The organism is Acinetobacter sp. TYF_19, assembly GCF_043105125.1.
Taxonomy (GTDB): Bacteria; Pseudomonadota; Gammaproteobacteria; order Pseudomonadales; family Moraxellaceae; genus Acinetobacter; species Acinetobacter johnsonii.
In genome coordinates, this window is record NZ_JBICLH010000019.1 from 1 (window position 1) to 115096 (window position 115096).

A 115096-nucleotide genomic window follows, 5' to 3' on the forward strand; every position below is an offset into this window, starting at 1 on the left:
ACGGGTCAAATCTCGACTCAACTACAAAGTAGTCATGGGGCAACTCAGTTGAACCTCGGTAACCTTAGTCACCCTAAAGAAACAGAGACAAGTGAGGGGCGAGGAGAAGGCTTTGAGCTTCGAACAGATCAATGGGGCGCGATTCGAGCAGGTGACGGTTTACTGCTCAGTAGCTATAAACAAGATCGCGCTGCTGGTACACATCTGGATGCTCAACCTGCCAAACAACAACTTGAAGGGACTTTAAACAATAGCCAAGCGTTAAGTGAAGCGGCGAAGAATCAACAGACAGATCCACTAGAAGTTTTAGAAAACTTAAAAGGCTTCTTAGAACAGATTGAACAACAAGATCAAAACAAGGCAGATGCATTTAAACAAGCCATCATGATTCTCTCTGCACCAAACTACATAGCTGTCAGCAGCAATGAAGATATTTATCTCTCAGCAGATGGCCAAATCAGCCAAAGTGCAGGGGAGAGTATTAACCTTTCTACGCAGAAATCATTGATTGCACATGCCAGTGAGAAAATAAGTCTCTTTGCAGCACAAGACGGGCTAAGAGCCTATGCAGGCAAGGGCAAGGTTGAGATACAGGCTCAAGGTGATGCACTCGATGTTATTGCGCGTAAAGACATTCAAATTATTTCCACGGAAGATACCGTTTATATCACGAGTCCAACTGAGATTAATCTGACAGCAGGTGGTTCTCAAATCAAGATGAATGGAACAGGTATCTTTTCAACGACTGCTGGAAAGTTTGAGAGTAAGGCGGGACAGCATCAGTTTTTGGATGGTGGGAAAGTTATTAGTTCTAGCATCAGCTTACCTAAAATAGGTGAAAAAAATGCATATGATTTGAAAATGCTGGTGAAAGATAATGACGGAAATATTAAGAGAAATATGAAGTATTACTTTTTCTTAGCGAATGGAAGTAAGGTAGAAGGGCTTTGTTGCACAAAGATTTCATAACTATATGATTTTAAAAGTTTTGATTATTTTTTGATCCAAAATTAAATCTATTTAAATCAGATGCTTACATATTTATGCAACAAAGCCGATTTGATCATCAAACAGCACTGAATTGCTGTATCAGAATAAGTTTGATTTCTTCCATGCTTAGCCTGTGGCTGAGCATACCATTTAGTCTGAGGATCGAACCAAGTTGAAACATTTTCTTGCTTGATTAGAGCTTGGTTATAAGAGGACCTATTCGTTGTGCAATAAATTTTAGATGCAGGCTTCTTCATTTGGAAATTATATTGCTGAAGAAGCCTTTAAGAATAGCTTTGTGCAACAAAGCCTCGTTAATATAAAAAATTTAAGACTTTAAGAAAATACATGCAGGAACACCATGTATTTTAGTTGACCAAATAACTTTTATAAATTAAAGCTAGGCAAATTGGTGGACATTAATTTTGAATAAATTGAATATAAATGATGAAAAAAACCCGCCGAAGCGGGTTTTTCAATTTACATATTCGGGTAATTCGGACCACCACCACCCTCAGGAGTTACCCAAGTAATGTTCTGAGATGGATCTTTAATATCACACGTTTTACAGTGCACACAGTTAGCCGCGTTAATTTGGAAACGCTTCGAACCATCATTCTCTTCCATAATTTCATAAACACCAGCAGGGCAGTAGCGCTGAGCTGGCTCGTCCCATTTTGGTAAGTTTACATTTACAGGAATAGAAGCATCGGTCAGTTTCAAGTGTGCTGGCTGATTTTCTTCATGCACCGTATTCGATACAAATACTGAAGATAAACGGTCAAAGGTCAACTTACCATCTGGTTTTGGATAGTTCGGTTTCACTGTTGCTGTATCTAAAGTTTTCAGTGTACTGAAGTCAGGCACTAAGTCATGCAGTGTAAACGGGACCTTAAACACATTTTGATCGATGAAGTTAAATGCACCACCACCGAACGTGCCAAATTTGTGCATTGCTGGGCCAAAGTTACGAGAACGATATAACTCTTCTTTTAACCAGCTGTTGTTGAACTTGTCTGTATAAGCCGTTAACTCTTTTGCAAAGAAGTCTTCACCTTCAAGCACACGTGCAATGGCAAGGTCACCACCTTTTTCAACGCCTGCTTGAATCGCTTCGAATACCGCTTCGCCACACAACATGCCCGATTTCATGGCAGTGTGAGAGCCTTTAATTTTAGCGAAGTTTAGGAAGCCTGCATCATCACCAATTAAAGAACCACCTGGGAAGGTGAACTTCGGCAGAGAGTTGAAACCGCCTTTGACAACAGCACGTGCGCCATAAGAAATACGCTTACCGCCTTCAAGATACTGTTTAATCAGTGGATGCGTTTTCCAGCGTTGCATTTCTGCAAATGGATACATGTGTGGGTTTTCGTAAGATAAATCTACGATCATACCCAAAGTGACTTGGTTATTTTCAGCGTGATATAACCACCAACCACCAGAAGAACCAGTTTCAGCTAGAGGCCAACCTGCACCGTGCATCACCAAACCTGGCTTGTGTTTTGCGGGATCAATTTCCCACAGTTCTTTGATGCCGATACCATAGTGTTGAGGATCTGCATCTTTATCGAGATCGAACTTAGCAATCAGGCGTTTACCTAAATGACCACGACAGCCTTCAGCAAAAATGGTGTATTTGGCATGTAGTTCATAGCCCGGGGTAAAGTTATGTGTTGGTTCACCATCTTTACCAATCCCCATATCACCGGTTTGGATGCCTTTAACCGTACCATCAGCATGATAAAGAATTTCAGACGCAGCAAAACCTGGGAAAATAGAAACTTCTAATTCTTCAGCTTTTTGACCTAACCAACGCACTACGTTACCAAGTGAAATCACATAGTTGCCATCATTATGCATGGTTTTAGGAACCATCCAGTGCGGCGCTTCTTGTGACTTTTCAGCAGACATTAAGAAATACGTTTTATCTTCAGTTACTGGAACATTCAAAGGCGCGCCTTCTTCTTTCCAGTTTGGGAACAACTCATTGATCGCACGCGGTTCGAGCACAGCACCTGAAAGGATATGCGCACCAACTTCAGAGCCTTTTTCTACGACACAAACGGACAGATCATTAAGGTTGTTTTCAATTGCAAGTTGACGAATTTTAATCGCAGCAGAAAGGCCAGCAGGGCCTGCGCCAACGATGACTACGTCAAACTCCATCGATTCACGTTCGATGTGTTCCATGTAGGACTCCTCATATGGTTAAAGGTGGCAACCGTTTTGACTCAAAGAACGGTGCTGCCATGAGTGTTCTTAGTTCCCAGACACAAAATTTATCATCGTGTCTTTTATATTGTGAGCTAGTATAGGTTTAAACCGAGTTCTAGCCAATTGGCTGAATCATATTATTTTTCCGTCAGACAGGCATGAATTTTATGGATAAGCAGCACAACTCAGCAAATCCGACGAAAAAAGTAGCTATTGCTGATAATAAAAACTTAACCGATATTGCACAATACATAAAAGGTGGACAGTCCGGTCACAAAAGGTCAATCCCCCCTTTAGATCAATGGCACCCAAAGCATTGTGGCACAATGGATTTGAAGGTTTTAGCCAATGGAGAATGGTGGCACGAAGGTCAATTGATCAAACGCCAAGCCATGATTGAGCTGTTTGCAACGGTACTTTGGAAAGAAGAAGATAAGTTTTATCTCAAAACCCCGGTCGAGCAGATTGAAATCGAGGTTGAAGATGAGCCTTTATTTGTCAATCAGGTCGATCAAGTCGAAATTGCAGGAAAAATCTACCTACAACTGACCACGACCACACAGGATGTGGTGATTGTTGATGAAGACCATCCCATTTTTATGCGTGCCTTCCAAGGGGAACTACGTCCTTATGTGCATGTTCGCTTTGGGATTAATGCATTGATTCAGCGTGCTGCTTTTTTTCATTTGGTGGAAATGGGGGAGCTAAGCGACGATGCGGAAGGTCAAGCCAAACTGAGCTTACAAAGTGGTGATTTGCTATTGCAATTAGGCACCTGAGGTTTAAGCTTGATTGATCTTTTAACTTTATACCGCAACGAGTTCTCATGAGTGCCATTCAGCCCTTATTTCCTCTGATCAACCCCATGCCAAAAGCGACAGCCAATGCGCCAATCGGGATATTTGATTCGGGGATAGGCGGCTTATCCATCGCTCAGGAAATTGCCAAGCATTTACCGCATGAACGATTTATTTATTTTGCCGATACCGCACATGTGCCTTATGGGCCGCGCAATGATCAAAATATCCGAGAATTGACTGCACAAGCGATTGAGTGGCTTTACCGTAAAGGCTGTAAGGTTGCAGTTGTGGCCTGTAATACCGCTTCAGCCTTTAGTTTGGATTATTTACGCGAGCACTATGGCGACAATTTTCCGATTATCGGCCTTGTTCCTGCCCTAAAACCTGCGGTATTGCAAAGCAAATCCAAGACTGTGGCTGTTCTAGCGACCCCTGCGACCTTTCGCGGGCAGCTAATTAAAGACGTGGTTGATAAGTTTGCACAGCCTTCGGGAGTCACGGTGATTCCAGTGACCTGCTTAGATTTAGTGCCTTTTGTTGAGAGCGGCGCGCAGATGAGTGCAGCATGTTTAGCCACGTTAAAAGATATTTTACAACCGGTTGTTGATCAGGGTGCAGATTACTTAGTTTTAGGCTGTACCCATTACCCTTTTTTGAAAATAGCGATACAATCTATTTTTGGTCAGAAACTGACATTAATTGACTCTGGACTGGCAGTTGCACGACAAACAGCCCGTATTTTAATCAAAAATGAGTTATTATTTGAACAAAATCATGATGGTGATGTTCGAATTGAATGTTATGTCAGTGGAAATAATGCAGAAAGTTTGAGACCTATCTTACAACTTTTGCTTGAACCAGAACTAAATTGGACTATTTCAAACATATCTGATTAATTTTTAAACAAATAAGTCGAGTATTTTGATATATAGTCAAAAATTGCAACCTAATATGCTTGAGTTAGTCGCAGTGTCTATCTAATGGAATTTGGGGGATGGGACGCTGCGAAGAATAATGAGGATAACCGATGCTCGATAAGCGTTATCAAGTGTTTATAACCACCTCTGGAAGCGAGATGCAGCCAGAGAGGATCATTTTGGCCCAAACTTTAGTGGGCATGGGATTTTTTTCTTGGGGATTAGAACAACGGACACCACTTTCAACGGCTTTTGCACGTCGTCAGATTGATGACTGTGACTATGTCATATTGTTGCTGGGCAGTAAATATGGTGAACAGTCCGTGTCAGGGGTGGGATATATGCACCTTGAATACATTTATGCGGTCACCAAACAAAAGCCGATTATTGTATTTATGCATGATGATCCTGATGCACGTGAGTTATGTTTACATGACGACAAAGCTGAGCTGCGTGAAAAATTCAAAGAGTTTCGGAAACTGCTGCAAAACGAAGTTGATCAGGTTTTCACTTATCGCACCATGCGTGACTTGGAAATGGCTGTTCGCTTGAATATGACGCAAATGCTAGAGCGCTATCCTGTGTCCGGTTGGGTACGTCCGCAGAACACCCAAGTGTTGCATGACGAAATAGATAAACTCAAAGCCAAATTGGTGCAATTGGAAACTGAAGCGGGTAAACGTGAAGTCGATCCATTTTTGTCTTTACCCAAAGTGGCTATGCATGAATTTTTTGCATTTGATTATCGGATGCATGCCTATCAAGATGGCAATTTTAAAGAGCTGAAAATTCAAAAGCAGATGACTTGGGCGCAATTACTCTCGGTTTTGGGGACAACCTTTATTCACCCCACTCCTGAAGAGTATTTCTCCAAACGCATTAATGAATATTTAAACGAAACTGGTTTAAATGATGCACGCTTAGAAATGCCTCGTGCCCATGCTGTTGCGCGCTCACAAATTAATATTCGTGCTTTGCACAGTATCAAAATGCAAATGCGTCAAAATGATTGGATTGTTCAGTCGGGTCGAGATGATCGTCAGCGCATGCTCTGGCAGTTGACTCCGAAGGCGATGAAACTTTTGGAGAGTAATTTATTGGAAAAGGATCGGCCTTTTCAATTTCAATCTTCGTAGTTATCCATTTAGATAATGAACTGAAAACTGTTACAGTAGAGACATTCGAAAACGAGCCACGAGGGTTGAATGTCTACTGCAACAAAAGCAAAAGTTACTGTTATTTTGGCAAATTTGGGAACGCCTGATGCACCGACAGCTTCAGCAGTGCGTCGCTTTTTGGATCAGTTTTTGTCAGACCAGCGGGTGATTGAAATTCCCAAACCGCTTTGGCAAATTATTCTCCGTTTATTTATTTTGCCGTTTCGCCCGAAACGCGTTGCCCATGCTTATGAGATGGTGTGGGGCAGCGATTCTCCAATGCGAGAAATTTTGCTGACTCAAGTGGCCGCGTTACAACAGCAGTTGATTTTGCAATATCCTGAGTTTGAGCTGAATATTGTTCCTGCGATGACCTATGGTAATCCCGGCATTCAGCCTTTGCTTGCTGAGTTGAGTCAAAACCCGCAAGATCATATTGTACTTTTTCCTTTGTTTCCGCAATACTCGGCAACATCCAGCGCGCCTTTATATGATGCTTTCGCGAAGTGGATTCCAAAGCAGCGTAATTTGCCGGGGCTGAGCATTATTCGTGATTATTATCAGCACCCTTTATACATTCAGGCATTGGCGCAAAGTGTGCGCGATTTCCGTGCTGAACATGGGGTGAGTGAAAAGCTGTTAATGTCTTTCCATGGTATTCCACAGCCTTATGCCGATAAAGGTGATCCCTATGCCGACCGTTGCCGTATCACAGGACAGTTGGTGGCAGCCGAATTGGGCCTAGCGGAAGATGAATGGGCAATCAGTTTCCAGTCTCGTTTTGGGAAACAAGAGTGGGTGAAACCGTATACCGATGCCTTACTGGCCGAATGGGCGGCGCAGGGGGTGAAATCGGTACAAATTATGAGTCCTGCGTTTTCAGCGGATTGCTTAGAAACTTTAGAGGAACTGGCGATCCAGAATGCTGAATTGTTTTTGTCTCAAGGTGGAGAGCGGTATCAATATATTCCAGCCTTGAACAGCCGCGGAGATCATTTGCAATTGCTCAATACGCTGGTTCAGGCTAATCTTGATGCCTTAAAACAGACATTAGCCAGCAAAACGAATTGAGGTTGACACTCTATGTTGCAAGTTAAAATTGTGCCTGTAACGGCATTTCAACAGAACTGTTCCATTGTTTGGGACAGTGACAGTAAAGAAGCAATTTTAATTGATGCAGGTGGAGAACCTGAAAAACTTAAAGCAGAAATCGAAGCGTTGGGTTTGACGGTAAAAGCGCTGTGGCTGACGCACGGGCATTTAGATCATGCTGGAGCAGTCGGGGCATTAAAAAAACTGTGGGATGTCCCTGTGATTGGCCCGCATAAAGAAGATGCCTTTTGGTTGGATATGATCCAAGAAGTCTCGCAGCGTTATGGTTTTCCTATTCCTGAAAAAGTGGATGTCACGACATGGCTTGAAGGTGGCGAAGTCCTTAAACTGGGCAATGAAGCGTTTGAAGTGCGTTTTGCCCCTGGACATACTCCGGGCCATGTGATGTTTTATAACAAAAACTATGGTTTGCTTTGGACCGGCGACGTGTTGTTTAAAGGCTCAATTGGTCGTACCGACTTTCCACGTGGCAATCATCAGCAGCTGATTGACTCTATTCAGCGTGAATGCTTTAGCTTACCTGATGAGACGCAGTTTATTTCAGGACATGGGCCAATCAGTACGATTGGTTTTGAAAAACAACATAATCCCTTTGTGGCAGGGAAAGCAGGCTAAGCGCTTTGTGGTCTCATTGAAAAATAAAAAAGTCAGCAGCTGCTGACTTTTTTATTTGCGAAATGGATTATGCAAAATGTGTTGGGTTTCTAGAGCAAACACGATAGAGAATAAGACCACTAATAGTCCAACCGAGAGGATCAACAGATCTTGCATATAGATGCCAAAACTGAATAGACAGATCGCAAGTAAAACGCCAATTAAAACAATAGTCTTACTCAGGATGTTCATCTTATCCCCCTTTAGGATGTTATTTTTGTCACTTGATCATGCTGTGAGCATGTACCAATTTTGGGGGAGTATAGTCGACGAATGATCTTTTTAAGCGAATATTAAGACATTAAATAATGAACAATTTCTCTTAAAATATGAAAAATATCATGAGATTAAATATATTATTCTTCTGAATTTTCTGCCTGCGGTGCATCTTGCGTTGGGAGGCGATATTCATCATTGGCCCATGCACCTAAGTCGATCAGTTTGCAGCGTTCAGAACAAAAAGGACGAAAGGCGTTGTCTTCCCATTGACTCATTTCTCCACAACGGGGACAAGGGAAAGTGTGTGGCATGATCGACTCCAGATAAAATTTTCGGATTGAAATAGGCAAAAACGTTGGCAGTTGTTAGACTGATGCGGTTTTTTCTTAGTTTGATCTGATTATGCCGATTCGTCAATTTCAAGCCCAGCGTATGCATGCGCCTCGTGATTTTCAAATGATCAGTCCTGATCCACTGTGTGTGGAAATTGGGGCGGGCAAGGGTAAACATGCTTTATTGTTTACGGCCAATCATCCTGAGAAAAAGCTGATTGCGGTTGAGCGTACCCGTGAAAAGTTTGTGGCGATGCAGAAACAACATGGCTTAGAAGGTCAGCAGAATTTACAGCTGGTACATGCCGATGCTCTGCCTTGGGTGGTGCATGCCTTACAACCGCAGCAGGTTGAACAATTCTTTATTCTTTATCCTAATCCTGAACCGCATAATCCTGCGCAGCGCTGGTTGAATATGCCGTTTTTTGAGTTTCTGATTTCACGTTTACAAGTGGGCGGACAAATTACGTTAGCCAGCAATATTCCTGAATATATCGAAGAAGCACAGCAACAGTTGATTGAGGTGTGGAAGTTACCGTTTGTAAAAGAGCGCATCGCGGATAGTTCTGCGAGGACGCATTTTGAAATTAAATATTTAGAACGAGGCGAGCTCTGCCAACAGTTGATCATCACCAAACCTGAAGGTTATCGCACGCGTTTTGATGCGTTTCAGGCTTTGCAAGGTCAGAACCCGCAGGCGCAAGCTTTGGATCAAGCTGAATAAATCATGCCAAAGCGTATTGCAATTATTGGGGCGGGCCCAGCCGGTTTGATGGCAGCAGAAGTGTTGAGCCAATATGATGTTCAGGTCGATGTGTTTGAACAAAAACCATCTGCTGCACGTAAGTTCCTGATGGCGGGTAAAACAGGACTAAATATCTCTCATGCCGAACCTGTGGAGCAGTTTATCGGTCGTTATGATCAAGCAGAATGGTTGGCACCTTGGATTCGTAAGTGGGATGCCACATGGATTCAAGCATGGATGAAAGGTTTAGGCATTGAGTCCTATGTCGGAACGTCTGGTCGTATTTTCCCGATTGAAATGAAAGCCGCGCCTTTATTACGTGCATGGTTGAAACGCTTGGTTGAGTCAGGCATCAAGTTTTACTATCGTCATCAATGCCTCAGCCTCAAAGAACATACACTTGAAATCAAGTCTTTGCTTAGTGATCAAGTGCGCAGCCAGAGCTATGATGCGATTGTCTTGGCTTGCGGAGCGGTGTCATGGTCTCAGCTCGGTAGCGATGGCGCTTGGCAAAACTGGTTGGAGGCCGATGAAATTGAGCCTTTTCAAGCCAGCAATGCTGGGGTAGAACATGAATGGTCTACCTATATGCAACCCGTCTTTGGTCAGCCACTGAAACGTATCGCAGCATGGGTGGGCGATGCCGAAAAAAGTATGGGCGATATCGTCATCACCCATTATGGCTTAGAAAGTGGTTTGGTCTATAAGCAAGGTCGAGCGCTGCGTGCGCAGCAAAAACAGCTCCAACCTTTAGTGTTAACGCTTGATTTACTGCCAGATGTCACTGTTCAAGAATTGGCTGTGCGCCTGAAACCTACGAAAAAACAGTCTTTAAGTAATGTTTGGCGTAAAGCAGGTTTAGATGCAGCCAAGGCCAGTTTAGTGCGAGAGTTAGTTGCAAAAGAACACTGGAATTACCCTGAACAATTGGCGCAGCAGGTGAAGCAACTCCAGATTCCTTTAACTGGTTTTCGTCCGATTGAAGAAGCCATTAGTTGTGCTGGCGGTGTGCGCCGTGAAGGCCTAAGCTCGCAGCTACAATTAAAATCCAATCCCGCCGTTTTTTTATGTGGGGAAATGTTGGACTGGGATGCACCCACAGGGGGCTACTTACTCACTGCATGTTTTGCAACCGGACGGGCCGCGGGTGAGGGTGTGATGCAGTATTTGAATGTGGCAAAAAAATCGCCATAAGCGATGCAACTGAAAATCAGCTGTGCTAATTTGAATAAAAAATTCAAGGAGCATCATGATGTCGGATCTTCAGCAGTATGTGGGCAGCTGCCTGTGCGGTGCAGTGACTTATCAAATTGATGGGCCGATTGGCGATATTATTCAATGCCATTGTCAAAAATGTCGCAAGGCCAATGGAACGGCATATGCAACCAATGCACCGATTGCTAAGGCGGATTTCAAACTGACCTCTGGTCAGGACGTTGTGAAAAAATATGCGTCGAGTGCAGGCACAGAGCGCTGTTTCTGTGGCAACTGTGGTTCACCTCTTGTCAGTATTAAAGCTGACACCCCTGAGTTTTACCGTTTGCGGATCGGCACTTTAGATACCCCGTTACAGCAAAAGCCGACGCAGCATATTTTTGTGGCGTCTCAAGCCGAGTGGGACAACATTTGTGATGCATTACCACAATATGCTGAACGCCCATAGTTAGAATAGATATAAGTAAAAGGGATCATCGGATCCCTTTTCTTTGTCTGCGATTGAGTTAGTAGCCTGTCGACATCGTATCTTGAGCTTTAGGATACTGCGACTGCCAGTGTTCAAGCTGCTCTTGAGCATGAATGAGCTCACCGAGGCCTTTCACGTTGTCATGTGGTGCTGCGGCTTTATCTTGGATGATTTTGGCTTGGTTATCCCAATATTGGTACATCAGAGTTTGAATGTAACGCCCTTGTTCTGTTTTTAAATCCAGCTCTTTCAGCATATTCAGTGCAGACTGAATATTGTCTTGTTGACGTGTTTTTGCAAATTCATCCGTGAGCGTGCCTGCCTCACGCATTTTCATGAGTTCATCTTCCATTTCATCACTCATGCTACTAAAGCGCTGGTCATAGTCGACCAAGAGCGCAATATCGTGTGGATCATTGGCCGTTTTAGCAAAACTTTTGACGGGTTCAGAGCTGAGTTCTTGCAGAATTTTATCATCGTTCGAAAGCATGTCTTGCTCAGCAGATTCATTGGCTTTATTACAGCCTGTGAGGATTAAGCTGCCACCTAAAAGAAGCGGCAGTAGAACCTGTTTCAATGAAAGAGTATGTGGGTTCATATCGGTGTCCTATTATTCTGCTATTTTTTGAAAGTGATAGGCATAGGTGATGTAAGGAAAACTAATTTCGTCCTGTGGCTGTTTGCCCGTGTACTGCTGCACAATTTGCTCAAACTGATGTTTTAAATCCTGCTGTTGCGCCTTAGGCATTGCGGCAATAAAGCTGGTCGAAAGGAGACGTTTTGAGACGACTTGTTCTACTGTACCTGTTTGCTGCTGTGCAAACTGATGCAGGCTTTTGAGTTGAAATAAGTGTTGATGTTCAAAGACTTTTTGCCACAATCCACTATGATAACGTGGAGTCCCTCCTTCTAAAGGAGCGAGTCGTTCTGCGAGTGCATTGACCCAGTCGACTTGAGTGTCGCGTTGATTCCATACCAAGCCCAAATGTCCTTGCGGTTTTAGGACACGATGGATTTCTTTTAAACTGTCCATGTTGGCAAACCAGTGGAAGGCCTGCGCAGATAAAACTGCATCGATACTTTGCGAAGGCAGGGGAATATGGTCACTAAAGGCTTGTAATGTTTCCACCTGTGGGTAAGTCAGTTTAAGCTGAGCTAACATTTCGGTAACAGGTTCGATGGCAGTGAGCTGTCCACTATGTGGAATCAGATAAGGCAGAAACTTACCTGTGCCCGAGGCAAGATCAATCACATGAGAATCTGCGTTTAAATGCAACTGCTCGGTGAGCCATGCATGGATCTCTTGTGGATAACTTGGACGCACTTGTTGATAAAGTTCAGCAGCTGCACTAAACCCGTGTTGTGTCGCAGGATGGAGTAATTGTGTCATATTTTGCGCTTTTTTATCTGCTCTGCATCTATAAAATAACACATTTGGTTCGATGAAATCGCTTATGCTGTATGGAACGAACATGACCTCACTTTATAGGAATGAAATCTCTCAGCATGGACATGGCGAAACAAATTATTTTTGAAGATGAACAGATTCGTGTCATTTTTTTACAGGGTTCATCGGACGAACTTATTTTCTCTTTTGGTGACCTGATTACCCGTGCCAAGGGAACGTCGATCAATGCTGAAAAATCGCTGGCGAAGTTTGGCTTTAATGTGGTTGGCATTATGCCGAAACAGAAGTCATGGTTTCCAGAGTCTTCGATGTTGGCGATGTTAGAGGCAATTCGCGCTTGGATTGCCTCCTTTCAAACCCGCATTGCCTATGCAGGGTCAATGGGTGGTTATGCTGCGATTAAATACTCTAAACTGCTTGGTTTTAAGCGCGTAGTAGCTTTGGTGCCGCAGTATTCGATTGACCCTGAACAGGTGACGGATAACCGCTATAACATGTTCTATCAGCCTGAGCTGAACCATGACATGCAGGTTCAAGCCAAGGATGTCTCGGCAGAGTGTGAATACATTGTTATTTATGACCCTTACTGCCCTGAAGACCGTGCGCATTATGAAAAATTACAAACGGTCGTGCCGAATCTGAATACCCTGAACTTACCTTTTACAGGGCATGATGCGATTGCGGTTTTGGCCAGTTCAGATTTGTTGCACGATTTTTTACGTCATGAGTTTGATGCGCCGTATTTTTATAAAAAAATTCGTGAAGTGAAAAAGAACAGCAAGTTTTACTACCGTAAAGTGATCGAAAACTTGTTGCCGCGTCATCGCTTTTCTTTGGGGCGAATTCTGAAAAATAATGAGCTTGAGTTAGACGGTCAATTTTTTGATAGCAAACTCAAACAAAGCATTATCCGCGAGTTACTCAGCAATCGACAAGTGAGCCAGACCGATCTGTTGAAACTGGGCATTCAGGTCAACTTGCCGCAAGAAAATAGCTGTCAGTTAATGGATAGTTTTGGACATGGTTTAGTGTTCAATATGATCAGTCAAAAGATTGAAAGCTATGCACCAGATGCCATTGCGCTGAATCATAAGTTTCTGCTGCCGATTTTTGCCAAGGGTAATGGACTAGTACACATTTACTATAACGATATGCGCTATACCATCGTCATGAATGACCGTCAGATCATGAAGTTGGTGCATGAACAAGCCGAATTGAGCGCTGGAATGCATCCATTGTTAATGAAAAAATACAGTGACTATTATCTGATTAGTTATAAGCAGTTTAACTTTAGCTGTGATGAATATGGTGGCTTTGATTTGGTCGAGGATATTCCAGAAACGGCGCAGTTTTTGGTGTCAAGCGATGCTGAGTCAGATGTGTTTCTATGATGCGTTTATGTGATGTATTCCTATAGGGCTTTGGTCTAAGGCCAAGCGCTTGTTTTCCGTCCTATTTGATTTAATATGAAAGTATTATTTATCTTTTAAACAATACGGATAAAGATCAAATAGGGTGGAAGCAATGCAAAGACATTGGTCGGCTGTATTTATAACATTACTGTTTATTTCAACATCACAAAGCGTACTGGCACAAAGTTTAGACCCTGCCTATCTGACATTTGGTGGTGGCCTGATTCTCTTGCTGATCCTGACATTTTATGTGATTAAACAAATCAGTATTTCTATTCGTATTCATCGTAATAAGCCCGTTAAATAGCGGGCTTTTTTCTGTATGTGGCGGCTATTTTTAGGTGTTCAAGACAGTATTTACGTTGAAAAAAGGGGCTGAGTTAGTTTAAATAAGCGCTCTATCATTATGCAGAACAACTGGACGTGAGCAATGAAAGCCGTATTTTTAGATTATGCATCCTTAGATAAAAATGATTTGGACTTTCAAGCACTGCATGCTGTTTTTGATGAACTGATCCTTTACCCAAGTACCGATGCTGAGACGCTTGTTGCGCGTGTACAAGACGCAGATGTGATTATTAGCAACAAAGTGTTGGTGGATGCCGACACCCTAAAACAATGCCCCCAGTTAAAGTTGATTTTAATCTCTGCTACAGGCACCAATAACATTGATCTGCAGCAAGCCAAAGCACAAGGTGTTGTGGTGTGTAATTGTCAGGGCTATGGCACGGCAGCGGTGGCACAGCACACTTTGATGTTGATGCTTAACCTTGCAACCTCCTGCTTGCAATATGACCGCGCGGTGCAGCAGGGCGAATGGAATAAAGCCACGCAGTTTTGTCTATTGGACTACCCAATTATTGAACTTTCAGGCAAGACATTGGGCATTTTAGGCTATGGAGAATTGGGGCAGGCGGTGGCTAAACTCGCTGAAGCATTTGGAATGCGAGTTTTGGTGGGCAATTTGCCAAACCGTCCACACGCTGACTCAACACGAGTAGGCTTTGATGACTTGCTGGCACAATCAGATTTTATCAGTCTGCATTGTCCATTAACCGATGATACTCGCGACCTGATTGATGCTCAAGCTTTTGCAAAAATGAAAAAAAGTGCCTTTTTAATTAATTGTGCACGGGGTGGAATTGTCAATGAAGCAGCTTTGGCAGATGCGTTAAAACAGGGTGAAATTGCGGGTGCTGCAACTGATGTATTGACCGTTGAGCCGCCTAAAGAGGGTAATGTTTTATTGGATGCTCGTTTGCCGAATTTAATCATTACGCCGCACAGTGCGTGGGGCAGTGTCGAAGCACGTCAACGCATGGTGCAGCAGTTGGTCGAAAATGCTCAAGCTTTTCAAGCAGGGCAGCCAATCCGTCGGGTGGATTAAAGCAAATAATGACAACGAAAAAGCCCTTCAATTGATGGGCTTTTTTGCTATTAAAGCTTAGTCACTTTAATTTCTTCTTCTGCTTGGGCAGGTGTAAAGGAAGATGGTGCTTGGGTAATTGTGGGTTCATTTACTGTTTGGGGGGCGACAGGCTGTGGAGATGAGACTGAAGGCACTTGAACCGCAGGAGCATCTACGGGTGCAGATGACGGTTGACTCAAGCTGCCTTGGTAAATGGGGGCAGGTTGATCCGTTTGACCAGTAATCACTTGCTTGGTTTCATGCAGCTTTTTATTCACATTTTGGGTAACTTGCTGTCCTGTTTCTTTGGCTTGTTCTGCGGTGTTGTTGGTGATGGTTTTTGCGCTGTCCAAGGCTTGGTGTGCAGAAGGGCGAATTTTTTGGATACCTTTTTCTGTTGCGGTACCGACTTTTTCCGCCGTGTTAATCACACCTTCTTGAGTTTTATAAGCCCAGACATGCAAGATATTGGGGTTTTTACCATAAGGCGTAATTGGCTTTTGTACTTGCTGAGTGGTGGTTTCTGTTTGTGGCCATACACCTGCTGTTGTCATTAAAAGAGCGCAGAAGAGTGTTGTTTTCATCATATTCATAGAGCAGTGTACCTCTTGGGCTATCGTGCATAAATCAGCGTTTTAGCATAAAGCCTCTTTGTGTGAATTTCATGTGCTTGGTTGTAAATAAGCGTTGTGTGCAAACGTCTATAGCTAAAAAAAGAGCCCAGCATGTGGGCTCTCTCAACTCTGGAGGAGTTTAACTTTTACTTCGCGCCAACGGTAGCATCCGCAGATGAACCGACTTTGGCTTTAGCAACAGGTGTATCTAATTCCACTTGAGCCTGCCCATTTACGTCTGCACGTTTAGGTTGACCACTGACAGCCTGCTTAGTTTCCTGCCATTTTTGTTTGGTCGCTTGTTGGCCTTGTTTCGCTTTATCCGCTATATAGTGACCACTTTTTTTGGTGTTATGCGCAACAGAGTCTTTAACGTCACCTGCCTTATCTTTTACCACAGCAGATTTTTCAGCTGAAAATTCTTTGGTGTCTTGCCATTTTTCTTTGCTGAATGCTTTGGTTTTGTCGATACCATGCTCAACCGTTTCACCTGTCGCATGCGCAGCATGTTTGACATCATGTTTTAAGTTTTGCAATACGCTTGGCTGCGAGGTTTGAACTTGAACATTGGCCGTGGTATTTGCAAATAGGGAAGTGGAGGCTAAAAGTGCAGTGGTTAAAGCCGAAGCGGTGAGTGTCTTTGTTAAAACTTTCATCTTTGATTTTCTACCTCTTATGACAGAACCCGATGAGGAGTTCAGAACAGCAGTCATCATAGACAGAAATGAGCTCAAAAATAGCGTTTGATATGAAAGTCGCACAATGCGTCAACAGCGCATGAACAATGGGCTGAAAATTGTGTCATTCAGTTAATTCATTAAAATTATGTAAGTTTATGCGTGGTCGTTGTTTTAAATGTAAAGAATATGGAGACTGATATTGAGGTAAAGGACATGAAGCGAAAGGCATTTGAGAGGAAGTCATCACTGATGTTGTACCAGTGATGACGATTTGCTTAGTTACATTGCGCTAAGGCTTCTTTTGCAAAGTGATTACGTAGTGCGAGGAAGTTTTTCTGTACTTCTGCATCGTGTAATTCAAATTTAGTTGCTGTGCTGGTGCCATCGAGTGCAAAAGTTGCTGAGCCACCTGTGATAAGGGTGTAGTCACGGAACGCCCACTGTTCTACGACTTTGCCTGCTTTGAGGTTGCCGGTAAATTCGATGACACATTTGTCTTCAAATTTGGTTAGTTTTGCTTTGTTATTGGTTGTGTCTGGATAGACTTCAATGTCTTGGACTTCTTGTAATACACCCGCTGTCAACTGTGGAATCGTTGGTTGAGATGTACATGCTGTAATAGAAAGGGCAGCAAAAGTAGCGAAAAGTACAGTTTTTAATTTCATAAGGTTCGTTCTTGTTGCGAGTTGTTAGGTTGAGTATAGGGAATCAGTTGGAAAATGACTATAGCTCAGTGATTAACGATTCCAATCTTGTGTGCGAATACGGCCAGTTTGGTAATAAATTGAGACCAATTCGATAAAATTTTTAAAGTCTGAATTTTCATTTAAAATTCGGTTTATTGATTGCCAATCCACTTCGGGTCTTCGGCGAGCAGGAAGTAAGATTTCACTTTCAGTGGGATTTTCTGGATTGAGTAAAATTACACCTATACCATGTAAAGCTGAAAGCATACGCAGTTCTTCTTCAACTTCATTGGTAGAAATTGAGGTCGCAACTAAATATCCTTCATTTGCCCAACTTGAATTACTAACAGCTTGGAAAAAACTACTTCTAATATTTGAGTTATTTAGTTCTTTTTTTACCTCGAATGACCAAAGCCGAACATTCTGACCTGAACCATGTTTAACGCAGGTCTTCACTAGTTCATGCCACTTTTTATCAATAGGCTGTATAGCAACAATATCAGGGTGTAACCATTGATTACCATTTTGTCCTCGATTATTTGAAGACTTTTTTTCATCAATTCTCAGGCTATAGAGGTTTAGCTCTTTAGACAAATATTCGATGAGAACAGGATATAAATCATGTTCTGAGAGTACTTTATACGTTGGAGTAGATACTACTTCTTGCTCATCATCGAGAGGAATATTTTCTGAATTATCTAAATCAAGTAAGGGGATGTTATTTTGTTCAAACCAATACAAGCGCGGTCTAGGCTTGTCTTGCATTTGAATTTTTGGCTCGATTTTCAGGATTGCTTTTTTATGTGCACCTATTTCAGCAATAACTTGATTTAAAAAATCTTCTTCATCCGAAAATCGTGAGTTGTTTCTTTTTTCTAGGTAGTCATTTGGATATAGCTTTGTTATCCCTAGAGCAATTTCTCGAGCAGTGAATTTTTGAGTTGGATGTGCTTTTAAAAATTCCGCGACTTTTTGTGGTTGTGATAATTTCATTTCATCAATATGTAAAAAACCCCACTATCAAAATAGCGGGGTTTCTTTTAATTTACAACCAATAAAGGCTTAACTCTGCAATACGCTCACATCTGCAATCGCTGTGAATAAATCACGTAACTGAGCGAGTAAACGTAAACGGTTGGCTTTCAAATCGGCATCATCCGCCATTACCATTACGCCATCAAAGAAGGCATCAATTGGTGCACGCAGCGCAGCTAACTTAGAAAGGGCAGCCGTATAGTCTTTCGCAGCTAAAAGTGGTTGAACCACAGGCAAGATATTCTGAATTTCTGCATAAAGTGCTTTTTCAGCATCTTCAACCAGTTTAGACTCAACAATCTCACCTGTAGGCGCAGCTTCTTTTGCCAAGATATTAGCAACACGTTTATTCGCAGCAGCCAAAGCAGCGGCTTCAGGCAGGCTACGGAAATGATTCACCGCAGTAACACGCTTATCAAAATCAAGTGGTGATTTTGGAGAAAGTGCTTGAACTGCTTGAATCACATCAATAGCAACACCTTGGTCTTCATACTTCGCACGATAACGACCTTCAAGGAACGCAACCGCATCCGCCAAGGTCTTGTCGTGATCTTTCAATACATCGCCATAGGCAGCCAAAGCAAGCTTGATTAGTTCTTCAATTGAAACATCGAGATTGTTTTCAGTCACTAAACGCAAAATACCAATCGCAGAACGACGTAAAGCAAACGGGTCTTTCGAACCTGTAGGCGCTTGACCAATACCGAAAATACCAGTCAACGTATCTAAACGATCTGCAAGGGCAATTGTAGTACCTGTCTTGGTTTGCGGTAAAACGTCACCTGCAAATTTAGGTAAATACTGCTCGCCTAAAGCTTCAGCTACTTCATCATGCTCACCTTCAATACGTGCATAGTAAGTGCCCGCAATCCCTTGAAGTTCTGGGAATTCGCCAACCAATTCAGAAGTTAAATCACATTTTGCAAGCAGTGCTGCTTTTTCAGCATCCGCAGGATTTGCACCTGTGATTGCAGATAAAGCCACAGCCAATTTAGCAATACGTTCAGATTTATTCCAAAGCGTACCTAATTGTGCTTGGAAAACCATATTGGCTAATTTTTCTTTACGAGATGCAAGCGGTTGCTTTTGATCTTGTAAGAAGAAAAATTCTGCATCAGACAAACGAGGGCGTACAACTTTCTCATTTCCTTCAATAATTTGAGTTGGATCTTTAGACTCAATATTTGAAACGGTGATGAAATAAGGCTGTAATTTGTTATCGCTATTCACCAAACAGAAATACTTCTGATTGTCTTGCATCGTCGTGATCAATGCTTCTTGAGGCACAGCAAGGAAACGTTCTTCAAAGCTTGCACGAAGCGCAACAGGCCATTCAACCAATGCAGTCACTTCATCACGTAAATCAGCAGGAACGATCGCAATTGCATTCACTTCATCAGCCAAAGCTTTGACTTGTTGGTCAATGATCGCTTGACGCTCTTCAAAATTCGCCACAACTTTTGCCACACGAAGTGCATCTAAGTAAGCATTTGCATTGGCTAAAGTAATGGCTTCAGGTGCATGGAAACGGTGACCATAAGTCACATTACCTGCTTTATGATCCTGAATGGTTGCATCAACCACATCATTGTCTTTGAGCAACACAACCCATTTTACAGGACGAACGAATTCAGTACGGCTTGCCGCAGAACGCATACGTTTTGCAATTGGAAGGTTATCCAAAGCGGTTTGTAAAATTTGTGGCAGTAAAACGTCAAGACTTTGACCTTTGACATCTTTTAAGTAGCAAACTTTTTCAACTTTACCCGCTTGGAAAGTTGAAACTTGATCCGCAGTAATGCCTTGACCACGCATAAAGCCTTCAAGTGCTTTGGTCGGCTTGCCTTCAGCATCATAAGCAGCTTGTACAGCAGGGCCGTCAAAACGTTTTTGTGTGTCTGCTTGCGCAGCATCTACATTGATAATTTTCAATGCCAAACGGCGAGGCGCTGCATAAGCTTCAATCAAATCAAAAGCCAAGCCTGCATCTTTTAAGCCTTTTACGGTTTCAGCTTGTAATGCATCACGTAAAGTTTTTAAGCTTTTTGGGGGAAGTTCTTCACAGCCAAGTTCAAATAAAACGGTATGTTTAGACATTATTTGTTCTCCGCTGATTTTTCTGCTTGAGCCGCTTCTGCTTCAACCTGAGCTTTCAATTGAGCTAAAACTTCATCACGTAAATGTGGTTCTGCCATTGGGAAACCAAGTTTGGCACGAGCCGCCACATAACTTTGCGCAATTGAACGAGCTAAAGTACGTACACGTAAAATATAGCGTTGACGCTCAGTCACAGAAATTGCACCACGTGCATCGAGCAAGTTAAAGCTGTGTGATGCTTTGATGACTTGCTCATATGCTGGAAGTGGGAGTTCCGCTTCCATTAAACGGGTTGCTTCAGCTTCATAGAAATCGAATAATTCAAACATTTTTTCAACGTTGGCATATTCAAAGTTATAGGTCGATTGCTCAACTTCATTTTGATGGAATACATCGCCATAAGTCACTGTACCGAATTGACCTTTGGTCCAAACCAGATCGTAAACTGAATCAACACCTTGTAGGTACATGGCCAAACGTTCAAGACCGTAAGTGATTTCACCTGTGACAGGGTAGCATTCAACACCACCGACTTGCTGGAAGTAAGTAAACTGAGTCACTTCCATACCGTTGAGCCAAACTTCCCAACCTAAGCCCCAAGCCCCAAGCGTTGGAGATTCCCAGTTGTCTTCGACAAAACGAATATCGTGAGTAAGGGTATCAATACCAATGGCTTTTAACGAGTCTAGGTAAAGTTGTTGGATATTGTCTGGGTTTGGTTTCAGTACCACTTGGAATTGGTAATAGTGTTGCAAACGGTTTGGGTTTTCACCATAACGACCGTCTTTAGGACGACGTGAGGGTTGAACGTATGCTGCGTTCCATGTTTCAGGCCCAAGTGCGCGTAAGAATGTTGCAGTGTGGAATGTCCCTGCACCCATTTCCATATCGTAAGGTTGTAAAATGACACAACCTTGTTCAGCCCAGTAGTTTTGTAAGGCAAGAATTAAGCCTTGGAATGTATCAATATGCGATATGGCGCGACTCATGCAGCATCCATTATAAATATAAGAAAAAATTGGTTCTAAGTATAAGGATTTTGCAGGGGAGTGGCAAAGGCTCTATTTATTTTTCAGCACTTAATTTTATATTCGCTAAAATGGCTTAGTACGACCTGCACAGAGTAAGTCATGATGAATTTCGCATAAACATTCATCATGCCAACCATAATGAATATCTTTGCATATTTGGTGGGAGATATTTTTTGAGTATCTCAATGTTTCTAAATGAGTATGAAGATCATGGGCTAACATAACAAAATGGGTCTCGGGATAAGGCCATTTGGCATGATTGTCAAAGTGGGAAACTGAATTTCCAAGTGACAATTCAAGTGTTAATAATTCATTTAAGCAGTCGCAGATTTCAAGTTTTTCAGTCATTTTTTTATTCTTTTCATAAATTATCCAATAATAAGGTGATGATGTACGGCGCAGTAAGCATCTGTATGCCAATTAGAATGCATATCTCGATTAACCTGAGCTTGAACATTTGGGTGTTGGGGAAAATTAAGATTTTTTAAATGCAGAGATTGTTTTAGATAAATCAAATGGCTCTCTCCTTTAGGCCATTTTGCATGAGTATCGTAACCAGAGATTTTGTTGCCTTGTTTCACTTCAAATTGAATCAGGGCAATTAAGCATTCACATAAACCTAAAGTTTCAAGGTGATCTTCATATTTGAATTTTCCCAAGATGTGTACCTTTCTTCTTATAAAAATGAAATTCTTGCGCTAAATATAGACTTTGCTGATAACAATTGAAATAACAAAATTGATATCTCTAAGATGTAAAATAGATGCATCTTATTGGTGAGACCGCGTATAATTTTGCACTGGTTAAGTGCGCAAAAGTAGAAGGGCGACTGTGTTTCATATGCAACTTGAATGGTTAAATACCTTAAAACCGAATTTTAAAGTGTTACCGCTAAAGGAAAGGATGCTCTGTGGTTTAGGTGCATTGTTGGGGTTAGCACTGTCTTCACTCATAAGTTGGTGGCTTTTGGGTGGGATCAATGCATGGTATATCGCCCCGATGGGTGCGTCCTCGGTGTTGCTTTTTGCCGTACCAGCCAGTCCTTTGGCTCAGCCATGGAATATTGTGATTGGGAATACGATTGCAGCCGTCATTGGGGTGACCTGCGCACTCTATATTTCCAACTTAACTGAAGCGTTTAGTGTTGCTGTGGCTTTGTCGATTATTTTGATGATGACGACAGATTCTTTGCATCCACCGAGTGGTGCTGTGGCGATTACGGCAGTGTTGGGAGGAGAGACGGTACACGAGCTAGGGTATCAGTTTGTGTTTTATCCTGTTCTACTCAACTCAATCCTACTTCTCGTGATTGCAATAGTGTTCAACCGATTGCTTGGAAAGCAATACCCAACTGTGGCGCAAGTCAATACGCGTAGCACCGACCCGACCCCCACCCAGAAGGTCACCATTCAACCTGAAGATATTCATCAAGTTTTAGCCCAAGAAACACAGTTGCTTGACATCAGTGAATATGATTTACAAAAGCTGATTTTAAAAGCCCAAGCACAGGCCGATACTCGCTTTCATATAGACCTACGCTGTCGGGACATTATGAGTAAAGATGTCCTGTGTTTATATGAAGATGAAGACATTCAAGTCGCTGTGGAAAAATTTAAACAGGTCAATCTGATGAGTTTACCTGTGTTAAATCGAGCTGAACAAGTATGCGGCACCTTGGCTTTATATGAAGTGGTGGAATGGTTCCAAAAGGCGACGGATTTGCGTACCTATTGGCAAGATCAAGTCAAGCACATTATGAAACGTCAGGTGGTCACGGTACAGCCGGATCAAGAACTACAAGATTTGATCCCGTACTTTGTTGAACGTTCTTTTAACTATATTCCTGTGGTTGAAAACAAGGCTTTGGTTGGCATCATTAGCCGTGCTGATATGATTGCAGCGTTGTATCGTCTGCTACAACATCGCTAAGTCATGTGAGTGTCGTAGGCAAAAAAAAGCTACGACACTTTGGGGGAAGTTGTCGTAGCATAAAAAGAAACTTTTTTGAGACGAAAGATGTGTGCCTATGGGTTGCGATGATCTGGATTAACGGTACGCATCGTATTGCTATAACTAGATCGAGCCTGTGGAGAATGCTCGATTTGGTCTTTTTGTTTCGGCATCACCAACCAAAGAATTAGGTAAACCAAAATTCCAGGGAATGCTGCACTTAACAGTGAAATGGTGATGAAAACAATACGAAGTAAATTTGCGTTCCAACCAAAACGTTCAGCAATACCACCCATCACACCAGCAATCATGTTTGAGCGGTTTGAGCGATATAAACCAACATTGGCCATCTAGGTCTCCTTAGAAATTAAAATCTGAGTGGCTTTATGCACTCATAATTTAAAAATGGAGATGGAATTACGTTTTTAAAGGTGACGGAGCTAATTAAAAAGTAAAGTTATGTAAAGAGATAAAAGCTGGGGTTTTGATCGGGACTAAAATGTGCTCTATTTGGCGTTGAGCCAGTGGCTTAAAGTCAGCAAGTCATTTGAATCCGAGAAAACACCAAGGGTCAGGATGGAAAATTCGTGATGGTTATGGAGATTAATCACGTGCAGGAAGTGAGTGTGGAATGAAGTTGAAGCGAAGACATCAGAGTTTGATAGGCGCATTACTGCAAGGAGCAGTGGGGCTAATCGGTGTATCGTTAGCTGGCTGTGATGGTGGGCTGTCGGAGGCGTCACAACAACATGAAAATAGCACGGTAGAGGATGCGGATGTTTCGTCTGAGTCGGGGAAGAAGCTGACTGAGGTGGCAGGGCGGGCAACCATGCAAGATGATTCTGAGTATGCACCTCGCACGCTTGATATTAGTGAACAGCAGTTTTTTGGGCGTTATCGCACACAAATTCAATGTGATGGTTATTTTTTCCCTTGTGAAACGGGGAAGGCTGATTTTATTCTCAATTTTTTACCTGATGGTACGGTGCATCGCAGCATTGTTCGCTTAGGTAAGGTCTTTTCGGAAAAACAACGCCCTGGCTTTTCAAACTTAAGTTATCGCCGTGATACGTGGACCATGAATAAAGAGCGAACAGAGCTGATTGTGCATCGTAAAGAGGGGATTAATTTTTATTATCGCGTGGTAGATTCGCAAACGCTGCAAATGGATTTAGATAAAAGTAATAATCTAGATACCACTAACCAAAAATTGTATGCGCGAGGTTTTCCGAAGTTAGAGCGTGCGTATACATTAAAGCGTGAGCCTAATTCATAGTTAAAATGGAATTGGGTAAAGCAATAAAATACGACTGAAGAATAAAAATAGTGAAGAAATGAACAGCGTGCGAATTTTATGACTTAAATAGTGTGTCGCTAAATAAATGTCATATCAATGCAATTAAAGAGGATTTAAATAAATGGTGGGTCGTCCGCGATTCGAACGCGGGACCAACGGATTAAAAGTCCGCTGCTCTACCAGCTGAGCTAACGACCCTGAGCAAGGTGTGCGAAAGAGTATTCGCTGAAAGTTTAAAAAAGAAATTTTTAAAGCATTCGAACCTGAGCAGGTTTGTAAAATTAGATTTTACAAGAAAGATGGTGGGTCGTCCGCGATTCGAACGCGGGACCAACGGATTAAAAGTCCGCTGCTCTACCAGCTGAGCTAACGACCCATCAAGGGTATCAAAGGAATGGTGGGTCGTCCGCGATTCGAACGCGGGACCAACGGATTAAAAGTCCGCTGCTCTACCAGCTGAGCTAACGACCCATATCATTTGATGGAGCGTATTGTAGCAAGATATGCATCGAGCGCAAGTAAAAAATCGCAAACTTGTTGATGTTTGATTATAAATACAACAAATTTGCGATTAGGTAGTTAAAAAACAAGCAATTCGAGTTTAGAAGCGATATTGATAGGCTTGAATGTTATCAAAGACTTGTTGCGTTAAATCTGCATAGGCACTGCTGTTGGGTAACAGGACCAGCAAACGTTCATCGGTTTTTTTCGGGTCAAAGGCTTGTTCTTTGAGCTTGTTCTTTTGGTATTTAAACGTTCCTGTAGTTTCAACTTGCTTTTGTACGCGTAAGAAAACGGGTACAGCATAGGCAGGCAGACATTTTTTAAAGCTCACGAGCATTTGGGCTAAATCCTGCTCATTCAGTTCAGCACCGTCTGCCAGTGTAATCGCAGCCATCCCCGCTCGGCCATTGGTGTTCGGAATTTCAACACCATAAACCACGGCTTCGGTGATTTTGTCATATTCACTAACCATGTTTTCAACTTCAGTCGTGGACACATTTTCGCCTTTCCAGCGGAAAGTATCGCCTAAGCGGTCGACGAATTGGGCATGACGGAAACCAATGTCGCGGACTAAGTCCCCTGTGTTGAAATAAGCATCACCAGACTTGAAGACATCTTTAAGAATCACTGACTTATTTTTTTCAGGGTCTGTATATCCATCAAAAGGGGAGCGGCGGGTAATTTTACCAATCAATAAACCAACTTCGCCTTTTTTGACCTTGATACAGCCACCTTTGGCATCATAAACAGGCGCATTTTTTTCTTTATCAAACTGGATAATGGCATAAGGTGTAGGTGAAAAGCCGACAGTGTTATCAAAGTTGAATACATTGCTAAAGCCGACATTGCCTTCACTTGATGCATAAAGCTCTAAAATTTCTTCAATACCAAACCGCTGTTTGAATTTGTCCCAAATATTCGGACGCATGCCATTGCCGATCATTTTGGTGACACGGTGGCCTTTTTCTAAATCTGAAGGTGATGCATCCATGAGGTAGCGACATAACTCACCGACATAGCCAATGGCTGAGGCATCGAACTTTTGTACATCTTTCCAAAAAGCAGAGGTGGAGTATTTACGGCGCAAAGCCAAGGTGCCCGCACCCGCAATCACGCCACACCAACACACCACAATGCCTGTTGCATGGTACAGCGGCAGGGTGACATACATCACATCGTCTTTACCGAGGTTGAGTACGTGCCCGTAGGTGCCATAAGCCAACGTCCAGCGGCTATGCGTGAAAATAACGGCTTTAGGCAAACCGGTTGTGCCTGAGGTATAAATATAAAACAAGCCATCTCTACCCAGCACACTGTGTGTGGTTGGGGTGTTGAACTTGGCAAAGGCATCAATTTTTTCAGCAAGATTACTAAAACCTTGTGGTGCAAGGCCTGCATCTTTTTGGGTTTCTTGGTCGGCAAACCAATAGAAACGATCCGCAGTGAGATTTAGATCATGGCGGATTTCATCAACTGCGGCACGACATTCTTCACCCACGATGACTGCAATGGGTTTGACCAGATTAATACTATGCGCCAGCACTTTACCGACTTGAGAGGTGTTGACTAAAGCCGCAGTAACGCCAATTTTGGCAAGTGCAATCACGGTTGCAACCAATTCAGGACGGTTTTCAATCATCACTGTGATGACATCACCCTTTTTTGCCCCGATGGATAAAAAATAATGCCCGATTTGGTTTGCCCATTCGTTGAGGGCTTGATAGCTAAATTTTTGATCTTCAAAAAGCAAGGCCATACCGTGAGGGTTGCGCTTCACTGCTTTTTCAAAAGCAATCCCGAGGCCTGCTGGGGTGTTTGGGGTACGTAAATATGCTTGCTTTAATCCACTGAGTAAGTTGGGAACTTTACTGATGAATTGAGGAAGTTTTGCTGCAACGTCAGTAATACCAATGAGGTCATGTGATGGGTGTTGGCTCATATGAATCCTAATTATTTTATGCAATCCAATGCGTTTGAATAGTGCTCAGTTTCTACACTTGTTCTTTTAATCGTTTCGGTCTAGTGCAATCAACCTAATCTGACGAAAATAACAAAAAAACCTAGCCACTGACATGACTAGGTTTTTTAAATTTACAACTCTAGGGCGAATTACGACTCAGTCGGGCTCGCTTTTTTCGGTGGACGACCACGTGGACGACGTGGGCGAACAGGCTTGTCCGAGTCTGATTTATCTGACTCGTCCGCAGCTGTTTCCTCTACAGTTTCAGTCGCTTCTACTTTTTCAGCTTGCTTTGACGCTCTAGGCGCTTTGGCTTGAACAGGAGCAACAACAACTTCAACGTCTTCAACCGCAGCTACATCAGCCGAGCTTTTCACTTCACTGCTTTCAACTGCAACAGGCGCTTCGCTTTCTTTTACAAGAGCAGGCTCGCTTTCCTCTGGAGTTACAGCGGGTGCAGCTTCAGCAGCAGGCATTTCTGCAACAATAGCTGTTTCAGGCGCTGACGATTCAGCAACAGGTGTTGTTTCGCGTGCTTGTTTGGCTTGTTCAGCAGCAAGTTTAGCTAAGCGACGACGCTCACGCGGGTCATTTGCAACACGTTGTTCAGACACAGGTGCAGGCGGTGTCAGGTCCAATACTGGAACTGGCTCTGCTTCAGGCTGCGCTTTTGTGATTTCAACATCACGGGTGACCGGTTTTTTCTCTGCTTCAACAGCAGGCGTTGTCATAGTTTTGCTTAACGTTGCAGCATACTCTTCAGTAAATTTCTGAAGGGCACGGTTGAAGGTTGGAATTAAACCAAACTGCTCAATCAGCACTGAACAGTCTTCACCATAGACATGGCGAATCAAGCTGCTGATGGTGTATTGACCTAAAGTTGGCACCTGTGAAGGTGTGAGTTTAGGTGTTTCAGTTTGCTGTGTGTGTGCAGCGCGTTGTTGGCGACGGCGTTGGCGTGGGTCATTGCTGGCACGTTTTACGCTTTCACGTGGTTTTTGCTCTGCTTGTTGTTCAGCAGGTGCTGCTACAACTTCAGTTGCTTTCTCCTGTACCACTTTCTCAGCTTTTACTTCAACTTCTGCTTTCGCAACAGCCGCTTGCTGAGGCTTGGTTTCGGTTGCAGTGTGTGCAGGCGGAGTTAATGCCACGATTTCACTTTGCGCTTGATCGACATTGACCACATGGGCTGTTGTGATCATTTCTTGACGCGGTGCTTCAATCAACTCAACTTTAACTTGAGGTTCTTGAACCACAGCTGGCGCTGCTTCAGTCGCTTGCTCATTCAGTACACTTGGGTCGCGATGGCGATTTGGGCGTTCTGGACGAGGTTGGTTGCGGCGGTCACGACGTGGCATTGCATTTTGCTGTTCGTTTTGAACATCAGTGTTTTGCTGTTGCTCACCGTGTTGGCGACGTGATGAACGCTTGTTTTCACGCGGTTCTTGACGTTGCTGTTCACTGCGCTCTGGACGGTCTTGACGTTGTTGTTCACCGCGCTCAGTACGTTGTTCATGACGGTCTTGGCGTTGTGGTTCATTGCGTTCAGGACGTTGTTCATAACGATCTTGGCGCTGTTGATCTTGACGAGAGACCTGCACAATTTCTTCATGAACTTGGTTGTCATGTTGCGCATTTTGCTCACGTGACTCTTTGTGCTTATTAGGGCGCTTTTTGTTGTGGCGTGTGCCGCGTTCTTCTTTCTCTACATGCTTATCTTCACGGTGTTCAGATTTTGCATGAACAGGTGCAGCGCTCATGTAGACATTGTTGCTTGGTGCAACTGGTGCCGCAGCAGGCGTGCCAACTTGACCAAACTGACCACGGCTCACTGCACCGCCATTTACCATTTGCTCAATGGCCGCAGCAGCATTATTTGCAGAACGTGATTGATCGACAGTCGTAGCTTGTTTTTGCACAAACAAGTTTTCTAACCATGCACATGGGCTGCTTGAAGGTGCAGTCTGAGCAGGGGCTTGTTGCGCAACTTGTTGTTGTGGCGCGTTGTTACGAGGTTTTTTGTTGCCTTTTTCTTGTTGTGCAGGCGCAGGAGCGGCATGTTGATGCACATGATCTGCGCCATCTAAATGCCATTCTGATGACTCGTAACCCAACTCTTTTTCGCTTGAACGTGTTGCTTCTGTACGTTCATAGCTGGTTGGTGCAAAGCCTTCAGGGTTATACGAAATTTCGTAATGCGGTGTTTCTAAGTGTGGGTGCGGAAGCACAGTCACACGAACACCTGAGGTTTGTTCGAGGTAAACCAATGTGTGACGCTTTTCATTCAATAAGAATGCTGCAATTTCAACTGGAACCTGTACTTGAACTTCCCCATGACGTTCACGCAGCGCAATTTCTTCTACTTTACGCATGATTGAAAGCGATAATGAACGCAAGTCACGAACCATACCTGTGCCATGACAGCGTGGGCAGACATAACCTGTTGCTTCTTCAAGCGAAGGGCGTAGACGTTGACGGCTCATTTCCATCAAGCCAAAACGAGACAATTGACCGAATTGGATACGGGCACGATCGCTTTGTGTTGCTTCGCGAAGTTTCGCCTCAACCATACGTTGGTTGCGGTCTTTGGTCATATCGATAAAGTCGATCACGACTAAACCACCAATGTCACGTAAACGCAGTTGACGTGCAATTTCTTCCGCTGCTTCAAGGTTGGTATTGAGCGCTGTATCTTCAACGTCACTACCACGGGTTGATTTTGCAGAGTTAATGTCGATAGACACTAATGCTTCGGTTTGGTCAATAACAATTGAACCGCCTGAAGGAAGTTTAACTTCACGTTCATAAGCCGTTTGAATTTGGCTTTCAATACCAAAATGCGCAAATAGCGGTTCATTTAGCGTATAAGTTTTTAGCTTGTCGATTTGACGAGGCATGACTGCTTTTACGAAGTTATAGGCTTCGTTATAGGCTTGCTCTGAATCAATTAAGATTTCAGCAACATCATCACGTAAATAATCACGAATCGCACGCGTCACCACGCCTGCTTCTTGATGCACCAACATTGGTGATGGACCAGAACTTGCTGTATTTTGGATTTGCGCCCAAAGATCCAGTAAGTGCTGTAGGTCGAGTTGTAATTCTTCTTGAGAACGGCCAATACCCGCAGTACGTACAATCACGCTCATGCCACGAGGTACATTTAACGATGCCAACATTTCTTTCAATTCTTCACGTACTGAACCTGAAATTTGACGGCTAATACCACCACCTTTCGGGTTATTTGGCATAAGTACCAAATAGCGACCAGCTAAAGAAATGAAGGTAGAAAGGGCAGCGCCTTTATTACCACGTTCCTCTTTTTCAACTTGAACCAAAAGCTCTGTGCCTTCAGTGATCAATTCGCGAATGTTTGAAGTTTGGCGTGGGTCTGCTTGGTAATATGAATTTGCGATTTCACGCATAGACAAGAAGCCTTGACGTCCCGCACCATATTCAACAAAGACGGCTTCTAAAGAAGGCTCAACGCGAGTCACGTGACCTTTGTAGATATTGGATTTTTTTTGTTCACGGGTACGATTCTCTAAGTCAAAATCGTAAAGACGCTGCCCAGTGACAAGTGCAACGCGAATCTCTTCTGCATGTGTTGCATTAATCAACATACGTTTCATGGGTGTAACACCTAATAGTGATACACAGCAAACTATCGCTAAACACGTAGCGAACATCAAACATCACGGACCAATTTTGCTCAGATCTCAAATAAACCGATTGTGGTCTGAGTTTTATTACCTGCCTTTTTGATCGGCTTCGGTTTTGATTCACATATTGATGATGGCAATACGGCTTCAATCTTTAAACGATTAAAGTCTCCTGCGCGTTTCACTGGCGGACAAGCGGTGCATTGGATGTAAGTAACTTTCACTGTCACATTTGCTCGAAGAGCAACCCTTCTTTTTGGATAGGGTGTCTTGATACGGAATTATCATCGTACCTTTACAACTGAACAGATCCATATGCATCAACGCTGTGGCCTGAATACGACATCAGGGAGCGACTAATCTGATGTATATCAGTTTACGTTTAAAAACCAACCTTCGTTGGTCACATATTTTTTTGGGGCAAACTGATTTATGTGCAGATGCACAATTAAACCTAACAGTTTGCTGTTTTGCCGATATAATAAGCCTTCGGCGTCGGCATAATTCTTTTGGGACCGTTCCAAGCTGAGTTGAGTTATTTTCTTAACTATTCAATTTAAAATTGAAATGATTAAGCTTTTGACTCACTTATGGTGGTATCCGTGCGCTGACTATATCAAACCTTGTACCATCTGCCTATGGGCTAAGCTAGTCTTTCTTGTGTAAAGCATAGCCTAAATGGTCATTTTTTATTCAAATTCCGTATTTTTTAGGTCGCAGTAACTGTATGAATTCTACCCAACAATGGCAAAACGTGACGTGGTTTGAAGTGGACGAGCATCAAGCAGGGCAACGGATTGATAACTTTTTATTTAGCCGTTTAAAAGGTGTGCCTAAAAGTCGTATTTATCGCCTGATTCGTGAAGGTCAGGTTCGCGTGAATAAAAAGCGTATAAAAGCAGAAACTAAGCTGTCTATTGGTGACCAGATTCGTGTGGCGCCGATTCGCTATGAACAAAAAGATGAAAATGCGGCGCCTGTTTCTGACAAAGTAGCACAGAGTTTACTCAGTCGTGTGGTGTATGAAGATGAAGGCTTGATGGTCGTCAATAAACCATCTGGCATTGCCGTACATGGCGGCAGTGGTGTGGCTTATGGTCTGATTGAAGGCTTACGTGCCGCGACAGGTAAAAAATACTTAGAACTGATTCATCGTATTGACCGTGATACCTCAGGTTTGGTGATGATTTCTAAAAAACGTAGTGTCTTAAAAAGTTTGCAAGACATGTTGCGTGAACACAAAATTAAGAAAACTTACGCTGCTGTAGTCAAAGGTGTGGTGAGTTTAGACAAGCAGTTAATTGATGCGCCTTTGCACCGTTATGAACTGGCCAATGGTGAGCGTCGTGTGCGTGTGTCGAGTGAAGGTAAAGAGTCTAAAACACAGTGGAATGTGGCTGAGCGTTTTATACATGCAACCTTAGTCTATGCATCGCCGCTTTCAGGGCGTACCCATCAAATTCGTGTGCATGGTTTAAGCATTGGTCATCCATTGGTAGGTGATGATAAGTATGGTCATGAAACAGAATATAAAGGGCCGAAGCCACGTCGTTTATGTCTACATGCAATGCGTTTAGACATCCCAGGTTATGCACCGATTGAAGCGCCTTTGCCTGAAGATATGCAGAGTATTGTGGCGCAGCTAAGAGCACAGAAGAAGGACTAAGTCTTTTCCCTTCCATTTTGGGAGAAGTGATAAAACCATGACTTTTATTGGTTGTGATTAATTTAAAAGGATGCTGTATTGGTCATCTTTGCTTTTCAAAGATGAAAAGTAACAAAAATCTTTTGTTGAGCTGATGGAAGTCCTGAACGCGCTTTAAGCACTGCTTTAAAGCGAAGTGCAAGTCAGCTCAACGGCGACATCCTTTTCGCCATCGTGTAGCAAATGCATCGTGTAAATTGACTTTATAAAAGTAAATATTGGAACCCCAGCATGAACAAACCTGTAGAACTGATTATCTTTGATTGGGATGGGACTTTATTTGATTCTGTGGGGCAGATTGTGGCGAGTTTATTGTTTGCCGCGCAGCAATTTGCACAGCCTTTAACTGCTGATGCAGCAAAAAGTATTATTGGTTTAGGTTTGCCAGAGGTCGCGCAGCGATTATTTCCTCAAGTGCCTGAGCTACATACTGAAATTTTGCAATGCTATGCCGAGCATTATGTGGCGAACTCGAAAGGTGATGTCTGGTTCGACGGCGTAGCCGATATGTTGAATGGCTTACGTGAAGCGGGTTTACAGTTGGCGGTGGCGACAGGTAAAAGTCGTAAAGGCTTAGATCGAGTATTGGCGCAAACCCAGAGCCAAACACTATTTGTGACAACGCGTGCTGCCAGTGAGACTAAATCTAAACCGCATCCTTTAATGTTGGAAGAGATTTTAACTGAAACGGGTGTGTCTGCTGAACGCGCGATTATGGTCGGTGATACCAGTTATGATCTAGAAATGGCGCGTAATATTGCCATGCCGAGAATCGGGGTGAGTTATGGGGTGCATACAGCTGAAACGCTCAGACAATATCAACCTTTGGCCATCGCGGATGATGTGCCGAGCTTGCAGCATTTATTACAATATGTTGACCTTAAACAAGTGATTTAACTTGAGTGATCTAACATATAGTCTGTGGAAGATGGTCAGAGTGAACCTGCCTGTTTTGGGTCGATCATCTTTAAAGCTTTTGTCTTTAGTATGTTTTAAGGCGAATGAACGGTTCATTGAATTTTTAGATTTGTAATTTGAAAAAGCTCTTTCATTGGGAGCTTTTTTTTGTGATGTTATCGTCGAAAGGACTTCAATCATCGTCTTTATATTGGATATTTGTCATTTGCGAGGATGATCAAAAAATGAAAAAATAAAACGTTTAAAGCGTGATAAAACCCGCCGCGACATTGATGCTAATGGCGAGAATAGAGGTGTTAAAACCATAAGCTAAAATAATGTGCAGAATATTGAGAATACGCATCGAACGTGAGGTAATGGAAACATCCGCGGTTTGCGCAGAAGTGCCAATCACATAACTAAAATATAAAAAGTCGGGATAGGTCGGTTGAGCCGTTTTGGGAAAGTCTAAGCCTGCATCTTGTTGGTCTGCGAGAGCCAGATAATAGTCATGTGCATAATGAATGGCAAACACGGTATGCATAAACAACCATGCACTAATAATGGTGAGTAAGGACAGAGCCAAATGCCCATATTTGATGGTTGGGTCATTCGGAAGATGAGTCAACTCTAATACAATCGCAATTAAGCACATGAGCAAAGTCATGATCACCAACAGTAGAATGATCCATTTACTGGCATCTTGCTGTTGTGCATGTTGCAGAATGTGCCGATGGTCAACAGACCACAGGGTGGTCATAGTTTTCACTAAATAACTTGAGACGGCAAGATTCCAACTGATCAATAAATTGGTCGACCAAGACCAGTCGGTAAATGTATTCAGCAGCGTATAAAAAACAGCAGTTAGCAAAAAACTAATGAAAAAGAAGGGGTGAAATTTCATTGCTGTATTTAAACGCTGCAAAGTAGGGATCGGCATAATTTTCTCCTTCTTCGTTTTATTTTTTTCGTGCTGCTAAAATTGCAGTGCCTACTTAAGTATCAGTCTGTGTTTGGACTTCAGTTGTAGGGAACCTGACAAAAGTTAGTTTTTATTAGCCTATCCTAGCTTAAAAAGAATGCAAAAGGAAAAAGCGAGATGGTATCGACATCGCTGAAAAACAAAAGGGTAAAAATACGCTTGTCTTACAGCGTATAGTTCCATGAGAAAGGCGCGTAACTATTTATTTTATTCAGAAAATAGTGGCGCGCCGAATGAGATGAGTAATGAGGACTTACTGCGGATTTATTCGCGGTTAATATCCAAATAAAATACCCGAGTCAGTAATTCTAAAAATTTAGTCACTGCCAGTGAGCTGTTATTTTTACGGTAGTTCACATACAGATCCAAATACGGCAGCTCAACCTCAAGTGGACGAATTACCGTGTTGTTCATGCTAAGTGGCGCAATGTAACCGGGTAAAATTGTACAGCCGAGCCCCAAGCCAATCGCGTTGATATTGAATAGTATGTTGTCAGCTTTTTGCACAATGTTAAATTCAATATTGTGGGCTTTGGCAAATTCCAAAATGGTCTGGTGCAAAGTCTGTGACTGCTCGGCTGCGGGAATAATAAAATCAATGCCATTTAACGCTTCAACAGGAATTCGCTCGTATTGGGCCAAAGGATGGTCTTTCGGCAACAGGAAAATGAGTGGTTCACGCAGTACAAACTGGCTTTCGATTTCATCACTATGGACATTATTTCGTGTAAAGCTAATGTCCAACTCCCCTTTTTTTAGCAAACGCAGTTGCTCAGTATTGTTCATACTGAACAACTCAATTTTTAACTCTGGGTTTTGTACTCGTAAATTGGGCAGTACATAAGGAAAGATTTTCATTTCCGCAACAGGGACAAAACCAATGCGCAGCATCTGCTGTTTGGCCTGTGACACTTGGCGTGCCATAGCGACCGCTTTGTCTGCCTGAGCCAAGGTGAGACGTGCTTGTTCAAGGAAAACAGCGCCTTCTTCCGTGAGTTCAACTTTTCGCTTGGTTCGATACAGTAACTGTACGCCGACATCTTCCTCAAGGTCTTTGATTTGCTGACTTAAAGAGGGTTGGGCGGTATAAAGTTTCAGTGCTGCTTTACTAAAGTTCAGTTCTTCAGCAACAGTAATGAAATAGCGAAGGTGTCTAAGTTCCATATAAATAACCCACTGACTAATCCAAAAAATGTCTTACCATGACTGCCGTAAAGTATAATCGATAAACAATGATGCCGTGAAGATGATTCAATTATTTAGAAAATAAATGATCTTGGGTTGAGTCTTAAGACTTTTCTATACGAAATCACTTTTTTAATAATTGCTAAAAGGTATTAATTAAATATTGAAAATAGTTCATTCCAATCAACTGAAAATCAGGGGAGGTGAACTACATAAAAATACAGTTGCGTTTTACCGAAATTGGATATGATAAAAACATAAATAGAATTTAATTGAACATATGGGCTAAAAATCGATATGGCAGATTCAAATAAACTGGTGGTCTATGCCGCGCTGTTGGGGAATTTAGCCATTGCGCTGGTAAAGTTTATTGCCGCTTATCTGACCAACAGCTCTGCCATGTTGAGTGAAGCGATTCACTCTGTTGTGGATACCTTAAACGAAATTTTACTGTTATATGGACTGAAGAAGTCAAATAAACCTGCCAATTTTAATCATCCTTTTGGCTATGGGCGAGAGCTGTATTTTTGGGCTTTTATTGTATCTCTCATGGTTTTTGCCTTAGGGGCATTGGTGTCTATGTACAATGGGATCATGCACATTTTGCATCCTGAACCTATTCTAAACCCGACCATCAATTATGTTGTACTTGGCTTTGCATTTGTAAGTGAAGGTATTTCATGGTGTGTTGCTCTGAAAGTGTTTCGTAAGGCGAAAGGTCAGCAAGGTTATTTTGAGGCCTTTCGTCGCAGTAAAGACCCCACCACGTTTACAGTTCTGTTTGAAGACTCTGCTGCATTAATTGGTCTGTTGATTGCCTTTCTGGGTATTTATTTGGCACATCGTTTAAATATGCCTGCGCTGGATGGAGTGGCATCCATTCTGATTGGGCTAGTTCTGGCGGTGTCTGCTTTTCTGCTGGCACGAGAAACCAAAGGTTTGCTGCTCGGTGAGACCGCAGACCTGCATGTACGTCAAAATATCTTAAAAATTGCCCAAGACGATGAAGGCGTACTGTCGGCCAACGGCTTACTGACCGAGCAAATGGGTGCCAAGCAGATTTTGGCCTCGTTGAGTGTAGAATTTGAAGATCACCTTACTACCGATGAGATAGAAGCGTGTGTTAATCGAATTGAAGTAAAAATTAAACAAAAACATCCTGAAATTGTGGCACTCTTTGTGAAGCCGCAATCAAAAAAAGTGTGGTTAGAGCGAATGCAAGGACGCTTGGAATAGGTTAAGGTAGAGGTCAGTTTTCAAAACTGGTCCTGTTACTGGTGTATTGCAATAAAGATAACGACGTTAAATGAAGCCAAAATCAACTGAACTCCATTATCAAATTCCGACTGAAAATACCATGTCCCATACATGGCGACAGCCCGAATTTCAGTTTCTACACTCCGACCATTATAACGGGACTCGCTTTGTCAATTCGGTTCGTCGACCTGAGGGCCGTAGCCGAGGCGACTTGCTGAAATGGTTGATTAAGCGTAAATCTTCGACATGGAATGTGGATTTGGCGCAAGAGTATGCACACTTTCATGCCGATAAAAAAAGCCTGCCGCAAGATCGGCCCCATGCCGATTTAAAGGATTGGCAGGTGTGGTTTGTGGGTCATGCCACAGTATTACTCCAAATTGGGCCGTATAACTTATTGACCGATCCTGTGTGGGCTGAATATGTCAGTCCGAAGCAAGGGCGAGGACCTCGCCGTGTTATGCCAGCTGGCATTGCCTTGGAAGATTTACCGACCATCCATGCGGTGCTCTTGAGCCACAACCACTATGACCATATGGATATTGCCAGTCTGAATTGGTTGTATGAGCGTTTCGCCATGCCCATTTATACAGGCTTAGGTAATAGATGGTATTTACCCAAGCACTTACAAGTGCTGGAAATGGATTGGTGGCAGTCGGCGCGTCTGCATGATTTAAAACTGGTCTATACCCCAGCACAGCATGGTTCTGGCCGTGGTCTGCGCGATCAAAATCGTGCGTTATGGGGCGGTTTTAGTGTTCACTGTGGCGCTGACTATGCTTATTTTGCTGGGGATACGGGTTATTCACCGCACTTTAAAGAGCTGCATCAGCGTTTTGGCGCACCGCGAATTGCGTTACTGCCTATCGGGGCCTATGAACCGCGTGAGCTCATGCGCTATATGCATATGAATCCGCAAGATGCTTTTCAAGCACACAAAGACCTGCATGCCAAATGCTCGATGGCCATTCACTATCGTACCTTTCAGCTGACTGATGAAAGTCGTGAACAACCCGAAATTGACTTAAAAGTGGCGATGAAAAATAGCTCAAAGCTGATGAATCCGTTTGTCTGTTTAAGAGAAGGTCGACGTTTAACTGTGTAATGAATGCTTTATATAAAGATTAGGTGATGGCTGGGACAAAAACAGTCATCACCGAGACCATAACAACATCACAAAATATCTTTCAAATAAAATCTAAAAAGCGAAAGTATGCCTCTTTTTCTATTTAATTTTTGCTCAATCTGAGCCGCGCACATTGCTGGTAAGGTTTGTCTGAGTTTTGATCGATAAACTCAATTGAAAATGTCCATCAAACTCGTATAAAAATGCTTTCTTTTTGCTGTGTTTTCCTCGGGTCTTATCTTGTTGAAAAATTAAAATTCTTTTTTTTCTTAAATATTTACATGGAAGAATCCGATTATTTTTATTCGTAAAACTCGCTTTCGATTGTCATCAAAAGAGGCTATGTTAGAACAGTAATAATTACTTTAAACGGTTCATGATAATCATAATTTGATGATCAAATTTGGAGCTCGACATGACACAGAATATGCAAGCATCAGGCTGCCCATTTCACCAGAAAGATGGTGGACAAACGAGTTTAGCCAGCACCAATAATTCTGATTGGTGGCCGAATGCGCTCAATCTCGACATCCTGTCGCAACACGATAAAAAAACCAACCCGATGGATCCTGATTTTGACTATGCAGCTGCATTCAAATCATTGGATTTAGAAGCGGTGAAACAAGATCTCCGTGAACTCATCAACAGCAGCCAAGAATGGTGGCCATCTGACTATGGTAGTTACATTGGGATGTTTGTACGTACCGCATGGCACTTGGCGGGTTCTTACCGTAAACAAGATGGGCGTGGCGGCGCTAACACAGGGAACCAACGTTTTGCACCACTCAACAGTTGGCCTGATAACGTCAACACCGATAAAGGCCGTCGCCTACTTTGGCCAATCAAACGTAAATATGGCAACAAAATTTCATGGGGCGATTTAATCGTTCTTGCTGGAACTGTAGCTTATGAAGAAGCAGGCCTGAAAACCTTTGGCTTTGGTGGTGGTCGTCTAGATATTTGGGCACCCGAAAAAGACATTTACTGGGGTGAAGAGCGTCAATGGCTGGCACCAACGGCAAACCGTTATGCCAATGACCAAGACCGTAAATCGCTTGAAAATCGATTAGCTGCGGTACAAATGGGCTTAATTTACGTCAATCCAGAAGGGGTTGATGGCGTCCAAGATCCCCTTCGTACTGCACAAGACATGCGTGTCACTTTTGACCGTATGGGAATGAATGATGAAGAAACCGTCGCACTCACTGCGGGTGGTCATACCGTAGGGAAAGCGCACGGGAATGGTAAAGCTCAAAACTTAGGGGCAGATGTCGAAAGCGCTGATGTGGAGTTTCAAGGTCTCGGTTGGCATAACTCTGAAGGTACAGGCAATGGCGCGAACACCATGGTCAGTGGTTTAGAAGGGGCTTGGACCACACACCCGACCAAATGGGATAACGAATTTTTCTATCTACTGTTCACTTATGAATGGGAAAAAACCACCAGTCCAGCGGGTGCGAAACAATGGGAACCGATTAACATCAAAGAGGAAGACAAACCTGTTGATGCACATAACCCGAATGTACGCCGCAACCCAATGATGACCGATGCCGATATGGCGCTGAAAATGGACCCTGAATACCGTAAAATTTCAGAGCGTTTTTATGCAGATCCAGCTTACTTGTCTGAAGTGTTTGCGCGTGCGTGGTACAAGCTGACTCACCGTGACATGGGACCAAAATCCCGCTACTTAGGTGCAGATGTGCCGAATGATGATCTGATTTGGCAAGACCCAATTCCATCGGTCGATTATGTTTTGTCTGAAGCTGAAATTGAAGAATTAAAAGCGAAGTTGCTGAATAGTGGTTTAACTTCGGTTGAATTGATTAATACTGCTTGGGACAGTGCGCGGACTTTCCGTGGTTCAGACTACCGTGGTGGTGCCAATGGTGCACGTATCCGTCTTGCACCACAAAAAGACTGGGTGGGCAATGAGCCTGAGCGTTTAGCCAAAGTTTTGGCGAAGCTTGAAGAAATTCAGGCGAGTCTGGCGAAAAAAGTCAGCATTGCAGACTTGATTGTACTGGGTGGTACGGCAGCTGTTGAAAAAGCGGCGCATGCTGCGGGTGTGAATATCAAAGTTCCGTTCCTTGCAGGACGAGGTGATGCGACTCAAGAGCAAACAGATGTCTATTCTTTTGAAGATTTACTCCCTAAGCATGATGGTTTCCGTAATTGGGTCAAAGAAGATTACAGCGTACAGCCTGAAGAAATGTTGTTAGACCGCGCACAATTACTCGGTTTGACTGCACCTGAAATGACGGTTCTCGTCGGTGGTATGCGTGTACTCGGCACAAACTATGCAGGTACACCAGAAGGTGTGTTGACTGCTCGTGTGGGTATACTCAGCAATGACTTCTTTGTGAACTTAACGGATATGAAATATAACTGGAAACCCGTGGGTAAAAACCGTTATGAAATTGTAGACCGTGCGACAGGGGCAACCAAATGGACGGCGACCCGTGCAGACTTAGTCTTTGGTTCAAACTCGATTTTACGTTCATATGCAGAAGTTTATGCGCAAGATGACAACAAAGAGAAGTTTGTAAAAGACTTTGTTGCCGCTTGGGTGAAGGTAATGAATGCAGACCGTTTTGACGTTAAGTAGTTTTGACTGAAATAAAAAAACCGCTCGAAAGAGCGGTTTTTTTATTTCTCTTTCCAACTTTCCAATATAAATAGACCAATCGTATGGGCAGAATGTATTGCTAAACGTGCATGACGAGGTCTGAGATTATATTGTTTGATGCCTGCACCATGTGCGGAACTGCTATGAGTACGCAGTGAAGCAATACCATCAACGACTGAAATAATTCCAGAAATAATTCTTTTTAAATCTTCATCTTCCACGGCTTCTCGATTGATGTTTAGAGATTTTCTAACAACATCGTATAAATTTTTTAAATCTTTTTTGTTAGGCATATTAAGTTGATTTTCTTCTATATAAACTCTGCAGATTGATTCCAAAATATTACTTGCTGCTGAAACAGCTTCTCTAGGGCTTGAATCCACATGCGTTAAAGCTCTCGTAAATTCTTGATCAATTGCTGGAATATCTAAATCATTTATGAAATTTTCTAGGCTTTTTGTTGGTGCAGTAAGTGACCCATTGATCCGTCCACCTTTTATATACATTAAAGAGTTTTCAGCTAATGCTTGAGTGATTTTATCTAGTTGTGAGCTAAACCATTCTGGGTCATGTGGAGATATAACAGCACCATCAAAATATTTTTCTAATACTTTTCCTAAAATTTTGAGAGGATTAGGATTGGCTTTATTGATATGTATTAAAGTCTCTTGAACTCGATTAGGTTTGCTGAGTTCTGGAAAGGTATTTTCTATATCTGCATATAAAAAAATAGAATTTAGACTGGCATGTGTCTCATATTTTGGAAGGAGTTCGGCAAGTAAAGAAATAACTTTTAAAGGTATTGTCTGCATTTTGGAAGTAGTTGTTCTTTAAATTTATTTTTAATATATTATCTCAAAAAATCAGATATTAAAATTATTTAGAGTATTTAAAATAGCTCTTAAATATATAAAAATTGATAAAGCTTTAGTTAGTTCTGATATGAGAAATTAACCATATTTACTATATCGGTTTCTAATTCCTGCCATTTCCCAAATTTTGGCTCTACCAATAAAGTCTGCGACACAAAGCCATAACAGATTCGTTGCACATTCAAACTAAGTCGCTTGAGTTGCTCTGCATCTTCAACATAAGGCTCAAGGATACTGCGCCACATCTGCACCATCATGGCATAACTTTTACGGTAACTTTCAATATTCGATACCTGTCGTTCCAGCAAAAAAGTCTGCGCCCAGAGAAACTGTCGAGTCTGAATCTGCTCAAGCTGAAAGTGAATAATTTGCTGTAAATAGTCCTCAAAAGTTAATTTTGTGGATAACTCCATCAGGCTTTGTGCATAAGTTTTTAGCTGCTCCGCATTAGTTTTCACATGCTGATGAATGGTCAATGCAACCAAATCTTCCTTCTTTGAAAAGTACTCATAAAAAGTACCTAAACCGACTCCGGCCACATCGGTAATTTCCCGAATGGTAATTTCGTGCGCATGACGCTCATGCAAAAGCCGAACAAAACTTTCTTGCAAAGCTTCTTGGGTGAGTTTAGCTCGCGACTGGCGCGGTCTACGGCGGACTTGGATCTCAGGATTCTTCATGGCATAAAGCTGAACATGGCAGACTCAATTTTTCTCTATACTGAAATGAAAAGCACAGCATAACAAGAGCAAAGTGATATGAATATCGCATGGATGACCCATCAAATCAGTAATCAGTTTGATGAACTGGAAAATTATAACCTGTTTGAAACCGATACCGTTTTACAAGAAATTCTCACTCGTTATGGTAGTCAGGATCAGGCAAGACTCACAGAGATGGGAAAAGCCGTTGGTTCAGCGGAATATTATCAATATGCCGATCTCGCCAATAAGCATACGCCTATATTGCATGCCTTCGATGCACGCGGACGCCGTAAAGACTCTATCGAGTTTCATCCCGCATGGCATAAATGGATGGGGTTAAATCGTCAGTTCGATACCCATGCACATCCGTTTAATCAGCCCAATTCATCCTCAAAATGGGTCGAGTGGGCAGCACGTTTTTATCTGGCAGGGCAGGTGGAGTGTGGAAACTTGTGCCCAAACTCGATGACCTTAGGCAGTATTCCACTGATTCAACGTGAACCTGAACTGTGGGCCAAAATCGGTGATAAGTTGCTTTCTACAGAATACGATGAACGTGATGTGCCGATCAGTCAAAAAAAATCTATTTGGCTGGGCATGGGCATGACCGAAAAACAGGGCGGTTCGGATGTGCGTGCCAATGAAACCATGGCTGTACCAGTCGCCGAGTCGGGACGCGGTCAAGCCTATTTACTCACAGGGCATAAATGGTTTTTTTCTGCACCGATGTGTGATGCGCATTTGGTGGTGGCAAAGACGGAACAAGATGGTTTGGCCTGTTTCTTTGTGCCGCGCTGGCTGGAGGATGGAACCAAGAACCCGATTCATGTGCAACGCTTAAAAGACAAAGTGGGTAACCGAAGTAACTCCAGCTCGGAAGTCGAATTTAAAGAGGCGTGGGGCATTATGATTGGTGAGGCTGGACGCGGCATTCCCACCATCATTGAAATGGCGAACTATACCCGTTTGACCTGTTCGGTGGGCAGTACTGCCATGCTTAGACAAGCCTTGGTGCAATGCATTGCCTATACCCGTCAGCGTAAAGCCTTTGGTAAGCTTTTGGCTGAACAACCATTGATGCGCGCCGTACTGGCAGATTTAGCCTTAGAAACGGAAGCGGCCATGCAACTCAGTTTCCACTTGGCACACTGCTATGAAACTGATGATGCACTGTCTGTGGCATGGAAACGCATTATGACCCCAGCTTCGAAGTTCTGGATATGTAAACGTGCGGTTGAGCTGACAGGGGAAATGATGGAGGTTTTTGGTGGCAATGGCTATGTCGACAACGGCATCATGGCACGTATTTTTAAAGAAGCCCCAGTCAATACCATTTGGGAAGGCTCAGGCAATGTCATGTGTTTGGATGTATTACGGGCCATCAGCCGTGATGTAGAGTCGATTGAAATCCTGTTTCAAGATTTGGCTGCTACGGCTATGCAAGATGAACAGTTGAAACAAGAGCTACAAAATCTATTTCAGTTGTTCCAGCAGAAACCTGATGAACTACAATTTATGGGGCGCAGTTTGGTCAGTCGTTTAGTGATTTTGGCACAAGCAGTCTTGCTGAAACGGCATGCACCAGACTATGTGGCTGATGGCTTTATTCACAGCCGTTATAGTCCATTTCATGGTCGGGTTGTCGGGATGCTTGAGATGAAACAACCCGACGTAGAACGACTGCTGCATAGAGTATTTGCAGCTTAAAGCTCATTATTGTACTGAAAGCTTTTGCGCTTCATCTTGTTCGAGTTTGACGTTGGGGCTGTCTTCAGCCTGAATAATATCAATCGGAATAAAGCGGACTTGAACAATGCTTGGGTTATCGTTCAAGTCTGGCAATAGCTTTTGATTGAGTGCTGCAATTTGCGCTGGGCTAGGCGGAATATCTCCACGGATAGAGACACGAACTAAAGTGAAACCCTCTTTTTTATCGTATTGGATGGTATCAATAATATTATTGGCATGGTTCAGCTCAGTACTAATGGTCGCCTCGGTACTGCTTTCGTACAGGCGTGTATTGAGCAGCGCATAAAAGTTGAGTGAGAGATAAATCCCTAAAAGCGCCAAGAACATTAGGCTAACAGCATTACGTTTGAGAAACTCTTTGACATTACTCTGCACTTCTTCGGTGGAACCCCGTCTAAAGCCTGCAATCCACAGGACTAAAGATGAGCTAATCTGAATGGCGAAGATGTTGGTCACTGCCAGTAAAAATGCATTGGCTGAGTTTTTCCATTCCATATGTGCAAATAAAATCCCGCTGGCCACCAAGGGTGGAACTAAGGCTGTCGCAACGGCGACGCCCACTACGGCCACAGATAGGCGAGGGGATACTGAGGCAAAAGCACCTGCGGCACCTCCTGCTAAAGCAATCATCAAATCCAAAATGGTTGGCTGCGTGCGCGATAAAATTTCATTGGTCATAGGTAGGTCATAGTTCACCAGCCCTAAAATGATCCCAATGCTATAAATCATTGCAACGCCAAGTAACAAGGTCGACAACGCGGTTTTAAACAGCAGCCATCGGTTATCAATTAAAGCCAAGGCAATGCCTGAAATCGGCCCCAGCATCATGGCAACCAACATCGCGCCAATCACCACCGCAGCAGAGTTGGACAGCAGTCCATAGCCTGCAATAACGGCAGCCAAGGCATTCATAATAAAAAAGGTTTTGCTTGGCAGTGCATCCGCTTGGATGTTTAATCGGACTTTTTGGTGGTCAATTTTTTTGGAGTTTTCGCGCAAGGCCTGCTTATAACGAATTTTTTCTTTTAGAAACTCATACTTTTCTTGGTCTGGCGTATCTTTGACCACAATGGTTGCATCTTTGTCTTTTCCGAGTGGCATGGCGATGCTCTTATTTTGTCTGTGATTAAGATTTAATCTAGCGCTTTTATCAAGGGAAGCAAACAAAAAAATGGTGAGAAATAATATGATTCACGCTTCAATTAAGAATATGTGCTAATCACTTTCTTTTTATTGAAGCGAGGCTTCTCGATTTTGTTGAACATCATTCATTAACAAGGACTTTTTAGCACCGAGCAGGACAGATTTTCTTGAAATCGCGAGGCCATTCAGAAAAAGACAGATCAATTACAGATGTTTAGCTGACCCTAGAGCATATTCTTGTTAGAACAAGACGCTACGATTGGAAATAATATTTTTCATCACCATGGTAGAGATGAGACGTTGCACATTGGGCAGTGCTGACAAGTGCTCATCATAGAGTTTTTGATAACTTTCCAAGTCATAGGTCACGACATGCAGCAAGTAGTCGGGGTCACCAAAAAGTCGCTGCGCTTTCACAATTTGAGGAACTTTTAGAATCGCTTCTTCAAGACTTTGCACCGAATCTTTATCGCCATTTTTGAGCGTCACAAAAACAATGGTGGAGAAATTCAAGCCGAGTTGGGAAATATCTAACTGTGCGCGATAGCCTTTGATAATACCTGCATCTTCTAAGGCTTTGACTCTGCGGTGACAGGGGGAGAGACTAAGCCCGACTTTATGGGCCAACTCTGTAACAGATAAACGACCATCGGCTTGTAGTTCAGCAAGAATCTTCTTATCAATTTTATCCATGTGGAAGAATCTCCCCTTTTTAGGTGTTATTGCACAAATATTTGAAAGCACATTTTAGAGCCTAAAGGATATCCTTTCAAAATTATTTGATACAGATCATGTTTTGATTGGATTAAACCTCAAAAACGATGATGAATAAGAGAGGAAAGGGATGTCACTGAATATTTTGATTGCATTTTGGGGTGTTTCGATCCTGTTTGTGATGACACCAGGTATAGATTGGGCCTATGCCATTTCATCGGGGATACAGGGCAAAAGAGTCTTGCCGGCGGTAACAGGTTTATTAACAGGACATTTGATGGCGGCACTGATTGTTGCGGCGGGTGTGGGCACATTGGTGACCAGTCAGCCCGTATTGCTTCAAGTACTCACGGGCGTTGGGGCTGTTTATTTGCTGTGGATGGGGCTGAGTTTATCGATGCGTCCTGCGAGTATTAGCAGTGATCAGGTTGCCATTGCATCTTCAAAGTCATGGTACATTCGAGGCGTTTACTTGAGTGGATTAAACCCGAAAGTCCTGCTGTTATTTTTGGCTTTATTGCCGCCCTTTATCGACCCGCAAGCGGCTTTGTCGCCCACCTCTCAAATTGTTTTATTGGCGGGAATTCACCTCATGAGTTGTGCGGCCGTTTATTTCTTGGTTGGATTTAGTGCGCAAAAAGTTTTGGGCACACGTCCGCAGGCAGCTAGAGTGGTCAGTCGAGTGTCAGGGGTATTGATGATGTTGATTGCGATGATTTTATTGTTAGAACAGTTTTATGTCTAAGCGATATTTTAAGCATATGGATCAAAGGCAGTGCAAAATAAAGCATTGCCATAACCTGTAATTGAATTGAAAAATAGCGCATGAGTTGGGGGATATAGGTTCAGCCAAAATCGCTTGTAATACGTTCAAAAAGGCGTAAAATTTCTACCGCATCATCAGTGAGATGATCAGATCAACAAGGTGAAAAAAATGGCAAAGAAGAAAGCTGAGCCAAAAGTTGTGATTCACAACTTCGTGGCTAAACACATGCATGAAGTCAACCAAAGCCAAGTCTTTGTAGACCGAAAGAAAAATGCAAAACGAGGCTATGACAAGCACAAAAAAGGGAGATATTCAGATGATTATCTCCCTTTTTTAATGCCTCTTCTTTGGGTTTAAAGACCTTTAAGCCGTCACAATACGTGTTGCGGATTTGACCATATCGGCCAAACCATGGGTTTTAAAATAATATTCCATCTGACTTTTCACAATGAGTGGATTACTCATTTTCAAGGCACGCTCTAGCAATTCGACCGCATCTGGCATTGGGACATGACAAATGGCTTTGCGTACACGCAGAATGTTGCTTGAGCTCATTGATAGGGTATTGAAGCCCATCGCCATCAATAAGATCGCAGACAAAGGATCGCCCGCCATTTCCCCACAAATACTGACCGGTTTGTTGTACTTATGACACTCTTTGACTAAGCGGGTGAGTGCACGTAAAACTGCAGGGTGGAAATGTGAATAGACATTGGCAACCCGTGGATTATTACGGTCAACGGCCAGTAAATATTGGGTTAGGTCGTTTGAACCCACCGAGAAAAAGTCAACCAACTCGGCAAATTCTTCAATCTGCAATAAGACACTTGGTACTTCGACCATGATCCCGATTTTTGGTTTGGTGATTTTGACCTGTTCTTCTTCTTGCACCGCGACCCAGTCACGCTCCAGTAAGTACAAGGCTTCTTCTACTTCGCTGACACTGGTCACCATTGGCAGAAGAATGTGTAGGTTGTTAAGACCAATACTGGCTTTGAGCATGGCACGAATTTGTGAAGAAAAAATTTCAGGGTGGTCGAGCGTAAAGCGAATGCCGCGCCAGCCCAATGCGGAGTTTTCTTCCTCAATTGAAAAATAAGGCAAGTCCTTATCTGCACCGATATCGAGGGTACGCATCACCACAGGTTTGTTGGCAAAGTGGCTCAACTGTTGACGATAAATCGCACGCTGTTCTTCTTCACCTGGGAAGCGATCACGCAGCATGAACGGAATTTCAGAGCGATATAGACCAACACCTTTGGCACCGCGTTGTACACCACGGACCACATCAATCATCAAACCAGTATTGACGAACAGTTTGACTGCGACACCATCAGGGGTGATGGCATCTTTAGTTTCATACTGTTTTAAATCTTTGGCAATCAGTTCTTCTTCTTTTTGAATTTCTTTATAGCGACTACGTAAACGGCGAGGTGGATTAATGAACACACGCCCTTGGTGCGCATCGACTATCATTTCCACATCATCGAGGGTATTAATTGGCAGTTCAGTGACACCAACAACGGTTGGAATACCGAGTGCGCGCGCTACAATCACCATATGCGAGTTCATGGCGCCTTCGGTAGTTACGATGGCTGCAATTTTATCGACTGGCAGTTCAACCAAGGCTGCGGTTGAGATTTCTTCTCCAATCAGAATACTTTCATCGGTAAGTTCACGGTGGCTGGAGTCGGCTTCTTGCAAATAGGCCAAAATCCGTCGCCCGAGATCTTTTAAGTCCGCTGCACGTTCACGGAGATAGTCATCTTCCATCTGTTCAAACAGATCGATGTGATTATCGATGACGATACGCACCGCACCTTGTGCCCAGTTCCCATCACGAATTTGTTCTTTAATTTCCGCTGGTAGCGCATTTTCATCCAACATGCGTAAGAACACGCTAAACAGGGCGCGCTCTTCCGCCATGAGGGCATCTTGCATTTTATCATCAAGCGATTTGATTTCATCACGCACTGAGGTGAGGGCACGATCCAGCAGCTCTAATTCTTCACTGATGTCATCGGCTTCACGGTCAGGGACAGCCGCCAAATCCGCAGGGGGGTAGAGAATGACGGCACGCCCTAATGCAATTCCACCTGAACCCGGGACACCTTGGAAGGTTTTATAGGCAGGTAGATTGCTGGGTTTACGAAATACATCGATATTGCCCACCGCATGCGCATGCGCAATGACCCCTGAAAGCTGAGCACAGAGCGTGACGAGGAATGACTCCGCAGCTTCACTAAAGTCTTGCGACTCTTTGTTTTGCACCACGAGCACGCCCATGACTTTACGGCGGTACATGACCGGTACACCGAGAAACGAGTTATAAATTTCCTCACCTGTTTCAGGTAAGTACATAAAACGTTCATGTTTCGGTGCATTGTCAAGGTTGACGATTTCTTCACGCTGACCCACCAGACCAACCAAGCCTTCACTGGTATGCAGTGAAACATGGCCGACCGAATCAGGGTTCAAACCTTTCGATGCCATCAACAAATAACGTTGATTGCGTTCGTCGAGTAAATAGATGGAGCAAACATCAACATGCATGGCTTCCGCCACATGGTTGACCATAATGTCGAGTGATTCATGCAAACTGGTGGACGCATTGATTTCTTGTACAATGCGTCGAAGGGTATCCAGTTGCATATTCGACATCGCGTCTACTCCAAAAATAATGTGCGTCCAACTTATTTATAACAAGAGATCCTTAAAAAATCTGTAGGACGTCTAGATTTTTTAAGGCTTTTTTTGAGGGAGCTGATTGCACAGCTCCACCATCGCTTTGCGGTATACATCGCGTTTAAAATTCACAACTTGCCCCAGCGGGTACCAATAACTGACCCACTGCCATTGGTCAAACTCAGGCGGATCAGACAAATTCAAACGAATATTCTGAGCGGGAGCAGTGAGTTTGAGTAAAAACCACTTTTGTTTTTGTCCAATACATACGGGATCGGAATCTGTACGAATGTATCGGTGCGGCAAACGATAACGCAGCCAACCTTTAGTTTGCGCTACAATTTGGACGTGTTCGGGCAGTAAGCCAACTTCTTCTCTCAGCTCACGATAAAGTGCCTGTTCAGGGGTTTCTCCATATTGGATACCTCCTTGTGGAAATTGCCAAGCATTGTGTCCAATGCGTTTTGCCCATAAAACTTGTCCAAACTCGTTTGCCAAAATGATCCCGACATTGGGTCGGAAACCTTCCGAATCGATCATTTGGCTACCTAAATATTGTGTAATTTATGACTTTGCGATCGGGGATTTTTATTTCTGTATCCAACTCGAAAAAAGCAAAGTTTAAAAATGTTAAAATTGCTATGATCTTAACGAATTTCTATCGACTAGCGGAGATAGATTTACAAATTTTTTCTTAAATTTCAGTTTTTACGAGTATTTTCATGAAATTGGCGCTATTTGATCTCGATCACACCTTGTTAAACACCGATTCAGATCATTCTTGGGGAGAGTTTTTGGTGAATGAAGGCTTGGTCGACCCAGTTCGCCATCGCGCCATGAACGATAAATTTTATGAAGACTACAAAGCAGGGCAGCTCGACCCGATTGCCTATAATGAATTTGTGTTTGAATTTTTAACCCAACATGACAATGCCTACCTTACTGAACTACATGAACTGTTCATGCACAAAGTGATTCGCCCGCAAATGCGTCCCGAAGGTTTTGCGGCCATTGAAAAACACCGCGATGCTGGACATGTTTTGGTTGGCATTACCGCAACCTCTGATTTTATTACCGCACCGATTTTCCGTGAGTTTGGGATTAGTGAAATTATCGCGACCAATGCTGAAGTGGTTGAGGGTAAATATACGGGCAAAGTGATCAATACACCATGCTATCAAAAAGGCAAATTGACGCGTTTAGATCAATGGCTTGCAGGGCGTGATGTTAGCGAGTCTTGGGCGTATTCAGATTCCATCAATGATCGCTTTTTACTGGAATACGCAGACCATGCTATTGCCGTCAATCCAGATGACCGCCTAGAAGCATTGGCTAAAGAGCAGGCATGGGAAATTCAAGACTGGTCGATTTAAGTATCTGTCTTTAGTTGTTTAAAAAGGCTGCTTTCGGGCAGTCTTCTTTATTTGAAAGAGATAAAATAGTGGGGCTATAGGTGGGCTGATCTTGGAAAATTAGCCAAATATGCTATGTTGAATCTTGGCTAAAGCTATTTTGACTATCAAAAATTAGAACATAAGCGTGGAGAAAAAATATGAGTGTACGACCAAGAATGACCCACCTGTTTGAGCAACTCGGTTTAGATGCGAGTGAAGAGGCCATCGCCTTGTTTATTGTAACGCATCAGCTCAATGCACAAACCAAGATTGTTGACGCAGAGTATTGGACTGAAGCGCAACGTCAGTTTTTGGCAGAAAAAATTAAATCGGACGGTGAGTGGGCCATTATTGTAGATCAGCTGAATGAATCCCTGCATGAAGATTCACTCATCCAAAAATAAGTAGAACTCAAAGAGGCTGAGCGTCGAAGCTTTGCCTCTCTGTATAAAAATAAGATAAAAGTAGAAATTTATGTCTTTCGATCATCCAGCTTTTCCTGACTCTACGTCTTTAGAACACGTCCCTTCAGTTAATCAATTAGAACAAGATCGTGCCCTGTTTGTCGGTGCGAAATATGCGTCTTACTATCAAGCTCAATTTGAAAAAATCACGCCAAAGAAACAATATGCAGGCTTTAATATTGCCGCCTTTTTCTTAGGTGTGGTCTGGTTATTTTATCGAAAAATGTACAGTTATGGCTTTATGGCCATTGGTTTGATTGTGGCTATAGGGATTGTTGAAATACTTTTGGGGATTGAAAGTTCTGGTGCAAATATTGGCTTGGCCGTAGCATTTGGAATGTTTGGGAATACCTTATATCGACATCATGTCGATCAACAGATTGCCAAAACTCGCCAGTTGGGAAGTGGTAGCGTCAATACTGAATTAGAAAATCGTGGGGGTACAAATATCGTAGCAGGTTCGATCTTGCTGGTGATTTGGCTTGGGCTGGTTGCATTGGCTATAAGTGCTTCTTAATTCGCTCGCGCAAAATAAAAAACCATCCTTGTGGATGGTTTTTTAATGCTTGTAAAGCTTAGTTCATCATTGCAATCAGCTCTTGCACCGCACGAGATTGGGTTCTGCCCGGATGCCAAACCATACCGAGTTGACGGTTCATTTCGAACTTCACATTCAACTGCTGTAGGTCTTGGTTAATCATCGTTTTTGGAAGCACTGACCAACCCAGTCCAATCGATGCCAACATACGAATCGATTCGAGTGGATTATTACTCATGGTGATTTTAGGTTTCAGCCCTTGTTTTTCAAACTCTGCCAAGGTGATTTGGCTGGTATAGGTTTGTGACGCAGGCAATAAACTTGGGTATTGAATCAGGTCTTCGAGTTGTAAGTTTTGCATTTGTGCCAGCGGATGAAACGGTGCTGCTACAAAAACCAAAGGATCTTCCCAAATGGTGACGTACTGCAAACGTTCATCGAGTTTAGGCGGTAGGGTTAAAAATGCCAGCTCCAAATCACCCGCCAGTACTTTTTCATGCGCTTGCTCGGAGTCAACAAAGTGCACATCTAAGGTGACATTTGGAAAGCTTTGCACATAGCTACGCAAATGGCTCGGCAAGTGATGTAAACCAATATGGTGACTGGTGCCAATTTTGAGTTTGCCTTGGACCATGCCTTGTTCATGACTCAAGGTATGGTGAATGTCACCCAGTTCATTGAGCCAGTTTTTAACTTTAGGCAGCAGTGAATGTGCGGCATGCGTGGCTTGTACACCACGACCCGCAGACTCAAACAGTTTCACACCAAAATATTCTTCTAAACTATGAATACGTTTGGTTACAGCAGGTTGCGTAATGAAGAGCTGATCTGCGGCTAAAGAAATAGAGCCGGTTTCCATGACTTTTACAAAAGCTTCGAAGGCTGCAAGATTCATAAGGATAATCTAGTTATGAAAGTATAATTAAATTATAAAATAATTTTATATGAATTGCGATCTTTAAAATGAACGGGAGCTTATTGGATCTAGAATAAAATAAAAAAAGATCACTTGATGTGATCTTTTGGAGAGTTGAGAGGGCGCTTGATATAAGGGCTTAAGCAGGAATATTTTCTTCGGTAGTACGGTTCTTTTTCTCCCAAATACGTTCATGGAAAAAGAATGCGAAGGCTTGCACGGTTGGTTCTAATAAGCTGAGTGTGACCGCCATCCATAAGTTGCCTGTGACAAAGTAAGCCACAATCATGGCCACGGTAATGTGCATGATGTAATAGCTTAGGGTTTTTTTGAATATGCGCTGATTGTTCGCTACAAATTTCTGAATGTTCGCCATGATAAATACCCTCTCAATAATGCCTTTCATTTGCAAATAGTAATTATTATCATTAATAAAGTCAAAATGAAATTTTGATTGCTCATGATTGGGTTTTTGAATGTAAGGTGACGTAGTTGATTGTTTGGGATGTTTGACTTGATAAAACAAGCTTCTGTAGATTTCACTCTTTAGTCTATGCATAGGTCGCTGTCTTACTATTCACATCAACGAAGCGAGCTTCAAAAGTATGGGTCTAAATAGGGAAGATAAACCTTGCATGGCTGAGCAGAGACATATACTGCGAGGCCTACAATAGGTTGATAATTAGGCTATAGCGCTTGAATTAAAACCAGCGGTGAGGGCTTGTCATCAAAGGGATTGAAACAAAGAGGTATGAATTTAAAATAATTCCAAAAAGTTTCTAAATTAATAAAAATGATAAATTAGATTTATGTGAAATCGTCGCTATAATCGATTTTAATGAAAGAATTACCCAGTCCAGTGGAGTCAATCGACATGGCAGGCGAAAACCAACAAGCAAAAACATTGTATGACAAATTGTGGGATGACCACTTAGTAAAACAACGCGACGATGGCTCGGCTTTACTCTATATCGACCGTCATTTATTACATGAAGTGACTTCTCCGCAAGCCTTTGAAGGTTTACAACTTGCGGGTCGTAAACCATGGCGTTTAAGTGCGAATGTGGCAACCCCTGATCATAACGTTCCAACATCGACCAAAGAGCGTTCGGAAGGAATCGCAGGTATTGAAGATGATACTTCACGTATCCAAGTTCAGACCTTAGACGACAACTGTAAAACCTTTAATGTGGTGCAGTTTGACATTAATGATGTCCGTCAAGGCATTGCACACGTGGTCGGGCCTGAGCAAGGTTTGACTTTACCGGGTATGACTGTGGTGTGTGGAGACTCTCATACGGCAACACATGGCGCATTTGGCTGTTTAGCACACGGGATTGGGACATCTGAAGTGGAGCATGTATTGGCGACCCAATGCTTGGTTCAAAAGAAGATGAAAAACATGTTGGTGCGTGTTGATGGTCAATTGGGTCAGGGTGTAACACCGAAAGATGTAGTTTTAGCCATCATCGGTAAAATTGGTACTGCAGGCGGTACAGGTCATGCCATCGAGTTTGGTGGTCAAGTGTTCCGTGATATGTCGATCGAAGGTCGTATGACGGTGTGTAATATGGCGATTGAAGGCGGCGCACGTGTGGGTATGGTCGCTGTCGATGACAAAACCATTGCCTATGTCAAAGACCGTCCATATGCACCACAAGGTGCACAGTGGGATGCTGCAGTTACGTATTGGAATACCTTACATTCGGATGCAGATGCGCATTTTGACACAGTAGTTGTATTGCAAGGTGAAGAGATTGAGCCACAAGTGTCTTGGGGCACATCGCCTGAAATGGTGATTCCAGTGACTCAAGCTGTACCGACATTAGATGAAGCCAAAGATGAAGTGCAACGCAATGATTGGACGCGTGCTTATAACTACATGGGTTTAACCGCAGGTCAGGCGTTGGCAGATATTCAGTTAGACCGTGTTTTTATTGGTTCATGTACCAACTCTCGAATTGAAGATATTCGTGCCGCGGCTGAAGTTGCCAAAGGCAAAAAAGTGGCAAGTACCATTAAACAAGCCATGGTGGTTCCAGGGTCTGGTTTAGTCAAAGCGCAAGCAGAAGCCGAAGGCTTAGACAAAGTTTTGATTGAAGCGGGCTTTGAATGGCGTGAGCCAGGTTGTTCAATGTGTTTAGCCATGAATGCAGACAAATTACAACCCGGTGAGCACTGTGCATCGACCTCTAACCGTAACTTCGAAGGTCGTCAGGGCAATGGTGGTCGCACGCACTTGGTGAGCCCAGCGATGGCAGCGGCAGCAGCGATTGCAGGTCATTTTGTCGATGTGCGTTCATTTTAATTCGGGCTTGGGAGCATAGACATGAAAAAATATACCGTTGAACAGGGTATCGTTGCACCTTTAGACCGTGCCAATGTCGATACAGACTTGATCATTCCAAAACAATTTTTGAAATCCATTAAACGCACGGGTTTTGGTGAAAACTTATTTGATGAGTTGCGTTATTTAGATGAAGGTTTTTTGGGACAAGACAATTCTAAACGTCCTAAAAACCCTGATTTTGCATTGAATCAGCCACGTTACCAAGGTGCGAGCATCTTAATTTCTCGTGCGAACTTTGGTTGTGGTTCAAGCCGCGAACATGCGCCGTGGGCATTGGAAGAATATGGTTTCCGTACTGTGATTGCACCCAGCTATGCCGACATTTTCTTTAATAATAGTTTCAAAAATGGCATGTTGCCTGTGATTTTGTCTGAAGAGATTGTTGATCAACTTTTCAAAGAATGTGCAGCAACAGAAGGCTATCAGCTAACGATTGATTTGGGCGCGCAAGAAGTACGTACACCATCGGGTGAAGCCTTCACATTTGAAGTCGATCCATTTCGTAAGCACTGTTTGTTAAATGGTTTGGATGATATTGGTTTAACTTTACAGGTTGCAGATGACATCAAAGCCTATGAAGAAAAGACCAAAGCATCACGTCCGTGGGTGTTTGCTGAAATTCATGCTTAATTGAAAATTCGATGCATCTAGTGCTTGGGGCCATCTCTTGTTAATATCGAGCAAAAGAATTTTAAACGTTTTGCTACTGGTAAAGGTTGGGCTTGAACAATGGTGACGAGTTACAGTCGTATCGCTCTACTGGCGTTGGTGGGAACATTAACTGCCTGCCAAAGCATGAATACGGCAAGCATAAAGCGGATTCAGGATACCCCAGCGAGTAAAAATAATGCGCAGCTTTACTGTACTGGTACAGTGAACTGCGAATTTGAACGATGGAATCAGATCAAAATTGTGGATGTGGACAATCATCGTGTCAGCCGTGAGGCTATTCGAGAGAAGGTTGTGCGGTTAAAACGAGATGATTTGAATGAAGCGAATGCCTTGTTTCTGTCAGTGCCAGCGGGGCAACATGAACTGGTGATTCGCTTCTATCCCGTTTCGGTCGATCGCGCTGAAACGCTGCATGTCATTCATCGTTTTAAGCCTGCGGAACGCTACACCTTTAGGATGTTCCGTGCGCGCAGTAGACATCAGGGAAGTTTGTTGAATATGTCTGCACCTGACCCTTTATGTGTCGATTTAAAGCAAAACCAAAGAACAATTCGTCGTTTTTGCAAACCTTACAATGTCTTAAATGGCTTGGGCGAGTTTGTAGAACAAAAACTTTAATCGTGTGAGTCAGAACTCACCAACAATGGAATATTTCATGTCTAAACATATTTTGATTTTGGCTGGTGACGGCATTGGTCCTGAAATTGTAAAAGCCGCAGAACAGGTACTTACACGAGTCAATGATCAATTCAATTTAGGTTTAACGTGGGAACAGGGCCTACTCGGTGGGGCTGCCATAGATGCACACGGTTCACCTTATCCAGATGTGACCGCAGCACAAGCTAAAAATGCAGATGCAATTTTACTTGGTGCGGTAGGTGGTCCGAAGTGGGACAACATTGAGCGTTCGATCCGTCCAGAGCGTGGTTTGTTAAAAATTCGTAGTGAATTGAATTTATTCGCGAACTTACGTCCAGCTATTTTGTATCCGCAATTGGCAGATGCATCAAGCTTAAAGCCTGAAATTGTAGCAGGTCTTGATATTCTTATCGTTCGTGAATTAACTGGCGGGATTTACTTTGGTCAGCCACGTGGTATTCGTGAGCTTGAGAATGGTGAAAAACAAGGCTTTAACACTGACGTTTATGCTGAGTCTGAAATTAAGCGTATTGCGAAAGTGGCTTTTGAAATGGCTAGTTTACGTGGCGGAAAAGTCTGTTCTGTTGATAAAGCTAACGTACTTGAAGTGACGGAGCTTTGGAAGCAAACCGTAACGGCGATGAAAGAAGCTGACTATCCAAACATTAACTTGTCGCATATGTATGTCGATAATGCTGCAATGCAATTGGTGCGCGCGCCTAAACAGTTTGACGTGATTGTGACAGGTAACTTATTTGGTGACATCTTGTCTGATGAAGCCGCGATGTTGACAGGTTCAATTGGGATGTTGCCATCAGCATCCTTAGATGAAAATGCGAAAGGGATGTATGAGCCATGTCATGGTTCGGCGCCTGATATCGCAGGGCAGAATATTGCCAATCCATTAGCCACTATTCTTTCAGTAGCTATGATGTTGCGATATACCTTCCGTGAAGAAGCTGCTGCTCAAGCGATTGAAGATGCAGTAGGCAATGTCCTAGATCAAGGCTTGCGTACAGCTGATATCATGTCTGAAGGCATGAGCAAAGTGGGTACAGTGGAAATGGGGCAGGCGGTTGTGGCTGCACTGCACTAAGCCAAAAACAATTTGAAAACGCAGCTAACCGCTGCGTTTTCTTATGCCCAAAATTTAATAACCTTTACAAGCTTTACCTCGATATTGAATTGATTGCGCAATACTATCTTTTAAAAAGAAGTGGACTTGGCACTCTAACTAAACATCATAAAATGGTGTATGTGTGGGAATAGGAATTGCACCGACACTGCTGGCACTGCGCATAGTGGGCATAGGAGTTGGAATTTGAATCCGTCGGACAATGGTATAACTCAGTTGATTTGGTGTTTGAATCGGCACACCTAAGGTTTCATAACCGAGATGACGTAATTTGAGTTAGCGCCGAATGCTCGATACATGTTGGGCAATATATTGTTCTAAATAGTCGGAGAGCGCAATTTTAGCGGGTGAAACGACGGTCTGGTGTTGCGTTGGAGAGCTGCTACAAGCTTGAAGGAGTAGAAAGCAGATGGAACTAAAACAACTGACAATAAAAGGCTTCATGATCATCCCCTAAGCAGAGTCAGACCCTTTTAGTATTGTATATCTGAACGTTCGTTTGAGAATGTTTCGAGTAATTTGAGATAAACGGTAAGTAAGCGGCTCAACATAACGCAGCCGTTAAAACGCTTTGCCGATGTAGTGAATAGATTCCACAAGACCATCATGCACTCTGAACTCAATTTTACATTTCATTTCAATATTCAGGCTACCGCCGGAAGGGTCTGAATGGGTGCACCCATACTGACAATGGTTCCAAGGTTGGGGGGCGCCATCGGAATAAGCATATTACTTAACAGGGTGTAGGTCAGTTTCTCTGGGGTATGTACAGGAGCATCGAGCACTTTATAGCCCATGCTATTGAGGTTAAGTTGATTTTGAACTTGATCTGACGATTGTCCGATATAGTGTTGTAAGGTTTAGTTGAGCTGAGTTTGGCTTGTTGTGGCGCAAGCAACACAGAGTATGGGGAACAGTAAAACTGCTCGCTTCATTGAAGTTGTCTTGATTATTATTTTGGCATATTAAGTTGTTATCGCATTAAATTATAGTTTGATTGTTGGTTTAAATATAGTCGATTTATAATATTTAGTCTGAGCGCAGACATTAAAAAAGCCACTTAAAAAGTGGCTTTTTCGCTTCGCTAAAACTTAGCGCGCACGATAAGTGATACGACCCTTAGATAAATCATAAGGTGTCATTTCTACTTTAACACTGTCGCCAGTCAAAATACGAATATAGTGTTTACGCATTTTACCAGAGATGTGAGCAATCACTTCATGACCGTTTTCTAAACGTACACGAAACATAGTATTAGGAAGCGTCTCGGTGACAACGCCTTCGAACTCGATGAGTTCCTCTTTATTGGCCATAGCCTACCTGAATGAATAAATTGGAAAGGCGCAAATTATAGTCAATTTTTTTGCATAAAACAAGGCGGAATGGGCGGTTGCCTGATCATCTGTCAGTAAAATAAGCGAACAAGAGGAATAAATATTTTCAACAAAAAAACTGTATAAGTTGTTGTCAGTTCGGTCAATCGCAGTTAATCTAATTTTAATGTTTTGTGTATAAATGAAGAACATACAAGGAAGGTTCTAGCGTGGGTCAGCTAACTGATGCATCGATTGTCTTGCGATTAGGCTACCAAGCGATTCGTCGTTCAGGGTTGCCAACAGAAGAAATTTTAACAAAGGCGGGTGTTGCGTTAAATCAGATGGAAACCAATGAGCGTACGCCTTTGAGCGCGCAATACGCTTTTTGGGTGGCCGCAGAAGAAGTGAGCCGAGATCCAGACATCGGTCTACATTTGGGTGAAAATCTGCCTTTATACCGTGGCCAAGTGATTGAGCATTTGTTTATTTCATCGGAAAACTTTGGTGAGGGTTTGAAACGCGCTTTGGCTTATCAGCGCTTGATCAGTGATGCCTTTCATGCCAAGTTAGTGGTTGAAGATGACCGTTGTTATTTGACCAATGGGGAACAACCTTGGGCTGAAAATTTGGTCAATCGACATTTTTCTGAATGTGCGATGTCCGGTATTTTACGGTTCTTTAAATTTATTACTGAAGGGCGTTTTGAACCGATCTATATTGATTTTAACTTCAGTAAAGGCGCGTTTGATGATGAGTATTTCCGTGTATATGAGTGCCCTGTCAGCCTAGGACAAAAAGAAACTCGCTTATATTTTGACCCAAGTATTTTGGCTTATCCGTTGTGGCAGGCGGAACCTGAATTATTGCAACTGCATGAGCAGTTAGCGATTGAAAAACTTCAAGAATTAGCCCGCTATGATTTGGTGGGTGAGGTGCGTCGCGCGATAGGTTCAACCCTAGAAAGTGGCGAAACCACACTTGAAACAGTGGCTTCTCAGCTCAGTATTACCCCAAGACGTTTACGAACACAGCTTAGTGAGGCGAATACTAGCTTCCAGCAAATTTTGTCTGATTATCGCTGCCGGTTGGCGAAAAAACTTTTGGCCAATACGGCTGAAAGTGTAGAGCGTATCGTGTATTTGACGGGCTTTTCTGAGCCAAGTACCTTCTATCGTGCATTTAAACGCTGGACCAATGAAACCCCAGTGGAATATCGCAAGCGTAAGCAGCGTTAAGAAATCCCTCCTAACCTCCCTTTATAAAAGGGAGGAATTTCTCCCTTTCCTTTGAAAAAGCAGGCTAGTGGGAGGATTAAAAAATAAATTATTCAGGCATATTGAGCCAGTGTGGCCCAAGCGGCTGCTTTGGTAGCTCAAACTGCGCTGGATAGTCGGCATGAATGAAATATAGCCCATCAGGGGGGGCAGTAATGCCTGCGGCTTTACGGTCTTCTGCTGCGAAAATAGCCTCAATATGCTCGACTTCATACATACCTTGACCAATTTCCAGTAAGCAACCCATGATATTGCGGACCATATGGTGTAAGAAGCCATCAGCCTGAATGTCGAGGACCAAATATGGACCATGTTGAATTAAGCGACAATGGCTGACATGGCGGACAGGTTGATTGGATTGGCATGCGGCTGCACGGAAGCTTTCAAAGTTATGCGTGCCTTCGAACTTTTGCGCGGCTTGCATCATCTTCGCCACATCTAGCGCATAATAGGCATGTGTGACTTGTTTATACATAAGAGCAGGGCGTTGTGGGTGGTTATAGACCACATAACGATAACGACGTGCCTGCGCTTTGAAGCGTGCATGAAAGTCTTGATCCATCGCTTTGATCCATTGGATCGAGATATCTTTTGGCAGTTGGCTGTTGCTACCCATTAACCAACCGCGCTCTGAACGAAGTGCCGAGCTATCAAAATGCGCCACCATATTGGTGGCATGGACGCCCGCATCGGTACGACCAGCACCATGTAAGCTAATCGGTTCATTGGCAATTTTAGACAGTACTTTTTCAATCGTCTCTTGTACGCTGATCACACCTGTTTGCTGGGTTTGCCAACCACGATAGTGTGTACCACAAAACTCAATGCCGATCGCAAAACGTTGCATATGTACCTCAAATTAACCCAAATCATGCCAATGGCTGAAGCGCGCTTCAGCAGTGGGGTATTGTAAATACATTTTAAGGGCTTTGGCATACAGATCTGCATGCCCGAGGCAATCACTGACAATTATTTTGGCCTGAGTTGTCCACGCGGCAACTGCATAGCGCTGATCAGTACGGCCGAAAGGGACTTGGGTGCTTAAAATAGCAACACAGCCTTGTGCGTAAAATTCATCGAAAAGTGCTATCAACTCGGCATTCACAGCTAAATTACCCGTTCCAAAACCTTGCAAAATGAGGAAATGTGGTGGGGCTGTAAGCAGGTTTTTCAAATTCTGCAATTGTTGAGCTAAGGCAACAGGTTGCATCATCAGATTGAGGCAATTGAACTGGTGGGATTGTTCTACATCACCTGTTTGTACTATGTGTGTTTTTAAGCTATGTGGAATCGGCTGTTCAGCCATGACGCCTGTAAAAGCATCCAGTTCTGTGGTATGTCGTTTTAACGCGGTTTGCGCATGCAATACCTGTTGATGAAAAGCTAGATACACTCCGACAGGATGTTTCATCACCGCATCTAAGGCAAAATTCAAATTACTAATCGCATCGCTAAATTCACGCGTATCTGTACCTTGTACATTAAGTAATGGATATTGGCTACCTGTGAAAACCACACGTGCGGAATCTGCAATGAAGTGTGCCGCGACAGCACTGGCATAGCTTAAGGTATCTGTGCCATGAATCACGACAAAATGCTGGAATTGTTGCAGTTGCAATTGTTGAATCTGCTGAATTAGCAATAACCAGTCTTCAGCCGTGCAGGCGCTACTGTCTTTAATGACAGGTGCAATAAAACATTCAATGTCGAGATGAATCGGCAAGACATGTGTGAGCTTGGGAATAAAGTCTTCGGCAGGCATTGGTTGTAAGGGTTCGCCAATACAGCCAAAGGTTCCACCCATATAGATAAGCGCAATTTTTTTCATTATAAAAAAAGCAGTCGGTGATGACTGCTTTAGTTTAAAACGAAATGGCTTAGGATGCTATGCGACTCAGTAACTGTTCTACTTGCTGACGTTGTTCCGTAGAGTAATTTGGTTCTTGTTCAACCAAAATTTCACGTGCAGCTTCGAAAGCACCAAGTTGAATGTATTGCTCAGCCAACTCAAGGTTTAAGTGTATTTCATTGACTTCGTTCAGTTGAGGGAAAGACTGCACCAGAGGATCGCTTTGATCCACTGTATTGGCAGGTGCATTAGAGTCTAGACTAAAGCTGAGGTTTGGCTTAATTGCTGGTGTTTCTTCTACTATCGCTTCACTTGGGCTCACCGTATCGAAAGAAAAAGCAGGGATGTCTTTTGCCGCTTCAGCCGTAGATTCGCTTGAAAAATCAAATGTAAATTCAGGGCGCTCATCTACAGCAGGCGGCGAAATTTCTGCTTCTGGCGTTGTTGTCGGCGCTGTGTCGAGATTGAACGAAAAATCTAAAGGTTGGATTTCGGCTGCTGCAGTTTCTGCTGGTTGAGCAGGCGTGCTTTCTAAAGAGAGTGAACCGAAATCGAGCGGTTTAAGTTCTTCAGCAGGTTTGGCTGGTTCTGCTGTTGGTGTATTTAAACTAGAAATATCAAAATCTAAGCTTTGAACTTCGATACTCGGTTCAGGTTGAGCCGTTGTTGTGGTGGTAAATGCTGAGGTATCAAAATCAAGCGGTTTAATGTCTTGAACAGGTTCAACAACAGAGGCCTGCACAGGAGCGGGCGCAGGATTATTTGATGACATCAGGGCATCGAAGTCAGCAGTATTGGTTGCTTCTACAGGTTTTGGTGTAGATGGTGCAATTTCAGTCGGTTTAAACTCAATCGTGTCACGGCTATTTTGATGTAATTGATCGTAATCCGATTTTTTGGCTTCTGCTTGTGCCAAAATATCATCCAGTTCTAAAGAACGTAAATGATTCAGTAATTGGCTGATGGCAAACTCATCTTTTTGAAGCAAGTGAATATCGAGCAGCAGTAAATATAATTCGTGTTGTGAATTGTCTTTATTTAGGGCTTGGTTGATTTGTGCTTCAGCTGAGAAGAAATTGCGGTCGCGAATTTGGCCTTCAATTTTATTACGTAGATCTGTGGCGAGTGGTGTCGTGGCTTTTTTAGCAACAACATCTTCAACGACTTGAGTTTGTTGCGGGGATTTTTTAGACGAACTGGTTTTTTTGGCTTTGTTTTTTGCAGCAACCGCTTTTTGAGTTTTTGGTTCTGCTTCTTTACTCGCCTCACGCTTTTTTAAGACTATGGCAACAACCAATAGTAAGATAAATGGAATCACATAAATAAGCATGTTTTACCCCTTTTGAACTTGTCTTTGTGCAAGTTCATCCAAAATCAAATAATCAAAATAACACTTTAGTGTGTTGGCTTTTTCTCAGTTTGTTGTGCTTTCAATTGTTGTTGCAATTGTGCAAGACGAGCGTTTAGTAATTGAATTCTCTGATCTTTCTGATTAAGTGCCACTTCTAATTGTGTTACGTTTCTCTGTAATTTAACGGTTTTTTCACGAGATGTCATAACTTTTAATGACAACTCGTTTGATGTTTGATTCTTTTCTGTCGACTTCTTGGCAGAACCGTGACTTGAATCTTGCTCTTTCTCTGCCACCAAGCTCATCTCGGCTTGATTGAGGCGGTATTTCGCCTTGCCAGATTGCTGTGAGCTTTGTTTTGGAAGTGATGAAACGGAGACTTTTTGCTCTGATTTTGCTGTTTGTAGGCCCGTTAAATTGAGGTTAGCACCACGACGTAAACGGTTTATGTCACCTTGAATAAAGGCATGTTCATTCTTGGCTTTAATTTGTTGCATGACTTCACCGACAGGACGGTTTTCTTCAGCAGCAATACGCGATGCAATGCCCCAGAGAGATTCATTCGACCGAACTACATGGGCACTTTGAGGTGCGGCTTGGCGTGCAGTAGTTGCAGGTGCAGCAGGTGTTGTTTTTGCTGTCGATGGACTAGGTTGTGGGCTGGCCTGTGCAGAAATTGGCGCATCTGATTTTTGAACTGAATCGGCATACTTTTGCACTAACGGATCTGCCGATTTTTTCGCTTGAGTAATCGGTTCAACACGTGGAGCTGAAGTTTGAGCCGCTGCTGCAATTTGTGCAGAGGCTACTGAAATAACTTGCGTTGGTGCTGCAATAGCGGTCGCACTCATGCTTGGTGGAGTATGGTTATTGAGTTTGAGGGGCGTCGTGTTTGTCGTCGGCGCAGCTGTTGTTTTTAAGCTATTGAATTGTGTGCTGACAGGTAAGTTCAGCGCAATATCTTTTTCGTTGACAATCACCACCGGTTTTAAGGCTTTTTCATTATTATTCGTACGGGCTTGAAGTGCTGCCGAGCGTTTATTGGCTGTTTTAATATGTTGTAGCCGTGCCGCATTGCCTTCTTTGATTTTGACGACAATGTTCAGTTCTGCTTCCGTTAAAGGACGTGAAGAGGTAATTGTAATCACACCTGTACTGGCGCTGGTACGACGGGTAAAAAAGTTCAGATTACTGGGCGGTTGATGCATGACACCAAGAGACATCAAATCTTCTGCGCTGGCTAGACTGGCTTGAATCGGAGCATTCGGATCGGCATCGTGAAAGTTCAATTCGGCATACAACAGTTCCCCAGGTGCAGATTGAATTTGAATAGGATCGACAGTGATCGCATTCACATTTTGCGAAGCAATAATGGCTAAAATGGCTATCTTTAATTTGTTATTTACGGTCATCTTAATCTTTAGCTCGGTCACAGATCGCAAAGCGAAAATTATAGATTAGCGAGTTGTGTGTTATTTGTAAAACGTTAACATCAGGGTTACAAAAAAAAGCCGATCAAGTGTGATCGGCTTAATACTTTAGCGGGTAAATGCTTAAGTATTTTTGTAGTCAATCAGGATACGGAGCATACGGCGTAAGGGTTCCGCAGCACCCCAAAGTAATTGATCACCGACAGTGAAAGCACCTAAGTACTCTTTGCCCATATTCAATTTGCGTAGACGACCAACAGGAACTGTTAATGTGCCTGTTACAGCCACAGGCGTTAAGTCAGTCATAGACGCTTCACGGGTATTTGGAACCACTTTTGCCCATTGGTTTGCGCTACGTAACATATCTTCGATTTCATCGAGAGGCACGTCTTTCTTCAGCTTTAATGTTAAAGCTTGAGAGTGACAACGCATCGCACCAATACGTACACAATGACCGTCAATCGGAACGATTTGCTGGTTGCCCAAGATCTTGTTGGTTTCAACTTGACCTTTCCATTCTTCTTTCGACTGACCGCTGTCTAATTGTTTGTCGATATAAGGAATGAGTGAGCCTGCTAATGGCACGCCAAAGTTTGCTGAAGGGAAACCTTCGCCACGTTGTAATTCCGCAATTTTAGAGTCAATATCTAGAATTGGAGAGCGTGGGTCATCTAACAAATCTTTGGTGTTGTTGTACAAATAGCCCATACCAGAGATCAGTTCACGCATATTTTGCGCACCAGCACCTGACGCTGCTTGATAAGTCATCGAGGTCGCCCATTCCACTAAATTGTTTTGGAATAAACCACCTAAGCCCATCAGCATCAGTGAAACAGTACAGTTACCGCCCACGAATGTTTTGGTGCCGTTTACTAAACCATCTTTAATCACGTTCATGTTGACAGGGTCAAGTACGATGATGGCTTCATCTTCCATACGCAGTGTAGATGCCGCATCAATCCAATAGCCCGTCCAGTTTTCCGCTTTGAGCTTCGGGAAAACTTCAGAGGTATAGTCGCCGCCTTGGCAGGTAATAATGACATCCATTTGCTTCAGACTGTTAATGTCTGATGCATCCATAAGTGCTGGGGCAGTTTTACCGCCAAACGCAGGCGCTTCACCACCTGCATTACTGGTAGAGAAATAAAATGGCTCAAAATGAGCAAAATCATTCTCTTCAACCATACGTTGCATAAGGACGGAACCAACCATCCCGCGCCAACCGACCAGACCTACTTTCATGTCACTTTGCCTCGGTGCGTTAAAAATTAAAAGGGGATTCGAGTGTATCAAAAGAGCGCTTAACTGCAAGCACTACACAATGAAAACAGCAATTATATTGTGCAATATATCTTGTTTATGTTACATGCAAAATTGATATTAATTTATGAATCTACAAAAAATTAAGAATATAAGAGTTGTTGCCTATGATCTGGGTTGAGTTGTTGGCATGTGTTGTGATTTGGTTAAGCTTTTGGTCACTGATTCCACGAGACGAGTGGTGGTTTCGAGGCGCAGATTTTCCACGCTTACAGATTTTGGCATTGGGGTTGATTGCATTTATCTTGATGTTGATTTGGGATGCACCTTGGGATTGGGTGCGTGAAGTCATTTTGCTGGGGTTAATTGCGGCAGTGGCGTACCAACTCAAAATGGTGTTGCCTTATACTTTTGTGTGGAAAAAGCAGGTGAAAACGGTTGCTAAAACAGAGTTACAGCCAGAACGCCAGATTTCTTTAATTGTGTCGAATGTACTAACGCCCAATACTCAATACCACTTATTACTGCAACAAATTCGTCAGCATCAACCGGACTTGATTTTGACTTTAGAGTCGGATGCACATTGGGAACAAGCCTTGAGTGTACTGGAAGATGACTATCCCTATCGGGTTGCAGTGCCTTTGGATAATCTGTATGGCATGCATTTGTATAGTCGTTTAGCGCTTGAAGATATTGAAGTTAAGTTTATTTTGAGCGATGAAATTCCTTCGATTCATGCCACAGTCATCTTAAGGTCAGGACAGCCAGTGCAACTGTACTGCTTACACCCGAAACCACCAAGTCCGACCGAAGCCAAAGACTCTACTTTACGTGATGCTGAATTATTAATAGTCGGGGATCAGATTAAAGATTTGGATGAAAGTTGCATTGTGATGGGGGATTTGAATGATGTGGCGTGGTCGCGTACGACACGACTTTTTCAACGGATCAGTGGGCTGCTAGACCCCCGAGTCGGACGACATTTTGTCAATACTTTTCATGCCGACTATCCCTTACTGCGCTGGTCATTGGATCATGTCTTTCACAGTACGGATTTTGCCTTAGTGCAGATGCAGCGTTTACCACATATTGGTTCAGATCATTTCCCTGTATATGTGGTGCTTCAAACAGGTCGGGTATTTGAGCAAGTACAAGAAGAGCTGGAACAAACTGAAGCCGATGAGCAAGAAGCACAAGAGGCGATTGAAGATGGAATTGAGAAAGCGGAACGAGAAGGTAAGCAGGTGACAGATAAAATTGCCAAAGATTACCAGTAAATATAGGGGCGCGCGGATTTCATCAGTGTAGGATATGGCTTACAGGGATTTGGGAATCTGACGAATGGTTAGTCATTTGGTATGCCCGTATCCTAGTCTCATCAGCAGATGGAGCGGGAATGGATCATCCCAGTATGGAAGTTGAAGCTGATGGAAATCATCATGGATATGATGTAGGTATGGAATGCCACCGAATAAAACAAAAATTACGTTGAAAGCACAACCTCATGTACCCGAGTTTTGCAGGACGCAGAACTCGGGTTCTACTTTTTAAGCAGCTCTTTTTTTGTTAAAAATAAATCTTGTCATAGCCTGCAGGGCGAGTTTTAAAGCGACGGTGGAACCACATATATTGAGTCGGAGCAATGCGGAGTTGATTTTCAATAATTTGATTCACACGTGTCGCATCATCGACTTCATCTTCACTGGGTAAGTTTTCCACCGCAGGTTCAATCAACACTTTGTATTGTGGGTTTTTAATATCCCCATCACGATAAAAATACAGAGGGATGGCCGCAGCCTTGGTCATTTTCAATAAACGACGGTGTGCTGTAACGGTCGCTGCGGGGACGCCAAAAAATGGCGCCATAACACCTTGTTTTAAACCAAAGTCTTGATCTGGACTATACCAAATGGCATGGCCATTTTTTAAGTTACGGACTAAACCACGCATGTCATCATGATCGATTTGATGTGCATAAATGGTGGCACGGCAGCGGTAGATGAGCATATCCAGCAGTGGATTATTTTGTGGGCGATACACCACATCTGGTTCAAAATACTGCGCGCATAGATAACCACCTGCATCGAGCAAAGTAGAGTGGGTTCCTAAAAGCAGTGCGCCTTTACCTTCTGCTTGTGCTTTTTGAATATGTTCTAAACCTTCAATACTGACACGGCCAGTAAACCACTTTGGGCTATACCACGCATTCAGCGTTTCAAATGCGCCCAGCATTTGATCGACAAAAACTAAACGGGCATTTTCAAGGACTTCTTGGGCCGACCATTCAGGGAAACACACCTCCAGATTACGAACGGTGGTTTTACGTCGCGACTTCAAATATTTAAAGCTGAGGTTACCTAAAAGGGTGGCCAATCGGTGTTGAATTGCCCATGGGAGAATCGCCAATATCATGAGAAAGACGATACCAATCCAAACGCCCCAATATTTGGGGTGCAGAAAAGACCACTGAAATTCACCGGGTTGATAGTCTGGCTTCGAACTCATAAATTGCGATAAAGGCTGAAAAAAGAATGTTTCGAGTTTAGCATGAAGCAAGAATGAAGGGGCAATGTTCAGAATCAACCCGATGTTCGCACTCTGCAAATGTGATGTGATATAGGCTTGGATGATGTAGACGAACGCACCCAAGTGGAAGAGATGGACATCTTCTCGATGGTGGTGGGCACCCTCAACTGAGCTCCATAAAAAAACTCCGCGTGACGCGGAGTTTTTTTATGGAGCTCATGAGAAATTATTTGGTTAAATTTTCCAGTTCTTCCCAACGTTCCAGTTTTTCCAGCAATAGCTCATCAATTTCAGTCAAACGATTCGACAACGTCATCGCCTTGTCTGCATCTGAAATAAATAATGAACCATCTGCAAGTGAAGCATTGATTTCCGCTTGCTCTTTTTCCAGTGCTTCCATTTCGGCAGGCAGTTGTTCAAGCGCACGTTGATCTTTATAGCTGAGTTTGACTTTTTTAGCAGGTGCTGCGTTCGCTTCAGCTTTCGCTGCTGCTTTTTTCACAGCACTTTTTTGATCAACCGCAGTTTGGTCTGGTCGCTGTTGTAAGTAATCTTGGTAACCACCGATGTATTCATCGATATTGCCTTTACCATCAAACACCCAAGTTGAGGTGACCACGTTATCCATAAAGGCACGGTCATGCGAAATAAGCAGTAAGGTGCCTTTGTAGTCGGACAACATTTCTTCTAGCAGCTCTAGTGTCACCATATCCAAGTCATTGGTGGGTTCGTCCATCACGATTAAGTTAGATGGCTTAAGTAGTAATTTGGCTAAAAGAATACGGTTACGCTCACCGCCTGAAAGAGCTTTGACTGGTGTACGCGCACGTTCTGGTGAGAACAAGAAATCTTGCAAATAGCTGTAAATGTGACGACGGTTACCATTCACATCGACATGGTCAGAACCTTCTGACACGTTATCTTTGACTGATTTTTCAAGGTCGAGGGCATTACGTAATTGGTCGAAGTAAGCTACTTCCAATTGTGTGCCAGTTTTCACCGTACCCGTATGTTCTTGTTCGCCTAAAATGGCTTTAATGAGGGTGGTTTTACCGACACCGTTGTCACCAACAAGACCAATACGGTCACCACGTAACACCAATGCGGAGAAGTCTTTGATGATCGGCGCATCATGACCAAAGCGAACGCTTAAGTTCTCAATTTCAAAGACCACTTTACCTGAACGGCTAGCATCTTGTGTCGCCATGCTGACTTTGCCTTGCTGTGAGCGACGGGCTTTTGATTGTTCACGTAGTTCTTTTAAGGCACGTACACGACCTTCGTTACGCGTACGACGGGCTTTAATGCCTTGGCGAATCCATACTTCTTCTTCAGCCAAGCGTTTGTCAAACAGTGCATTCTGCTTTTCTTCGGCTTCCATTTGCTGTGCTTTCAGCTCGAGGTAACGTGAGTAGTTACCTTCATAGCTGCGCAGGGTGCCGCGGTCGAGTTCAACAATTCGAGTCGCAATGCTGTCCACAAATGAACGGTCATGTGAGATGAACAGTAAAGTTAAATTATTTTGATCGAGTAAAAACTTCTCGAGCCATTCAATACTTTCAACGTCCAAATGGTTGGTTGGTTCGTCCAGTAATAGCACATCGGGTTGGGTAAGAAGCGCACGAGCAAGCAGCACACGACGCTTACGACCACCCGACAAATCGGCCAAATCGGCATCTGGGTCTAGGCCCATTTTACTTAAAATAGAATTGACTTTGGTTTCTAAAGCCCAGCCATCTAACTGATCTAGTTTGTGTTGCAAGTTACCCATGCGGTCACACGCTTCCATGTCTCCAAGTACACAAGCATCACTGGCTTCATGATAGGCTCTGAGTACATCCGCGGCTTCACCTGCGCCGTCCGCCACGATATCCGCCACTTTGCCTGAGTCCATCGGCACGTCTTGCGCTAACATCGAAATGGTGATGCCATTCTGTAGAGAAACTTCACCAGAATCGGGTAATAAACTTCCCTCGATCAGTTTAAGTAAAGTAGACTTACCTTCACCATTACGACCAATTAAACACACTCGTTCACCGCGCTCCAATGAAAAGTTCGCGCCGTCGAGCAAGGCAGGTCCACCAAACGCAAGTTGGACATCCCTTAAAGTAATATAGGCCATAATGTTTCCTGAAAAATCTCAAATGAGGACTTGAAGTGTCTAAACAACAAAATATTGATAATCAAGCGCCATTGTCCGCACCCATTGAAGATTTGCAAGTCCGAATTGCATTTTTAGATGATTTAGTTGAACAGCTCAATGAACAATTGGTGATTCAAGGACTGGAAATTGCTGATTTAAAAAAACAAATGCAAATTTTGTATCAACGTGTTGAATCTTCAGATTTGTCCGATGGAATTGCGACATTTGACCCGATGGCCGATCGTCCACCACATTATTAAGTTCATTTGCTGTCTTGGGCTAAAAAAATGCTGTGATGTGGGTTATAGATATTGCTGAGTCTTCTCTCTTTTTTTGTTTTACCCAACTCAAAGCTCGATTTGACTGACGAAATCATTTGACCTTTGATGCAGTTCCTACTCTAATACCCGCTTTCTGGTGCATCCCATAAAAACTGTCCTATGACTCAAAAAGTTGTTCTTCTTGACCTTGAAAATAATGTTCCGACGGCCAAATTGTTGCGTGAGATTGTGGAGCATTATCCGACTTTGTATTTGTTTCATTGCCAAGGTCAATTTGAGTATGCATTGCAAGATTTGACGGAACTGGCTGCTTGGATCAGTAGTGGTCAAGTGGTGATTTTAGACACGCCCAAAGCCGAGCAAAAAGAGTTCGAATATGCCGTGGTGGTGGGGCAGTTAATGGCTTTGCTTGAGCCAGAGACGCAGGTTGAAATTATCTCTGCGGTCAATACAGCAGAAATACTTTTGGACTTAATGCAATCTTCGGATATTCAGAGCAATTTGATCCTCATTCAGTCTGAAGCTGTACCAAGTCAACGTCATCTTCCCAGTTTAGACAGCATCAAAAATCAGCCTTATTTAAAAATGGTCAAAAAATATTGTGATGCTTTGGGGGAAATGTCAGGTAAGCCGAACACATTGGACGGTCTAAAAAATTCAATAAGTAATATTTTGCAACTCGTACCTGAAAAGACGCAGCGGGTAGTGGGGATGTTGATTAATCTCAAAATCATCAAACGCTATGATGAGCAGATTCGCTTTCGTAAAAAAGTGTTGAAGCAGTGGTTAGCACTGAATTTAGATGAACAAGACCCAATTACACAGCCGCAAAGCATGCAGCAAGCGCTACAGCAACTGCAAAAAGACAGTGTCGTGGATAAGCTTGAACCAACTGTAGATACGCAGTCTGCGCAACAAGAGTTGTTTAAAAACTTTGCACAGATTGACCCTGTACAGCTTGAGGTTGCACAAAAACTGCGCGAGTTAAAAACCAATAAACCCAAAGATATCTATGCACTACGTGATTTGCTTGAGCAAATGTTTCCGAAGTCAGATGTACGTATGTTACTGAAAGAGTTACTCGATAAAGGCTATATTTACTGGAATGGACATGAAGTTCTATATAGTCATGAAATGTTCTTAAATTAATTTTATCGTTCAAACTTGCGTTTTATATTGTGCTTATGCAACTCTAATAAAGGAATAAAAAGGTTGTGCTATGGAAAATACTGGAATTTGGGTTGTCGGATTTATCATCTTATTCATCCTCGGCTCGATTTTTGGACTTCGTGTAAGTCCAAGAGAAAAAGCTTTAGGTGAAATGCGTGATAAAGCGCGCAAGATGGGTTTACACCCGCGTTTAGTCGCAGCACCTGACTGGACGAAAATACCAATGGCTTCGGAAAACCGGGCCAGCATGGTGGCGTACTACAGTGTCCTGATTCCAGAAGCACGCCTACCTTTAATGCGCGCTCGCGTTGTTGATCAGCAGCTTGAGCTCATTACAGGTGATGACAAGTTTAAACATTTACCCATTGAATTAAAGGGTATTTATGCTATTGATATGCAAGCAAACTGCGTGGGACTCTATTGGGATGAGCATTCTGACTTAAGAGCAACCCAGTTAGATGCCATGAAAGCATATTTACAGTCTTTGGCTGAACTTTAATTTTACAGACCCATTGAAACAGGATTAACGGTTAATATGGCGAAAGCTCCTCGGTCCACATCCAAAAGTACTACAGCAGATTCTCCTGAGGCTGGGAAAAAGCGTGCTTTAGTGATTGTGGAGTCGCCTGCAAAAGCGAAAACAATCAATAAATATTTAGGCTCGAATTACATTGTGAAGTCGTCTGTGGGTCACGTGCGTGATTTACCTACAGGTGGTTCTAGTAAGACTGCAGAAAAGAAGCCAGCAACACGAACCAAACTGACCGATGCTCAGAAAGCTGAAAAAGCACAAAATGCACTGGTCAATCGTATGGGGGTTGATCCTGAGCATGACTGGAAAGCACATTATGAAGTGCTTCCAGGCAAAGAGCATGTGGTTGCTGAACTGAAAAAGCTTGCTTCGCAAGTTGACGAGGTCTATCTCGCAACGGACTTGGACCGTGAAGGAGAGGCAATTGCTTGGCATTTAAAAGAAGTGATTGGTGGGGATGACTCACGTTATCAACGTGTGGTGTTCAACGAAATCACCAAAAATGCCATTCAAGATGCATTTAAGCATCCAGCACGCCTTGATATCGATAAAGTTAATGCGCAACAAGCACGCCGCTTTTTAGACCGCGTCGTCGGCTTTATGATTTCGCCCTTACTTTGGGAAAAAATTGCCCGTGGCTTATCGGCAGGTCGTGTTCAGTCTGTCGCAGTTAAACTGGTGGTTGAGCGTGAGCGTGAAATTCGTGCGTTTATTCCCGAAGAATACTGGCAAGTTTTTGCAGACACCAAGTCACAGAGCGATGAGATTCGTTTAGAAGCCGTCAAACAAGCAGGTAAAGCTTTAAAGCTACGCAATAAAGCCGATACTGATGCTTTACTGAAGCTCATTAAAGACGCAGATTACAAAGTTTCAGCACGTGAAGATAAACCAACCAAGGTGAATCCGAGCGCGCCGTATATCACCTCGACGTTACAACAAGCAGCCAGTACACGTTTGGGTTTCTCTGTGAAGAAAACCATGATGTTGGCGCAGCGTTTGTATGAAGCGGGTTTTATTACCTATATGCGTACCGACTCGACGTTTTTGAGCGACGATGCGGTGAATATGGTACGTCATCATATTGAGACCGAGTTTGGTGCGAAGTATCTGCCTGCTAAGCCGAACCGCTATGGTAACAAAGCGGGTGCACAAGAAGCCCACGAAGCGATTCGTCCATCGAATGTTGCGTTAAAAGGTGACAGCTTGGTGGGTGTGGAACGTGATGCACAACGTTTGTATGATTTGATTTGGCGTCAATTCGTCGCGTGTCAAATGACACCAGCAGAATACTTGTCATCGACTATTTTAGTGGATGTCAACGGTGTTGAACTTAAAGCCAAAGGTCGCACCTTAGTCTTTGATGGTTTCACTAAAGTCCGTGGTCAAAACAAGTCAGACGATGATGTGTTATTGCCTGCGGTCAAAGTCGGTGAAATCCTGAAGCTCGAAAAATTAGATCCATCGCAACACTTTACCAAGCCACCTGCACGTTTTACTGAAGCATCATTGGTGAAAGAGCTTGAGAAAAAGGGCATTGGTCGTCCATCGACCTATGCGGCGATTATCTCGACCATTCAAGACCGTGGTTATGTCAAACTCGAGAACCGCCGTCTGTATGCAGAAAAAATGGGTGAGATTGTTACTGATCGTTTAGATGAAAGTTTCAATAATCTCATGAACTATGACTTTACTGCGGACTTAGAAGGTCAGCTCGATAAAGTGGCCGATGGTGAACGCAATTGGAAAGAGTTGCTCGACAGCTTCTATGGCGACTTTAAAAAACGTCTGACCAATGCGCAAGGTGAAGGCGGTATGCGCCGCAATCAACCAGTAGAGGTAGAAGCGGTTCACTGTAAAGAATGTGACCGTCCAATGCAGATTCGTACGGGAACCACAGGTGTCTTCTTAGGGTGTTCGGGCTATAACTTACCGCCGAAAGAGCGTTGTAAAGGCACGTTGAACTTAACGCCAGTTGAATCACTTGCCGCACTTTCTGATGATGACGCAGCAGAAACAGCAGATTTGATGTCGAAAAAACGTTGTCCAATCTGTGAAACTGCGATGGACAGCTATGTGATCGATGGTGGTCGTAAGCTACATGTCTGTGGTAATAACCCAGACTGTGCTGGTTTTGAACTTGAAGAAGGTGAGTTCAAGATCAAAGGTTATGATGGCCCAACCATTCCATGTGATAAGTGTGATGGGGAAATGCAGCTGAAGACGGGGCGTTTTGGTCCTTATTTTGCTTGCTCAAGCTGTGATAACACACGTAAAGTCTTAAAAAGTGGTCAACCTGCACCTCCGCGTGTAGACCCGATTAAGATGGAACATTTACGTTCAACTAAGCATGATGACTTTTTTGTATTACGTGATGGGGCGGCTGGTTTATTCTTGGCGGCAAGTAAGTTCCCGAAAGTACGTGAAACACGTGCACCAAAAGTTTCGGAACTTCGTAGTGTTGCCGATCAGCTCGATCCGAAGTATCAGTTTATTTTGCAAGCACCTGATGTTGACCCTGAAGGGAATCCAACTTTGGTTAAATTTAGCCGTAAGAATCAAGCGCAATATATTGGTTCTGAAACGCCTGAAGGTAAGCAAACCAAATGGTCATTGGTGTTCAATGATGGAAAATGGGTTGAAGCTTAAGTTTTAATTGCTTAGAAATAATCAAGAAATGCTCACTTTGGTGGGCATTTTTTATGTCAAAATGATTCTCAAATAATCATAATATTTGGGGTGTATGTGGAAATACAAACAAAAAAATTTGCAGTGCTAATTGATGCTGATAATTCATCTATTAGTGCAATTCCATCAGTACTTGAAGAAGTAGCTAAATATGGTATTGCTAGTGTCAAGCGTGTTTATGGTGATTGGAGTAGCGACACTTTGAAAAATTGGCGTGAGGTTCTCTTACCTCATGCAATTACGCCAGTTCAGCAGTTTGCCTATACAAAAGGTAAAGATGCTACAGATATGATTTTAATTATTGATGCGATGGACTTACTTTATGCTGGGGCCTTGGATGGTTTTTGTATCGTTTCTAGCGATAGTGATTTTACCCCTTTAGCATCTCGTATCCGTGAAAATGGCTTAAGTGTTTATGGATTTGGGAAAAAGAAAACTCCAGAGGCTTTTAAGAAAGCTTGTGACAAATTCATTTATATAGAAAATTTAATTTCAGATAGCGATCTTAAGAATAATGAAGAAGAAGATATTGTGGATTCTGATAATAAGAAGATAGCGGAAACATTGAAAGTTATAGATCAAAAGATGAGTAGTCAATCAAAAGAAGGTCTTGCTCCTGAAATGATTGATCGAGCAACTTTAAATTTGGTTTATAAAGCCGTTAAAGATAATGCTGATGAAAATGGCTGGGCTAATTTGAGCATGGTAGGGCAATATATTAGTGCGGTAAAACCTGATTTTGATTCACGAAATTATGGTCGCGCTAAATTGTCAGGATTAATTAAAACACTTAACTTATTCGAAACTAAAATTGATATGAGTCAAATGTATTTAAGAAAAATGAAAAAGCAGAGTGTCTCTTAATATGTGGAAAAAACTTCGTATTTTAATCTTGCTGCTCATTTTATTGGTGGTTGCTGTGAATGCTTATCGTGATCAGAACCAAGATTGGAGTAAGCCCATTATTGTATTACTCCATCCAGTTAATGCAGATGGGCAAGGTACAACTCAGCAATATATACAGCAATTGACGCCTGCAAACTTAAAAGGGGTACAGGGTTATTTAGAGCAGATGTCGGCGACATATCGCGGCCAACCGATTGCGATTTATTTCCAACTTGGGCGCGAACTCAAACAGCTACCGCCGAAAGTGCCTGAACAAGCAAGTTTATTGGATACGGTCTTGTGGAGTTTAAAGTTCCGTTATTATGCATGGAAAAACCATCGAGGTTCAGATGGTGCACCAACTGTTACTTTGTATTTGAACTATTATGACCCAGCACTGACTAAAGAGCTTAAACACTCGACAGCTTTGCAAAAAGGCCGCATCGGTTCGGTGAATTTATTTGCATCTAACAAGCAAACCGAGCAAAACAAAGTCGTGCTTGCACATGAGCTTTTACATGCCTTTGGTGCCAGTGATAAATACGACTTAGCCACAGGACAGCCCATGTATCCTGCGGGTTATGCATATCCAAATCAACAACCACTGTTCCCTCAAACCAAAGCTGAATTAATGGCTGGGCACATTCCAACCTCACAAACACAGAGTAAAATGCCTGAATCGATTGATGAAACATTGGTGAATGAGATCACTGCGATTGAAATTGGGTGGAAAAAGTAACTGTGGATAATGCTGTGTTTATCCACAGCATGGATTGATTGTGTGGATAAACTCAAACCTACAAGTTCGCTGCAAAACATGTTAAAACTAAGTGAACGAAAATCAAACTTGAGAAGAAGATGAAAACAGTCGGTAATGATTTAGTTCGCCATCAGCTCCATGAAAATCGTAAATGGTATTTGGGTTTAGGGATTTTATTGGTGTTGTTTGGTTTCGTCCTTTTGGCCGCTTTGCCTTTTGCCACCTTATCCGTAGTGTTTATCTTTGGCGTGCTGATGATGATAGGTGGTGTTCTACACTTCATCGCAGCCTTTAAGGTTTTTGAGGGTGGCTTCCGCTGGTTATGGGCATTGTTTGGTGTGTTGTATTTGGTCGCAGGCTATTATGCATTTAGCACCCCTGTGAAAACAGCCATTGTATTGACCAGTGTTTTAGCGGTTTTCTTGATTATTGCAGGGGTCATTCGTATCTTTAATGCAATATTATTTCGAGCATTCCAAGGTTGGGGCTGGACACTTTTTTCTGGTGTTTTAACTCTGCTGGCCGGCATTATGATTTTAACAACACCAGATGCCCCATTTTGGGTGCTGGGCTTATTCCTTGCTTTTGATATTTTATTCCAAGGGATTAATTATCTGACTCTAGCGGCAGCCATTAAGCAGATTCCACCAGCAAGCCAATCTGAATAAACCATTCTTAAAACATAAAAAGGAGCCTCATGCAGGCTCCCTTTTTCGTGTGCTTTTATCATTTGAAAAGCTGAATGGCAGGCTTATGGATTGACGGCATATTGACTTGAAATCGCAACACGATTCCACGTGTTAATCACAATCGCGATCCATTCAATAGCAGCAACTTCTGCATCGGATAAGTTTTTTGCTGCTTGTTGATACGCCGAGTCGGGGAAATGCTGCTGAGCAATGAGTGTAATTTCTTCAATTAAAATCAGCGCGGCGCGTTCTTTTTCGGAAAAATATCCACTTTCTTGCCATGCACTGATGAGGGCAATCCGTTCCATTGATTCGCCTGCTTTCATGGCATCTTGTGTATGCATACGCACACAGAATGCGCATTGGTTAATCTGTGAGGCTCTCAGTTTCAGTAAGTGTGAAAACCCAATCTCAAGACCTGCTTGTTGGACTTTTTGCATGGATAAGTTTTCGAGTTCTAATACTGTTTTATACAGTTCAGGTGCGACTTTTCCCAAATTAATACGTTGCATACATCACCTATTTTTTTAAGAGCCTTGAATGTTTAGTAATGATTTTATCGGCTAATTGATTGGCACTTTGTTTAATTTATGCATTAAAACAAATGAGTCAAGGTGGTCGTTTTGGTGACGCGCATAGTAAAACTCTTCTATGTTTAGAATTAAAGAATCATTGAGTCTATTTTAACTTTATCGAGATGTAATCAACTTCAATGATAACGAACTGTCTCAAGGAAAATAAAAAGAGAAAAATGCGGGCGGGAAATTTATCAATCGTGTTATTAATAAATTAAATTTTCTAAAAAATGATGGATGATGAAAACTTTTATTTTAGCGCCTGATTCTTTTAAAGAAAGTATGACAGCAGAACAGGCTTGTGTGGCGATGCAGCGTGGAATTAAAAACATAATCCCTGATGCTGTATGTATACATGTACCCATGGCAGATGGCGGCGAAGGCACAGTCGATGCTTTATTAACATCTTTAGCTGGCCAAAAAGTCGAATGTGAAGTAACAGGTCCATTGCCATTACAACGCGTTAAAACGTATTGGGGCTTATTTGATGGCGGGCAAACGGCTGTTATTGAAATGGCCAAAGCCAATGGTATTCATCTGCTTGAACCTACGCAACGCAATCCACTCCTGACTACGACTTTGGGAACGGGGCAAATGATTCGGCATGCATTGGATCTAGGCGTGTCCAAAATCATCTTGGCTCTTGGGGGCAGTGTCACCAATGATGCAGGTAGTGGTATGGCACAAGCACTTGGAATAAGGTTTTTAGATGCACAAGGGCGGGACGTGCCCGTTGGTGGTGGTCATTTACAAGATATTGAACAAATCGATATGCAGGCTTTAGATCCGCGCTTGCAACGAGTACAAGTTTTGATTGCCTCTGATGTGACCAACCCACTATGTGGTATGCAAGGCGCTTCGTATGTGTTTGGCCCGCAAAAAGGGGCGAGCGCAGAGATAGTTGAGCAGTTGGATCAAAACTTGAGTCACTTTGCAGATGTGGTGGAAACACAGCTTAATCTACAGATACGGAATGTCGCAGGGGCAGGCGCAGCAGGAGGGCTAGGTTTTGGTCTAATGGCCTTTACGGGCGCTCAGCTTCAGTCTGGCGCGAAGTGGGTGATTGAGCAAACTCAACTGGCGGAGAAAATAAAGCAAGCTGATTATATTTTCACGGGTGAAGGCAGTATCGACTTCCAAACCAAGTTTGGCAAAACGCCGTGGGCGGTGGCTCAGTTAGCCAAGCAGTTGAATAAACCTGTGATTGCCTTTGCTGGACGTGTCGGAGAGGATGTTGAAGCATTATTTGATGAAGGGTTTAGTCAAATTGTTTCGATCAATAAACCTGATTGTGATTTAGCAACAGCATTGAAAAACGCAGAGCAGAATTTGCAAAACAGCTGTGAGGACATCACTCGACTTTTGCTTTTAAAGCATACTGAGCAAGCTTAATTTTAAATATTTGAGGCAGTAAGTGGTTCGAGCATAAGGTCTTAACCCCAGATTTGAAGGTGTATTTTAGACAGAAATGGATAATCGTTGCTGTAGCCTCATATTGATGTCATAGATTTGTTAGACTAGCAGCATCCACGAATTGATGAGTGATTATGAGTTTAGCCAGCCTAATTGATGAATTAAACCCGCAACAAAAACAAGCTGCCAGGACTGAGTCGCAACACAGTCTGGTGCTCGCAGGGGCTGGCTGTGGCAAGACGAAAACCATTGTGGCACGAGCGGCGTACCTAATTGATCAAGGGATTCCTGCCAACCAAATTCAAATTCTAACCTTTACCCGCCGTTCAGCCAGCGAGATCGTGGCGCGAGTGGAGCTGGCTTTAGGTGAGCAAGCCAAAGGGCTGCGCGCTTCTACTTTTCATACTTTTTGTATGTATCTGCTGCGCCGTGTACCGAAAGCCTTTGGTTTAGAGCAGTTTTCAATTATTGATCGTGATGATCAAGTGATGATGTTTCGTCTGATTCGTGGAAAAGATGACAAGAAAAATCCGAATCAACTGCCTAAACCGCAAGAACTATGTGATCTGTATTCTTTTGCACGAAATACGCGTCAGAAGCTGAGTGATGCCTTAGAAAAACAGCATCCTGAGCATTTGGCTTTTAAAGATCAAATTGCGGAAATCATGAAAGAGTACGAGACACGCAAGCGTGCTCGTAGCTTTTTAGATTATGATGATATTTTGGCGATCGTGGCTTCAGCACTCGACCAGTCAGATGGTTTAGCCGACTATGTGGCATCGCTCTGTAAACACATGCTGGTCGATGAAATGCAGGACACCAACCCTTTGCAGTGGACCTTGCTTGAACCTCTCAAAGACAAAGTGAGCCTGTTCTGCGTCGGTGATGATGCACAGTCGATTTATGGTTTCCGTGGAGCAGATTTTGAAAATATTCACCATTTTAAAGCCCGTGTGCCGAATGCTCAGGTGTTTAAATTGGAGCAAAATTATCGTTCAACCCAAGAAATTTTAGACCTTTCCAATTGGCTGCTCGATCAATCTGAGATTCAATATAACAAACGCCTAGATGCTCATCGGGGTGAGGGCGTGAAGCCCCGCATGCATATTTTCCCAAATGAGTTTGATGAAGCAAAATGGATTGCGATCGACATTAAAGAGCGCCATTACTTACAAGGCAGTAAATGGTCGGATCATATGGTTTTGGTGCGTTCTAGCTTTGCAGCACGGCATATTGAGGCAGCATGTATTGCAGCCAATGTCCCCTATCGATTTATTGGGGGCATGAAACTGCTTGAAACCGCGCATGTGAAAGATTTACTGAGCTTGCTGCGCGTGATTGCCAATCCTCTCGATGATATTGCATGGATGCGTTTTCTTACCTTGTGGAATGGGGTGGGAGATGTCGGTGCAAGCCGTCTTGCTCAGCAACTTTTATTGGAGCCTGAGTTTGATTTGATCTTTGATAAATTAGAAAAATTTGGACGGATTCCTGCTGAAACATTGTTGATCATGAAGCAAATGACGGTACTGAAACAGGAAGTACAGGCTTGCGTCGGTTTGGGTATTCAAGCGATTGAAGCACAATTGGCTGAAAATTATAAAAAAGACTGGAACCGCCGCCAAGGTGACTTTGAACTGGTTAAACAATTGGCTTCTAAACATACCCAATTGAGTGAGTTTCTAGAGGAATATGTGCTTGATCCTGTGTCGATTTCTGAAATCGAACGCCAGTCAGATAGTGATGTCGTCACTCTGATTACCATTCACTCGGCCAAAGGTACAGAGCAAAAAGTCTGTTATGTCGTCAATGTCACCCCGGGGCAATATCCGCATGCACGTGCCCAAGGTGATTTTAATGATGTCGAAGAAGAGCGTCGGGTCTTGTATGTGGCACTGACCCGTGCTCAGAATGAGTTGATTTTAACCAAGCAAAATTTAAGTCTGTGGGCGCGAGACGTGATTGATGAGCAAGGGCGCAAAGTCGAAAGTTATTTTTTGAATGATCTGACGCGAAATTTGTGTAGCATGGAAACCCATCATAAGCCTCGTCAGCAAACGGTAAAGAGTGCTTTAATTGAGCGCCAATCGATTAATTTAGATTTTGGGATTAATCTCGATTAAACTAAACTAAACAGATTACATTGTGGTATTTGTTGTGCAATGTTCAGAAAGTAGCGTAGGCGATTGCTTTTTGATGATTTTGCCTATTTTTGAAGGTTGTAAGATGAAAATTTTAGTTCGTAATTTAGAGCGTACAGTGGCTGAAGCTGAACTGCTTGAATTATTTAAGCAATATGGCACAGTTGCATCATGTAATTTAATCCTTGATGCAGCAACAGGTAAATCGAAAGGTTTTGCTTTTGTTGAAATGCCGCATGCACGTGAAGCGATTAAAGCCATTAAAGGGCTTAATACACTACGTTTGCATGGTACTGGTATTCGCGTCAAACAGGCGGAAGATAAACCTGAGAAGCCAGAAGCATAAGTAAAAAAGAGCAATGGATGCTCCTTTTTTATGGGATAAAGTGAAAAAAATCTATCCAGCTTTATCGATTGTTGCACCGATGGGACGACAAATCTCTCAAGGAAATAAAACCTTAGAGATCCGTTCTTGGCGACCAGAGCAATGGCCACTTAAAGATTTGATTATTGTGGAAAATAAGCACTATTTAACCCACGAGGACGATGAAGAGTTGGGGTATGCTGTTGCTATGGTTGATGTTGAGTCGATTCACTCATGGAGAGAAGATGAGCTTGATTCGGCGATGGCATCATATTGGGAAGAGGGATATTGGGCTTGGGTACTCACAAATGTGCGTCCCATGCATATTTCGATGCCTGTCATAGCAAAAAGAAAGATTTATTTTATTGAAATAGATCATGCATAATTTTTATTATGCGCTGCTGTATAGAAAGATTACTCTTAGAATTGTTATAAACGCCAAAACTTAGGAACACCCTTCATGACTCGTGTTGCCCGTTACCATGCTGATCGCACTAACCAAAAACTCTACTTTGCTCGACTTTCATGTCAACAAGCAGAACAAATTGATCATGTGCAACAAGCTCAGGCTTACCGTGAGGCTGCTGTGTTTCACTTGCATGGCGCGGTGCTTGCGTTTCTACAAGAGTTGGTCCGTTACTACCGCTTAAATGACTTAAACCCGACGTTGAAGTCCATAGAAGAGCATATGGCAGCTAAAGGACAAGTCTCGCCTGAAGTGACTGTGATGCAACAACTGTCGAAAGAAGGTTTCATTGCCGAGTTAAAACGTGCTTATCGCTTGTGTCAGTATGCGCCAGAGCCGAGTACACCTGAACCTGAGTCAGAAACTTCATCGAATCTGATCATCAAAGTGACTCAAACTCCTCAGGCATGGTTACCCGATACCAAAATTTTACGCGAGTGGCATCGAGACTTAACGGCGTTGATCGATGGCTTTCGGAATGAGATGGTTGAATTCTAAAAGCGATGACCAGCGCTTGAAGTTTGAAAATTTGTCCTTATATCAATAAGTCTAAGCGAAGCAAAGTGCAACTGCCTTTGCCACCATGTTGAACATGGAGGAAATATGTCTATAGAACAATTGAAAGAATTATTTGGAAATCAAGAAGCAATTTTAGAATTGGTTCAACTTGAAGGTGGTGAGCTCGCACTACGTAACGCAGGTTCGGAGAGTGCGCCTTTAGTCACGATCCAGTTTAATGAAGAGCTCAAAGCATTATTGGGCGACCAGACAACTGTCGTTGCTCAGCAGATGGTGCAAGCGGCTTTATACGGCTTACTTGAAAAACAAGTGGGCGAGTGGCAAGCGGAAGTGGTGGACGAAAAGCCACAGTTCTTCAGCTAAGTCGAATAAGAAAAAACGCACTGAACAGTGCGTTTTTTTGTATCAGTGTTTGTTCCTTAGTGGGTGGGTGCTTGATGATGTGCAATCTGAATTTGATTTAAAATATGATTGCTCATATTTTTCGCCATTTCCTCTTTTGCAAAATAAACTTCACCAATTTGATCGCGGCGAATCACTTCAGCTTCTTCTTTACTTTCTGCACATACCAAAACCTGAATCTCAGGATTGAGGGTTTTGGCAATATCCACGATTTTATGGATATCTAAAATATCCATCGGGGAAAGTACCAACAGGCGCGCATGCTGAATATGGGCTTGAATCAGTACCCCAGGGTCTGTCGCCATCCCAGAAACTGCCGCAATGCCTTTTTCACGCAGGTTTTCTACAATTTCACGGTTTTCTTCCGCAATCACTACTTTAATGTCTTCAGCCATCAATTGTTTGGTAATGCGACGGCCCACTTCACCATGCCCAACAATTACCACTTGGTCACGTAAGTAGTCTTGAGAGACTTCATCAGGCAGCATTGCCAATGGGTCACCACTACGTTCAAGTAAGCGTGCTAGATGTGAGCGCTCACGAATCCAACGTTGTACAGGCTCAATTGCGGAGAACACAAAACTGTTTAAGGTGATGGAGATAAGTGCTCCTGCCAAAATTAGGTTTTGCCCTTCTAAGGACAAGAGTTTAAGTGAAACCCCGAGTGTCGCTAAGATGAAGGAAAACTCACCAATCTGTGCCAGTGACGCACCGACGGTGAGGGCAGTATTGATGGGGTAGCGGAAAAAGAGTACTAGTGCCATAGCGGCAATAGTTTTGCCGACCATAATAATTGCAACGACTACAAGCACATGCACCGGTTGTTCCACTAAGATGCGCGGGTCAAATAACATACCCACTGCAACAAAGAACAAAATGGCAAAAATTTCACGTAGAGGAAGGGTTTCTTCTTCGGCACGGTGGCTAAAGTCAGACTCTTTAACGACCATCCCGGCAAAGAAAGCGCCCAGTGCCATGGAAACACCGAAAATTTTGTACGCGCCAAAGGCGATTGAGACCGCAGCAGCCATCACGGTTAAGGTAAACAGTTCACGTGAACCAAGACGAGCGACAAATTGCATGATCATTGGAACAAGACGTTTCCCGATGATCAGCATAAAAGCGATGAAACCTACCACTTTAAGTAAGGTGATGCCTAAGGTAAGCCAAATGTTATCATCAGCACCGCCTGCAAGGACCTCTCCACCGAGTAGCACTGCTGTAGCGGGTAAGAGTACCAGCACCAAGACCATGACCAGATCTTCAACCAAGAGCCAACCTACGGCAATTTTACCGTTGACTGAATTGAGTAGACCACGGTCTCCCAGTGCTTTGAGTAATACAACTGTACTGGCACAGGACAGGCTTAAGCCGAAGACCAAGGCAGAGCCAAAACTCCAACCCCAGATCATACTGACGCCTATTCCGAGCAGGGTCGCGACAGCAATTTGTAAAATAGCACCAGGCAGTGCAATGCGTCGAACTTGTAATAAGTCATTGAGAGAAAAATGCATGCCCACACCAAACATGAGGAACATGACCCCAAGTTCAGCCAATTGGTTCGCTAGATGAATGTCCGCGACAATACCCGGGGTATTGGGACTAATAATGATACCCGCAATCAGATAACCAATGAGTGGGGGAAGGCGTAAGCGTACGGCAAGATAGCCGAAAATGAGCGCGAGCCCAAAACCGACAGCAAGTAATATAATGAGATCTACGTCATGAGGCACTAAAAACTCCTTAAGCAAAAGTTAAGGGTGAAAAAGAAGCAAAGCACAAAAGGTGCCAAAAGAGATTAAAAGTTTAACAAGTCGAACGAAAAAAAAGCAAAAAAAAACGACCTAAAGCAGGTCGTTTTTTCCAAAAAACTAAAATTATTTAATTTTAGCTTCTTTGAAGATTACGTGTTGACGGATTTTTGGATCAAATTTTTTGATTTCCATTTTTTCCGGCATAGTACGTTTGTTCTTAGTTGTGGTATAGAAATAACCTGTACCAGCAGTAGAAACTAGGCGAATTTTATCACGCATGGTTCAGACTCCTTAGATCTTTTGACCTTGAGCACGTAGGTCAGTAACAACCTTCTCGATACCCAATTTGTCGATAATACGCATACCTTTTGTAGTTAGACGAAGACGTACGAAACGTTTTTCGCTTTCTAACCAGAAACGGTGGTGATGCAGGTTCGGCTCGAACCGGCGTTTGGTTTTGTTATTGGCGTGCGAGACGTTGTTGCCAACGACTGGACGCTTGCCGGTAACTTGGCAAACCTTAGACATGGTGAACTCCATTGCTAGACAGCACCGATTGTGCGCTAGTTATTAAGTAAACGGATGAAATCATTCAAGGGGCGTTTTATACCAAAAATGCGCTTAAAAGACAAGCGATTTTCATTAAAACTAGGCATGAACCCGTGCGATAGGTCATGCCTTGATCATTTAGCGAAGAAGGGTCTTTGAAATCAACTTGTGAATTGGTTTGTTAAACGGTGGGAGAATGAATTTCAAGCTATATAACTTGGGATTCGACATCACTGACCGTTCATGCGACAAACTGAAGAAACCTTCTGGACCATGATATTTCCCCATACCTGATGCACCAACGCCACCAAATGGTAAATCGTCTTGTGCGACATGGGTCAAAACCGTGTTTTGTCCGAAATGCCCTGAATGAGTACGCTGTGCAACATAATCTGCACGCGCCTGATCAAAGTCGAAGTAGTATAATGCAAGTGGACGCGGACGGCTATTAATAAACTCGATAACATCGTCTATTTGATCATATTCCATGATCGGCAACAGTGGCCCAAAGATTTCGTCTTGCATAATACGCATGTCAGGTGTGACCCCAGTTAACAGTGTAGGGGGCACTTTACGTGTATCGGAGAAGGTTTCATGGGCTGGGTTGATCTCAACCACCTGCGCTCCATGCTCACGTGCATTTTCAAGATAGCCTTGCAAGCGGTTGTATTGGCGGTCATTAATAATCGAGGTGTAGTCTGGATTATGCAGAATGTCGGGATACATCTCTTCCACACACTCGCGGAAGTGCTCAATGAACTCGGCAGTTTTACCTTTAGGCAAGAACATATAGTCAGGTGCAACACAGGTTTGACCTGCATTCCACAGTTTACCTGCAGCAATCCGCTGTGCAACATCCCGTAAATGAATAGAAGGATGTACTAATACTGGTGATTTTCCGCCAAGTTCGAGAATCAATGGAACGAGGTTCTCTGCCGCAGCAGACATGACGGTTTTACCGACATTGGTTGAACCTGTGAAAATCAGTTTGTCAAAAGCCAGACGACAAAAGGCATCCGAGATCGCACCACCGCCATTGGTCACGGAAACTAATTCTTGAGGAAAGGCTTCGGAGAGCGCTTTTTCAAGGATACGACCAAAGTTGCTCGATGAACTGGAAATTTTGATCATGGCATGGTTACCTGCCGCCAAAGCACAAATTAAGGGTCCAATCGAGAGTAATAAAGGATAGTTCCATGGGGTAATAATACCGATCACACCTAAAGGTTGATATTGCACCCATGCTTTAGCCGGCTGGTGAATGATGGAAACGTGACGTTTCGAGGGTTTCATCCACGTGGTTAAATGCTTGCTATAATATTTGATGTGTTCAAGGCAGGTGAGTAATTCCCCAATTTTGGTTTCACTGGTGGAGCGGTTGCCATAGTCTTGATTAATTGCCTCTGCAAATTGATCTTGATACTTAACTAAGATACGCTTAAGTCGTGCCAAACGGTCAATACGCTCTTTTGCGGTTGGCAATGGATAACGTAAATAAGCGTGCTTTTGCTGTTCAAGCACATCATGTAGGTGCTGAATATCATAAGAATGTGGTGTCAATGAAGTTGTTTTTGTTTGACTGTTCATGCCGCACTACCATTTCAAATTTCAATTTATGTTTAATTTTTAGAGTAATTGCTCTAATTAGTCAAGTTACTTTATGTGTTAGTCTTCTAATGCACTGAATGAATGGTTATTTTAGGATGTCTCAAACTAAAACGTTGAAAACCAAAGAACGTATTTTGCAACTCAGTTTGCAGCTTTTTAACGAGCGTGGAGAACGTTCTGTTACGACCAATCATATTGCCGCTGAATTGAATATGAGTCCGGGCAATTTGTATTATCACTTTCGCAATAAAAGTGAAATTATCAAAGAGCTCATGGAGCAGTATCAAGGCGAAACGCTACAAATGCTGGCTTTGCCCGATGACCGTCTGTTAGATGCCAATGATAAAATTCGTTATTTTCAGGTGCTAAGCAGCCAGTTGTGGGCTTATCGCTTTTTACACCGTGATGTCTATCATTTGGTTGAAAACAATGAAGACTTCCGCAAGATGTACCCACGTTTTGCAGGGCAAGTGATGCAACAAGGGCAAAAGATCTATCAGGCCTTTGTTGATGCCGGTCTGATGCAAATGACGTCGTCAGAAATTGAAGCCCTGATTATCAATTTATGGATTGTACTGACCAACTGGACCAACTTCCTTTATATGTCGGGTCATATCACTGACTCCAATACATTAGAAGAAAAGTGGGTTTGGCAGGCTCTCCGTCAAATGGTGTTCTTAGAAGGGGCCTATTTGCGTGGTGAAAGTCGTGAGACGTATGAGCGCTTGTTGGATACGATGGGGCCGTCTGAACTGTTTTCGAGCTTGGCGTCATTTAAATCGGATGATAAGCCATAAGGTGTTTTGACAGCTGAGTAAAAAGCGCTAGAATACTCGGCTTGATTTTCATTTTACTGATTTAAACTGACATGAATATGACAACTGCTAACACGGCACGTTTACTGATTACTTGTGAAGATAAGCCAGGGATCGTGCAAGCTGTATCGAGCTTTTTGTATCATCAAGGCGCGAATATCACTGCGCTTGATCAATACGCGACTGAAGCTCAGGGCGGACGTTACTTTATGCGTGTTGAGTTTGAACTGGACAATTTACAGTCTCGTAAAGAAAGCATCACTCAAACTTTTGCTGCAAATGTAGCTGAGCGTTATGAAATGCAATGGCGTTTGGCGCTGGTCAGCGACGTGAAAAAAGTCGGGATTTTGGTATCTAAAGTAGATCATGCCTTACTTGAGCTGTTATGGCGTCATGCGCGTGGCGGTTTGCCGTGCGAAATCACCAAAGTGATTTCTAACCATGAAACTTTACGCGAAGCGGTTGAGAACTTTGGCATTCCGTTTGAAGTTGTCCCTGTAACGAAGGATAACAAACGCGAAGCTTATGCTGAAATTGATGAATTAATGCAAGGCAATGACTTATTGGTACTTGCGCGTTATATGCAAATTCTAGATGAAGCATTTGTCGAGAAGTGGGAAATGAAAGTGATCAACATTCACCACTCCTTCCTACCTGCTTTTGTTGGCGCAAACCCATACAAGCAAGCGCATGAAAAAGGTGTAAAACTCATTGGTGCAACTGCGCACTATGTCACTGCGGATCTGGATCAAGGTCCGATCATTGAGCAGGATGTAGAGCGTGTGAACCATGACTTTACGGTTGATCAATTACGTGAATTGGGTCAGGATGTTGAACGTAATGTCTTGGCACGTGCAGTGAAGTGGCACTTAGAAGACCGTATTATTGTTGATGGTAACAAAACAGTCGTTTTCCAATAAAAAATTGGTTGCAAGCAAGATTGAAAAAGGCATACATTAAGTATGCCTTTTTTGTTTGGGTATGATTAGAAAAAACCATAAAAAGTGACAAATTAATAGTTGCAAATGAAAACACTTCTCATTTATCATTGCGCTACTTTATTGTACTAACCGATAAGCGTTATAGTGGAAACCAACCTAGTGGCCACTCCGCTTAAATTAGGTCACCGATTTTAATGAGTTCAACAGTTATTTCTCCTATGCAGACTCCCAACCCGATGAAAAAGAAAGTTCTTGCTGCTTTGATCGCGGTTGTCGTGGGCCATATGGGCGTATTGTGGGCAGTGAACCACATGAAAGCTCCTGAACTCAAACCGATTGAAAAAGCACCATTGAAGGTTCGTTTCGTTAAAATTCAAGAACCACCAAAACCGCTACCGCCTAAGCCGAAAGAAGAACCGAAAAAGGAACCGACTAAGCCGAAGGAAGTGAAGATTGTGGAAAAACCACAACCGACTCCACCGAAAAAGGTAGAAAAGGTTCAACAAGTTAAAAAAGCAGAAGTGGTTAAACCGGTTGTTAAACCAACCGAAACCCCAGTAAAACCGACAGTCACCACGACGATTACAGAGAAAAAAGTCGAAAAACCTGTCGTGCAACCAGAGCAAGCTAAACCTGTTACTCAAGCTGAGCCTGCCGATACTTCACCGCGGTCGGTGTCGATTGGTGGTTCAGGTGTGCAATGGAGCCGCTCTCCAAAACCAGTTTATAGTAATCAAGATTTACAAGGTGAAAACCGTCGAGTCGTGGTGCTGATTGAGGCGAATGAAAAAGGGTCGATTGTGAATGCCCGTATTACGCGCTCAAGTGGTGTGCCTGCTTTAGATGAAAAGATTTTAAGAGCTGTCAAAGGCGCTAAATTTAAACCTTATAAAGAAAATGGTGTAGCTTATCCAATTCGGGCTGAGCAACCATTTGATTTAGAATTGAATACAAAACGCTAACTTTATCAGGAGTTCGAGTATGAACTTTTCAGTTTATTGGCAACATGCTGATGCAGTCAGTAAAACACTGTATTTCATCTTGTTGGCAATGTCGATTGCAACGTGGACCATCTTTGTTTTACGTATCATGGGTACACGTCAATTGAAACAACAAGCTTATGCTCAACTTTCACAAGCTTTAGCTAAGTTAAAATCAAAGTTTGCTGTACTGAACTTTGAACAACGTAAAGCAGTTGCAGAACAAGCACTCCTTCGTCAAATTTCTGCTGAAAAAGCGAATGCGGAGAAAGGTGTTTCAGTTCTAGGCACGATTGCATCGCTTGCACCGTTCGTTGGTTTGTTTGGTACAGTATGGGGAATTTTCCATGCTCTTGTTGCTGTTGGCAAAAGTGGTCAAGCGGGCTTAGCGCAAGTTGCAACTCCTGTGGGTGAAGCATTGATCATGACGGGTTTAGGTTTGGCTGTCGCGATTCCTGCGGTGTTAGCGTATAACATCTGTGCACGTGTAAACCGTACTTTGGCACATGAGCTTCAAGACCAAGCACATGGCTTGCTAATTGATACCATGTTACAACAAGACTCAGCACCTGCGGCAGTAGAAAGTAAAGCGACTCAACAAGGTTTAGTTGGAGGTCAAGCTTAATGGCTTTTCAATTGGGTGACGATAACGATGCTGGCATGAATGAGATGAACCTCATTCCGCTGATCGATATTATGCTGGTTTTGATGATCATCTTCTTGGTGACAGCGACCGTTGCCAACCCATCAATTCCATTAACTTTACCAAAAACGACAGCTGATATTGTAGATCCTCCACCTAAAGCCATTACCGTGAGCATTAATGCAAAAGGCGAAGTGGCTTGGGATAATCAAGTGATTAGCTTGGAAGAACTACAAACGCGTTTTAATGAAGCGGGTGAGTTGGAAACCAAGCCAACTGTTCAACTTCGTGCAGATAAAGAATCTCGTTACGATATGGTCGCACAAGTGATGTCTCGTGCGAGTGAAGCTGGACTGGCAGATATTGCTTTCGTCAGCGATAACTAAGTTGATGTTAAAAAAAAGCGACTCTTGAAGTCGCTTTTTTTATGGTGAATTCTTGAATTATTTGTTGTCTTTCAATAAAGCCTGAAACTTAGAGCGCAGCTTCATCAGTTTTGGCGGAATGGCAAAGTTGCAATAGCCTTGAGATGGGTTACGAGCGTAAAAGTTTTGGTGATAGTCTTCAGCCGAATAGAACGTCGGTACAGGGCTGAGTTCGGTCACAATGTCGAGACCTTCTGCCTTTAAGTCGTTAATCGTTTGCTCTGCATCAGCACGCTGCGCATCATTAAAATAATAAATGACTGAACGATACTGGGTGCCGACATCATTGCCTTGACGGTTGAGTGTTGTTGGATCATGAGTGGCAAAAAACACATCGAGTAGCTGAGCATAGCTGATTTGAGTTTCATCAAAATCAATTAAAATAACTTCGGCGTGGTTGGTATCGCCACGACAAATATCTTCATAAGTCGGGTTGTCAGTATCTCCACCTGCATAACCACTGGTCACTTTATGTATGCCTTGAAGCTCTAAATAAACCGCTTCTACACACCAAAAACATCCACCACCAAAGAGTGCTTGTTGCATTTTAAAATCCTAATTGTGTTTATATCTGTTTATATAAGGGCTGATTGGTGCAGTACAATGTTGTCTGCTACAGATTAAAAAAGCCTGTGATTACAGGCTTTTTTATAGAAATAATTTAACGTGGTTGAATGGCAGAGCCAAACTGTAGCAGCAAGTTGCCATGTCGATCGAGCAGTTTCAGAGTTTTACCAAACACTTGGTAATGCGTCACTTTTGCCAGCGCTTCTTGGAAATGTTGCGGGAGAGTACTGTTATTGATACAGGCCATTCGGGTGGTTGCGAGCTGGCTCAAGGTGAGCGTATCGCGTCCGACGGTATAGCTGCCCATAATGCGGTTACAGCCATCTGCACCACTGATGCGGTTATCAGCTGAAAACTGAAGGCTTGGAATATTACGTTCATTGGGTGCTGTTTTAATTTCGGTATTGCCAATTTGCGTCAAAATCCAAGTCCGTTGCTGAAGCTGTTGAATGTTGGCCATTTCAATGGTGTCGGATGGCGGTGGTGTCGTTTGGCAGCCAGTCATGATTAAGCTACTCGCTAAAAGACTGCTTGCAATCAGTTTTTTTAACATGGGATCAGACTCTTATTGTGATGTATCGTCTGAACTATCAAAGCAAATTTTGTCGTTGATTGCCAGTTTTAACTTACAGCTTTTCGTTGCAGACTTTAGCGTGTTTGGTCAACGGGTAAGCCCTGACGAATAAGCTGTGAATACTCACGACTGGTTAACTCTGTTTCTTTGCTTACACGTGGATTGATATAGGCTTTTTGATACCATGTTTTCATATCCCATTGTGGACTAATCGCGCCTAAGTCATACAGATAGTTCGGTAAATAACCTGAAGCTAAAATACGATAGTCGGTTGGTAAAGCGTCATGTGAAACGGCTTGAACCATATCAAACACCAATGTGGTGCAATTACTGGTAAGGGTGTTATACCACTTAGGATGCTTGGCAAGCTCGTCTGCCTTATGTAAATACTCTACAAACAGTGCTTTACTTTCAGCCTGTCCGAGGCGAACAGGAAAGAAATAGACGTGTTCATGACGAATATTGCTACGGGTATACACAATATCATGCTCATCTGAGGCCACTAAACTCAGCTCATATTTTCTAAAAAAACCACCAATCGCTGAAAATTCTTCATTTTTTTCTTTGCGAATTTCAATGGAAAAGGTCAGTGGTGCAGTATTGGTAAAATCAAAACTAACCAAGGTATGTGCGATTTGCGGCCCCATCCAGTATGAGGTAATGATATTGACCCCAGTGATTTGATTTAGATCGAAAGAGCGGGTATCCCAATGTTCAGTATAGGAGCCGTCTGGGTGCCATGTGAAATTACGGACATTATGAAGGGTGACATGGTCGCCTTGTTTTTCATAATACAAGATTTTTGCTACTTCAGGTTGCCAGTCGCGGTCTTGACGTGCATCTAAACTAAAATACCAAGACAACGCCAATAAAAAACCAAGGAGATAAAGAACGATATCGAGGCGACGACCAAAAAAGCTTTGGGTGATATAGATGCCTAAAATGCTGAGCGCAAAAGCAATCCAGATCCCAATAAAAATACGGCTGACCAACCAGCCCAAAGGTTCTTGAATCCACAATGCAAAACACAGCCAAATTGAACTGAACAAGACAAAAATACTAAACAGGGTGTGGAGTAATCCAAAGCCCAGTGTCCGCCAAAATTCTATTTTGATCATGTTGTGCATCGTGCTTTTAGCAAAAAGAATATACTTTATTTTTGATAGGTTGCGAACTCAAAAGCAATTCCAGTTTTGTCATCAATATGTTGTTCTGACGCGACTTTTTTAAATGCTGCTGGAATGGCAGGGTAATGCGCATCACCTTGCACATCGAGTTCAACATGCGTGAGTTCTAAACGGTCCGCAATGTCGATGGTCTGTTTAAAAATTTCACCACCACCAATGATAAAAATACTGTCAGGTTTTTCTGAAGCTTGAACATCGGCAACAGCTTGCGCTAAAGCTTCTTCGATGCTGTAAGCCACCTTTGTGCCTTCAAAAGCCCAAGAAGTGTCGCGAGTAATGACCCAATTGACACGTTTGGGTAAAGTACGGCCCATCGATTCGAGCGTTTTACGGCCCATAATGACCACACCACCTTGGGTGATGGCTTTGAAGTGTTTTAGATCGGCTGAAATATGCCACGGTAGGTCATTGCCTTTACCAATACAGCGTTGCTGATCCATTGCGACTACATGTACAACTTCTAAGTTTTGAAAGGCCATAACGCGCTCAAATGTCGGTTCATATTTCTCATTCTTTCTCAAGGAGAGGAAGAACATCTATGGGTAAACCTTAATCCCGCTGATTCAATGCGAGATTGAATTGGACTTGATCTACTTTAAACAGCAACAGGTGCTTTAATCCCGGGATGCGATTCATAACCCACGATTTCGATATCTTCAAATTTAAAATCGAAAATATCTTTAACCGCAGGATTGAGTTTCAGTTGGCACAGCCCTAAAGGTTCACGGCTTAACTGAAGCTTCGCTTGCTCAAAATGGTTGGCATATAAATGCGTATCACCACCCGTCCAGACAAAGTCACCCACACCTAAACCGCAGACTTGTGCGATCATATGAGTGAGTAGCGCATAACTGGCAATATTAAAAGGCACACCTAAAAATACATCGGCACTGCGCTGATAGAGCTGACAAGACAGTTTGCCGTTATGGACAAAGAACTGGAATAGAGTGTGGCACGGAGGAAGAGCAACTTGCCCAGCTTCTTGTGGATTCCAACCCGATACAATCAGACGGCGTGAGTTTGGATTGGTTTTAATTTCATTGATTAACCAAGCAATTTGGTCAAAACCATCTTTTTCATACAAACCGTCGGCTTTTTTTGTTGCACCGAAATTACGCCATTGATGACCATACACAGGCCCCAGTTCACCTTCTGGGCGACCAAAACGCGCAGTTTGTTCTGCGGTTGACCATTCGTCCCAAATACTGACTTTGTTGTCCTGTAAATATTGCACATTGGTATCGCCTTTTAAGAACCACAACAGTTCAATCACGATCGAACGAAAGTGTACTTTTTTAGTGGTTAATAAAGGGAAGCCTTGAGAAAGATCAAAGCGCATTTGATGACCAAATACCGAGCGCGTACCTGTACCAGTACGGTCGCCTTTATCACCACCGTGATCGAGGATGTGTTGTAGCAGGTCTAAATACGTTTTCATAAAACTCTCAAATAAACACTTCGGGGGAACAGACCTCTTAATAGATGTGCCTGTACTTTCCACTCTAAATTATAAAATCTGCGGATGATTATACTGAATTGTGCCTTATTGCGCACTCGAGATTAGTAAGTCAGGCGAGATGATTAATCATATAAAAGTTATGTGAAAGCTATTACAGAGAACCAGGTTAAAGTGGTTTTGTGCAGGATTTAAACTGCAATAATTGAGTTGTATCGAATCTAAATAGATAGCCGTTTAGATGGGCAATCCATTCCATATCTAAGGACTTCATTAGCCAATGGTGAAACATTTGAGCTTAATCCGAAAAAGGACTTGGGTAAGGGGTAAATTTTTTTAGTTAATTTAAGTTTCAAAAAGTACAGAGAAAATAAAACTTTAGAAAAGTTGTGTTGCATTTTGAAAAAAAATATTACATTTACGACATGAAAGTTCAATACTGAGCGGTTAGTATTTCGAACTCGAAAAGTTGCACACCCCTAATGATTGGGAGGAGAGTTGGTTTTAGTATGCCTTATGATCAAAACGTAAATATGAATGACATCTATGCGCCTGCGCAAACCAATATCATAATACGTTCTCAGTCAGAGCGAAATGTTACCGCTGCGGATATTTTAAGCTCGAAGCAAGCAAGAGAAAGGGCTATTAGCAACCATCAGCGTGTGGATATTGAAAAATTTACAGGATTTTTAAGAAATATTACCCGTCAAACCAGCACTCAAAAATGTGCTAAAAGTATTCGCATTGGCTTAGAGTCTGCGGGTGCAAGCTTCAAGAGTCATCCTGTGGCTGCGGCAGATTGGGGGAATACCCTAACCAGCATTGGTTATCGTAAAATTAATTTATCTTTTGATCAGCCTAAAAAAGGTGATATTTATATTATCGACCGTACTGCAAAAAACCGTTATGGACATATTGCCGCTTATTCAGGCAATGGCTGGGTTTCTGATTTTAAACAAAGTGGTTATGCGGTTTACCGTAACCAAAATGTGAACTACAGCTATTATCGAATGGATTAAGCAGATGTTGACCGGATGTAGAGCAACTCCGCATCCCGATTAAATTCTTTTTTCACGCTGTGCGTGAATCGATACTAAAAATAAACCAATTCCACTAAAGCCGATACACTGGAGCGCAAGCGCAATTTTATCTTGAGCGGGGAGATAGCCCAGCAAACAAATCAGGGCAATTAGGGGTACAAAAATAACCAAACGCGAAAAGCCTTCCCGATACGGATTGTCCTGAGCAATCTTCAATAGCACACCACGTAGCAAATGCGTTGCAATGCCAATCACGAGACACAAACCAATAAAAATTGCGCCAAGCTGTTGAACTTGTGCTGCCATAAAAATCATCACGCAAGTGGCAATACAAACGATGAGTTTAATTTGACGGCTACAGCGTTCCGAATACCAAAAGTTCAACATGGTTTATTTAGACTCAGGCTGAGTATTGCTATGCAAAAGAGATAGGGGGGAAAATAGGCAAATCCCTAGCGCCATAAAACCAATCCCTTGTGCACCCGGAACCAGTAGCTCACCATCTTTAATATTCATAAAAATCAGCGCTAAGAGTAGGGCAATAGGAATCCAAGTCAGTAGACGATATAAAAAACCTGTAGGATTTTTGGCCGCAAAATGGATTTTGCAGTAACGACAAATCAGAAAAACAATCCCAGTACCCAAGAACATTAAAATGGCATTGAGGCTCAGGGGTTCCATCCAATACAACACACCTGTTACAACAGCAATTGCAATAAAAATAAGTAATTTTTTAAGAATAGAAATTGAGGGATTAAACCAAAATTCGAGCATGGGAGTGATGTATTTAAAAACCAAACATATGTCACTTTAGCATAATTTGGCCCTAAAAAAGGGGGCAATGAAGCCCCCAATATTTTATCCGCTCATCGGATTAGCCATTATTCTTTTGTGGACCCCAATCATAGATTTTCTTTTGATAGGCATACCACATCATCCACGTACCAACCAAAATCATTGGCAGACTGAGGAATTGACCTTTACTCATCCATGCGATGAATAGTTGCCCATTGTCAGGCTCACGGAAGAATTCTACGATGAAGCGGGCCATACCGTAACCGATCAAGAATAACGCTGAAACCGCCATGCGAGGACGTGGCTTTGAACTGAACCACCACAGTACGATGAATAACAATAACCCTTCAAAAAAGGCCTGATAGAGCTGAGAAGGATGGCGAATTAGCTGTAGCGGATCCGTTGGGAAAATCATACCCAATGCAAAGTTTGGGTCTGCAACAGGGCGACCGTAAAGCTCTCCACCAATGAAGTTACCAATACGGCCAAACATGAGCCCTGTAGGTACACATGGCGCAATAAAGTCGAGGGTTTGGAACCAAGTCATTTTGTATTTCTTGCACCAAAACAGCATGGCAAGCATTACACCCAAGAAGCCGCCGTGGAAGCTCATTCCGCCTGTCCAGACTTGGAATAGCCAAATAGGGTTGGCAAGGAATTGCTCAAAGCCATAAAAGAAGACGTAACCGACACGACCACCAATAACTACACCTAGAGCGCCATAAAAGATCAGATCGGAGACCATGTCCGGTGTCCAACCTCGTTCTTTCGCGCGGTAGCTTGCTAGTCCCCAAGCAAACAAAAAGGCCAATAAATACATCAGTCCGTACCAATGGACTTGTAAAGGGCCAAGTGCTATTGCGACGGGGTCAATATTTGGATAGGTCAGCATGCATATTCCTAGTCATTATGTTTTGAACAGATTTTAGCTGAAAGAGATGAAAAATGTTGTACATTCAATGTGTAAAGATGATGAGTATCGTTTATGTGTATTGTGGCAATAGCATGGCAGGTCTTGGATGAGATGCCATTGTGTTTGATTTCAAATCGAGATGAGTTCTATCAGCGCCCTTCGAGCCATTTAAAGCAATGGGAAAATAGCCCGATTATTGCAGGGCAAGATTTGCAGTCTGGCGGCACATGGATGGGTATAACGCCAACAGGACGTTGGGCAGTTTTAACTAACTTTCGCGATGGAAAGGATCAAACCAGCTATCCAACGTCTCGCGGACATTTGATTCAATCCTTTTTAGAGTCTGAACAAACCCCGATTCGTTTTGCTCAAGACTTAGAGAAAAAACAATGTGACTATGCGGGTTTTAATCTTTTTATGGGGGATCGCTATCAGGCGGTCTATATGAGCAATCGTGGTGAAGCACCACAGGTTCTTCCGAAAGGCGTGTATGTGGTGTCGAATGGTTTGATGACGGAACATTGGGAAAAAACCAAACATTTACGTAAGCGCTTTACTCAAGAGTTTTTACCAATGTTGCAACAAAGCCATATTTTACAAAGTGATGTGGAGATAGCTGCATGGGATATTTTGGAAGATGAGCGCAAGATTATTCCAAACTTATTGCCGCAAACTGGCATTAGTCTGGATATGGAAGAGTTATTATCTTCGACCTTTATTCGAAGCCCTATTTATGGGACACGCTGTTCTAACTTCCTGCGTATGACCCATGAACAATGGTCTTGGTTGGAAAAGCAGCAGCAGGGTGAGTGTAAAGGAAAAATCACGGAACAGACGGTATTCTTTAAACTATAAAAAAATGCCGACATGAGGTCGGCATTTGCTGTGTTTTTGCTTAACCTGCGATCAAACCGCCATCATTACGTGTAATGACCACGGTTGCCGAACGTGGACGCGCAGTTTGGTTCGTACGATCGGTTTGGCTTGCAGGCCAGTGGCTGGTTGGTGCATCGTAGCTCTTAGAGTCTTCACCCGGATGTTGCACATTAATGAAAATGGCTTTGTGGTCAGGCGTCATGGTTACCCCCGTGATTTCACATTCAGCAGGGCCTGTGAGGAAACGACGTAAGTTTTCATCTGTAACTTTTGCACCCACAATAGTTGCTTGTTCATTTGGAGCAGTTGCAGCACCGCCATCACCCACTTGACCCGGTAAGGCTGCAAGCATCATACAGTTAGTTGTGTCGGTATACGCGCCATCATCGGTTTGAATCCACAGCACGCCCCGTGGGTCAAACCACATCCCATCTGGTGATGACAGGTCGTTGTTATCATTTAAACCTGAGAGGTTAATGTTTTCCGCCATCGCAGCTTCAGCACCAAATAAGTAAATATCCCATTCAAAGGTCTCTGCCGCTGAGTTTTCTTCTTTGAAGCGAATGATATGACCGTTGACATTGCCTTTACCGCCTTCTGGGTCGCTATAGTTACGTGGATTCGCTGCATCGGTTGTATATGCTGTACCACGGTTTGAGTTGTTGGTCAGCGTAACATAAACTTCCCCATTTTCTGGGTTAACTGCGACCCATTCTGGACGGTCCATCTTGGTTGCTTTAACCGTGTCACCTGCTAAGCGTGCAAAGGTCAGGACTTCTGCTTGAGAGCTAAATGGGTAAATGCTGTTTTGTTCATTTAGGCCATTTTGTCCATAAGCCAATTCGACCCATTGTCCTGTACCGTCATCATTAAATTGAGCCACATAGAACTTGCCATTGTTCATGTATTTGTCACCTGCTCGGTAACCTGTGTTAATGTCTTTCGGGTCCCAAGTTGCATCCGAGACAAATTTATAAATGTATTCGCCACGAGAGTCATCCCCCATGTAGAAGGCAAACGGTTGGCCTTCAATTGCACGGCTTGCACGACAGTCTTCATGTGCGAAACGTCCTAGTGCAGTACGTTTTACAGGGTTTTGACCTGCGTTAAACGGGTCAATTTCTACAATCCAACCAAAGGTGTTTGGCCCATTACGGAAGTCTTGTGTAGCAGTTGCTCCTTTAATAGTTGCATCCCAACGGTCATATAGATCTTGCGACTCAGCTTCGCCAATTGCGGTTTCCCAAGCATAACGTGAGTTCGTATCCAAATAAACGGTACGATTTTGCTCATCTTTATTTGGGATTTTATTTCCTGCTGGATCAAGGAGGTAAATAATTTGTCCTTTTTCATTCTTCTTCGGGGTACCATCTGCATTTTTCTCATAAAGGTAATCAATACTTAAGCCCAAGCCATAACGTTTTAATGCGATTTTTTCTTTCTCTGAGCGACCTGCATATTCATCGGCACCTGAACGTTTGAAATATCCAATAAAGTTCTCTTCTGTGGTTAAATATGTACCCCAAGGTGTGTAGCCATTACCACAGTTGTTGTGTGTGCCGCGAGTTTTGAGACCCACAGGTGAATATTGTGTTGCGAGTAAAGGGTTACCTGCCACTGGACCATTAAAGTCCATGATTGTTGAGCCTGTAATACGACGATTGAAAATAGAATTTTGCACAATTTCAACTTTCTGATTTGTCTTGTCTTTCTTGATGTGAACTACGGAGACACCATGTGCATTGACTTCACGAATTACTTCGTCTTCAGGACGTCGGCCATTGGGTTTAGTTGGCCCTTTAGGATGTAGGAATGTTGGATTGATGTATTCATGATTCATCACCAAAAGACCTTGTTCTGAGGCAGACGAATCATAACGGCCAGTTGAGTTGTTTAAACCAAAAAAACTCATACCATCATGGCAATCACCTGAACGGAATTGGAAACTCGGACCAGACGGGACATTTTGATCATCCCATGCTGCATATGCTGGGTTAATCGAATCGCCCATTGCATAGAGTACAGTTGCTGTATAGCCTTCAGGCACCGTAACCCAGTCATTTAAGTTTTTATCTACTGGGGTAAATGTTAATTTCTGTGGTCGTACGTTTGGATCGGTTGGAGGCGTTGTTTCATTGTTTGTAGAATTATCATCATCTCCACACGCTGTTAAGCTTGATGCTAATGCTAACGCAGCCGCTCCACTTGCAGTTTTCTTAATTAAGCTACGGCGTGAAATGTGTTTTTCTAGAATGTCTCGAAAATGGACGTTGCTTGAGTCATTATTATCCAGTTCTTGGTCTTCATGGTAAGGCGTTTGATAGGTCATGTTTATTCCTAGCGTCTTTGCTTGGTCGTTTTTAGAAAGTTACACACAAAGTAAAGATGCAATATGACAGCGTGGTGAAGTTTATATGTCAAAAACATGAAATGATCGGTAGCACATTTAGCCATAAAAAAAGCAGGCAATTTTGCCTGCTCATTGTTTAAACTCGGGGGGGAGTTTAAGCTTCAGCCGCGCGCTTTTTTTCAATCAGTTTTCCAAAAAAGAGACCAATCTCAAATAAAAGCCACATCGGTATCGCGAGCATAATCATCGAAAGAGCATCAGGTGGGGTCACAAACATTGCAACAAAAAAACAGCCGACAATAATGAATTTTCGTTTTTCAACCAATTGTTGTGTGCTCACCACCCCAATCAAGATGAGTATTAAGGTAACAATAGGAATTTCAAATGTTAAGCCAAAAACCAAAAACAGTTTTAGACAGAAGCTGAGATAGCTGTTGATGTCTGTCATTGGGGCCACAGTGTCAGGGGAAACACTGATAAAAAAGTGCAAAATGGATGGCAGTGCAATGAAATAAGCGAAAGCCACACCAGCATAAAACAAAGCAATACTACCAATCAAAAGAGGCGTTGCGAGCGATTTTTCTTTTTCGTATAGCGCAGGTTTTACAAAAGCCCAAAGCTGATAAATGATAAAAGGCATGGCCAGCATGAGAGCCACAAAAAAGTTCAGTTTAAATGGCGCCATGAAGGTGGCAGTAACATCCGTTGCAATCATAGATGAGCTAACTGGAAGTTGTGCTCGTAAGGGTTCAGATAGCATTTGGTAGCTATGATTGGCAAAAGGCAATAAACAAAAAAACAAAATGAGAATTAAACCGACGATTTTAAATAAATGACCTCTTAAGATGATCAAGTGCTTAGTAATCGGCATTTCTTCAAGCAGCAGTTGCTCTGAATCTTGAGTCACTACAGGATTTAAGTTGTTAGATTTCATACAGCCTCCCGCATCGGTTCAAAGCTATTTTGAACACAGCCTAAATAAGGTGCCGAATCTACAGATGACTTTTGTTTCATAGGCTGAAGTGTCAGTAAGATAGGCGCTTTTTGATCTACATACTGATAAGTATGGGAGATATTTTTATTATCGAGTATGGCAGTTTCTTGGTGCTTTTCATTTGCCAAAATATTTTGTTGTTGTATGTGTTGCATCTGAGCTTGCATTTTTTGTTCAAGCTCCTGAATTCGCTTCATTTCATTTTGCATTTGCTCACGTAATTCAGACATCCGTAGCTCACGGTCAATGTCATTTTGTACATTACTGACCATGCGTTTGACTTTGCCATACCACTTGCCTGCAAAGCGCGCCGCTTCAGGTAATTTCTCTGGTCCAAGAACCAATAGTGCGATAATGCCAAACACCAAAAGCTCTGTCATGCCGATATTGAGCATCGCAAAACTCCAATGACTTAATGTTTGACGGTTGAGTTGCTTGTGTTGCTATTTTGATGTTCTAAGGTGCGTGGTTCATTGAGTTGAGCTGCTTCAGCGTCCTCATCACGGATTGATTTTTTAAAGTCTTTCACGGCACCACCGACATCTTTGCCTAAGTTCTTAAGTTTGGCTGTACCAAAAAGAAGAATAACCACAATTGCAAAAATTAGTACGTGCCAAATTGATAGTCCCGCCATGGGTAGATCCTCATCACTTTTCGTTTTCCCTATATCAACAGGCTTGTGTGACATTGCGGTGACGATGATGTTTCAATTTCAAGACAAAACGATCGCTCCGCACAGATTTTGAGGAAAAGCAGTGTTATGATGATTAGGTGAAATTTCAAGGATATTGAAGTGACGTTGCTGCTCCCTCTGTTGGCCTTTCTTAGTGGTTTATTCCTTGCATCTACCCCATTGGCAACACGGTTGAAAACAGGATTTTCAAGTCTATTAGCGCGTTGTTTTATTCCGATTGTTATTGTCTACAACATGGTGTTTTATCAGGCTGGTAGCTTTAGTTTGATGTTATTCAGTTTTGTCGTGGCAGTGCTCTTATTTTACTTTTTCTTATACTTTTCAAAGAATAAATTAAGCGCCCTATGCTTTAGTTATGTCAATATGGCATGGCTAGGCTTTCCTTTTGCGATAGCGTTGTTTGGCACAGAAATTAGTCCAGCAATGGTGGCGCTATACATCGGTGGTTCTATTTTTGGCAATCTCTGGGCGGTGACGGCTGTGAGCCAAACACCGTTAGCTTTTTCGTTTATTTTAAAAAAAGTGCTCTGTGCTCCACCCATGATTGCTTTGATGCTGGCCGTTATTTTTCGTTTCGTTGGGGTACAACATTGGTCACAGCATGATCTGATTGATGTGGTTTATAGTGCAGCCAAATTTGGTATGAGTTTCTCTGGCATGTGTGTATTGGGCATGTGGTTGAGGCACACCAAAGTTGAAAAAGCGGACTTGTGGCAAAGTAGTCGGACAGCTTTGTTAAAATTGGTATGTGGCGTGGTGCTGTGTGGGCTGAGTTATCGTTATCTTGCTATTCCTCATATTGAACAATATATTGGGGTCATGTTCTTATTATTTTGTTTACCGCCAGCAGCCAATATTGTGGCTTTGGAAACGCATTATCAAGGTACAGGCACATCGGCAAAATACATTGCTTCAGGTACGATCATCAGCTGTGCCGTGGTGAGTATTTATGGTTTATTGCTGCATGTATTTGCTGTGATCTAAGCACTCACTTTTAGCTGGAAATGCAAGTGCTGCGCAACGGTGATAGGGGGATATAGGAAATCTTTCGCTACTCTTCTCCCCGAGGGGAGAAGGGGCAACATTACACAGCTTAGTTTTTATTGTTCTAAACTGGCTTTAAACAGTTGCATCGCCTGGCCACGATGGCTGATTTTATTTTTTTCTTCTTTACTCATTTCTGCACTTGAAAGCCCTAACTCGGGTAGCCAGAACAGTGGATCATAACCAAAACCATTTTCCCCACGAGCAACCTCTAGTACTTCACCTTTCCAAATACCTTGGAAAATTTGCGGAAGAGGATCATCGGCATGTTGTACTAACGCTAAAACGCATACAAACATGCCTTCAGTCGCTTGACCATGTTTACGCAGTGGCTTGAGTTCAGCTAATAGCTTTTGGTTATTGGCAGTATCATCGCCATGTTCGCCTGCATAACGCGCAGAGTAAATCCCCGGTGCACCACCTAAAACTGGGACACAAATCCCAGAGTCATCTGCAATGGCAGGTTTTCCTGAAATTTTAGAAGCATGGCGTGCTTTAATAATCGCATTTTCGACAAAGCTCAAACCATCTTCAATGGCATCTTCAATATTCAATTTACCTTGAGCAATCACTTCAACAGGTAAGTTGAGTTCTGCAAATAATTTTTCAAATTCCGCAATTTTACCTTTGTTATTGCTTGCGAGGACTAAGGTACCTTGAGATAACCAATCAGTTGATGCCATGTGAAAGATCCATGCTTTAAAAATTATGCGGTTATTTTAACAAGTCCTACTCATGGATAGGCAATAAAAAAGCACCCGAAGGTGCTGAGTATGGAAATAAAAGCTTATTGAGCTTGAATCCACTTGTCTGCACGATCACGTGCTTGACGAATTTGATCTTGTGTTAAGTTTGCCGCCAAGGCTGTTTTCTTGCCTTCAGAAAGCGTAATCACTTTATTATCGAGCATGCCATCACGGGTTGAAAGCTCATACCATTGATAAGCCCCCATGTAGTTTTTCTTTTGCTCTTCCATCATCGCCAAGTTAAAGCTTGCGCGGTTATCACCACGACTGGCTGCTTTTTCAAAGTATTGACGTGCTAAAGATTCATCTTTTTTAGTGCCTACGCCATCTGCAAGCATACGACCAACATTTAGCTGAGCAGCCGAAAGACCTTGATCTGCAGCGGCTTTGTACCAAGCAAAGGCCTGTCGTTCATCTGCAGAGATGTCTTTACCTTGTTGATACTTAGTTGCAAGATAGAACTGCGCAGCAGGCTGACCTGCTTTTGCTGCTTTAATTAAGCTATTGATATCCATAACAGAATATTGTGCAGCTTGACTCGCAACAGACGTGGTTGGGGAAACATAATCTGCATGAGCTTGAATGCTCAAAAGTCCAACCAATAGTGTCGTGCTTAAGAATAGTTTTTTCATAGAGCGCTCACTCGATAAATTGCGACTTCACCAAACAAATTCGGGAGACGTTTACTGAGTAAACTATCTTGTTGATCCCCATTTACAGCGAGTCGATTAATAATTCTGATGTTATTTTCCGCACAAAGTGCTTCAAAATCACGGAAAGTACATAAGTGGATATTGGGTGTGTTATACCACATGTACGGCAAAGCTTCAGAAACGGGCATCATTCCTTTCAGTGCCAAGAAAGAACGGGTCTTCCAGTGGGCAAAGTTCGGAAAAGTAATGATCGCCTGTTTCCCTACACGCACCATATCACGTAATAAAACATCTGGTGCATCTACCGCTTGCAAGGCTTGTGCCATAACGACATAGTCAAAAGACTGGTCTGCAAAGCGGCTTAAACCCAAGTTTAAGTCTTGTTGAATAATATTTAACCCGCGACCGACCGCAATTGCAATCTTTTCTTGATCAATTTCCAGTCCATATGCGCGAATATTGTGCTTTTTGCTCATATGGGCCAGTAATTCACCGTCACCACAACCTAAATCGAGTACGCTGGAATCAGGTTTGATCCATTTTTCTGCCAGTTGATGATCAATACGCATTACACAGCCTCCTGAGTTGCTTGAAGGTGTTCAGAACCGCCCAGAAATGCACGTAATGCTTTTACATACAACGGAATCGGGAACAGGAACGAGTCATGGCCTTGTTCAGCGTCGATATCTAAATAGCTCACCGGTTTGTGATTGGTGATCAACGCATCCACAATTTCTTGTGAACGTTGCGGGGTAAAACGCCAGTCGGTGGTAAAGGACACCACAAGGAACTGACATTTGGTCTGTGACATGGCTTTAACTAAAGACTGTTCATACTCACGCGAAGGATCAAAATAATCCAAAGCTTTGGTCATAATCAGGTAGGTGTTGGCATCAAAGTTACGGCTAAATTGCTCACCTTGATAACGCAAATAACTTTCGACTTGGAATTCGACATCGAAACCGTACATAAATTTGCCTGACTTTAAGTCACGGCCAAATTTTTGTTTCATGGCTTCTTCAGACAGGTAGGTAATATGACCGACCATACGTGCCAAAATTAGGCCACGTTTTGGATAGCTGTCATTTTCAAGATAGCGACCATCATGGAAGTCCGGATCAGACAAAATTGACTGACGTGCGACCTCGTTAAAGGCAATATTCTGAGCAGACAGTTTCGGTGCACTGGCAATAATCACGCATTTTTGCAAACGATCAGGATAATCAACCGACCATTGTAAAGCTTGCATACCGCCCAGCGAACCACCAATCACCGCACTCCAGACTTGAATGCCCAGATGATCGGATAAAATGGCTTGGGTTTTAACCCAGTCACGAACGGTGACTAAAGGAAAGTCAGGACCATAAGGACGGTTATCATTTTCAGGGTTTGGCGAAGTTGGCCCTGTTGAACCGCTACAGCCCCCAATATTGTTCAGTGCAACCACGAAAAACTTTGAAGTATCAATCGCTTTACCTGGGCCAATACAAGCATCCCACCAACCTGGTTTTTTATCGTCAGCATGATGGTAACCCGCAGCATGATGATGACCCGATAGTGCATGGCAAATTAAAATCGCATTGGATTTATCTGCATTGAGCTCACCATAGGTTTCAACCATCAGTTCATAACGAGGAAGAATACGACCGCATTCGAGCTCTAAGGGCTCTTCAAAAGTAAACTTTTGTGGACTAACGATACCCACGGAGTCAGCAGGAAAAGACACAGGAATAATTCGCCTTAAATCTTTGGGGTTAATAAACAAAAGGATACCACTTGAGGATATCCTTCTAAAGTCATTTTAGTGCTAATTATTATTGCTAATACTTATACCGCAGCAGCAATCACTTGATCTGTGCTTAACACACCTTGATCAATTAAGCGGTTGGTACACGCAATAATAGCTTCAATCGATGAGGTCACAATGTTGTCGTGAATACCTGCACCGAAGGCTGATTTACCTGTACCTTTGACTTGTAATTCAACCAAAGCCAAGGCTTTAGCATTTGCCCCAGAGCTAATACCGCGCTCTTCGTAGCTCAAGACATCAATTGGTAACTGTAAAGCATCCAACATCGCAGAGATTGGACCATTGCCTTCGCCACGTAATTGCTGAGTTTCACCATTCACTTCAACTTCAAGCTCAACCACTTGTTTTCCGTTGTTGTCATACAAACGGTAGTTTTTAGTCGAGTAATGCGTATCTTTGGTGTCCACATAAGTTTCTTTGAACAATTTCCAAATTTCTTGTGCGGTAATTTCAGTGCCTTCTTCATCGGTACGTTTTTGTACGGTTTGAGAGAATTCAATTTGGATACGACGTGGCAATACTACGTTGTAATTTGCTTCTAACAAGTAAGCAATACCACCTTTACCTGACTGTGAGTTGACGCGAATCACAGCATCATAGTCGCGTCCCAAGTCTTTCGGGTCGATTGGTAAGTATGGCATATCCCAAATTTCTTCGTTCTTTTGGAACTCGAACCCTTTTTTGATGGCATCTTGATGCGAACCAGAAAATGCGGTGAAGACCAAGTCGCCTGCATAAGGGTGGCGAGGGTGAACAGGCAAGCCTGTGCATTCTTCTACCGTTGCAATGATTTCATTGATATTTGAAAAATCTAAGTTTGGTGCAACACCTTGAGAGTACATATTCAAAGCAATCGCAGCGACATCGACGTTACCTGTACGTTCGCCATTACCAAACACACAGCCTTCGACACGGTCTGCACCGGCCATAATCGCCAATTCTGAGGCAGCAATCCCGCAGCCACGATCGTTGTGACAGTGCACAGAAATAATCACGCCATCACGACGAGCAATGTTGCGGTGCATCCATTCGACTTGGTCTGCATAAACATTCGGTGTCGAAACTTCAACCGTAGCAGGTAGGTTTAAAATCACTTTATTGCTTGGTGACGCTTCCCAAATTTCGGTAACTGCATCACATACATCTTTTGCAACTTCTAATTCGGTTGCAGAGAAACATTCTGGGCTGTATTGGAATACCCACTCGGTTTCAGGATATTGCGCTGCATATTCTTTGACTTTGCTGGCTGCATTGACTGCTAATTGTTTCGCACCTGCAACATCGACATTTAAGACTTTTTGGCGGAAAGTTGGGGCATTTGAATTATAGATATGTACGATGGCACGTTTTGCACCGACTAAAGATTCAAAAGTACGTTGGATCAAATGATCACGTGCTTGAACCAAAACTTCGATATAGACATCGTCTGGAATGTGATTTTCTTCGATCAATTTACGAGTAAAGTCAAAGTCAATTTGAGATGCAGAAGGGAAACCGATCTCGATGTGTTTGAAACCAATTTTGACCAACATTTGGAACATTTTAAATTTTTGTTCCATATCCATCGGTTCAAAAATGGCTTGGTTACCATCACGTAGGTCAGTACTCATCCAAATAGGCGCTTTTGTAATTTCGTTGTTTGGCCATTGACGGTCTGGCAAGTCAACACGTTGATACATGCGACGATATTTCTTACTTGGATCAGCCAACATCATGAGGTAACTCCTTACATAGTACGGGTTGCATTTGAGTGGGTAATAAAAAGCAACCTACTATTTATATAGATTGTGTCTATGGTCTCTATTTACAAGGGAGTCTTCAGGGTGTTTGTAAACGTAAATATTTGATACGACTTAGATTTACCGTGAGTAACCTTGTAACGTTATATTTAAGAGTTTAATCCAGTTCGGTCGAAAAGATTTTTCTTTTTTTATGGCTTTTAGTCGTGTCTGAAAAAATATTTCCCTTTAATTTGGTATTTAGGGGAAATATTTCCGTGTATTTTTGAGATGTATTTGATCTTTTTCTTCATTTTACGAATTTGATTCATTTCATTCGCTTTGTTGAAGAGGTTATGAGAACTCTATGACCATATCGGGCTGTATATCTGCAAGTGTTGCAGTGCCCATCAACGCCATGGTGATCTCAAACTCTTCTTTTAAGATTTTAAGCACATGGGCAACGCCCAAGGCACCCGCAGTGGCAAGACCATAAATACATGGTCGCCCAACTAAAACCGCGGAAGCTCCCAAGGCAATAGCCTTAAACACATCTGAGCCGCGACGCACACCCCCATCATATAAAAGAGGGAAGTCATGCGGAACGGCTTTTTTGATGAGTTGCAAGGCTTTGAGTGGAGGAATACAGGTATCTAAAACACGACCGCCGTGGTTAGACACAATTAAGCCTTGTACGCCATGTTGAATGGCCAGTTGTGCATCGAGTGGACTGACGATGCCTTTTAACAGGATGGGTAAATCAGTCTGTTGAACCATCCATGCGATGTCGTCCCACGTCGGAGCAATTTTCATTAGCCCATTAAACACGGGATGATCGCCTTCTTGCAGTTCAGGCAGTGGAATATGGGCAGGAGTGTGCGGATGCTGCATGTTTTCAGGGAGGTGAAAGAAAGCACGACGTTCACGGTCACGGATGCCTGTATGTGGAGAGTCCACAGTAATGACAATAGCGGTGAAGTTTTGTGCCTCAGCGAGCTTCAGCAAAGCCAAAGATTTATCACGGTCACCTTGCCAGTACAGTTGGAACCATTTGTAAGGATTCTCAGGTTTGAATGTTCGCATGTCCGTGTTGGTAAAAGTACTCAAAATCATATTGCTACCGAGTACTTCAGCTGCCAGTGCAGTTGCTGCTTCTGCTTCAGGATGAAACTGCTGTTGATGTCCAATCGGTGCGACAAAAATAGGATGTGGAAAGCTTTGCCCTAAGATTTCACAGCTCGTATTGCCTTGAGTGAGATCTCTTAACATGCGTGGTATCAAGTGCAGGTTTTGGAACTGAGCGAGGTTATTCCGAACACTGATCTCATCCATAGCACCACCTTGCAAATAGTGCCAGACCATCTCAGGCAGATGCTTTTCTGCTTCAATTTCATAGTCTGCAATCGTTTGTAATGAGGCAGGAATTTGGGTGAGTGGTGGCAAAAAAGTTTTTGATGTCATGGAACGATCCAGTTGCTACAGTAGTTAACGTTGAGCTGGGATGATTGTTTTACAGTTCAGCCCATTTGCGCATCAGGTTATGATACAGACTGGTGAGCTTTACCACTTCTTGATGTTGATCACCGAGTTGTACACGTAGGTTCTGAATGGTTTGATCAAGATTAAATAAGATATGACGGTCAGCATCATCTCGAATCATGCTTTGAACCCAAAAGAACGAAGCGACACGGCAGCCTGAGGTCACTGGTGTTACCTCATGCACGCTAGTAGATGGATATAAAATCATATCACCCGCAGGTAATTTCACTTCATGATAGCCATAGGTGTCTTCTACTACCAAATCGCCACCTTCATATTCGTCAGGTTCGCTTAGAAAAACAGTGCAGGATACATCGGTACGAATCCGATCTTTGCTTCCGGCTACCCAGCGAATGGCATTGTCTACATGGAAGCCAAAAGTTTCGCCCTGTTCATAGCGGTTAAAATAAGGTGGCAAAATATCTAAAGGTAGGGCAGCGGACATAAAGAGTGGATGTTGTCCAAGTGCTTCTAAGATGATATTGCCTAAGTGTTGTGTGAGAGGGTGATCTTCGGGGAGCTGTTGATTTTGTTTTACATTTTTTGAGAGTGATCCTGTGGTTTTTTTACCATCAATCCACTCCACTTTTGCCATTTCATTACGAAAGTATTGTACCTGTTCTTTGCTTAATACATTGGGAATATGATGGATCACAACATGACCTGCTGAAAATGAAAGATCTATTTAGTCTTTAAGCATATATAAAAATAGCCTCAATGAGAGGCTATTTTTATCAAATCTCAGGATGAAAGAGATTTTAGTTATAAACTTAGTATTTGAAGTTTAGAGACAGTACTGCGCTACGACCTTCAGCTTCAGTTGCATAGTGAGATGCGTAAGCTTTAGTGAAATAACGTGTATCAGCCAAGTTGTTGACATTTAACTGAAGGTCAACATTTTTGTTGACGTTGTAACGCGCCATAGCATCGTAGCGAACGTAGCCAGGTACCCATTTGGTATTTGCAGCATTGGCATAGACTTTGTCCATCGCAATTGCGCCAGCACCTAAAGTCAACTGTGGCATGACTTGGTAAGTGGTCCAAAGTGTTGCAGAGTTTTTAGCAACGTTTTGAACTTGTTTACCATTATTGCTGTTTGGTGCGTAAATTGGAGCAGCTGTTGTACCAATATTCTCGAAACCACCATCAATGAGTTCACTATCTAAATACGTATATCCTGCAGATACAGCCCATTTGTCCGTAATGTTACCGTTCACGCCAAGTTCGATACCATCGACACGTGTCTCACCGATATTTTGAGTTGTGCCTTCGTCCGTCGTTGCACGAGTATTGGTTTTTTCTGTACGGAAGATCGCAGCGGTTAAATTCAACTTCTCATTCAGCACATCCCATTTCGTGCCAATTTCATAAGTTTTAACTTCTTCAGGTTTTAAGTTCTGAATAGCTGCTGTAATACCTTCTGAACCATCACCACCATCTACACCCACTGGATTTGATGAGGTTGCATAACTTGCATAGATCGAGCCATTTTCGACTGGTTTGTAGACTAAGCCGACTTGGTAGTTGATAAAATCAGAGTCGTTTTTAATCGCTACTTTATCACCAGCTTTTGCTGTTGGAGGAGTCGTACTACTTCCTAATACCGCACTATTACGCGTGCCATATGTCATGGTCTGCTTAGCAGAATAATCATCCCAACGAAGACCTAAATCTAAAATCCATTGCGGGCTAAATTCAATGCTATCTAGGAAGTAAATAGAGGTATTTTCATTTTCAATGTTATAACGGTCAGCGCCTTCAGTACTGATGCTGCCTGTCCATGGACCACGATTAGGATTCTGAACCGAGGTGCACCAACCAGAGCTCACATTTTCAGACTTGCTACAATCCGAGTAGGCACTTCCCGTAGTATTTTCGCCATTGATAATATATTGGGTACGATCAGTTTCTTGGTCTGAGTACTCAGCACCTAAGTTAAAGCTGTGCTTTAAGCGACCTGTATTAAACTTACCAGTTAAAGCCAATTGGTCTGTAAATGCATCGGTATCTGCCACACGTGAGTTTGCACGCGCCCAAACATTGCCTACTAATTGATTAGTGAATTCAGGTTTATTGTAAAAGTTACCTTGTGAATCATCCGGATTTGTCCAAAGGTAGTCATTTTTAGATTTGTTGTATACAGCGGTATTGCTAAGGGTTAAATTATCAGTAAGATCATGCTCAAGCTTGATTGTTCCTGATTGATTTTCTTGTTTTTGGAAATCGCGATCTTTCCAGCCGTAATACATACCTTGTTTAACATCGATAGGCTTACCATTGCCATTTAATGGTCGGTAATCAATTGCTCCAGTTCTTGGAGCACCAAATGGGTTGTTGTATGGAATGCCTGAATCAGGGGTATCATCAGTTTTGAGGTAGTAGTAGCTTAAAGTTGCACGCGTGTCGCTGTCTAGACCAAAAGTAATACTTGGCGCAATACCTGCACGTGCATATTCAGTACCATCTTCTTGACCCGCTTTGTCGTTGTGGTGCCCCATTACGGCAACACGAGCAGCAATACCATTACCAAAATCTTTGTTACCGTCTAAAGTAATACGTTGGTAATCATCCGTTCCTGCACCCACAGAACCTTCTAAAAAGTCACCTTTTTTTGCAACTTTAGAAATCATGTTGATGCTACCACCAGTTGTACCTGCACCGCCCATAGCAGATGCAGAACCTTTGGTAATTTCAACTTGTTCAATCGCAAACATTTCGCGGTTTTGCGAAGATGAGTTGCGTACGCCGTCTACGTACATTGAACTTTCAGAGTTGTAACCACGGATAAATGGACGGTCACCATTTGGGTTACCACCTTCACCTGCACCAAGTGTGATCCCAGGCACTGTGCGTAAAGCATCGCTTAAAGTTGTAACTTGAGTGTCTTCAATCAACTGCTTAGAAATAACCGACACTGACTTTGGTGTGTCGAGTAGGGGAGCAACGAACTTGCTGTTTGCAGATTTGTCTACTTTCAAACTTTGTTCTGCTGCCGCTTCCGTGTGAATTGTTTCTAATTGCGCGATTTGATCTTGAGCAACAGCATTGACTGCAACCACAGAGAGTGTTGAAGCGATTGCTGAAGAAACCAGCTTTTTACGTGTTTTGATGAAGGCCATAACGAATCTAGTTCTAGCGTTGTAAATTAGTATGCGAATAATAATGATTCTTATTTTTTGTAGCATAACTATTACATTGGAATTGTCGATGCTTAGATATATTTGTGTAGAAAAAATAAATGTAATAATGTAATGAAATTAATGTAAGTTTTTGATTTTTATTTGAATTGGAAAATTAGATTATATTTTTATAATGTTATTGGAATTTAGAATCCATTATTTTTAAGCTAAGTTTGAAGGTGTTTCTCAAGTGAGTATGTATAAATTATGTTGGATCTATATTAGCTATGTATGAAGAAAACCCTGCTGGAGCAGGGTTTTGGATGCAGCTTAGAACTTAAAGGTCGTACTTAGCTGAACGCGTCGTCCTTCTTGGGTGTTTTTATAGCGGTTATAATAAGCATCTTCAGTGGAAACATATTGATAATCAACAAAATTGACATCAAAAATATTATAAAGTGCGACACCAACTTCGATGTTGTCATTCACTATATAGTTGGTTCCAAGATGCCATTGTGTATAGCCTTTATAGTCACCTAAAGTGTTTTTAACGTTACCATCTTCTCGGATTTGACTACTACGATATTCACCACGTAACCAAAGTGATGCATTATCAGCAGGTTGGTAATTAACTAAGAGGTTAGCCATGTGTTCAGCATTATCTGCATCATCAATGGTACGACCTGTCGCATCAGTTAGTTCACCTTCTGTCCATGTATAATTGCCAGAAACTTGCCATTGGTTATTAATTTGGTATGAGGCACCAACTTCAATACCATGTGACTCAGCTTCTTCGGCGTTATAAGGGCGTGCAAGTGTTAAGTTACGATTTTTTGCAGTTGTCCAGTCTACGCCCCATTCTTTTAACTTGGCATCACAGGCTGCTTCATTACCTGTACAGTCAAACTCGATCGGACGACCATCATAGCTGACACCAGGTACATAGGTACCATTTTTGGTCAGTGTATCTACATCACTTTGTCGAATAAAAGTAAGTGCGTAGTTTGCACCCGATGTTGTAATTTTATCTTTGGTCTTATTTTGGAATAATGTTAGGTTCGCATTAAAGCCTTGTTGGTTATCAAAATAAATACCTAACTCTGTACTTTCACTCGTTTCAGGCTGCAAATTAAGATTACCTAAAACTGGTGTGCGTCCTTGTCCAGCAATGTTAGATAAACCTTGGGTAAGTTGTTCTAAGCGAGGAACTTTATATCCTTCAGCATAACCGCCCTTAGCAGTCCACTGATCATTCATATTCCAAACTAAATATGCACGTGGGGTAAAGAAATCACCAAAAGCACTGTGATCATCGAAACGGCCACCTAAGGTTAAATTTAAGTTTGGTAAAATAGACCACGTGTCTTCAATAAATAGACCATATTGCTCAAAAGTTAGTTCAGGGTTGGCACGACGAATACCATCTTTTTGGCTAGCATCCCACCATTGACCACCAATGGTAATGTTGTGATTTTCAATGTTTTGCGTGGTGAATTTAGTATCAAAATAGATATCTTCACTTTTTAATTCACGATTAACGAATTTTTGGTTTTCTGGTGTCGTTAACATGCCCGCGGGTAAAAGCCGTCCAACAGTTTCTGTTTCTACATGAGAAATACTGCTTTCTAAACGACCAAAATTTGTTTGCCATTCATGAGAGATATAGGCTTTGGTGCGTTCATATTCTTGACTAGGTCCATAGCCTTGAGTGCTATTGGGCGCTAATGGTTTACCATTATTATCTAGGTATGTACCAAGTTGTCCACGACTGTTATCAAACCATTGTTGAGTGTTTTCAACGTCAAGTGCAAAACTATGATCAGGATGTGGTGTAAAAGTTAAGCGGCCACCAAATGTTTCAATATCTGATTTTGTCGGACTATTTCCTTGAGCTAACGTATTGATCTCGCTATTTGCAGCTGGGACTTTAATATATGATTGTTGGCGTTCAGCTTTCCGTGCGCGGATTTGTAAACCAACCAAATCTTTTACTAGTGGGCCTGATGTAAATATTTCGGCAGCGTATTGGTTACCAAACTCTGAGCTATTTGGTAGGACAGTGCCGTTTAAGTTTAGAGAGCCAGTCCACTCATTAGACACTTTTTTAGTAATGATATTGATAACGCCGCCCATAGCGTCTGAACCATATAAAGTTGACATTGGGCCGCGAATGACTTCAAT

113 protein-coding genes, 3 tRNA genes and 1 pseudogene (1 of these 117 cut by a window edge) are annotated in these 115096 nt (G+C 42.8%); 52 read left to right on the forward strand and 65 right to left on the reverse strand.

Translation table 11 applies throughout. The annotated features are described in order from the left end of the window. A partial coding sequence (locus ACF8FD_RS01935; RefSeq protein ID WP_392453007.1) for a DUF2345 domain-containing protein occupies positions 1 to 969 on the forward strand: 969 nt, incomplete at its 5' end. Positions 970 to 1055: 86 nt separating this feature from the next. On the opposite strand, the pseudogene ACF8FD_RS01940 reads toward ACF8FD_RS01935, so the two are convergent. Together ACF8FD_RS01940 and ACF8FD_RS01945 are read right to left on the reverse strand one after the other, a co-directional pair. Then, positions 1056 to 1247: pseudogene (locus tag ACF8FD_RS01940) on the reverse strand (transposase); the annotation flags it as partial. A 223-nt stretch (positions 1248 to 1470) separates the two neighbouring features. Then, on the reverse strand, positions 1471 to 3183 hold the full coding sequence (locus ACF8FD_RS01945; protein ID WP_058868827.1) for an electron transfer flavoprotein-ubiquinone oxidoreductase: 1713 nt from the start codon (positions 3181 to 3183) through the stop codon (positions 1471 to 1473). 191 nt (positions 3184 to 3374) lie between these two features. On the opposite strand from ACF8FD_RS01945, the gene ACF8FD_RS01950 reads away from it, so the two are divergent. From ACF8FD_RS01950 to ACF8FD_RS01970, 5 genes are all read left to right on the forward strand, one after another. Further along, entirely contained in the window at positions 3375 to 3986 is a 612-nt protein-coding gene (locus ACF8FD_RS01950; RefSeq protein ID WP_058868828.1) for a DUF1285 domain-containing protein, read from the forward strand. Between the two features lie 47 nt (positions 3987 to 4033). Then, complete coding sequence (gene murI, locus ACF8FD_RS01955) at positions 4034 to 4903, forward strand: glutamate racemase (protein WP_058868829.1); 870 nt, start codon at positions 4034 to 4036, stop codon at positions 4901 to 4903. Between the two features lie 131 nt (positions 4904 to 5034). Further along, on the forward strand, positions 5035 to 6060 hold the full coding sequence (locus tag ACF8FD_RS01960) for a DUF4062 domain-containing protein (RefSeq protein ID WP_004692624.1): 1026 nt from the start codon (positions 5035 to 5037) through the stop codon (positions 6058 to 6060). 69 nt (positions 6061 to 6129) lie between these two features. After that, a complete protein-coding gene (gene hemH, locus ACF8FD_RS01965) occupies positions 6130 to 7152 on the forward strand; it encodes a ferrochelatase (protein ID WP_178927822.1) in 1023 nt (340 codons plus the stop codon). Between the two features lie 12 nt (positions 7153 to 7164). Beyond that, positions 7165 to 7809 (forward strand): MBL fold metallo-hydrolase, encoded by a 645-nt coding sequence (locus tag ACF8FD_RS01970; RefSeq protein WP_004978841.1) that lies wholly within the window; start codon positions 7165 to 7167, stop codon positions 7807 to 7809. 51 nt (positions 7810 to 7860) lie between these two features. On the opposite strand, the gene ACF8FD_RS01975 is transcribed toward ACF8FD_RS01970, so the two are convergent. Both ACF8FD_RS01975 and ACF8FD_RS01980 read right to left on the reverse strand, forming a co-directional pair. Next, positions 7861 to 8040, reverse strand: a complete 180-nt coding sequence (locus tag ACF8FD_RS01975; RefSeq protein ID WP_178927821.1) for a hypothetical protein — start codon at positions 8038 to 8040, stop codon at positions 7861 to 7863. 164 nt (positions 8041 to 8204) lie between these two features. Continuing rightward, positions 8205 to 8378 (reverse strand): DNA gyrase inhibitor YacG, encoded by a 174-nt coding sequence (locus ACF8FD_RS01980; protein WP_004692619.1) that lies wholly within the window; start codon positions 8376 to 8378, stop codon positions 8205 to 8207. An 85-nt stretch (positions 8379 to 8463) separates the two neighbouring features. Between ACF8FD_RS01980 and ACF8FD_RS01985 the strand changes: the two genes are divergently transcribed. Genes ACF8FD_RS01985 through ACF8FD_RS01995 form a run of 3 tightly spaced genes read left to right on the forward strand, consistent with a single transcriptional unit; the run spans position 8464 to position 10807 of the window. After that, entirely contained in the window at positions 8464 to 9123 is a 660-nt protein-coding gene (locus tag ACF8FD_RS01985; RefSeq protein WP_392453098.1) for an SAM-dependent methyltransferase, read from the forward strand. A 3-nt stretch (positions 9124 to 9126) separates the two neighbouring features. Beyond that, entirely contained in the window at positions 9127 to 10338 is a 1212-nt protein-coding gene (locus tag ACF8FD_RS01990; RefSeq protein ID WP_281964315.1) for a TIGR03862 family flavoprotein, read from the forward strand. Positions 10339 to 10396: 58 nt separating this feature from the next. Next, the gene (locus ACF8FD_RS01995; protein ID WP_159152998.1) at positions 10397 to 10807 is read left to right on the forward strand and encodes a GFA family protein; all 411 of its coding nucleotides are present in this window, start codon (positions 10397 to 10399) and stop codon (positions 10805 to 10807) included. A gap of 58 nt (positions 10808 to 10865) precedes the next feature. On the opposite strand, the gene ACF8FD_RS02000 is transcribed toward ACF8FD_RS01995, so the two are convergent. Further along, a complete protein-coding gene (locus ACF8FD_RS02000; RefSeq protein WP_131229895.1) occupies positions 10866 to 11426 on the reverse strand; it encodes a hypothetical protein in 561 nt (186 codons plus the stop codon). A 12-nt stretch (positions 11427 to 11438) separates the two neighbouring features. Further along, positions 11439 to 12218, reverse strand: coding sequence for a class I SAM-dependent methyltransferase (locus ACF8FD_RS02005; RefSeq protein WP_392453012.1), 780 nt, complete (start codon positions 12216 to 12218; stop codon positions 11439 to 11441). A 122-nt stretch (positions 12219 to 12340) separates the two neighbouring features. Between ACF8FD_RS02005 and ACF8FD_RS02010 the strand changes: the two genes are divergently transcribed. The 3 genes from ACF8FD_RS02010 (at position 12341) to ACF8FD_RS02020 (ending at position 15035) form a co-directional block, all read left to right on the forward strand. After that, complete coding sequence (locus ACF8FD_RS02010) at positions 12341 to 13627, forward strand: hypothetical protein (protein ID WP_392453013.1); 1287 nt, start codon at positions 12341 to 12343, stop codon at positions 13625 to 13627. Between the two features lie 133 nt (positions 13628 to 13760). Beyond that, positions 13761 to 13955: a hypothetical protein gene (locus tag ACF8FD_RS02015; protein WP_004692607.1), complete on the forward strand. Its 195-nt coding sequence runs from the start codon at positions 13761 to 13763 to the stop codon at positions 13953 to 13955. A 123-nt stretch (positions 13956 to 14078) separates the two neighbouring features. After that, on the forward strand, positions 14079 to 15035 hold the full coding sequence (locus ACF8FD_RS02020) for a 2-hydroxyacid dehydrogenase (RefSeq protein WP_392453015.1): 957 nt from the start codon (positions 14079 to 14081) through the stop codon (positions 15033 to 15035). Positions 15036 to 15085: 50 nt separating this feature from the next. On the opposite strand, the gene ACF8FD_RS02025 is transcribed toward ACF8FD_RS02020, so the two are convergent. The 7 genes from ACF8FD_RS02025 to ACF8FD_RS02055 form a co-directional block, all read right to left on the reverse strand. Further along, positions 15086 to 15649 carry a hypothetical protein gene (locus ACF8FD_RS02025; RefSeq protein ID WP_392453017.1) on the reverse strand — a complete coding sequence of 188 codons (564 nt, stop codon included), beginning with the start codon at positions 15647 to 15649 and terminating at the stop codon, positions 15086 to 15088. A 167-nt stretch (positions 15650 to 15816) separates the two neighbouring features. Next, entirely contained in the window at positions 15817 to 16326 is a 510-nt protein-coding gene (locus ACF8FD_RS02030) for a hypothetical protein (protein ID WP_392453019.1), read from the reverse strand. 299 nt (positions 16327 to 16625) lie between these two features. Then, positions 16626 to 17015 (reverse strand): hypothetical protein, encoded by a 390-nt coding sequence (locus tag ACF8FD_RS02035; RefSeq protein ID WP_004978867.1) that lies wholly within the window; start codon positions 17013 to 17015, stop codon positions 16626 to 16628. 72 nt (positions 17016 to 17087) lie between these two features. Then, positions 17088 to 18029 (reverse strand): COG2958 family protein, encoded by a 942-nt coding sequence (locus ACF8FD_RS02040; RefSeq protein ID WP_392453021.1) that lies wholly within the window; start codon positions 18027 to 18029, stop codon positions 17088 to 17090. Between the two features lie 69 nt (positions 18030 to 18098). Further along, positions 18099 to 20168 carry a glycine--tRNA ligase subunit beta gene (glyS, locus tag ACF8FD_RS02045; RefSeq protein WP_392453023.1) on the reverse strand — a complete coding sequence of 690 codons (2070 nt, stop codon included), beginning with the start codon at positions 20166 to 20168 and terminating at the stop codon, positions 18099 to 18101. Continuing rightward, the gene (gene glyQ, locus ACF8FD_RS02050) at positions 20168 to 21157 is read right to left on the reverse strand and encodes a glycine--tRNA ligase subunit alpha (RefSeq protein WP_086209633.1); all 990 of its coding nucleotides are present in this window, start codon (positions 21155 to 21157) and stop codon (positions 20168 to 20170) included. Before glyQ ends, glyS begins: the two co-directional genes overlap by 1 nt. 410 nt (positions 21158 to 21567) lie before the next feature. Continuing rightward, positions 21568 to 21858 carry a hypothetical protein gene (locus ACF8FD_RS02055; RefSeq protein WP_392453026.1) on the reverse strand — a complete coding sequence of 97 codons (291 nt, stop codon included), beginning with the start codon at positions 21856 to 21858 and terminating at the stop codon, positions 21568 to 21570. A 172-nt stretch (positions 21859 to 22030) separates the two neighbouring features. Here ACF8FD_RS02055 and ACF8FD_RS02060 point away from each other — a divergent pair, with 172 nt between their 5' ends. After that, the gene (locus ACF8FD_RS02060; protein ID WP_392453028.1) at positions 22031 to 23128 is read left to right on the forward strand and encodes an HPP family protein; all 1098 of its coding nucleotides are present in this window, start codon (positions 22031 to 22033) and stop codon (positions 23126 to 23128) included. 95 nt (positions 23129 to 23223) lie between these two features. On the opposite strand, the gene ACF8FD_RS02065 is transcribed toward ACF8FD_RS02060, so the two are convergent. Next, positions 23224 to 23499: a PspC domain-containing protein gene (locus ACF8FD_RS02065; protein WP_125280785.1), complete on the reverse strand. Its 276-nt coding sequence runs from the start codon at positions 23497 to 23499 to the stop codon at positions 23224 to 23226. A 281-nt stretch (positions 23500 to 23780) separates the two neighbouring features. On the opposite strand from ACF8FD_RS02065, the gene ACF8FD_RS02070 reads away from it, so the two are divergent. Beyond that, the gene (locus tag ACF8FD_RS02070; RefSeq protein ID WP_392453030.1) at positions 23781 to 24425 is read left to right on the forward strand and encodes a hypothetical protein; all 645 of its coding nucleotides are present in this window, start codon (positions 23781 to 23783) and stop codon (positions 24423 to 24425) included. 143 nt (positions 24426 to 24568) lie between these two features. On the opposite strand, the gene ACF8FD_RS02075 is transcribed toward ACF8FD_RS02070, so the two are convergent. From ACF8FD_RS02075 to ACF8FD_RS02095, 5 genes are all read right to left on the reverse strand, one after another. Continuing rightward, positions 24569 to 24644, reverse strand: a tRNA-Lys gene (locus tag ACF8FD_RS02075). Between the two features lie 102 nt (positions 24645 to 24746). Then, positions 24747 to 24822: transfer RNA gene (locus ACF8FD_RS02080), tRNA-Lys, on the reverse strand. A gap of 19 nt (positions 24823 to 24841) precedes the next feature. After that, positions 24842 to 24917 (reverse strand) — tRNA-Lys (locus ACF8FD_RS02085). A 130-nt stretch (positions 24918 to 25047) separates the two neighbouring features. Further along, positions 25048 to 26889, reverse strand: coding sequence for a long-chain-acyl-CoA synthetase (locus ACF8FD_RS02090; protein WP_058868852.1), 1842 nt, complete (start codon positions 26887 to 26889; stop codon positions 25048 to 25050). A 170-nt stretch (positions 26890 to 27059) separates the two neighbouring features. Then, on the reverse strand, positions 27060 to 30542 hold the full coding sequence (locus ACF8FD_RS02095) for an Rne/Rng family ribonuclease (RefSeq protein WP_392453032.1): 3483 nt from the start codon (positions 30540 to 30542) through the stop codon (positions 27060 to 27062). Between the two features lie 757 nt (positions 30543 to 31299). On the opposite strand from ACF8FD_RS02095, the gene ACF8FD_RS02100 reads away from it, so the two are divergent. Both ACF8FD_RS02100 and ACF8FD_RS02105 read left to right on the forward strand, forming a co-directional pair. After that, on the forward strand, positions 31300 to 32238 hold the full coding sequence (locus tag ACF8FD_RS02100) for an RluA family pseudouridine synthase (RefSeq protein WP_125274600.1): 939 nt from the start codon (positions 31300 to 31302) through the stop codon (positions 32236 to 32238). Between the two features lie 270 nt (positions 32239 to 32508). Next, on the forward strand, positions 32509 to 33174 hold the full coding sequence (locus ACF8FD_RS02105; protein ID WP_392453033.1) for an HAD-IA family hydrolase: 666 nt from the start codon (positions 32509 to 32511) through the stop codon (positions 33172 to 33174). Positions 33175 to 33436: 262 nt separating this feature from the next. Here ACF8FD_RS02105 and ACF8FD_RS02110 read toward each other — a convergent pair whose 3' ends face one another. Together ACF8FD_RS02110 and hcaR are read right to left on the reverse strand one after the other, a co-directional pair. Further along, positions 33437 to 34114: a DUF1345 domain-containing protein gene (locus ACF8FD_RS02110; RefSeq protein WP_325087028.1), complete on the reverse strand. Its 678-nt coding sequence runs from the start codon at positions 34112 to 34114 to the stop codon at positions 33437 to 33439. 306 nt (positions 34115 to 34420) lie between these two features. Further along, positions 34421 to 35320: a DNA-binding transcriptional regulator HcaR gene (gene hcaR / locus ACF8FD_RS02115; RefSeq protein ID WP_234950755.1), complete on the reverse strand. Its 900-nt coding sequence runs from the start codon at positions 35318 to 35320 to the stop codon at positions 34421 to 34423. Between the two features lie 318 nt (positions 35321 to 35638). Between hcaR and ACF8FD_RS02120 the strand changes: the two genes are divergently transcribed. The 3 genes from ACF8FD_RS02120 (at position 35639) to katG (ending at position 40332) form a co-directional block, all read left to right on the forward strand. Continuing rightward, the gene (locus ACF8FD_RS02120) at positions 35639 to 36577 is read left to right on the forward strand and encodes a cation diffusion facilitator family transporter (RefSeq protein WP_392453036.1); all 939 of its coding nucleotides are present in this window, start codon (positions 35639 to 35641) and stop codon (positions 36575 to 36577) included. Between the two features lie 70 nt (positions 36578 to 36647). Then, positions 36648 to 37703, forward strand: coding sequence for an MBL fold metallo-hydrolase (locus ACF8FD_RS02125; protein ID WP_205667235.1), 1056 nt, complete (start codon positions 36648 to 36650; stop codon positions 37701 to 37703). 436 nt (positions 37704 to 38139) lie between these two features. Further along, on the forward strand, positions 38140 to 40332 hold the full coding sequence (katG, locus tag ACF8FD_RS02130; protein ID WP_392453038.1) for a catalase/peroxidase HPI: 2193 nt from the start codon (positions 38140 to 38142) through the stop codon (positions 40330 to 40332). A 41-nt stretch (positions 40333 to 40373) separates the two neighbouring features. Here katG and ACF8FD_RS02135 read toward each other — a convergent pair whose 3' ends face one another. Beyond that, positions 40374 to 41165 carry an abortive infection family protein gene (locus ACF8FD_RS02135; protein WP_392453040.1) on the reverse strand — a complete coding sequence of 264 codons (792 nt, stop codon included), beginning with the start codon at positions 41163 to 41165 and terminating at the stop codon, positions 40374 to 40376. 119 nt (positions 41166 to 41284) lie between these two features. Beyond that, on the reverse strand, positions 41285 to 41905 hold the full coding sequence (locus ACF8FD_RS02140; protein WP_325087032.1) for a TetR/AcrR family transcriptional regulator: 621 nt from the start codon (positions 41903 to 41905) through the stop codon (positions 41285 to 41287). A 78-nt stretch (positions 41906 to 41983) separates the two neighbouring features. On the opposite strand from ACF8FD_RS02140, the gene ACF8FD_RS02145 reads away from it, so the two are divergent. Continuing rightward, on the forward strand, positions 41984 to 43636 hold the full coding sequence (locus ACF8FD_RS02145) for an acyl-CoA dehydrogenase family protein (protein ID WP_325087033.1): 1653 nt from the start codon (positions 41984 to 41986) through the stop codon (positions 43634 to 43636). Between the two features lie 6 nt (positions 43637 to 43642). Here ACF8FD_RS02145 and ACF8FD_RS02150 read toward each other — a convergent pair whose 3' ends face one another. Together ACF8FD_RS02150 and ACF8FD_RS02155 are read right to left on the reverse strand one after the other, a co-directional pair. Further along, positions 43643 to 44779, reverse strand: a complete 1137-nt coding sequence (locus ACF8FD_RS02150) for a DUF389 domain-containing protein (protein WP_078389542.1) — start codon at positions 44777 to 44779, stop codon at positions 43643 to 43645. 282 nt (positions 44780 to 45061) lie between these two features. Further along, entirely contained in the window at positions 45062 to 45514 is a 453-nt protein-coding gene (locus ACF8FD_RS02155; RefSeq protein ID WP_010325833.1) for an Lrp/AsnC family transcriptional regulator, read from the reverse strand. Between the two features lie 151 nt (positions 45515 to 45665). On the opposite strand from ACF8FD_RS02155, the gene ACF8FD_RS02160 reads away from it, so the two are divergent. Together ACF8FD_RS02160 and ACF8FD_RS02165 are read left to right on the forward strand one after the other, a co-directional pair. Continuing rightward, entirely contained in the window at positions 45666 to 46280 is a 615-nt protein-coding gene (locus ACF8FD_RS02160; protein WP_281963580.1) for a LysE family translocator, read from the forward strand. A gap of 189 nt (positions 46281 to 46469) precedes the next feature. Continuing rightward, positions 46470 to 46658, forward strand: a complete 189-nt coding sequence (locus ACF8FD_RS02165; protein ID WP_004649914.1) for a hypothetical protein — start codon at positions 46470 to 46472, stop codon at positions 46656 to 46658. A gap of 6 nt (positions 46659 to 46664) precedes the next feature. On the opposite strand, the gene ptsP is transcribed toward ACF8FD_RS02165, so the two are convergent. Together ptsP and ACF8FD_RS02175 are read right to left on the reverse strand one after the other, a co-directional pair. Then, a complete protein-coding gene (gene ptsP, locus ACF8FD_RS02170) occupies positions 46665 to 48962 on the reverse strand; it encodes a phosphoenolpyruvate--protein phosphotransferase (RefSeq protein WP_004978924.1) in 2298 nt (765 codons plus the stop codon). Between the two features lie 81 nt (positions 48963 to 49043). Next, positions 49044 to 49526 (reverse strand): RNA pyrophosphohydrolase, encoded by a 483-nt coding sequence (locus ACF8FD_RS02175; protein WP_004692547.1) that lies wholly within the window; start codon positions 49524 to 49526, stop codon positions 49044 to 49046. A 182-nt stretch (positions 49527 to 49708) separates the two neighbouring features. On the opposite strand from ACF8FD_RS02175, the gene ACF8FD_RS02180 reads away from it, so the two are divergent. From ACF8FD_RS02180 to ACF8FD_RS02190, 3 genes are all read left to right on the forward strand, one after another. Then, positions 49709 to 50359, forward strand: a complete 651-nt coding sequence (locus ACF8FD_RS02180; protein ID WP_125280798.1) for an HAD family phosphatase — start codon at positions 49709 to 49711, stop codon at positions 50357 to 50359. Positions 50360 to 50538: 179 nt separating this feature from the next. Beyond that, the gene (locus ACF8FD_RS02185) at positions 50539 to 50784 is read left to right on the forward strand and encodes a DUF2789 family protein (RefSeq protein WP_058868869.1); all 246 of its coding nucleotides are present in this window, start codon (positions 50539 to 50541) and stop codon (positions 50782 to 50784) included. A 70-nt stretch (positions 50785 to 50854) separates the two neighbouring features. Next, positions 50855 to 51361 (forward strand): DUF2628 domain-containing protein, encoded by a 507-nt coding sequence (locus ACF8FD_RS02190; RefSeq protein ID WP_058868870.1) that lies wholly within the window; start codon positions 50855 to 50857, stop codon positions 51359 to 51361. Positions 51362 to 51419: 58 nt separating this feature from the next. Here ACF8FD_RS02190 and ACF8FD_RS02195 read toward each other — a convergent pair whose 3' ends face one another. Both ACF8FD_RS02195 and ACF8FD_RS02200 read right to left on the reverse strand, forming a co-directional pair. Then, positions 51420 to 52277: a LysR family transcriptional regulator gene (locus ACF8FD_RS02195; RefSeq protein WP_004692542.1), complete on the reverse strand. Its 858-nt coding sequence runs from the start codon at positions 52275 to 52277 to the stop codon at positions 51420 to 51422. Positions 52278 to 52437: 160 nt separating this feature from the next. Beyond that, positions 52438 to 52674 (reverse strand): DUF2061 domain-containing protein, encoded by a 237-nt coding sequence (locus ACF8FD_RS02200; RefSeq protein ID WP_004692541.1) that lies wholly within the window; start codon positions 52672 to 52674, stop codon positions 52438 to 52440. Positions 52675 to 53172: 498 nt separating this feature from the next. Between ACF8FD_RS02200 and leuC the strand changes: the two genes are divergently transcribed. The 4 genes from leuC to leuB all read left to right on the forward strand — a co-directional run bounded on the left by leuC (position 53173) and on the right by leuB (position 57055). Beyond that, positions 53173 to 54606: a 3-isopropylmalate dehydratase large subunit gene (leuC, locus tag ACF8FD_RS02205; RefSeq protein WP_279679190.1), complete on the forward strand. Its 1434-nt coding sequence runs from the start codon at positions 53173 to 53175 to the stop codon at positions 54604 to 54606. 21 nt (positions 54607 to 54627) lie between these two features. Continuing rightward, entirely contained in the window at positions 54628 to 55278 is a 651-nt protein-coding gene (gene leuD, locus ACF8FD_RS02210; RefSeq protein ID WP_005400865.1) for a 3-isopropylmalate dehydratase small subunit, read from the forward strand. 99 nt (positions 55279 to 55377) lie between these two features. Continuing rightward, positions 55378 to 55938, forward strand: a complete 561-nt coding sequence (locus tag ACF8FD_RS02215; protein ID WP_281963582.1) for a hypothetical protein — start codon at positions 55378 to 55380, stop codon at positions 55936 to 55938. 37 nt (positions 55939 to 55975) lie between these two features. After that, entirely contained in the window at positions 55976 to 57055 is a 1080-nt protein-coding gene (gene leuB / locus ACF8FD_RS02220) for a 3-isopropylmalate dehydrogenase (protein WP_281963583.1), read from the forward strand. A gap of 138 nt (positions 57056 to 57193) precedes the next feature. Here the strand turns inward: leuB and ACF8FD_RS02225 are convergent, their stop codons facing one another. From ACF8FD_RS02225 to infA, 3 genes are all read right to left on the reverse strand, one after another. Further along, on the reverse strand, positions 57194 to 57334 hold the full coding sequence (locus ACF8FD_RS02225; protein WP_281963584.1) for a hypothetical protein: 141 nt from the start codon (positions 57332 to 57334) through the stop codon (positions 57194 to 57196). 36 nt (positions 57335 to 57370) lie between these two features. Then, a complete protein-coding gene (locus ACF8FD_RS02230; RefSeq protein WP_281963585.1) occupies positions 57371 to 57538 on the reverse strand; it encodes a hypothetical protein in 168 nt (55 codons plus the stop codon). Positions 57539 to 58185: 647 nt separating this feature from the next. Then, on the reverse strand, positions 58186 to 58407 hold the full coding sequence (infA, locus tag ACF8FD_RS02235; RefSeq protein ID WP_004692529.1) for a translation initiation factor IF-1: 222 nt from the start codon (positions 58405 to 58407) through the stop codon (positions 58186 to 58188). 230 nt (positions 58408 to 58637) lie between these two features. On the opposite strand from infA, the gene ACF8FD_RS02240 reads away from it, so the two are divergent. Next, positions 58638 to 59645 (forward strand): AraC family transcriptional regulator, encoded by a 1008-nt coding sequence (locus ACF8FD_RS02240; protein ID WP_005400861.1) that lies wholly within the window; start codon positions 58638 to 58640, stop codon positions 59643 to 59645. 88 nt (positions 59646 to 59733) lie between these two features. Here the strand turns inward: ACF8FD_RS02240 and truA are convergent, their stop codons facing one another. From truA to asd, 5 genes are all read right to left on the reverse strand, one after another. Next, positions 59734 to 60531: a tRNA pseudouridine(38-40) synthase TruA gene (truA, locus tag ACF8FD_RS02245; protein ID WP_058868875.1), complete on the reverse strand. Its 798-nt coding sequence runs from the start codon at positions 60529 to 60531 to the stop codon at positions 59734 to 59736. Positions 60532 to 60543: 12 nt separating this feature from the next. Beyond that, the gene (locus ACF8FD_RS02250) at positions 60544 to 61512 is read right to left on the reverse strand and encodes an asparaginase (RefSeq protein WP_392453046.1); all 969 of its coding nucleotides are present in this window, start codon (positions 61510 to 61512) and stop codon (positions 60544 to 60546) included. A 49-nt stretch (positions 61513 to 61561) separates the two neighbouring features. Next, on the reverse strand, positions 61562 to 62863 hold the full coding sequence (locus ACF8FD_RS02255; protein ID WP_392453048.1) for a hypothetical protein: 1302 nt from the start codon (positions 62861 to 62863) through the stop codon (positions 61562 to 61564). 65 nt (positions 62864 to 62928) lie between these two features. Then, positions 62929 to 64296, reverse strand: a complete 1368-nt coding sequence (locus ACF8FD_RS02260; protein ID WP_392453050.1) for a FimV family protein — start codon at positions 64294 to 64296, stop codon at positions 62929 to 62931. Between the two features lie 141 nt (positions 64297 to 64437). Next, positions 64438 to 65556 (reverse strand): aspartate-semialdehyde dehydrogenase, encoded by a 1119-nt coding sequence (asd, locus tag ACF8FD_RS02265; RefSeq protein ID WP_004692521.1) that lies wholly within the window; start codon positions 65554 to 65556, stop codon positions 64438 to 64440. A gap of 185 nt (positions 65557 to 65741) precedes the next feature. Between asd and ACF8FD_RS02270 the strand changes: the two genes are divergently transcribed. Next, entirely contained in the window at positions 65742 to 66851 is a 1110-nt protein-coding gene (locus tag ACF8FD_RS02270) for an endonuclease/exonuclease/phosphatase family protein (RefSeq protein WP_392453052.1), read from the forward strand. Positions 66852 to 67140: 289 nt separating this feature from the next. On the opposite strand, the gene ACF8FD_RS02275 is transcribed toward ACF8FD_RS02270, so the two are convergent. Together ACF8FD_RS02275 and ACF8FD_RS02280 are read right to left on the reverse strand one after the other, a co-directional pair. Next, positions 67141 to 68079: a lauroyl acyltransferase gene (locus tag ACF8FD_RS02275; RefSeq protein WP_114836449.1), complete on the reverse strand. Its 939-nt coding sequence runs from the start codon at positions 68077 to 68079 to the stop codon at positions 67141 to 67143. A 247-nt stretch (positions 68080 to 68326) separates the two neighbouring features. Beyond that, positions 68327 to 70222: an ATP-binding cassette domain-containing protein gene (locus ACF8FD_RS02280; protein ID WP_004692515.1), complete on the reverse strand. Its 1896-nt coding sequence runs from the start codon at positions 70220 to 70222 to the stop codon at positions 68327 to 68329. Between the two features lie 35 nt (positions 70223 to 70257). On the opposite strand from ACF8FD_RS02280, the gene ACF8FD_RS02285 reads away from it, so the two are divergent. The 7 genes from ACF8FD_RS02285 to ACF8FD_RS02315 all read left to right on the forward strand — a co-directional run bounded on the left by ACF8FD_RS02285 (position 70258) and on the right by ACF8FD_RS02315 (position 77224). Continuing rightward, the gene (locus tag ACF8FD_RS02285) at positions 70258 to 70503 is read left to right on the forward strand and encodes a SlyX family protein (protein ID WP_004692513.1); all 246 of its coding nucleotides are present in this window, start codon (positions 70258 to 70260) and stop codon (positions 70501 to 70503) included. A 180-nt stretch (positions 70504 to 70683) separates the two neighbouring features. Continuing rightward, positions 70684 to 71673 (forward strand): hypothetical protein, encoded by a 990-nt coding sequence (locus ACF8FD_RS02290; RefSeq protein WP_281963591.1) that lies wholly within the window; start codon positions 70684 to 70686, stop codon positions 71671 to 71673. Positions 71674 to 71743: 70 nt separating this feature from the next. Next, the gene (locus ACF8FD_RS02295) at positions 71744 to 72193 is read left to right on the forward strand and encodes an ammonium transporter (protein WP_004692510.1); all 450 of its coding nucleotides are present in this window, start codon (positions 71744 to 71746) and stop codon (positions 72191 to 72193) included. A 36-nt stretch (positions 72194 to 72229) separates the two neighbouring features. Beyond that, positions 72230 to 74872 (forward strand): type I DNA topoisomerase, encoded by a 2643-nt coding sequence (topA, locus tag ACF8FD_RS02300; protein ID WP_392453055.1) that lies wholly within the window; start codon positions 72230 to 72232, stop codon positions 74870 to 74872. A 96-nt stretch (positions 74873 to 74968) separates the two neighbouring features. After that, positions 74969 to 75775, forward strand: a complete 807-nt coding sequence (locus ACF8FD_RS02305; protein WP_087011340.1) for an NYN domain-containing protein — start codon at positions 74969 to 74971, stop codon at positions 75773 to 75775. Between the two features lies 1 nt (position 75776). Further along, positions 75777 to 76535: a hypothetical protein gene (locus ACF8FD_RS02310; protein WP_392453100.1), complete on the forward strand. Its 759-nt coding sequence runs from the start codon at positions 75777 to 75779 to the stop codon at positions 76533 to 76535. 119 nt (positions 76536 to 76654) lie between these two features. After that, entirely contained in the window at positions 76655 to 77224 is a 570-nt protein-coding gene (locus ACF8FD_RS02315; protein ID WP_392453057.1) for an HdeD family acid-resistance protein, read from the forward strand. A gap of 83 nt (positions 77225 to 77307) precedes the next feature. Here ACF8FD_RS02315 and ACF8FD_RS02320 read toward each other — a convergent pair whose 3' ends face one another. After that, positions 77308 to 77757 (reverse strand): carboxymuconolactone decarboxylase family protein, encoded by a 450-nt coding sequence (locus ACF8FD_RS02320; protein ID WP_392453059.1) that lies wholly within the window; start codon positions 77755 to 77757, stop codon positions 77308 to 77310. A 300-nt stretch (positions 77758 to 78057) separates the two neighbouring features. On the opposite strand from ACF8FD_RS02320, the gene ACF8FD_RS02325 reads away from it, so the two are divergent. The 6 genes from ACF8FD_RS02325 (at position 78058) to ACF8FD_RS02350 (ending at position 83086) form a co-directional block, all read left to right on the forward strand. After that, positions 78058 to 79212, forward strand: a complete 1155-nt coding sequence (locus ACF8FD_RS02325; RefSeq protein ID WP_392453060.1) for a glycerate kinase — start codon at positions 78058 to 78060, stop codon at positions 79210 to 79212. Between the two features lie 155 nt (positions 79213 to 79367). Beyond that, positions 79368 to 81356: an ATP-dependent helicase gene (locus ACF8FD_RS02330; protein ID WP_392453062.1), complete on the forward strand. Its 1989-nt coding sequence runs from the start codon at positions 79368 to 79370 to the stop codon at positions 81354 to 81356. Between the two features lie 103 nt (positions 81357 to 81459). Beyond that, a complete protein-coding gene (locus ACF8FD_RS02335) occupies positions 81460 to 81720 on the forward strand; it encodes an RNA-binding protein (RefSeq protein ID WP_004692489.1) in 261 nt (86 codons plus the stop codon). Between the two features lie 13 nt (positions 81721 to 81733). Then, the gene (locus ACF8FD_RS02340; protein WP_058868885.1) at positions 81734 to 82123 is read left to right on the forward strand and encodes an ASCH domain-containing protein; all 390 of its coding nucleotides are present in this window, start codon (positions 81734 to 81736) and stop codon (positions 82121 to 82123) included. Positions 82124 to 82198: 75 nt separating this feature from the next. After that, positions 82199 to 82702 carry a DUF6586 family protein gene (locus ACF8FD_RS02345; RefSeq protein ID WP_004692488.1) on the forward strand — a complete coding sequence of 168 codons (504 nt, stop codon included), beginning with the start codon at positions 82199 to 82201 and terminating at the stop codon, positions 82700 to 82702. A gap of 105 nt (positions 82703 to 82807) precedes the next feature. After that, positions 82808 to 83086, forward strand: coding sequence for a hypothetical protein (locus ACF8FD_RS02350; RefSeq protein WP_004692486.1), 279 nt, complete (start codon positions 82808 to 82810; stop codon positions 83084 to 83086). Positions 83087 to 83142: 56 nt separating this feature from the next. Here the strand turns inward: ACF8FD_RS02350 and ACF8FD_RS02355 are convergent, their stop codons facing one another. The 4 genes from ACF8FD_RS02355 to ACF8FD_RS02370 all read right to left on the reverse strand — a co-directional run bounded on the left by ACF8FD_RS02355 (position 83143) and on the right by ACF8FD_RS02370 (position 87015). Then, positions 83143 to 84858 (reverse strand): cation:proton antiporter, encoded by a 1716-nt coding sequence (locus tag ACF8FD_RS02355; RefSeq protein ID WP_392453065.1) that lies wholly within the window; start codon positions 84856 to 84858, stop codon positions 83143 to 83145. A 144-nt stretch (positions 84859 to 85002) separates the two neighbouring features. After that, the gene (gene rpmG, locus ACF8FD_RS02360) at positions 85003 to 85158 is read right to left on the reverse strand and encodes a 50S ribosomal protein L33 (RefSeq protein ID WP_003654787.1); all 156 of its coding nucleotides are present in this window, start codon (positions 85156 to 85158) and stop codon (positions 85003 to 85005) included. 12 nt (positions 85159 to 85170) lie between these two features. After that, complete coding sequence (rpmB, locus tag ACF8FD_RS02365; RefSeq protein ID WP_010325866.1) at positions 85171 to 85407, reverse strand: 50S ribosomal protein L28; 237 nt, start codon at positions 85405 to 85407, stop codon at positions 85171 to 85173. Between the two features lie 159 nt (positions 85408 to 85566). Continuing rightward, entirely contained in the window at positions 85567 to 87015 is a 1449-nt protein-coding gene (locus ACF8FD_RS02370; RefSeq protein WP_224216784.1) for a coniferyl aldehyde dehydrogenase, read from the reverse strand. Between the two features lie 116 nt (positions 87016 to 87131). Here ACF8FD_RS02370 and ACF8FD_RS02375 point away from each other — a divergent pair, with 116 nt between their 5' ends. From ACF8FD_RS02375 to ACF8FD_RS02395, 5 genes are all read left to right on the forward strand, one after another. After that, positions 87132 to 87833, forward strand: a complete 702-nt coding sequence (locus ACF8FD_RS02375) for a TetR/AcrR family transcriptional regulator (protein ID WP_005400842.1) — start codon at positions 87132 to 87134, stop codon at positions 87831 to 87833. Positions 87834 to 87904: 71 nt separating this feature from the next. Next, complete coding sequence (purU, locus tag ACF8FD_RS02380; RefSeq protein WP_004692478.1) at positions 87905 to 88771, forward strand: formyltetrahydrofolate deformylase; 867 nt, start codon at positions 87905 to 87907, stop codon at positions 88769 to 88771. A gap of 215 nt (positions 88772 to 88986) precedes the next feature. After that, the gene (locus tag ACF8FD_RS02385) at positions 88987 to 89754 is read left to right on the forward strand and encodes an energy transducer TonB (RefSeq protein ID WP_062035013.1); all 768 of its coding nucleotides are present in this window, start codon (positions 88987 to 88989) and stop codon (positions 89752 to 89754) included. Between the two features lie 19 nt (positions 89755 to 89773). Beyond that, positions 89774 to 90397, forward strand: a complete 624-nt coding sequence (locus ACF8FD_RS02390; RefSeq protein WP_004692475.1) for a MotA/TolQ/ExbB proton channel family protein — start codon at positions 89774 to 89776, stop codon at positions 90395 to 90397. After that, complete coding sequence (locus tag ACF8FD_RS02395) at positions 90397 to 90801, forward strand: biopolymer transporter ExbD (RefSeq protein WP_004692473.1); 405 nt, start codon at positions 90397 to 90399, stop codon at positions 90799 to 90801. The genes ACF8FD_RS02390 and ACF8FD_RS02395 overlap by 1 nt, the downstream gene beginning before the upstream one ends. A 57-nt stretch (positions 90802 to 90858) precedes the next feature. Here ACF8FD_RS02395 and msrA read toward each other — a convergent pair whose 3' ends face one another. The 5 genes from msrA to thyA all read right to left on the reverse strand — a co-directional run bounded on the left by msrA (position 90859) and on the right by thyA (position 94606). Continuing rightward, complete coding sequence (gene msrA, locus ACF8FD_RS02400) at positions 90859 to 91386, reverse strand: peptide-methionine (S)-S-oxide reductase MsrA (protein ID WP_062035011.1); 528 nt, start codon at positions 91384 to 91386, stop codon at positions 90859 to 90861. A gap of 115 nt (positions 91387 to 91501) precedes the next feature. Further along, positions 91502 to 91960 carry an META domain-containing protein gene (locus ACF8FD_RS02405; protein ID WP_234955265.1) on the reverse strand — a complete coding sequence of 153 codons (459 nt, stop codon included), beginning with the start codon at positions 91958 to 91960 and terminating at the stop codon, positions 91502 to 91504. A gap of 95 nt (positions 91961 to 92055) precedes the next feature. Beyond that, complete coding sequence (locus tag ACF8FD_RS02410; protein WP_205667217.1) at positions 92056 to 93108, reverse strand: DUF4105 domain-containing protein; 1053 nt, start codon at positions 93106 to 93108, stop codon at positions 92056 to 92058. Positions 93109 to 93134: 26 nt separating this feature from the next. Beyond that, the gene (locus tag ACF8FD_RS02415) at positions 93135 to 93647 is read right to left on the reverse strand and encodes a dihydrofolate reductase (RefSeq protein WP_114836426.1); all 513 of its coding nucleotides are present in this window, start codon (positions 93645 to 93647) and stop codon (positions 93135 to 93137) included. Between the two features lie 116 nt (positions 93648 to 93763). Beyond that, a complete protein-coding gene (thyA, locus tag ACF8FD_RS02420; protein WP_281963791.1) occupies positions 93764 to 94606 on the reverse strand; it encodes a thymidylate synthase in 843 nt (280 codons plus the stop codon). 527 nt (positions 94607 to 95133) lie between these two features. On the opposite strand from thyA, the gene ACF8FD_RS02425 reads away from it, so the two are divergent. After that, positions 95134 to 95643, forward strand: coding sequence for a CHAP domain-containing protein (locus ACF8FD_RS02425; protein ID WP_005400835.1), 510 nt, complete (start codon positions 95134 to 95136; stop codon positions 95641 to 95643). Positions 95644 to 95682: 39 nt separating this feature from the next. Here the strand turns inward: ACF8FD_RS02425 and ACF8FD_RS02430 are convergent, their stop codons facing one another. From ACF8FD_RS02430 to lgt, 3 genes are all read right to left on the reverse strand, one after another. Then, positions 95683 to 96051 (reverse strand): hypothetical protein, encoded by a 369-nt coding sequence (locus ACF8FD_RS02430; protein WP_005400834.1) that lies wholly within the window; start codon positions 96049 to 96051, stop codon positions 95683 to 95685. A 3-nt stretch (positions 96052 to 96054) separates the two neighbouring features. Continuing rightward, on the reverse strand, positions 96055 to 96438 hold the full coding sequence (locus tag ACF8FD_RS02435) for an AzlD domain-containing protein (protein WP_005400833.1): 384 nt from the start codon (positions 96436 to 96438) through the stop codon (positions 96055 to 96057). Between the two features lie 100 nt (positions 96439 to 96538). Further along, positions 96539 to 97351, reverse strand: a complete 813-nt coding sequence (gene lgt, locus ACF8FD_RS02440; protein WP_176537124.1) for a prolipoprotein diacylglyceryl transferase — start codon at positions 97349 to 97351, stop codon at positions 96539 to 96541. A 93-nt stretch (positions 97352 to 97444) separates the two neighbouring features. On the opposite strand from lgt, the gene ACF8FD_RS02445 reads away from it, so the two are divergent. Further along, positions 97445 to 98227 carry an NRDE family protein gene (locus ACF8FD_RS02445; protein ID WP_178928130.1) on the forward strand — a complete coding sequence of 261 codons (783 nt, stop codon included), beginning with the start codon at positions 97445 to 97447 and terminating at the stop codon, positions 98225 to 98227. Between the two features lie 40 nt (positions 98228 to 98267). Here ACF8FD_RS02445 and ACF8FD_RS02450 read toward each other — a convergent pair whose 3' ends face one another. The 4 genes from ACF8FD_RS02450 to tatA form a co-directional block, all read right to left on the reverse strand. After that, positions 98268 to 100577 carry a PhoX family protein gene (locus ACF8FD_RS02450; RefSeq protein WP_392453071.1) on the reverse strand — a complete coding sequence of 770 codons (2310 nt, stop codon included), beginning with the start codon at positions 100575 to 100577 and terminating at the stop codon, positions 98268 to 98270. 175 nt (positions 100578 to 100752) lie between these two features. Then, positions 100753 to 101532 carry a twin-arginine translocase subunit TatC gene (gene tatC, locus ACF8FD_RS02455; RefSeq protein WP_392453073.1) on the reverse strand — a complete coding sequence of 260 codons (780 nt, stop codon included), beginning with the start codon at positions 101530 to 101532 and terminating at the stop codon, positions 100753 to 100755. Then, the gene (tatB, locus tag ACF8FD_RS02460) at positions 101529 to 101987 is read right to left on the reverse strand and encodes a Sec-independent protein translocase protein TatB (RefSeq protein ID WP_392453074.1); all 459 of its coding nucleotides are present in this window, start codon (positions 101985 to 101987) and stop codon (positions 101529 to 101531) included. The genes tatC and tatB overlap by 4 nt, the downstream gene beginning before the upstream one ends. Positions 101988 to 102004: 17 nt before the next feature. Next, on the reverse strand, positions 102005 to 102226 hold the full coding sequence (gene tatA, locus ACF8FD_RS02465) for a Sec-independent protein translocase subunit TatA (protein ID WP_004979030.1): 222 nt from the start codon (positions 102224 to 102226) through the stop codon (positions 102005 to 102007). A 159-nt stretch (positions 102227 to 102385) separates the two neighbouring features. Here tatA and ACF8FD_RS02470 point away from each other — a divergent pair, with 159 nt between their 5' ends. Then, entirely contained in the window at positions 102386 to 103270 is an 885-nt protein-coding gene (locus ACF8FD_RS02470; protein ID WP_178928127.1) for a permease, read from the forward strand. 116 nt (positions 103271 to 103386) lie between these two features. Here ACF8FD_RS02470 and rdgB read toward each other — a convergent pair whose 3' ends face one another. The 9 genes from rdgB to ACF8FD_RS02515 all read right to left on the reverse strand — a co-directional run. Further along, positions 103387 to 104013 (reverse strand): RdgB/HAM1 family non-canonical purine NTP pyrophosphatase, encoded by a 627-nt coding sequence (gene rdgB, locus ACF8FD_RS02475; protein ID WP_178928126.1) that lies wholly within the window; start codon positions 104011 to 104013, stop codon positions 103387 to 103389. Between the two features lie 104 nt (positions 104014 to 104117). Continuing rightward, positions 104118 to 104708, reverse strand: coding sequence for a tetratricopeptide repeat protein (locus tag ACF8FD_RS02480; protein WP_392453077.1), 591 nt, complete (start codon positions 104706 to 104708; stop codon positions 104118 to 104120). Next, a complete protein-coding gene (metW, locus tag ACF8FD_RS02485) occupies positions 104705 to 105298 on the reverse strand; it encodes a methionine biosynthesis protein MetW (protein WP_004979039.1) in 594 nt (197 codons plus the stop codon). The genes ACF8FD_RS02480 and metW overlap by 4 nt, the downstream gene beginning before the upstream one ends. Next, entirely contained in the window at positions 105298 to 106455 is a 1158-nt protein-coding gene (locus ACF8FD_RS02490) for a homoserine O-acetyltransferase (RefSeq protein ID WP_126038232.1), read from the reverse strand. Before ACF8FD_RS02490 ends, metW begins: the two co-directional genes overlap by 1 nt. A 101-nt stretch (positions 106456 to 106556) precedes the next feature. Next, entirely contained in the window at positions 106557 to 108254 is a 1698-nt protein-coding gene (leuA, locus tag ACF8FD_RS02495) for a 2-isopropylmalate synthase (RefSeq protein WP_392453079.1), read from the reverse strand. Positions 108255 to 108611: 357 nt separating this feature from the next. Continuing rightward, positions 108612 to 109718, reverse strand: a complete 1107-nt coding sequence (locus ACF8FD_RS02500; protein ID WP_392453080.1) for an alpha-hydroxy acid oxidase — start codon at positions 109716 to 109718, stop codon at positions 108612 to 108614. 49 nt (positions 109719 to 109767) lie between these two features. Next, a complete protein-coding gene (locus tag ACF8FD_RS02505; RefSeq protein ID WP_126038226.1) occupies positions 109768 to 110451 on the reverse strand; it encodes a Fe2+-dependent dioxygenase in 684 nt (227 codons plus the stop codon). Between the two features lie 115 nt (positions 110452 to 110566). Further along, on the reverse strand, positions 110567 to 112915 hold the full coding sequence (locus tag ACF8FD_RS02510; protein WP_262470595.1) for a TonB-dependent siderophore receptor: 2349 nt from the start codon (positions 112913 to 112915) through the stop codon (positions 110567 to 110569). Between the two features lie 330 nt (positions 112916 to 113245). After that, positions 113246 to 115096, reverse strand: the 3' portion of a protein-coding gene (locus ACF8FD_RS02515; protein ID WP_392453083.1) for a TonB-dependent receptor domain-containing protein. Its footprint extends 426 nt past the window's final position; 1851 of the gene's 2277 nt are visible here — the last part of the coding sequence; its start codon lies off the right edge, out of view; it ends in the stop codon at positions 113246 to 113248.

Coding starts and splice junctions, on each gene's coding strand:
- ACF8FD_RS02070 (WP_392453030.1), top strand. CDS start 23,781: ATGAAGTTGAAGCGAAGACATCAGAGTTTGATAGGCGCATTACTGCAA.
- ACF8FD_RS02165 (WP_004649914.1), top strand. CDS start 46,470: ATGGCAAAGAAGAAAGCTGAGCCAAAAGTTGTGATTCACAACTTCGTG.
- ACF8FD_RS02510 (WP_262470595.1), bottom strand. CDS start 112,915: ATGGCCTTCATCAAAACACGTAAAAAGCTGGTTTCTTCAGCAATCGCT.
- rpmB (WP_010325866.1), bottom strand. CDS start 85,407: ATGTCTAAGGTTTGCCAAGTTACCGGCAAGCGTCCAGTCGTTGGCAAC.
- ACF8FD_RS02340 (WP_058868885.1), top strand. CDS start 81,734: ATGGATGCTCCTTTTTTATGGGATAAAGTGAAAAAAATCTATCCAGCT.
- ACF8FD_RS02025 (WP_392453017.1), bottom strand. CDS start 15,649: ATGAATATGATGAAAACAACACTCTTCTGCGCTCTTTTAATGACAACA.
- ACF8FD_RS01950 (WP_058868828.1), top strand. CDS start 3,375: ATGGATAAGCAGCACAACTCAGCAAATCCGACGAAAAAAGTAGCTATT.
- rpmG (WP_003654787.1), bottom strand. CDS start 85,158: ATGCGTGATAAAATTCGCCTAGTTTCTACTGCTGGTACAGGTTATTTC.
- ACF8FD_RS02275 (WP_114836449.1), bottom strand. CDS start 68,079: ATGAGTTCGAAGCCAGACTATCAACCCGGTGAATTTCAGTGGTCTTTT.
- ACF8FD_RS02435 (WP_005400833.1), bottom strand. CDS start 96,438: ATGCTCGAATTTTGGTTTAATCCCTCAATTTCTATTCTTAAAAAATTA.
- ACF8FD_RS02190 (WP_058868870.1), top strand. CDS start 50,855: ATGTCTTTCGATCATCCAGCTTTTCCTGACTCTACGTCTTTAGAACAC.
- ACF8FD_RS01980 (WP_004692619.1), bottom strand. CDS start 8,378: ATGCCACACACTTTCCCTTGTCCCCGTTGTGGAGAAATGAGTCAATGG.
- ACF8FD_RS02370 (WP_224216784.1), bottom strand. CDS start 87,015: ATGAACAGTCAAACAAAAACAACTTCATTGACACCACATTCTTATGAT.
- ACF8FD_RS01960 (WP_004692624.1), top strand. CDS start 5,035: ATGCTCGATAAGCGTTATCAAGTGTTTATAACCACCTCTGGAAGCGAG.
- ACF8FD_RS02185 (WP_058868869.1), top strand. CDS start 50,539: ATGAGTGTACGACCAAGAATGACCCACCTGTTTGAGCAACTCGGTTTA.
- ACF8FD_RS02155 (WP_010325833.1), bottom strand. CDS start 45,514: ATGGATAAAATTGATAAGAAGATTCTTGCTGAACTACAAGCCGATGGT.
- msrA (WP_062035011.1), bottom strand. CDS start 91,386: ATGCAACAAGCACTCTTTGGTGGTGGATGTTTTTGGTGTGTAGAAGCG.
- topA (WP_392453055.1), top strand. CDS start 72,230: ATGGCGAAAGCTCCTCGGTCCACATCCAAAAGTACTACAGCAGATTCT.
- truA (WP_058868875.1), bottom strand. CDS start 60,531: ATGCAACGTTTTGCGATCGGCATTGAGTTTTGTGGTACACACTATCGT.
- ACF8FD_RS02450 (WP_392453071.1), bottom strand. CDS start 100,577: ATGACCTATCAAACGCCTTACCATGAAGACCAAGAACTGGATAATAAT.
- ACF8FD_RS02405 (WP_234955265.1), bottom strand. CDS start 91,960: ATGTTAAAAAAACTGATTGCAAGCAGTCTTTTAGCGAGTAGCTTAATC.
- ACF8FD_RS02290 (WP_281963591.1), top strand. CDS start 70,684: ATGACTCAAAAAGTTGTTCTTCTTGACCTTGAAAATAATGTTCCGACG.
- ACF8FD_RS02430 (WP_005400834.1), bottom strand. CDS start 96,051: ATGTTGAACTTTTGGTATTCGGAACGCTGTAGCCGTCAAATTAAACTC.
- tatB (WP_392453074.1), bottom strand. CDS start 101,987: ATGCTCAATATCGGCATGACAGAGCTTTTGGTGTTTGGCATTATCGCA.
- ACF8FD_RS02110 (WP_325087028.1), bottom strand. CDS start 34,114: ATGCCGATCCCTACTTTGCAGCGTTTAAATACAGCAATGAAATTTCAC.
- ACF8FD_RS02230 (WP_281963585.1), bottom strand. CDS start 57,538: ATGAAGCCTTTTATTGTCAGTTGTTTTAGTTCCATCTGCTTTCTACTC.
- ACF8FD_RS02150 (WP_078389542.1), bottom strand. CDS start 44,779: ATGCCACTCGGAAAAGACAAAGATGCAACCATTGTGGTCAAAGATACG.
- leuB (WP_281963583.1), top strand. CDS start 55,976: ATGTCTAAACATATTTTGATTTTGGCTGGTGACGGCATTGGTCCTGAA.
- leuC (WP_279679190.1), top strand. CDS start 53,173: ATGGCAGGCGAAAACCAACAAGCAAAAACATTGTATGACAAATTGTGG.
- ACF8FD_RS02200 (WP_004692541.1), bottom strand. CDS start 52,674: ATGGCGAACATTCAGAAATTTGTAGCGAACAATCAGCGCATATTCAAA.
- ptsP (WP_004978924.1), bottom strand. CDS start 48,962: ATGTCGAATATGCAACTGGATACCCTTCGACGCATTGTACAAGAAATC.
- ACF8FD_RS02350 (WP_004692486.1), top strand. CDS start 82,808: ATGTCTATAGAACAATTGAAAGAATTATTTGGAAATCAAGAAGCAATT.
- ACF8FD_RS02195 (WP_004692542.1), bottom strand. CDS start 52,277: ATGAATCTTGCAGCCTTCGAAGCTTTTGTAAAAGTCATGGAAACCGGC.
- ACF8FD_RS02010 (WP_392453013.1), top strand. CDS start 12,341: ATGGCGAAACAAATTATTTTTGAAGATGAACAGATTCGTGTCATTTTT.
- ACF8FD_RS01945 (WP_058868827.1), bottom strand. CDS start 3,183: ATGGAACACATCGAACGTGAATCGATGGAGTTTGACGTAGTCATCGTT.
- ACF8FD_RS02180 (WP_125280798.1), top strand. CDS start 49,709: ATGAAATTGGCGCTATTTGATCTCGATCACACCTTGTTAAACACCGAT.
- ACF8FD_RS02425 (WP_005400835.1), top strand. CDS start 95,134: ATGCCTTATGATCAAAACGTAAATATGAATGACATCTATGCGCCTGCG.
- ACF8FD_RS02255 (WP_392453048.1), bottom strand. CDS start 62,863: ATGCTTATTTATGTGATTCCATTTATCTTACTATTGGTTGTTGCCATA.
- ACF8FD_RS02105 (WP_392453033.1), top strand. CDS start 32,509: ATGAACAAACCTGTAGAACTGATTATCTTTGATTGGGATGGGACTTTA.
- asd (WP_004692521.1), bottom strand. CDS start 65,556: ATGAAAGTAGGTCTGGTCGGTTGGCGCGGGATGGTTGGTTCCGTCCTT.
- hemH (WP_178927822.1), top strand. CDS start 6,130: ATGTCTACTGCAACAAAAGCAAAAGTTACTGTTATTTTGGCAAATTTG.
- ACF8FD_RS02095 (WP_392453032.1), bottom strand. CDS start 30,542: ATGAAACGTATGTTGATTAATGCAACACATGCAGAAGAGATTCGCGTT.
- ACF8FD_RS02325 (WP_392453060.1), top strand. CDS start 78,058: ATGATGAAAACTTTTATTTTAGCGCCTGATTCTTTTAAAGAAAGTATG.
- ACF8FD_RS02500 (WP_392453080.1), bottom strand. CDS start 109,718: ATGACATCAAAAACTTTTTTGCCACCACTCACCCAAATTCCTGCCTCA.
- ACF8FD_RS01970 (WP_004978841.1), top strand. CDS start 7,165: ATGTTGCAAGTTAAAATTGTGCCTGTAACGGCATTTCAACAGAACTGT.
- katG (WP_392453038.1), top strand. CDS start 38,140: ATGACACAGAATATGCAAGCATCAGGCTGCCCATTTCACCAGAAAGAT.
- ACF8FD_RS02480 (WP_392453077.1), bottom strand. CDS start 104,708: ATGAAAAAACTATTCTTAAGCACGACACTATTGGTTGGACTTTTGAGC.
- ACF8FD_RS02445 (WP_178928130.1), top strand. CDS start 97,445: ATGTGTATTGTGGCAATAGCATGGCAGGTCTTGGATGAGATGCCATTG.
- ACF8FD_RS02175 (WP_004692547.1), bottom strand. CDS start 49,526: ATGATCGATTCGGAAGGTTTCCGACCCAATGTCGGGATCATTTTGGCA.
- ACF8FD_RS02395 (WP_004692473.1), top strand. CDS start 90,397: ATGGCTTTTCAATTGGGTGACGATAACGATGCTGGCATGAATGAGATG.
- ACF8FD_RS02315 (WP_392453057.1), top strand. CDS start 76,655: ATGAAAACAGTCGGTAATGATTTAGTTCGCCATCAGCTCCATGAAAAT.
- ACF8FD_RS02250 (WP_392453046.1), bottom strand. CDS start 61,512: ATGAAAAAAATTGCGCTTATCTATATGGGTGGAACCTTTGGCTGTATT.
- ACF8FD_RS02005 (WP_392453012.1), bottom strand. CDS start 12,218: ATGACACAATTACTCCATCCTGCGACACAACACGGGTTTAGTGCAGCT.
- ACF8FD_RS02000 (WP_131229895.1), bottom strand. CDS start 11,426: ATGAACCCACATACTCTTTCATTGAAACAGGTTCTACTGCCGCTTCTT.
- ACF8FD_RS02260 (WP_392453050.1), bottom strand. CDS start 64,296: ATGACCGTAAATAACAAATTAAAGATAGCCATTTTAGCCATTATTGCT.
- ACF8FD_RS02125 (WP_205667235.1), top strand. CDS start 36,648: ATGAAGCCAAAATCAACTGAACTCCATTATCAAATTCCGACTGAAAAT.
- ACF8FD_RS02215 (WP_281963582.1), top strand. CDS start 55,378: ATGGTGACGAGTTACAGTCGTATCGCTCTACTGGCGTTGGTGGGAACA.
- tatA (WP_004979030.1), bottom strand. CDS start 102,226: ATGGCGGGACTATCAATTTGGCACGTACTAATTTTTGCAATTGTGGTT.
- tatC (WP_392453073.1), bottom strand. CDS start 101,532: ATGAAATCTAACAACTTAAATCCTGTAGTGACTCAAGATTCAGAGCAA.
- ACF8FD_RS02015 (WP_004692607.1), top strand. CDS start 13,761: ATGCAAAGACATTGGTCGGCTGTATTTATAACATTACTGTTTATTTCA.
- ACF8FD_RS02100 (WP_125274600.1), top strand. CDS start 31,300: ATGAATTCTACCCAACAATGGCAAAACGTGACGTGGTTTGAAGTGGAC.
- ACF8FD_RS01990 (WP_281964315.1), top strand. CDS start 9,127: ATGCCAAAGCGTATTGCAATTATTGGGGCGGGCCCAGCCGGTTTGATG.
- ACF8FD_RS02295 (WP_004692510.1), top strand. CDS start 71,744: ATGGAAAATACTGGAATTTGGGTTGTCGGATTTATCATCTTATTCATC.
- ACF8FD_RS02320 (WP_392453059.1), bottom strand. CDS start 77,757: ATGCAACGTATTAATTTGGGAAAAGTCGCACCTGAACTGTATAAAACA.
- thyA (WP_281963791.1), bottom strand. CDS start 94,606: ATGAAAACGTATTTAGACCTGCTACAACACATCCTCGATCACGGTGGT.
- ACF8FD_RS02330 (WP_392453062.1), top strand. CDS start 79,368: ATGAGTTTAGCCAGCCTAATTGATGAATTAAACCCGCAACAAAAACAA.
- glyS (WP_392453023.1), bottom strand. CDS start 20,168: ATGTCTAAACATACCGTTTTATTTGAACTTGGCTGTGAAGAACTTCCC.
- ACF8FD_RS02135 (WP_392453040.1), bottom strand. CDS start 41,165: ATGCAGACAATACCTTTAAAAGTTATTTCTTTACTTGCCGAACTCCTT.
- ACF8FD_RS02390 (WP_004692475.1), top strand. CDS start 89,774: ATGAACTTTTCAGTTTATTGGCAACATGCTGATGCAGTCAGTAAAACA.
- metW (WP_004979039.1), bottom strand. CDS start 105,298: ATGCGTATTGATCATCAACTGGCAGAAAAATGGATCAAACCTGATTCC.
- glyQ (WP_086209633.1), bottom strand. CDS start 21,157: ATGAGTCGCGCCATATCGCATATTGATACATTCCAAGGCTTAATTCTT.
- ACF8FD_RS02345 (WP_004692488.1), top strand. CDS start 82,199: ATGACTCGTGTTGCCCGTTACCATGCTGATCGCACTAACCAAAAACTC.
- ACF8FD_RS02385 (WP_062035013.1), top strand. CDS start 88,987: ATGAGTTCAACAGTTATTTCTCCTATGCAGACTCCCAACCCGATGAAA.
- ACF8FD_RS02040 (WP_392453021.1), bottom strand. CDS start 18,029: ATGAAATTATCACAACCACAAAAAGTCGCGGAATTTTTAAAAGCACAT.
- hcaR (WP_234950755.1), bottom strand. CDS start 35,320: ATGGAACTTAGACACCTTCGCTATTTCATTACTGTTGCTGAAGAACTG.
- ACF8FD_RS02120 (WP_392453036.1), top strand. CDS start 35,639: ATGGCAGATTCAAATAAACTGGTGGTCTATGCCGCGCTGTTGGGGAAT.
- lgt (WP_176537124.1), bottom strand. CDS start 97,351: ATGCTGACCTATCCAAATATTGACCCCGTCGCAATAGCACTTGGCCCT.
- murI (WP_058868829.1), top strand. CDS start 4,034: ATGAGTGCCATTCAGCCCTTATTTCCTCTGATCAACCCCATGCCAAAA.
- ACF8FD_RS02090 (WP_058868852.1), bottom strand. CDS start 26,889: ATGAGCCAACACCCATCACATGACCTCATTGGTATTACTGACGTTGCA.
- ACF8FD_RS02160 (WP_281963580.1), top strand. CDS start 45,666: ATGTCACTGAATATTTTGATTGCATTTTGGGGTGTTTCGATCCTGTTT.
- infA (WP_004692529.1), bottom strand. CDS start 58,407: ATGGCCAATAAAGAGGAACTCATCGAGTTCGAAGGCGTTGTCACCGAG.
- ACF8FD_RS02410 (WP_205667217.1), bottom strand. CDS start 93,108: ATGCACAACATGATCAAAATAGAATTTTGGCGGACACTGGGCTTTGGA.
- ACF8FD_RS02375 (WP_005400842.1), top strand. CDS start 87,132: ATGTCTCAAACTAAAACGTTGAAAACCAAAGAACGTATTTTGCAACTC.
- ACF8FD_RS02030 (WP_392453019.1), bottom strand. CDS start 16,326: ATGAAAGTTTTAACAAAGACACTCACCGCTTCGGCTTTAACCACTGCA.
- ACF8FD_RS02140 (WP_325087032.1), bottom strand. CDS start 41,905: ATGAAGAATCCTGAGATCCAAGTCCGCCGTAGACCGCGCCAGTCGCGA.
- ACF8FD_RS02310 (WP_392453100.1), top strand. CDS start 75,777: ATGTGGAAAAAACTTCGTATTTTAATCTTGCTGCTCATTTTATTGGTG.
- ACF8FD_RS02270 (WP_392453052.1), top strand. CDS start 65,742: ATGATCTGGGTTGAGTTGTTGGCATGTGTTGTGATTTGGTTAAGCTTT.
- ACF8FD_RS01975 (WP_178927821.1), bottom strand. CDS start 8,040: ATGAACATCCTGAGTAAGACTATTGTTTTAATTGGCGTTTTACTTGCG.
- ACF8FD_RS02035 (WP_004978867.1), bottom strand. CDS start 17,015: ATGAAATTAAAAACTGTACTTTTCGCTACTTTTGCTGCCCTTTCTATT.
- rdgB (WP_178928126.1), bottom strand. CDS start 104,013: ATGGCATCAACTGATTGGTTATCTCAAGGTACCTTAGTCCTCGCAAGC.
- leuA (WP_392453079.1), bottom strand. CDS start 108,254: ATGATGTTGGCTGATCCAAGTAAGAAATATCGTCGCATGTATCAACGT.
- ACF8FD_RS02415 (WP_114836426.1), bottom strand. CDS start 93,647: ATGGCCTTTCAAAACTTAGAAGTTGTACATGTAGTCGCAATGGATCAG.
- purU (WP_004692478.1), top strand. CDS start 87,905: ATGAATATGACAACTGCTAACACGGCACGTTTACTGATTACTTGTGAA.
- ACF8FD_RS02065 (WP_125280785.1), bottom strand. CDS start 23,499: ATGGCCAATGTTGGTTTATATCGCTCAAACCGCTCAAACATGATTGCT.
- ACF8FD_RS02335 (WP_004692489.1), top strand. CDS start 81,460: ATGAAAATTTTAGTTCGTAATTTAGAGCGTACAGTGGCTGAAGCTGAA.
- ACF8FD_RS02280 (WP_004692515.1), bottom strand. CDS start 70,222: ATGGCCTATATTACTTTAAGGGATGTCCAACTTGCGTTTGGTGGACCT.
- ACF8FD_RS02020 (WP_392453015.1), top strand. CDS start 14,079: ATGAAAGCCGTATTTTTAGATTATGCATCCTTAGATAAAAATGATTTG.
- ACF8FD_RS02145 (WP_325087033.1), top strand. CDS start 41,984: ATGAATATCGCATGGATGACCCATCAAATCAGTAATCAGTTTGATGAA.
- ACF8FD_RS01995 (WP_159152998.1), top strand. CDS start 10,397: ATGTCGGATCTTCAGCAGTATGTGGGCAGCTGCCTGTGCGGTGCAGTG.
- leuD (WP_005400865.1), top strand. CDS start 54,628: ATGAAAAAATATACCGTTGAACAGGGTATCGTTGCACCTTTAGACCGT.